This window comes from Variovorax sp. 10L426 (assembly GCF_056395305.1).
Map to the genome: position 1 here is coordinate 112,212 of NZ_JBFTJF010000013.1, position 105,373 is coordinate 217,584.

Sequence of the window (105,373 nt, forward strand, 5' to 3'; positions counted from 1 at the left end):
ATGCCGGAGGCCAATGCGCCAGCCGTGGCAGCACTGGGCAAGGCGGTGGCGCTCAAGGGCGGCGCGAGCGCCAGGGAGCAGGCGTTGATCGGCGCGCTCGAAAAGCGCTATGTCGCGAATCCTCCGCCGGACCGCGCACCGCTCGACGCCGCCTATGCCGACGCGATGAAGACGGTCGCGGCGGCTTTCCCGGCCGACGACACGATCCAGACGCTCTACGCCGAAGCCGCCATGGACACGCAGCCCTGGGACTACTGGGAAGCTGGGGGCGCCAAGTCAAAAGGACGCGGCGAAGACATCGTCGCGACGCTCGAAACGGTGCTCCGGCGCAATCCTGTGCATCCCGGCGCGATCCATCTCTACATTCATGCGATGGAGGCGTCCACGCAGCCTGACAAGGCTCTGCCCTACGCCAATCGCCTCGCGGCGTTGATGCCGGGCGCCGGCCACGTCGTCCATATGCCCGCGCACATCTACTACCGCGTCGGCAGGTACCGCGAATCGATGACGCTGAACCGCAAGGCGGCACAAGTCGACGAAAACTACTTCAAGACCTCGGCGTCGGACCCCATCTACAAGACGGCCTACTACCCGCACAACATCCATTTCGTCTTGGTTTCGGCGCTGATGGGCGGCGACGGCAAGACCGCTGTGGAGTCGGCCGGAAAGCTCGATGCCTCGGTGCCGATGGAACTCGTGAAGAGCTTCCCGATCCTGCAGCCGATCAAGTCCGCGCCCTTTGCGGCGCATGCGCGTTTCAGCGACGCCGACACCATCCTCAAGCTCGCGCCGCCGTCGGGCGATGCGGCGCTGGTGTCGACTATGTACCACTACGCGCGAGCCGTCGCCTACGCATCTCGCAAGGACGAGGCCAACGCGCAGAAGGAGATTGACGCCATCCAGCAGATCGAACGCACGGCCGACTACAAGTCCTTCGAGGCATGGCAGTTGCCCGCCAGGGAGATCATCCGCATCGCCGGCCTCGTGGCGTCCGGGCGGCTCGCCGACGCGAAGGGCGATCTCGATGGTGCGGCCAGGTTCTATCGGGACGCCATTGCGATCGAGGACACCCTCCCCTACACCGAGCCGCCCTACTGGTACTACCCCGTGCGGCAATCGCTTGGATCAGTGATGCTGCGTCAAGGCAAGCTCGACGAGGCGCAACAGGTGTTCAGGGACTCACTGGTGCGCGTGCAAAACAACGGATGGGCGCTCGCCGGACTGGTGGACGTGGAGCGCCGGAAGGGCGACGCCGCGGCTGAACGTGCGGCGCGGAAAGCCTATGAACGCACATGGCTCGGAACGCGCGGAGGCCCGGATCTGGCCCGGCTTTGATCCTAGATCTGATCGATAAAGCGCCGCAGTCCTTCAAGATCGATCACGGTGATGCCGCCGTATTCGATGCGCAGCAAGCCGGCCTCGCGCAGCCGGTTGAGCGCTGCGTTGCACCGCTGCCGCGACAGCCCCGAAAGATTGGCGATCTCCTCCTGCGAAGTCTCCAGGTGCGTCTGCCCGAGCGGATGAAGCCACGGATGGAACAGCCCCGCCAGCGCGCGCGCCACCTGGCTGTCCGCATCGAGAAGCCTCTGCGCCGCATAGTTGCCCATGAACCAGTGCAAGCGCTCGTTGATCTGCACCAGCAGGAAATGATTGAAGCTCATCTGCGTGCGGTGCAGCCACTCGAAGGTGTCGATCGGCAGCACCGCCACGCGGCTGTCGCGCAGCGCGATGATGTCGGCGGTGCGCGGCACGGCGCGCAGCAACGTGCCCTCGCCGAACCAACTGCCCACCGACAGACCGCCGAAGGTCACCGAGCGGCCGTCCTCCGAGGTCAGCGACCATTTGAGCAGGCCTTCCAGCGTGCCGTACCAGTGCAGCGGGGTTTCGCCCCGCCGGCACAAAGCCGCGCCGGCGGCGACGTGTTCCTCACGCATGTCGTCGAGCACGCGGGCCTGTGCGTCTGGCTCCAATTGAGGAAACCAGCCTGACAACGCCAGTAGCGTGGAAATCGACAGTGACAGCGAAACGGACGCCGCTTGTCGCTCGGCCGGCTTCTTGTGATGCATGAACGCTCCAGCGCCTCGTAAACCCTGATCCGAAATGTCGTCGCGATGACTGCCAGGGCGAAGGCAGCCAAAAATAATACAGCGCTGTCCACAGGAGATAGCGCATGTCGAAACGCAAAGTGATCGTGACCATCGCCCCGACCGGCGGCATGGCGCACAAGTCCCAGAACCCCCACCTGCCCACCCAGCCCGCGGAGATCGCCGCAGACGTGGTGCGCTGCTGGAACGCCGGCGCCAGCGTGGCTGCGATCCACGCACGCCGGCCCGACGACGGTGCCACCTGCAATGCCGACGTCTATCGCGACATCAACACGCGCATCCGCGCAACCGGCTGCGACATCGTGATCAACAACTCCACCGGCGGCGGCGTGCATGGCGACATGGTGAAGCCGCTGCCAGGCAATCGCTGGGAGATTGCGTGGGAAGAGCGCATCAAGGGCATGGATGCCGGCGCCGAGATGTGCACGCTGGACGCGACCACGCTCAACTTGTCGTTCGAAGGGCGCGAGATCCTGATGGATACGCCGCTCACCAAGGGCCGCGAGCTGGCAGCCGGCATGAAGGCGCGCGGCATCAAGCCCGAGTGGGAGGTGTTCAGCCCCACGCACATCCTCCAGGACACGACGACGCTGATCAACGAGGGGCTGGACGAGGAGCCTTACTTCATCAACCTCGTGATGAACGTGCACCGAAATTTCCAGAACGCGATGCCCTTCTCGCCGCGCCATCTGCAGATGATGGTCGACACCTTGCCCAAGGGCGCGATCTTCTGCGTCAGCGGCATCGGGCCGTCGCAGCTGGAGGCGAACATCAGCGCGCTGCTGCTCGGCGGCCATGCGCGCGTGGGGCTGGAAGACAACCTCTACTACCGCCACGGCGAGGTCGCGACCAACCTGCAACTCACCGAGCGCATCGTGCGGATCATCCGCGAGATGGACATGGAGCCCGCCACGCCAGCCGAAGCGCGCCAGATGATGGGCCTGCCGCGCGTCGGCACGCCGCGGCCCGAGTTCGCGCCGCACTGAACTAGGCGACATGGCGGAGGATGCCAATGAGCACGACAACTGAACAAGCGAAGCGGGTGGCGGTCGTCGCCACCGGCGTGATCGGTGCAAGCTGGGCGGCGTACTTTCTCGCGCGCGGCCTCGACGTCGATGCGACGGATCCCTCGCCCGGCGCGGAGTCCCGGCTGCGCGATGCGGTCGCGCAGCACTGGCCCACCCTGCAACGCTTCGGGCTTGCGGAAGGCGCGTCGACAGATCGCCTGCGGTTCCACGAGCGGCTTGAAGACGCAGTGGTCCATGCGGACTTTGTGCAGGAAAACGGCCCGGAACGCATGGACGTCAAGATTGACCTGTTCCGCCGCATGGACGCCGCCGCGCCCCCGCGCACCATCCTTGCGTCCAGCTCGTCGGGCCTCGCGATCAGCAGCGTCCAATCCGCGTGCACGCATCCGGAGCGCGTGGTGCTGGGTCATCCCTTCAATCCGCCCCATCTGATTCCGCTGGTGGAAGTGGTTGGCGGCGAGCACACGTCGGCTGAGACGGTGGCGCGCGCGATGGCCTTCTACGCCGTGATCGGCAAGCGGCCGATCCACGTGAAGCGCGAGGTGAAGGGCCACATCGCGAACCGCCTGCAGGCTGCGCTCTGGCGCGAGGCCTTCCATCTGGTGGACCAAGGTGTCGCATCGGTGGCGGACATCGACACGGCCATCGCGCACGGCCCTGGGTTGCGTTGGGCCGTGATGGGCCCGTTCATGAACCTGCATCTTTCAGGCGGCGCGGGCGGCATTGCGCACGTGCTCGACCACCTCGGTGGTCCGATCGAAGATTGGTGGCACGACCTGGGTGCGCCTTCGATGACACCCGCACTCAAGCAGCAGGTGGCCGAAGGCGTGGCATCGGAACTCGGGGCGCGGCGCACCAGCGACCTCGAAGCGGCACGCGACACCTTGCTGTTGGACCTGATTCGCGCCAAGGCCGCTTCAAGCACACTCGAATGACAAGAAGCGACGGCCGGTGCAATCCGCGCCGCAGGCAAGCTCCGGAGACATGACCATGACCACCCCCGGCTTCTTCGACGACGAAACCCAGATCGCGCCGCCACGCACGGTGCGCATCGATTTCGACGATGGCTCCTTCGTGCTGCGCTCACCCGTCGCGCTCAGGCCCTATGCACGCTGCATCGGCGAATGGCTGGAGCGCTGGGCGCGCGAGACACCCGATGCGCTCGCGCTGGCAGAGCGCGATGAAAGCGGCGAAGGCTGGCGAACGCTCGACTACCGCGGCCTGCGCCGTGCCGTCGGCGCTGTGGCGCAGGGCCTGCTGCACCTGGGGGTACCGAAGGACCGGCCGGTCGTGATCCTGTCGGACAACGCGATCGATCACGCGGTCCTGATGCTCGCCACGATGCACATCGGCCGCACCGCGTGCTCGCTGTCCAGCGCCTACTCACGCATGGCGAAGGATCCGACGCGGCTGCACGGCATGCTGCGCGCGCTCGACCCGGCGCTGATCTACGCCTCCGACGCCAAGGTGTACGACGAGGCGCTCGCGGGCTATGGCGGCAATGCGATCACCGTGTTCAGCCGCCATGCCGACGCGCACTCCGGCGCGCAAGCCTTCGATCGATTGATGCAGACGGAGGAGACGCCGGACGTCATGCAGGCCTTCGAAGCGATCGTGCCCGACGACCACGCCAAGTACCTGCTCACCTCCGGCTCGACCGGCCGGCCCAAGGTGGTGATCAACACGCACCGCATGCTGTGCGCAAACCAGCAGATGATGACGCAGACCTGGCGCTTCCTGGACAGGGAAAAGCCGGTGCTCGTCGACTGGCTGCCCTGGAGCCACACCTTCGGTGCGAACCACAACTTCAACATGGTGCTGTGCCACGGCGGCACGCTCTATATCGACGAAGGGCGGCCCGCGCCGGGACTGATCGAGAAGACCGTGCGCAATCTGCGCGAGGTTCGGCCCACGCTGCTGTTCAACGTGCCGCGTGGCTTCGACATGCTGCTCCCCTTCCTGGAGGCCGACGAGGCGCTGGCGGCCGAGGTGCTGTCGCGGCTGCGGCTGGCCTTCTATGCTGCCGCGGCGCTGGCGCCATCGACATGGCAGCGGCTGGAGGCCGTGGCGCATCGCGCCCGGCCTTCGCGCCCGCTATGGCTCACCACATCGTGGGGCGCGACCGAGACTTCGCCCGCCATCACTTCGGCGCACTGGCAGCTCGACGGCGCAGGATGCATCGGCGCGCCGCTGCCGGGGTTGGAGCTCAAGTTCGTGCCCAACGGCGACAAGCTGGAGATGCGGGTCAAGGGCGTGTCGGTGTTTCCCGCGTACCGCAACGCTCCGCGCGAAAGCGCCGAAGCCTTCGACCAGGAGGGCTACTACCGCATCGGCGATGCAGGCTATCTCGCGCATGCGGACCGGCCCGAACGCGGCGTGATGTTCCACGGCCGCGTGGCGGAGGATTTCAAGCTCTCGAGCGGCACCTGGGTGTCGGTCGGCACGCTGCGTGTCGATCTCGTCTCACGCCTCGCCCCGCTGGCGCAGGACATCGTGATCACCGGCCACGACCGCGCCGACATCGGCATGCTGGTGTTTCTGAGCCCGCAGGCTGCGTCCCGGCCGAGGGAGGAACTGCACACCGCGCTGCTGCGCGTGATGCGCGAGCTGCGCGACTCCGGCGCTGGATCGTCCCAATGCCCGGTGCGCGCGCTGGTGCTCGGTGCGCCGCCCGACATCGACGCCGGCGAGATCACCGACAAGGGCTACATCAATCAGCGGGCGGTGCTGACCCGGCGCGCGGCGGAGGTCGAGCGGCTGCACGGCGAGGGGCCCGATCAGGAGGTCGTTCGCGCGGCCTGAAGGCGCGGCCCGTCAGGGCGCCGCAAGGCTGCTGGCTAGAATCAAATTTGATCGCCAGCAGAAGGATTCGAAGTGAGAAGGTGGCTTGTATTGCTGAGCCTCGCGGGTTGCAACGCCCAGGCAGAGACCCAGTGGTTCACCGTGACCGGCAATCCGGCCGACGCGTCGGTCGACACGGTGCAGGTCGACCCCGTCGCGACGAAGACCGACGGCAGGCTCCGCACGATGAACGTGCGCGTCAGCCGCAAGACGCAACGCTTCAACTGGGATCAGGTGCCCTACCGCTCCTATGAATCCAGCGTGGTCTTCGATTGCCGCGCCCGGAAGGCCAGCTACATCTACGCCAAGTTCTACCAGGCGCCGCTCTGGCAAGGTCCGCCGGACAAGACGAGCGACTACGCGAGCAGTCCACCCCCCATGCTGTTCCTCGACGTCGACCCGAATCCGACGAACCGCATCATCCGCGCGGCCTGCCAGGTCACGGCGGGATAGCGGCCCGATGCCTGGCGATGGATCGGACCGGAATGACCGCATCGATCGCCCTGGTGCTGTTCGACCTGGATGGCGTGCTTTGCCGCTACGACCGCCCGGTGCGCGTCGACCACCTGGCGGCTACGACCGGCCGAAGCACGGAGGTGGTTCGGCATGCCATCTGGGGCACGGGCCTGGAATCGCGGGCGGACGCGGGGTTGATCGGCGACGACGAATACCTCCGCGAACTGGGCCGACTCCTCGGCTACCCGCTGACGCTGGATGAGTGGCTGGCCGCGAGGCACGCTTCCATGACGCTCGACGACGAGGTGATGCGGCTGGCGAGGGCCGTCGCCGAACGCACCAGGATTGCGATCCTCACCAACAACTGCAAGCTGCTCGCCACGCACATGGACCGGCTCTGCCCCGAGGTGGCTGCACTGTTCGGTGACACCATCCATGCCACGGCATCGTTTGGCGCCACGAAGCCGGCGCCCGCCGCCTACCTGGGTTGCCTGGGGGCGCTGGGCGTGACACCCGCCGGAACCTTTTTCATCGATGACGCCGAGCCGAACGTCACCGGCGCAATCGGGGCCGGGCTGCAAGCCTACGAATTCACCGGCGCCGATGCGCTGGCGAAGGAGCTCGGGTCTCGCGGCCTCTTGTGAGCGCGCGCTCTCAGCGCGCGGACGCACCGCCCGGCGGGAAGCCGGCAAACAGCTTGTCGAGCGCGGCCTGCACGCTGGCATCCACACGTGAAGGATCATCCGGCAGCACGCCGCTGGCACTGCCACGCCAGATCGCCCGTTTGGTACGCGCATCGAACATGTCGACCAGCAGCGTGCCCTTCTCATAGGTGTCGACGGACATCGTGTGGTAGCCCGGCCATCCGCTGCCGACACCGAGCCAGTTGAGATCGTGGCCGATGCCGCTGTAGAAGTTGTTGAAGTTCTGCCCCTGGACCCGGGTCACGTGGGCGGACACGTGCACGTCGCCTTCGGGTGCGAGCTTCCAGCCTCGCGCCTGCAAGCGGGCGTCGATGCCGGCGACGATGCTCTGCGGCAGCAACGCCCCGCCGTCGGCGCTGGTGATCCAGCTGTAGCTCCGGTAGTTGCCGAATTGGGCCTGAGGGTCGTAATCGGTCTGGATGGTGGCGGTACTTGCGCAAGCGGCCAGCAGCATCGTGAGGGCCATGGCAAGGAATCTTCCGATCATGTTCACTCCTGTTGCGGTGCCGACGCATCGTACAGGCGCAAAACTTGAGCCCCCATCAGTTGAACGTGTGTGTGCGCTCACGACACACCCATTTCTGCTGTAGCGTACGCGACACGGCAAGCCGAACTAATTAAACGGCACCGTATCCTTATTCCCTCCCCCAACCACTGAACCTTTCTTTCCCTCTCTCATGATGAAGACAAAACTGTTTGCGCTGGCGGCCGTTGCCGCGCTCGGATCGGGCAGTGCCCTTGCGCAAAAGGCTGGTGACTGGCAAGTCGGCGCCGGCTGGTTTCACCTCTCCCCGCAGGATTCGAGCGATCCCCTGACCTTCACCTCGCCGGTGCACGCCGTGGTTCCCGGGTCCGGTGCCAGCGTCGGCAATTCCGACACGCTGGGCCTCAACGCCACCTATTTCGTCGACAGCCACTGGGCCGTCGAGGGCGTGATGGGTATCCCGCCGAAGTTCAAGCTCGACGGCGTCGGCACGCTGGGCCCGATCGGTGAACTCGGCGAGGCACGGCAATGGAGCCCCACCCTGCTCGCCAAGTACTACTTCAACGAGGGCGAAGCCAAGTTCCGTCCCTACGTCGGTCTCGGCGCCACTTATGTCTGGTATAGCGACGTGAACCTCACGCCTGGCCTCCAGGGCGCGCTCGCCAGCCGAATTGGCATCCCGGTCGCCGTATCGTCGACCACGGCCAAGATCGACAGCAAGTTCGCGCCGGTGTTCAACGTGGGCATGGCCTATCAATTCGATCCGCATTGGGGCGTGGCCTTCTCGGTGTCGTACATCCCGTTGCGCACGAAGGCCAACCTGACCACGACGGCGCTGGGCGTGCCCGTGGCGACGAGCGAATCGAGCCTGAAGCTCGATCCGATCGTTCCGTACCTGGCCCTGACCTACAAGTTCTAAGGCCCCAAACCCCGGTCTCGGGCCGGAGAGCGCACCGCGCTCTTCGCGTCTCCCTCAAGTTTTGTCGGTTTCCAGCCGATATGCGTTGGCGCACTCCCTCCGCATCTTTCTGGAATCACGATCATGTTCTTGAGCAATATCTCGATTGGCAGGCGCCTGGCCTTTGTGCTGGGTGCCATCCTTGCCCTCTTCCTCGCCAGCAGTGTGTTCGCCGTGCTGAAGCTGCGCGAACTGGGCGTCGAAATCGACGGCATGGTCAACAACAGTGTCAAGACCGAGCGCGCCGGCTCCGACTGGCTGCGGCACACGACGTCGGGTGTGCAGCGAGCCGCCGCCATCGCCAAGAGCAGCGATTCGAGCCTGATCGCCTACTTCGCGCCTGCAACTGCGGCTTCCATCAAGGGGACCAACGAGCTGCAGAAATTCATCGAAGGCCAGATGTCCAAGCCCGAAGAGCGTGAGCTGTTCCAGAAGGTCGGGGAGTTGCGCAAGGACTACCTTGCCGCGCGCGAAGAGGTCAGCAAGCTGAAGCTGGCAGGCGATCTCGAAGGCGCGAACCGCGTGTTCACCTCGCGCTTCGAACCAACTTCCGTCAACTACCTCGCGGGCGTGCAGCGCATGGTGGACATGCAGCGCGCGAACCTCGATGCGGCGGCACGGCGCGGCCAGGACTTGCGCGCGCAGACGAGTACGCTGCTGACTGTCTGTACCGCAATGTCGCTCGGACTGGGCGGCTTGCTGGCATGGCTTCTCGCGCGCAGCATCACGCGTCCGCTGCGACAGGCCGAGTCGATGGCGCAGGCCATTGCCGCGATGGACCTGACCGGGGCACCGCAATCAAGCTACGCCAAGGACGAAACCGGCCGGCTGCTGCGGGCGATCGACGCGATGCGCTCCGCGCTGCACACATCGCTGCACCAGGTTCAAGGCGTGGTGGTGAACGTCTCCACCGCCAGTACGCAGATCGCGACGGGCAACCAGGACCTGTCCTCACGCACCGAAGAGCAGGCCAGCTCGCTGGAGCAGACGGCTGCCTCGATGGAGGAACTCACCTCGACCGTCAAGCAGAACGCGGACAACGCGCGCCAAGCCAACCAACTGGCCGTCTCGGCCTCCGAAGTGGCAGTCAAGGGCGGTAGCGTGGTCAGCCAGGTGGTCGACACCATGGGCTCCATCAATGCCTCGTCGCGCAAGATCGTGGACATCATCGGCGTGATCGACGGCATCGCGTTCCAGACCAACATCCTGGCGCTGAATGCGGCGGTCGAGGCTGCGCGCGCAGGTGAACAGGGCCGCGGCTTCGCGGTCGTGGCTTCCGAAGTGCGCAGCCTCGCGCAACGCTCCGCGGCAGCGGCCAAGGAAATCAAGACGCTGATCGGCGACTCGGTGGAGAAGGTCGCGGAAGGCAGCAAGCAAGTCGCCGAGGCTGGCCGGACGATGGAAGAGATCGTCGACAGCGTGAAGCGCGTGACGGACATCATGGGCGAGATCACGGCGGCCAGCCAGGAACAGACCTCGGGCATCGAGCAGATCAACCAGGCGATCACGCAGATGGACCAGGTGACGCAGCAGAACGCGGCGCTGGTGGAAGAAGCGTCCGCCGCGGCCCAATCGCTGCAGGAGCAGGCTGGCAGCCTTTCCCAGGTGGTCAGCGTGTTCCGCCTCGCGGATGGGCAGGGCACAACCCCGATTCAGCGCGCCTCGCCCGCACCTGTCGCACCTGCCAAGGTCAAGACCGCCGCGGCATCGAGGCCGCCACAGCATCAGGCGGCGGTCGCACTCGCATCGAATGGCGACTGGGAGTCTTTCTGAACCGGCCTCGCTGATCTAGACCTCGGGCTGGGCCGGCTTTGCCTGCTGCTCGCTGAAGCGCCTTTCGGCAGCGACCAGATGGGTCGTCAGGACGTGTGAGATCACATTGATGCCGAGGCCCGCGAACAGCGCCGGGAGCAGGTACAGCGCGACGCGGACTTCCGAGACAAAGAGCACATCGTCCGCCAGCGACGGCGTCGCGGCTGCGGTCGTGGCCAGTCGCTGGAGGAAGAAGACGTCCAGCCCCGCGATCGCGACCAGCGAGAAGCCGAGCACCAGGACGGTCATGCGCGAGATGGCCTGCTTGGCGATCAGCACGGCATAAATGCAGAAGGGCAGCACCACCGAGATCGCCACCATCATCCAGAACCTCGCTTCCGTGAAGACCGAATAGCTGACGTGCATGACTGAACACCTCGTAGGGACTGCTTTGATCGAAACGAAAGCGCGCAGCTTGGCATTCAAGCCGCCCCGGCATTGTCTAGCGAGCGTAAAGAAAATTGAACGGTCGATGCCTGCTGTAACGGCGGTAGCGCTCAGCGTTGCTTGGGCGGGGGCGCCGCGGGGCGCTGTTTCCTTGCTTCCTCATCCCCGAGCAGCTTGTCCAGTTGCTGCCCGATGCGCGCGCCGATCGCGGTGCCGACGCCCGGCAGCACGGCCGTGCCGACGGCCGCGCCTGTGAGCGCCGCGCCGGTCAGCGAGAGCACGGGCGCGTCGAGCGTGCCGCCGAGCTTGAGAGGCACGCCCACTACGCCGTCGACGAGGTCGACCGCCGCCTCGCCATCCAGGCGTCGATTGACCACGGTGGCGCTGCCGCTTGCCCTGAGGACGCCGGAGCGTGCCTTCAGGCCGCTGTAGCGCAGGATCACGCCTTCGTCGGCTATCTGCGTGTCGAGCGTGCCGCTGAGAGCGTCGAGCGGCGTCTGGCCGCCGCGACCGAAATTGCCGGTCACAGCCTTGGCCAGATCAAAGCCGGTCAACGTAGCGGGCGCCACGGTGAAGCGCGTGTGCGTATGCAGTCGGCGAACGAGTTCTCCAACGTTGTCGCCTTCGGCATCGACCTCGGTCTGCCCCTGCAGCCGGCCCTCGACCACGCTGTGCCGGCCAAAGCTGCGGACCAGCACGCTGACGTCCACGTTCTTCGGCGTCAACTGCGCCGTGAGACGCAACCGTCCCTTGTCGTCGGTCTGGAGCTGGGTGCTGCCGTTCCACGTGCCGTCGGCGACGTCGATCAGCGTGCGCCAGCGGTCCTCGTTGGCTTCGCGCTCGACGCGCAAGCTCGCGACCGGCGTGACGCCCGACCGCCGGATCTCGCCCTCGCGTGGCCGCCAGCGTGGATCGAAGCGAAGGTCCACGTCATAGGCCAGCGCAATGTCGCGGCGGTCGACCCAGGTCACGTCACGCATGCGTACCCGCTCGACCGGGATGTCCGCGAGCGTCCACGCGCCCGCCAGCACAACCGCGTCATCGGCGGCATCCCATCGCCCACGGAATGCACGCACGGACGCGCTGGGCAGCGTCGCCCCTTCGACCTCGATCTCGGCGATGGACACCTGGCGATGCCAGAGCGATGCCAGCCGAGGCCGAACGACCAGGTGGCGCACGGTGATCGGCCGTGGCTGAACAGTCGCCACATCCTCCAGCACGATGACCGGCGCGGGTCGCAGTGCCCAATGCGCTGCGCCGATCCGCAGGCCGATGCCGGACGCCTTCTCGAAACGCGAGGAAAGCGCCGCGGCAAAGGCCTCGTCGCCCGGCAAGTGTCCGCGGACCCAGAGGCCGACCCCGACGAGCAGCAGTACCACCACGGCGGCAGAAACAGCCATCCAACGTCGAGCCTGGGTCATGATGCGAGCTTGCTTGGTTTGTGTGGCTTGTGCTGTCAGCCGTGGGCGCGCGTTTTCGGCGGCAATCGCTATAGTTTTGCCACCTCAACTGGAGACTCTTTCAATGCGCATCTGGAAAAAAGAAATCTCGATCAACGAACTGACCCAAAGCCACGTCGATACGACGGTCTCCAACCTCGGGATCGAATTCCTCGAAATTGGGGACGATTTCATCCGGGCGCGCGTGCCGGTGGACAAGCGAACCGTGCAGCCCTACGGCATCCTGCACGGCGGCGTCTCGGTGGTGCTCGCGGAAACGCTGGGATCGTGCGGCGCGCACTATTCGGCGCCAGAAGGCCACCGCGCGGTGGGCCTGGACATCAACGCGAACCATCTCAAGTCCGCCTCCACGGGCTGGGTCACCGGCACTGCACGCCCCGTGCACCGGGGCCGCACCACGCAGGTGTGGCAGATCGACCTGACCAACGACGCAGGTGAGCTCACCTGCGTCTCCCGCATCACCATGGCCGTCCTGGCGCCGCGCGGCGGCTGACGCATCCCCTGTATTCCTTTCGACAACAACAACGAGGAGACACACATGAGCGATAGCGATTCCTACCTTCCCCGGTGGCGCAAGGTCACGGCCTCCGCGGGCGCCATCGTCGCGCCCGACGAGCGCCTGCCGTGGCCACAGACCGCCGCGATGGGCGTGCAGCACGTGATCGCGATGTTCGGCGCCACGGTCCTGGCGCCGATCCTGATGGGCTTCAACCCCAACATCGCGATCCTGATGAGCGGCATCGGCACGCTCCTGTTCTTCTTCATCACCGGCGGACGGGTGCCGAGCTACCTGGGGTCCAGCTTCGCCTTCATCGGCGTAGTCATCGCAGCCAGCGGCTATGCGGGCTCGGGGCCCAACAACAACCTGGGCGTGGCGCTGGGCGGCATCATCGTCTGCGGCCTGGTCTACGTGCTGATCGGCGTGCTGGTGGCGCTCACCAATGAGCGGCGCACCCGGCGCGCGCCGGTGCGCGGACTCGAAGGCCTCGAAGTGGAAGAAGTCGAGCAGGACGTCGCGGTGCACTGGATCGAGCGCCTGATGCCGCCGGTGGTCACCGGGGCGGTGGTCGCCGTGATCGGGCTCAACCTGGCGAGCGTGCCGATCAAGAACATGGCGCCCACGGGCTTCGACACCTGGATCCAGGCGCTGACCTTTCTCTGCGTGGGCCTGATCGCGGTCTACACGCGCGGGATGATCCAACGGCTGCTGATCCTCATGGGCCTGATCGCCGCGAGCGTAATCTACGCCGTGCTGACGAATGGCCTGGGGCTGGGCAAGCCGATCGATCTCGGACCGTTGGCGGCAGCGCCCTGGTTCGGCATTCCGACGTTTTCGTCGCCGGTGTTCGAGGTCAATGCCATCCTGCTGATCGCGCCGGTCGCGGTCATCCTGGTGGCCGAGAACCTCGGCCACCTCAAGGCCGTCGGCGCGATGACGGGACGCGACCTCAATCCCTACCTGGGTCGCGCCTTCATCGGCGACGGCATCGCGACCATGGTGAGCGGCGCCGTCGGCGGCACGGGCGTCACGACCTATGCCGAAAATATCGGCGTGATGGCGGCCACCAAGATCTACTCGACGGCGATGTTCGTCGTTGCCGCGCTGATCGCGCTGGTGCTGGGCTTCAGCCCGAAGTTCGGCGCGCTGGTCCAGGCGATCCCGCTGGCGGTGATGGGCGGCGTGAGCATCGTGGTGTTCGGCCTCATCACAGTGGCGGGCGCCAAGATCTGGGTCGACAACCGGGTCGACTTCTCGCAGAACAAGAATCTCATCGTCGCCGCGATCACGCTGATCCTCGGCACGGGCGACTTCACGCTCAAGTTCGGGCAGTTCGCGCTCGGCGGCATCGGCACCGCGACTTTCGGTGCGATCCTGCTCTATGCACTGCTGGGTCGATCACGCCGTTGAAGTGCCGCGAAACATGCAACCTCATGAAAGAGATGTTGTGTCGCGTCATCGAGATCGAAGAGTTTCACGGCGCGGAAGCCACTCCCGTTAGACTCCAACGCTTTTCGAACCTACGTTTTCCATGGCCGATGCTTCCGCCGCGCGCACCAAGGCGGTATTCGAATTCAAGAGCGCCACGCTGCCGCTGATCGCGGTCATCCTCAAGACCGCTGATCTGGAGGTCCTGGCGGAAGCGCTCGACGCCCAATTGGCGGACTCACCCGACTTCTTCGAACAGGAGCCGGTGGTCATCGACCTTTCGCTGTTGCAGGAAGAGCAGGCGGAAGCCGACATCGACTTCGCCGCGCTGCGCAGCCTGCTGGCGCGCCACCAGACGCAACCTGTCGCGGTGCGCGGCGGCAGCAATGCCCAGAACATCGCCGCGCGGGCCGCAGGCCTGTCGATCACGGCCATGCCGGTCGCGCCGACGCCTCGGGCGCCCGCACCGCCAGCCGAGGCGCCGAGCGAAGCTCCCCAGATCGTGCGCGAGGTGCCGGTGCCTGCCAACGGCACGCTCGTCATCGACAAGCCGCTGCGTTCGGGCCAGCAGGTGTATGCGCGCGGTGGCGACGTGATCGTGACCGCCGTCGTGAGCTTCGGCGCCGAAGTCATCGCGGACGGCAACGTGCACGTTTACGCACCATTGCGCGGCAAGGCGATCGCTGGAGCACGCGGCGACACCGGGGCACGCATCTTCACGACCTGCATGGAGGCGCAGCTGGTGGCCATTGCCGGCATCTACCGCACCGCCGAAGTCGCGCTGCCGGACGACATCGCCGGCAAGACGGCACAGATCTCGCTGGACGGCAAAAAAATAGTCATGAACCCGATCCTCTGATCCGGCTCCGCGCAACAGAACAACCGAAACGAACGAAGAAGGAATGGCAATGGCCAAAATTGTGGTGGTGACCTCAGGCAAAGGCGGCGTCGGCAAGACGACCACGAGCGCGAGCTTTGCATCGGGGCTCGCCCTCGCGGGCAAGAAGACGGCCGTGATCGACTTCGACGTCGGCCTGCGCAACCTGGACCTGATCATGGGCTGCGAGCGCCGGGTGGTGTTCGACCTCATCAACGTCATCCAGGGCGAGGCCAACCTGAGCCAGGCGCTCATCAAGGACAAGCACTGCGACAACCTGCACGTGCTGGCCGCCTCGCAGACGCGCGACAAGGACGCGCTCACGCAGGAAGGCGTCGAGAAAATCCTCAAGGAACTCGCCGACCAGGGTTTCGACTACATCGTGTGCGACTCGCCCGCGGGCATCGAGGTCGGGGCACTGATGGCGATGCACTTCGCCGACGAGGCGCTGGTCGTGACCAATCCCGAAGTCTCCTCGGTGCGCGACTCCGACCGCATCCTCGGCATGCTGAGCTCGAAGACCAAGCGTGCCAAGGAAGGCGGCGACCCCATCAAGGAACACCTGCTGATCACGCGCTACAACCCCAATCGCGTGGCCGGCGGACAGATGCTGTCGCTGGAAGACATCCAGGACATCCTGCGCATCAAGCTTATTGGCGTGATCCCCGAGTCCGAGAGCGTGCTGCAGGCCTCCAACCAGGGTGTGCCGGCGATCCACGACAAGGAAACCGACGTGGCCCAGGCCTACAGCGATGTGGTGGCGCGCTTCCTCGGCGAAGAAAAGCCGATGCGCTTCGTCGACGCCGAGAAGCCCGGCTTCTTCAAACGAATCTTCGGAACGAGGTAGCCATGTCACTCTTTTCCTTTCTGCTGGGCGAAAAGAAGAAGACGGCGAGCGTCGCCAAGGAACGGCTGCAAATCATCCTCGCGCACGAGCGGAGCAGCCTGAGCGGCAAGCGCCCCGACTACCTGCCTGAGCTGCAGCGCGAGCTGATCGCAGTGATCTCCAAGTACGTCTCGATCAAGGCCGAGGACATCAAGGTCCACCTGGAGAAGCAGGACGATCTTGAGGTGCTCGAGGTCAAGATCGAACTGCCCGACGCCGCGCTCGCGGCACGCTGAGCGCAGGCAGCAGGCTCGCCACGGCCGTGAATTCGTCATCCAGGGCTTCCATCGGACCGCCCTGAGGGCGTATCGTGGCAACTCCAACACCAACCTGGAGACACCGCACCATGGCAACTAGCAAAACGAGCACTACCGCCGCGAAAAAGGCGGGCTCACCGCGCGGCACGGCCGCCGAGGACGTCCAGGACGCCTTCATCAAGCCGCTGAAAGGCATTTCCGATCGCCTTCAGAACCTTCCACTGGCCGGCGCGGCCGGCGCGATCGTCGAAGGTGGACGCAAGGACCTGCAAGCCCTCATGCAAGCCAACGAGAAGTCCTACCAGGGACTGCAGGCCGTCGTGAAACGCCAGACCGAGATGCTCAAGACTTCGATCCAGGAATGGCAGGGCACGGTCAAGGGCATGTCGGCTGGCGATCCACGCGAGAACCTCGCCAAGCTCGACGCCATGGGCAAGGCGGCGTTCAAGCAGGCGCTCAATGACATCCGCGAACTGTCCGAGATGGCAGCCAAGTCGCAGGCCGAGGCTTTCGACGTGGTGCGCAAGCGCATCAGCGACAACGTGGACGAAGTCAGCAAGCTCTTGCGCACGCGCAAGTAGGCCTTGGGAAGGCCTTCGCTCAGTGTTTGTCCTGCGCGAAAACGAGAAATAGGTCCGTGACGTCGGCTGCAAGAAGCGTACATTGATACGGTTTACCTTTGCGATCCGAACGATCACGTATCAGCCATGGCATCGATTTCTCAGACGCGCGCATCTTCCAGGGCAGCCAGCGAAGCCGCCAACCGTGAACGACTGCGGCAGGCCCTGCCTGCCACCGTCGATCACCTCCAGCGCCACCAGGCTGGCCGGATTGACGACAACGACATCGACGCCTACGTCAGACTGAACTGGCTCGAATGGCACGGCGGCGGACTTCGCCTCACCATCACGGGTCGCAACGTCTGCGCACAGATGGCGCCGTCGACCACCTGAGCTACTGCGGCCAGTTGGCGCGCCAGCCGTTCACGACGGCATTTCTCGATACTCGCCAGACAGCCGGGCTCCGCGATGCCAGTCCGCGTAGGGCTGGACGTAGCCCCGTCCTATGAACTGCGGTTGCGGCCGTACATCCCGGTGGTCGCGGTCTGCGCCAGGGCCATGCTCGACGCGCGACCCCTGCTGCTCGTACCGGTCATGCCGATCGGGTCCCCCGTCGAAGCGCCGGTCCTGCGCGAAGGCGCTTCCTGCCATGCACATCGCCAGCGCGGCGGCAACGGCAGTCATGCTTTTCGACTTGTTCATCTGGACCTCCTTCTGCATTGACGAGGAGTCCAGTGTCGAACGCGCATGTATGTCTCCGATGAAGCAAAAGTAAAGCTGGGACCGGGACCTGCCCGGTCCGCCTCACGGTGCGGTGCCTTGAGGCCCAGTGGACGGCGCCGCGGCGTAACCGGCGCCGTGCGGCGTGATCTTGCGTCCTAGCGCCTCGCCCCATCGCCGCACCGGCGCGCTCGCCCGCTCGGCCGTGTTGTCCACGCCGCGCCGGGTGGCGCTGGCGCCGCGCTCGACGCCATGGCCGGCTGCATCCGTCCCGCGTTCGATGCCATTCAGGACCTTGCTGTCGTGCGGAGCCGCCTTCGCCGCCGCGTGGCTGCGCTTTGGCTGCGGCGGGCTGTCCGCGTTTTGCGCGAAGGCGGTTTGCGTCAGTGCTGCTGCGACGACAAGCGCGAGAGTCGTTGTTGCGCGGGATGAGAACATCGGCTTCGATTCCTTTCGATTCAAATTCAGGCTGTCTTGTTGTCGGCGGCGGCTCTCGCCATGCGCTCGCTCTTCCAGTACACGTCGTCGCCGCCATCCATCCGATTGAGCACGCGCGCCAGCACGAACAGCAGATCGCTCAGGCGATTGAGGTAACGGCGCGGCGTATCGTTGATCTCGGCCTGCGCGCCAAGGGAGACGACCGCGCGCTCGGCGCGGCGCGCGACCGTGCGGCACACATGCGCCAGCGATGCCGCGCGAGTACCGGCTGGCAGGATGAATTCGGCCAATCTCGGCAGCGTCGCATTGTGATCGGCCAGGGCGTTGTCGAGTTGCAGCAGCGCCTCTGCCTTGAGCAGGGTGAAGCCCGGCATCGACAACTCGCCGCCGAGGTTGAAGAGCTGATGCTGCACGTCGACGAGCAGTTCGCGCACGGCCTCGGGCATGGGCTCGCAGAGCAGCACGCCGATCTGCGAGTTGAGTTCGTCGACGTCACCCATCGCATGCACGCGCAGGTGGTCCTTGGGGACGCGCGTGTTGTCGCCGAGGCCGGTGGTGCCGTCGTCGCCGGTGCGCGTCGCGATCTGTGTGAGTCGGTTGCCCATGGAGTGCTCTGTATCTTTCGGGGGTGCGATTCGTAGAATGGTAGACCCTTCAGGAGACAGCCGATGAACGCGCCCACCGCCCTTTCCCATCTCACGCCGGAGATCGCGCTGCGCGAGGTACCCGACGCGCTGATCGAAGCCCTGAAGGCGCGTTTCGGCGAGCAATGCTCCACCGCGCTCGCCGTGCGCACGCAGCACGGCCGCGACGAGTCCTCTTTCGATGCACCACCGCCTTCGGCCGTGATCTTCGCCGAGAGCACGCAGGATGTGGCCGACACAGTCAAGCTGGCCAGCGAATACAGCGTTCCGGTGATCCCCTTTGGCGTCGGCTCGTCGCTCGAAGGGCACCTGCTGGCCGTGCAGGGCGGCATCAGCATCGACGTCAGCCGCATGAACCGCGTGCTGTCGACCAATGCCGACGACCTGACGGTGACCGTGCAACCCGGCGTGACGCGCAAGCAGCTGAACGAAGAGATCAAGAGCACGGGCCTGTTCTTCCCGATCGACCCGGGCGCGGACGCCTCCATCGGCGGGATGGCGGCGACGCGCGCCAGCGGCACGAACGCGGTGCGCTACGGCACGATGCGCGAGAACGTGCTTGGCCTCGAAGTCGTCACCGCGAGCGGCGAAGTGATCCGCACGGGCACGCGGGCCAAGAAATCGTCGGCGGGTTATGACCTCACACGCCTCCTGGTCGGCAGCGAGGGCACGCTGGGCGTGATCACTGAGATCACCCTGCGCATCTATCCCCTGCCCGAGGCCGTGTCGGCCGCGATTTGCTCATTCCCGAGCATCGAGGCGGCCGTGCGCACGACCATCGAGATCATCCAACTGGGGGTGCCGATCGCGCGCGTGGAACTGATCGACGTGAACACTGTGCGGATGGTCAATGCGTACGCCAAGCTCAGCCTGCGCGAAGAACCCATGCTGCTGATGGAATTCCATGGATCGCCCAGCGGCGTGAAAGAGCAGGCTGAAACCGTGCAAGAACTCGCCAGCGGCCACGGCGGCAAGGCTTTCGAGTGGGCCAGCACGCCGGAAGAGCGCACCCGCCTCTGGACAGCGCGGCACAACAGCTATTTCGCCGCCGTGCAGTCGCGCCCGGGTTGCCGCGTGATTTCGACCGACACCTGCGTGCCGATTTCCCGGCTTGCAGATTGCCTGCTCGAATCGGTCGCGGAAGCTGATGCGAGTGGCATCCCCTACTTCCTGGTCGGCCACGTCGGAGATGGGAATTTCCATTTCGGCTACCTTCTCGACCCCAACGCACCCGAAGAGCGCGTAACTGCCGAGAAACTGAATCACGCCCTGGTATCACGCGCGCTCGCACTCGAAGGCACCTGCACGGGCGAACATGGCGTCGGGCTGCACAAGATGGGCTTCCTCGTGACCGAGGCCGGCGCTGGCGCGGTCGACATGATGCGCACGATCAAGCGGGCACTCGACCCGAAGAACATCATGAATCCCGGGAAGATCTTTAGCCTCTGAGACCTTCCCCGTCAATTCACGCCGTCTGGCGGATGCGGTCTATCAGGCCGTTGAGCGCGTCGAGAGAGCCGAAGTGGATGGCGAGTTCGCCGCTCTCTTCCACCCGGCCATTGCGCTTGCTCCGCTTCTTGATGCGGACTTCGACCTCGGCCGCCAACAGATCGGCAAGTTCCTCCTCCACCCGAAGCAAGTCGCGCGACTTTTCGGCCGCGCCGCGCCGCGATGAAGGCGAGAGACTGAACTCGGCCGCCAGCTTCTTCACGAGCGCCTCGGTCTCGCGCACCGACATCTTCTTGGCGGCGATCTGGTTGGCGGCCGTGATTTGGGTGCCCTTGTCGAGCGACAGCAGCGCGCGCGCGTGGCCCATGTCGATGTCGCCGGCCATGAGCATCGCCTGAGCCGGCTCAGCAAGGTTCAGCAGGCGCAGCAGATTGCTCGCGGCGCTTCGGGAACGCCCGACGGCCTGCGCCGCCGATTCGTGAGTGAGCCCAAACTCAACGACCAGGCGTTGCAAACCTTGGGCTTCCTCCAGCGGATTCAGATCTTCACGCTGGATGTTCTCGATGAGCGACATGGCCGCGGCGGCTTCATCGGGCACGTCGCGCACCAAAACCGGCACACTTTCGAGCCCGGCCAGGCTGGCGGCCCGGAAACGTCGTTCACCCGCGATGATTTCGAACTCGGCGTTCTTGGCGCGTGCGATGTCCGGATCGAGTCGGCGAACCAGAATCGGCTGCATGATCCCCTGCGCCTTGATGCTTTCGGCCAGCTCGTAGAGCGCGCCCTCGTCCATCTGCGTGCGTGGCTGGTAGACGCCGGGCACCATCTGGTCGAGATTCAAAGTCGTCGGGTTGGGTGGCGCGGCGTCGTCAATCACGGCATTGTCCGAGCCGTTGAAAGTCGGCCCGAGAAGTGCTTCGAGTCCGCGGCCGAGGCCCTTGGGTTTTTTGGTCGCCATGGAGATCATTTTTCCTTCAAGAGGTCGTTCAGCAGCTTGCGGCCTTCGGGCCAGTCGTCGAGGCCGGATTCGCTGTTGATATGGCCACGAGCACCAAGGTCAACATAACCGGCGCCCCAGTCCTCGGCCATTTCGCGGGAGCGTTCGGCTGCACAGTAGGGATCGTTGTTCGCCGCGACCATCAAGGCGGGAAACGGCAGCGGCCGGCGGACGATGGGCGCCCAGCCTGGGATCATCTGCCGCAGGTCGTCGCGCTCCGCATCGCCCGGCGCGACGAGCAATGCGGCACGTACCTTGCCCGTATGGCTCGAGTGAGCGGCCCATGCCGCCACGAGGACGCATCCCAGGCTGTGCGCCACGAGCGCCACCGGGCCGGGTGCGGCCAGCACCTCCTCCTCGAGTCGCGCCGACCAATCGCCGCGCAGAGGCCGCATCCAGTCGTGCTGGTCGACCCGATGGTCGCCATAGACCGCCTCCCAGCGGCTTTGCCAGTGGGCGGGGTCGCTATTCTGCCAGCCGGGCAGCAACAGGATCTTGGGCTCAGGGGCTATCAGGGGCATGTACCGTGACTTGCGGCGCGTCCATGGGCACGGGTGCAGCGGGCGCCGTTTCCGCCGCCATCGCGCTCGCAGGCGGCATCTTGACGACGAGTTCCTGCGCGAAAGCGATGAACGCCTGGCTGCCCTTGGCGGGCGGGTCGAACACGACCCCGGGCAAGCCGTAGCTCGGCGCTTCGGCCAGCCGCACGTTGCGGGGAATCACCGTATCGAACACCTTGTCGCCAAAATGCGCCTTGAGTTGCTCGCTGACCTGCTGCTGCAGGGTAATGCGCGGATCGAACATCACGCGCAGCAGGCCGATGATCTGCAAGTTCTTGTTGAGATTCGCGTGGACCTGCTTGATGGTGTTGACCAGGTCCGTCAGCCCTTCGAGGGCGAAATACTCGCACTGCATCGGGACGATGACACCGTGTGCGGCGCACAGGCCATTGAGCGTCAGCAAGCTAAGGCTGGGCGGGCAATCGATCAGAATGAAGTCGTACTCCGCACCCACCGCCGCCAGCGCCGTGCGCAGGCGCTTTTCGCGCCGATCGAGCGCCACCATTTCGACTTCAGCGCCGGCCAGTTCCCGGTTCGCACCCAGAACGTCATAGCCGCACTTCTCTGACTTCACGCGGGCTTCGGCCACGGACGCCGACTCCAGCAACACGTCATACACCGTGGTTTCGAGCTGACGCTTGTCAATGCCTGAGCCCATGGTGGCATTGCCCTGCGGATCCAGGTCGATCATCAGGACGCGCTGGCCGACATTGGCCAGGCCTGCCGCCAGATTCACCGTGGTCGTCGTCTTGCCGACGCCGCCTTTTTGGTTCGCGATGCAGAAGATCTTTGCCATGTCTCAGCCGCCCTGCCCGGCAGTCTGGCGAAAAACATGGAAGGGATGCTGGAGGTTTTTCATGCTTACCTGGAAATCGCAAGCCTGAAGCCGAACCCGATCAGAAAAACGCCTGCCAACTTGCCCAGAACACCCGAGATGCGCGGGTTGGCGCGCACCCGCTCGGCCAGGAAATGCGTCAACAGCGTTGCCGTCAGACCATACAGAAAGGTCAAGGTGGCGATGGTCAGGGCCATGACCGCGAAGGTGGTGAGCCCCTGATGGCGGGCCGGATCGACGAAGAGCGGGAAGAACGCCATATAGAAGACGATCGCCTTCGGATTCAGCAGCGTGATCATCATCGCTTGGCGAAGATACTGCCGGGGGCGGATGTTGAGGATCGGCGCGGCACCAGGCTTGGCCCGCAGCATCTTGAAGCCGAGCCATGCAAGATAGGCAGCGCCGAGCCATTGCACGCCCCGGAATGCCGTCGGGTAAGCCGTCAGAAGTGTGGCAACGCCGGCAACGGCAGCCCACATCAGCACTTGGTCGCCTGCAATGACGCCCAAAGTGGCCGCCAAGCCCCCGCGAATTCCGCCTTTGCTCGTCGACGTGATCAACGCCAGATTTCCCGGCCCGGGAATCGCCAGAAAGAGAACGATGGCCGCGACGAACGCGCCGTAATCAGCGATGCCGAACATGCAAGTTGCTCAAAAAGGGAAGCGTCGAGTCTAAGCGAGGTCGACGCGCGCGACATCGGTCAGGCGACAGGTTTTCGCATCCAGACGATGCATCGCTCGGCATCAAGGCCCGGAACAGACAGTTGTTCCACGTGAAACACCTCGACTTCGGGCGGAAGGCGGGCGATTTCCTCGTTGGGCACCCTGCCCTTCATGGCCAGCCAAGTGCCGCCCGGGGCCAAGAGGTGTAACGACCCTGAGACGAAATCCGCAAGGGACGCGAAGGCCCGGGAGCTGATGACTTCGTATTGGCCCGTCATGGACTCGACGCGTGCGTGCAATCCCCGGAGATTGCGAAGCTCGAGCTCCGACGCACCCTGCTGAATGAACGCCGCCTTCTTGGCGACGGCATCGACACACGTGATGTCAATATCCCCTCGCAGAATCGCAATCACGACACCCGGCAGCCCGGCCCCGGCACCAACGTCCAGGAGTTTCGCCGGCCCGTCACGTTCTCGACTGAGCGGACCTACGGCCGCAAGGCTGTCGAGCAAATGATGCGTAAGTACCGTCGCCGGGTCGCGCAAGGCGGTCAGGTTGTAGACCTTGTTCCACTTGAGGATGAGCGCACCGTAGGCGAGCAGCTGCTCGCTCTGGCGGTCGGTCAATGTGATGCCGAGCTCTGAGGCACCCTGCCGCAGCATTTGCTCCTGGCTCATTCGGCGGCTTGCGGCTCTGCCGCCGGGTCGCGTACGAATGAGCGATGCCCGCCTTTGCGGAGATGGATCATCAGCAGAGAGATCGCCGCTGGCGTCACGCCGGAAATCCGCGAAGCCATGCCCAGTGTTTCGGGCCGGTGCTTGGTGAGCTTTTGCCGGACTTCGAAACTCAAGGCCTTGACCTGGCTGTAATCGAGATCGTCCGGCAGTTTCAGGTTCTCGAAATGCGCGGCCCGCTCTACTTCGTCATGCTGGCGATTGATGTAGCCGGAATATTTGGCGGCGATCTCGATCTGCTCGATCTCCGTTTCGCCCAACGGAGCATCCGCACGATATTTGCCGCCGTCCAACGACATCAGCGACTCGTAGCTCACGTTCGGCCGACGCAGAAGCTCGCCAAGATTGTGTTCATGGTCGATGGCCTTGCCCAGCACGCGCTCGGACTCGCTTGCCGGCAAGTTCCGCGGATTCACCCAGATCGAACGAAGCCGCTCTGTTTCACGTGAAACAAGATCTCGCTTGCGGGAGAACGCATCCCAGCGCGCGTCATCCACCAGACCCAGCTTCCGCCCCGTCTCGGTCAACCGCATGTCGGCGTTGTCTTCTCGCAGCTGCAGCCGGAATTCGGCGCGGCTTGTGAACATCCGGTAGGGCTCGGTCACGCCCTTGGTGATCAGGTCATCGACCAAGACCCCCAAATAGGCTTCGTCGCGACGAGGCAGCCATGGACCTTCGCCGCGGCATTGCAGTGCAGCATTGATGCCCGCGAAGAGACCCTGAGCGGCCGCCTCTTCATAACCCGTCGTACCGTTGATCTGGCCCGCAAAGAACAAACCGTGGATGGCACGCGTCTCGAAATTGCTCCGCAGCTCGCGCGGGTCGAAGTAGTCGTATTCGATCGCGTAGCCGGGTCGGAGGATGTGGGCGTTCTCCAGGCCCGCCATCGAACGGACCAATTGGTACTGGATGTCGAACGGCAGGCTGGTCGAGATTCCGTTCGGGTAGTACTCGTTGGTGGTCAGCCCTTCCGGCTCCAGGAAAATCTGATGGCTTTCCTTGTCGGCGAATCGGTTGATCTTGTCCTCGACACTCGGGCAATAGCGCGGGCCGACGCCGTCGATCTTGCCGGTGAACATCGGGCTGCGGTCAAAGCCGGAGCGGATGATTTCGTGCGTGCGGGCGTTGGTGTTCGTGATCCAGCAGGGCATCTGCTGCGGGTGCATGTCCGCGCGGCCCAAGAAGCTGAAAACCGGCATTGGGCCGGCACCGCCCGGCATGCCGTCGCCGGGCTGCTCCACGCACTTCGAAAAGTCGATGGTCCGCCCATCCAGCCGCGGTGGGGTGCCAGTCTTGAGGCGACCTTGAGGCAGCTTCAGTTCCTTGAGCCGTGCCGAGAGGCTGACCGCCGGCGGGTCGCCCGCTCGCCCGGCCTGGTAGTTGTCGAGCCCCACGTGAATGCGCCCATCGAGGAAAGTCCCCGCCGTCAGCACCACTGCGCGAGCACGGAAGGCAATTCCGACCTGCGTGACAGCGCCGACTACGCGGTCGCCTTCGATCATCAAGTCGTCGACCGCTTGTTGGAACAGCGAAAGGTTGGGCTGATTTTCCAGCCGGCGCCGGATCGCCGCCTTGTAGAGAACCCGATCGGCCTGCGCACGGGTCGCGCGCACCGCCGGCCCCTTGCTCGAATTGAGCACCCGGAACTGGATTCCCCCTTCGTCCGTCGCGATCGCCATGGCTCCGCCAAGCGCATCGACTTCCTTGACGAGGTGGCCCTTGCCGATGCCGCCGATCGAGGGGTTGCAGCTCATCTGCCCCAATGTCTCGATGTTGTGGGAAAGCAGGAGCGTGCGGGCGCCCATTCGGGCGGATGCAAGCGCGGCCTCGGTGCCGGCATGGCCGCCACCAACGACGATCACATCGAATTCTTCGGGATAGAGCATGAGAGTGAGGGCGCACTGGCGCGTGCGCTGCGCAAAGGGGCGCTGATTTTAATCGCCCGCGCCTTTGCATGCCCGTTGAAGGACAAACAGATCCCTAACCAGACTCGCTCCAATCCCTTGTCACCATTGACTTTTCAGCTATCAATTGAATAGCAAACGTGCGCGCTATGGGGCTCGATCCAACGCCTTCTTCGCAGCCCCTACGCCCAGCGCTGCCAGCACGAGGAACACCACTGCAAGAATCAGGAACAGCCCGAACAGGATCTTGGCGATACCGGCCGCTCCCGCGGCCACGCCCCCGAAGCCCAGCGCACCGGCAATCAGCGAGATCACGGCAAAAATAATCGCGTACTTCAACATGAGCTGACTCCTCGCGATGACACCACCGCAGCGCTGCGAGCTTAGAGAGTCGCACAGCCGGCGCTCATAGTCGCCCCACGCGAGACGCCGTAGGACAAAAACGCGGAGACCTCGAACCCGCTAGCATCAGCCTCCCCTTCCGAAAAATGTTTTTCGTCATTCCATTGGAGTTTTTCGCATGAAGCTGTACTACTCGCCGGGCGCCTGCTCGCTGTCTCCCCATATCGCGCTGCGTGAAGCCGGCCTCGCCTTCGAACCCGTGCTCGCCAGCACGAAGAGCCACAAGCTGCAAGATGGAACCGACTACTACGGCATCAATCCGTTGGGCTATGTGCCGCTGCTCGAACTCGACGATGGCACGCGCCTGCGCGAAGGCCCGGCCATCGTGCAGTACGTTGCCGACCTCGCGCCTGCGAAGAACCTTGCACCGGCCAACGGAACCCTCTCGCGCTATCGCCTGCAGGAGTGGCTGACCTTCATCGGTACCGAGATCCACAAGAGCTTCTCGCCGCTGTTCAACCCCAACATGCAAGAAGAAGCCAAGACGGTTTTCAAGACCAAGCTCAAGTCGCGCTACGAGTGGCTCGACGGCCAACTCGCAGGCAAGGACTACCTCATGGGCGAACACTTCACCGTCGCCGACGGCTACCTGTTCACTGTGACCAACTGGACGCAGCCGACGGGCGTCGACATCTCTTCCTGTGCCAACGTCAAGGCCTGGCATGCGCGCGTTGGCGCACGACCGGCCGTGCAGGAAGCGATGAAGGTGGAAGGCCTGCTCAAGTAAGGGGGAACGCTGCGAGTGCGGCACTCAGTGCGTCAACGGCTTCTGCCTTGACGCGAGCAATGCACCCGCCCATAGCGTGACCCCCGAGGCCACGAGACCTCGGGCCAGGCCGCCGGCCCCGTCCGAGATCCATCCGGCAACGGTCGGTCCCACGATCTGCCCCAACGCGAAAGCGATCGTGAAGGCGCTGATACCCGTCGCCCATTGCGCAGCCGGCAGGTTGTGCCGCACCAAGGCCGTCGTCGACGCCACGACCGACAGAAACACCGCGCCGAACAGAAGGCCCGACGCCATGGCCACGGGCCATGCATGGCTCAGCACCGGCAGCATCGTGGCCACCCCCAGCAGTGCGTTGAGAAACGCTTGCGGTCCCCCGCCGCGATAGCGGTCCAACAGGCCAGCCCATAGCCGCGACGAAGCCATGCAAGCCAGCCCCAGGAAGGCGTAGAACATCGTGATGTCGCCCGCCCTGGCGCCCTGCTCGCGCAGCAGCGCGATCACGAAGGTCATGTAGCCGATGTAGCCGGCACCGAACAGCGTGTAGCCGGCGAGCGCCCAGCTGAAGCGACGCACAGGCGTTTTGTCGGACCGCACGGCGTGCTGTGACGCGGCCACCGGTTGCACGTGCACCTGCACCGGCATCGCACGCATCGCGGCGGCCAATACGGCGGTCGCCGCAAAACTCGCGAGCGCAAGCGCCCACCACGCCCAGGCCCAGCCATGTGAAACACCGGCCGCGGCCTGCAGCACCGCGGGCACCAGCAGCGCCGAGAGCGTGATGCCAAGGCCCGTACCGCCGTAGTACAGCCCCAGCAGAAAACCAGCGCGCGACGGCTGCAGGGTGCCCAGGCGTGCCGCCAGCAATCCACCCGCCACGAACACCCAGGCACTCGCGAGCCCCGCCAGCAACCGTTGCAACAGCAAGGCCGACGCCGACGTGAAGAAGCCGCTGGCCACCATGAAGACACTGGCCCACAGCGCGCCGCCGACCAGCAGGCGCATCGGGCCGAAGTGCCGCATCAGGGCCGGCGTCATCAACGCGCCCAAAAGATAGCCTGCGGCGTTCGCCGTGTTCATGCTCCCCGCGAGGGTGTAGCTCCAGCCGAGGTCTTCTCGCATGGGCGGAAGAAGCAGGCCGTACGAAAAGCGCGTGATGCCGAGCGAGACCGCGGCACCCAGCGAGAGCGCCAACGCCAATCGCAGCACTTGCGCGGGCGTGGGCGTGGCGTCGTGAACAGTCATGGATGCGCGGCCATTCTGCGGCAGCACTTACCAGCAAAGCGACAACCCTGCGACAGCGAAGCTGATGTCACGGGTTTACCCTCCGTCTCGTTCTCCACAACATTCATCAACTCCAAGATGTCCTCCCTCTTCGATCCCGTGCAAGCTGGAGACCTCCAACTCAGCAATCGCATCGTCATGGCGCCGCTCACGCGCAACCGCGCACCCGACGCAGTGCCGCGCGACATCACAGCGACCTACTACGCGCAGCGCGCCAGCGCCGGTCTGCTGATCACCGAAGCCACCGCCATCAGCCACCAGGGCCAGGGCTACGCGGACGTGCCCGGACTCTATGGCACCGAGCAGCTCGACGGCTGGAAGCGCGTCACCGATGCCGTGCACGCCGAGGGCGGCAAGATCGTCGTGCAGCTGTGGCACGTCGGGCGCGTCTCGCACACTGAGCTTCAGCCCGACGGCGGCAAGCCGGTCGCGCCTTCCGCCATCGCGGCCAAGACCAAGACCGTGCTCATCAGGGACGGCGTCCCGACCTTCACCGACACCTCCGAGCCCCGCGCGCTCGACGCCAGCGAGCTGCCCGGGATCGTGCACGCCTATGCTGTCGCCGCTCGCAGCGCGGTCGAGACCGCGGGCTTCGATGGCGTGGAGATCCACGGCGCCAACGGCTATTTGCTCGACCAGTTCCTCAAGACCGGCAGCAACAAGCGCACCGACGATTACGGCGGCAGCATCCAGAACCGAGCACGCCTGTTGCTCGAAGTGACGCGCGCGGTGGTCGACGCCGTCGGCGGTGGCAAGACCGGCATCCGCCTGTCGCCTGTCACCCCGGCCAACGACGTGCATGACGACGACCCGCAATCGCTGTTCGACTACGTCATCCGCCAGCTCGCGCCGCTGAATCTCGCCTACATCCACGTCATCGAAGGCGCCACCGGCGGCCCGCGCGAACTTGCCGATCGCCCGTTCGACTACGAATCCCTCAAGGCGGCCTATCGCCAGGCCGGCGGCAAGGGCGCGTGGATGGTGAACAACGGCTACGACAAGTCGCTCGCCGAGGAAGCACTGAAGGAAGGCGACGACCTGGTCGCCTTTGGCAAGCCCTTTATCTCCAACCCTGACCTGGTTCGCCGCCTGCGCGAAGGCGCGCCACTGAATCCATGGGACAAGAACACGTTCTACGGCGGCGGCGAAGCCGGTTATATCGACTACCCGGCACTTTGAGCTCGCCCCCAGGCTTGCCCACTTCGTGTGGCCGCCAACCCCCTTCCGGGGGCAACCCCTGCGGCTCGGCAAAGCCGGTTCCGCGGGGTTTCTGGCCTTGGCTGTGCGGGTGCGGCAGGCCTGCGTTCAGGATGAGGTGAAGGCGACGCTGACGCGCAGGCCGCCTTCTTCGGACGCCTTGGCGAAAGTGAGTTCGGCACCGAGCAGCCTGGCGTAGCGGGCGACGATCGCAAGGCCGAGGCCCGCTCCTTGTCCCAGCTTTTGGCCCGCCGGCCCCTGCGCCCAGCGCTGCATCAGGTCGCTCTGCGTTTCTGGCGGAATGCCCGGGCCGTCGTCGACCACGCTCATTGTGTGTCCGGCGAGCTCGATGGTGATCGTGCGTCCGCCGTAACGCAACGCGTTGTCGATCAGGTTGTCGAGCGTGCCTTCAACCAGCGCCACATTCGCGACCACGGTCACCGGCTCGTCGAGCCCTTGCGCACCCAGGTCCACACCCTTCGCATCCGCGCGTGCGAGGTGCCGCAGCACAGCGTGCTGAATCAGCTCATCGAGGCGCAGCGGTTGCCGCTGCAGGCCCGTGCGGCTCTCATCGGCCAGCGCGAGCGCCAGCAATTGATCCACGAGATGACTGGCACGGGCCTGACTCGCGGCGATGTTCTCCAGCTGCTCGCGCCACACCGCCGGCGTCTGCTGCGCGAGGCCATAGTCAGCGAGCGCACGAATCCCTGCCAGCGGCGTGCGGAGTTCATGCGCGACATTGCCCGCAAACTCGCGCTGCGCCGACGCGCTCTGGGCCAAGCGGTCGAGCAGCGCATTGAGCGTGTCTCCCAACTGCTCGAGTTCGCGCGAGCTTCGGGCGACCGGCACCGGCGCGAGGTCATGAGCGTCCCGTTTCTCCAGCGTCTGCCGCAATTCGCCGAGCGGACGAAGCTCGCGTCCGATCCCGCGCCAAAGCCAGGTGGCCAGCGCCGCGAGAAGCACGAACTGCGGCGCCAGTGAATAGACCAGCAGTCGCTCGACCAGCACCGTTCGCGCGCGCGTGGTCTGCGCGATGACCACGCGATAGGCGTCGGGTGCCTCGTGGTTCAGCACCACGGCACGCAGAGCCTGGCCCTGGTAGAGGACGTGCGAAAAACGGTAGCGCGCACCCGCCTCCGGCGCCGGCGCCTCCAGCCCTTCATGGCCGGCCAGCAGCGACCCGTCCGGCCGCAGCACGGCGAAGAACACCGACTCGGACTGGTCGAAAAGCACGCTTGTCACTTCGCGCGGCGACAGCAACAACTCCATGCCGCGCTCGCCGGCCTGCACATTGGCCGACACCGAGTAGGCGTCGTCGAGCATCGCCCGATCGAAGGCCTGCTCGGTGAAATAGCTCGCCACGTAGAGTGCGACCGCCGTGCCCACCAACCAGGTCAGGCCCAGCGGAATCAGCACGCGCCGCAGGACGCGCGCGGTCAACGACGGCGCCGCCGAGTCGCGCGGCGGCGTCGAGGTCACGCGTCCGCTTCCAGCAGATAGCCGATGCCGCGCAAGGTGCGAATGACCGCGCCGCTACCCACCAGCTTCTTGCGCAGACGCGAGATGAAAGCCTCCAGCGCGTTGTCGCCCAGCGATTCGTCGAAGGTCGACAGCTTGTCCGAGAGCTCGCGCTTGCTGATCGTGCGGCCGGGTGGACTCATCAACTCCCAGAGCACTTCGAATTCGCGGGCCGGAAGGTCGAGCGGCACGGCGCCAACCCCGAAGCGCCGCGCCCTCCGGTCCAAGCGCAACTGCCCGAGGATCGCGATGTCTTCGGTGCCCTGCGCACGCCGGACCAGCGCGCGAAGCCGCGCCTCGACCTCGGCCAGATCGAAGGGCTTGCCAAGGTAGTCGTCGGCGCCCGCATCGAGTCCGGCGATTCGCTCCTCCGTGCGGTTGCGTGCCGTCAGCACCAGCACCGGCGTGCGGTCGCCGCGCGCCCGCGCATGGCGCAATGCCGTCAAGCCGCTGGCGAGGCCGCTGGTCGGACTGACCGTCGCAGGCAGGTTCAGGTCCAGTAGCACGGCGTCAAAAGTCTGCACACGCCAGAGGTGGTCGGCCTCCTCGACGCTCGCCGCCACATCGACGCGATGGCCCGCGTCACCGAGGCTGCGCAGCATCACACCGCGCAGGACCGCATCGTCTTCAACCAGGAGGATTCGCATGGGATGTGAGAGAAAAAAAGGTATGTGTTTTTACAGCATGAGAGACGCGGTGCGGCGCGAACACGGTAGGCTCGGCCTGTCACGTCCCCTCGCTGGACATTGACATCGTGAGAAGGTTCAAACTTGCAACTCGTTCACACTGAAGGAGCATCCACGATGAGCCAGAAGTTTCAGGTCACGGGCATGAGCTGCGACCATTGCGCCAACATGGTGCAAAACGCCGTACAGACCATCGACCCCAAGGCGCAGGTCACGGTCGATCTCGAGACAGGTCATGTCGACGTGGTCAGCCAGCATCCGAGGCAGGACATCATCGTGGCGATCGAAAACGCCGGTTACAAAGCGCAGTAGCGCTGTACCACCGACGGCAACGGGTTCGGCGCCCGTTGAGAAAAAAGGAACAAATTCGCCGAATAGTTGAATACTTTGTGTTTCAAAGTGCAAAATGGCCGTTGCATTCACACTTGAACGCAGAGGGTCGCATGCTTGGGAACCTGATCCCGTCGTCAGTGCGGGAATCCTCCTATCGGCGCAGGTTCATGGAGAACCGCCAGGACAACCTGTTCATGGGTTCCTTCGGGGACTTCGAGGCTGCCGCGGCCTGTGCCCCGACACGCGCCGCGATCGACTTCTCGGACGCCACGGCGCCCCTCCATATCCCCCAGGTCCAGTTCTCCGACTATCCCAGCGTGTTCTGGCTCGGCCGGGCCTTGTCCGAGGGCATGCGCAGCGTGCTCGAAGTGGGCGGCAACGTGGGCGCGAGGTACTACGCGTTCCGCCGGATGCTGAGCTACCCGCCGGACCTGCGCTGGACCATCAGCGAATCGAAGGAAATGGTCGCACGGGGCCGGGAACTCGCCGCCCAGCGCCAGGTCGGCGATCAGCTGGCGTTCGTCGCGGACGATCAGCCCCTATTGGATGCACACGAGGTCGTGTACGCCTCAGGCAGCCTGCCGTACCTTCCGATCCGGATCTCCGACATCATCGCGGCCCAGCCCTCGAAGCCGAAGCGCATCATTCTCAATATGATCCCGGTGCACCCGGAGCGCACGCTCTACACGCTCAACAGTTCGGACGCCGGCATTTCGCCCTGCCGCATCCAGCATCACGACGAACTGCTCACCGAGTTGCTCTCTGCGGGCTATGAACGCCGCGACGGATGGCGCAACACTGGCATCAACATCCGGATTCCCTTCGTCCACGGGGGCGAGCAACTTTATTACGCCGGCTGCTGCTTCGATCTCTTCAACTAGCCGGACCGATCGCTGCAGGAACTCTCAATCGGTGGGGATGCGGATTCGAAGCTGCCGCCGCGAAGGGTCCGGCGCGGTTTCCGCGGACAGCGGCGCGATCATTGCGGGCAGCACCAGCGCCCGGGCGAGTGCCGGCGAACGACGCTGAAAGTCTTCCAGCCGCGTCAGCACCTTGTCGATCCACGTGAGGCGCTTGTCCAACGCCTTGGCCGCGCCCTCGGAGTTCTTGGTCGCCTCGACGGCCACCACCTCGTCCTGGAAGCCCTTCCAGTTCGACGGGTCCAGCATGTTGGTGCAAGTCGAAATCGAGGTCGACAACGCCCTGGCCGCATGCCACCAGTGCGCCGGCACGAAGATCATGTCGCCCGGCTTCAGCACCGTGCGGTAAAGCGTTGCCTTGGCGAGCAGCGGAAAGCGCACGCGATCCTGCATCACCGGATCGTCCACCATGGATTGGTTCGGCAACGCCGAGCGCGGATAGAGGTACTGGCTGTCTTCCGGGGCAAAGACCACGAACTCCTTGTCGCCGTAGATCTGCACGATCCCCGCGTGCGAGTTCTCGCCATCGAAATGCATGACCGGGAACTTGCTCCCGACCCCGCCGACCAGCAGCTTGAGATAGCCGTCCGGACGGCGCCATTTCTCCGGCATCAGCGGACTTGCATAGCGCCGCGGAAAGGAAAACTTGATCTGCGGCCTCACGTCCGGCAGCAGTTCAGGCAGCACCTCGTGCAGGAACGAGCGGTACATGTACGGGCCGGGCTTTTCCGCGCTGGACGCAAGCACCTCGTCGATGAACTGATCGAAAGGCATATCCCGCCCATAGCCGATCGCCACCGCCTGGCTGCCGAAGCGCTTCTTGAAGTTCTCCGGCGTCCAGGTCCGCATGGCCGCCCAGCCCTTGCCGACGTTCGAGATCACGACCGGCCGGTTGCCATGCATGTAGCGCGCAAGGAAATCGTCGTAGCTCAGCTTGTCGCCGTCGACGCGCTCGATGGGAAGCCACGAAGCCGCGACGCGCGCCGCGCCTTCGGTCGTTGTCCCGGCGTCCGTGGAATTTTGCATTTGCATACAAAGATACTACAAGGAAGCCATTGGGCTGCCTAGCTACCGTTCGTCACATGTCGAAAGGATCACTTCCGAATCGCAATCCCGCGCGCCTGCAAAGCCCGCCCGTCACCAGACGATCGCTACCATCGGCCTCCATGCCCCCCAACCCGCGCATCCTCATCGCCGAAGACGAATCCGCCATTGCCGACACGCTTCAATACGTCCTGCGGACCGACGGCTTCGTCCCTGTCTGGTGCCCGACGGCGCAGGAGGCGATCGCGCAGTTCACAGCAGAGCCGCCCGCGCTCGCCATTCTCGACGTCGGCCTGCCGGACATGAATGGCTTCGAGCTTTTCAAGCGGCTGCAGGCGCTACCCGGCGGATCGCTGGTGCCAATGCTGTTCCTCACGGCCCGCAGCGACGAGATCGATCGCGTGGTCGGCCTCGAACTCGGCGCCGACGACTACATCGCCAAGCCCTTCTCGCCGCGCGAGCTGGTGGCGCGCGTACGAACCATCCTGCGGCGCAGCGCACGCAGCAACGGTCAGGGCGCGCCGGTCGTGTCAACGCTCGCTCCGCCGCCGGCACCGGCGATGCCCTTCGCACTCGATGCCGAGCGGATGCAGATTCGCTACTACGGCCGCCTCCTCGAACTCTCGCGCTACGAATACGGCCTGCTGCGCCTCATGGTGCAGCGCCCCGGCCGCGTCTTCACGCGCGACGAATTGCTGCGGCTGGTGTGGGACGAGTCGAGCGACAGCTACGACCGGACGGTCGACGCGCACATCAAGACACTGCGCGCCAAGCTCAAGGCCATCGCGCCGAACATCGAACCGATCCGCACACTGCGCGGCACGGGCTATGCACTGAACGAAGAGCTGCCGCCGAGCACGTGACAGGGTGACGAGAAGAACCCGCATCTTCATCGGCATCCTGCTGATCTACACGGCGGGCATTGCCTTCCTGCTCTACCGCGTCGTCGCCGACATCGACCCGCGCTACCGCGAATCGGCCGAGGAATCGCTGGTCGAGACCTCGCAGCTCATGGCGAGCCTGATCGAACAGGACGTCATCGCCGGCGCCATCAACATCTCGCGGCTGGAGCCTCTGTTCCGCTCGGTCTATGCGCGCCAGTTCTCGGCGCAGATCTACAACCTGCACAAGAGCCGCGTGGAACTGCGTGTCTACGTGACGGACCGCAATGGCCGCGTGCTCTTCGATTCGCTCGGCCGCAGCACCGGGGCCGACTATTCGAAGTGGAGCGATGTCAGCCACTCGCTTGCCGGTACCTACGGCGCGCGCACCTCACGCGACATCGAGGGCGACCCGATGACTTCCGTGATGTACGTCGGCGCACCCATCCGCTGGGACAACGAGATCGTCGGCGTGGTCACCGTCGGCAAGCCGGTGCGCAGCTTCGGCCAGTTCGTTCAGGATGCACGCGCGCGCACCTTGGGCGTCGGCGTGGGATCGGCCTTTGCGCTGCTGGTGCTGGCGATCATCGTGTCGATCTGGCTGGTCCGGCCATTCGGCTTGATCTCGGACTACGTCGGCTGGCTGCGCAGCCAGCGCAGCCTGAGCCTCTCGCGCATGGTCCGCCGGGCGGTGGACACACTGCGCAGCGGTATCGGCGAGATGCGCGACGCGCTTACCGGCCGCAACTATGTGGCCGACTACGTGCAGACCTTCACGCACGAGATCAAGAGCCCGCTGTCGGCCATCCGCGGCGCTGCGGAACTGATCCAGGAACCGTCGATGCCTCAGGCCGAGCGCGAGCGCTTCCTCGCCAATATCGCGAGCGAGACGCAGCGCATCCAGGAAATCGTCGATCGCATGATGGAACTCACCGCCCTCGAGACGCGGCGTGCGCTGGAGCGCAGCGAGCCCGTTGCGCTCGCGCCGCTGCTGCGGGAGGTCGGCGCCGGTGCGCAGGCTGCGGCATCAGCGCGCGACATTCGCGTCAACGTCGCCATTCACAACGAAGCCAGCGTCGAGGGCGATCCCTTTCTGCTGCGCCGCGCGATCAGCAACCTGCTCGACAACGCGATCGATTTCTCGCCGCCGGGCGCGGAGGTTCTTCTCGCGTTGGAAGCCGGCGTCCGCCAGGCCAGGATCATGGTGCGCGATCGCGGCCAGGGCATTCCGGACTATGCGAAGGACAAGGTGTTCGAGAAGTTCTATTCGCTCGCACGCCCGCACAGCCGCAAGAAGAGCACCGGCCTCGGCCTCGCCTTCGTGAAGGAGATCGCGACGCTGCACCGCGGACGCATCGAACTCTCCAACGCGCCACGTGGCGGTGCACTCGCGACGCTCACGCTCCCGCTGCTCTCACATCACTGACCGATCAGTGCCAGATAGGCGTTGCGGGTGCCGGGACTTACGGCGTCGATCAACTGCTGATAGGAGGTCTTGTGCCGCGCCAGCATGCGTGCGGACGCCACCGTCTTCGACTTGCAGTACCAGTGGCAGGTGTGCTGCATCAGGAAAAGCTCGGCCGACATCGTGAAGGCCTTGTCCTTCGGCGTGCGGTGCGCATCGTTGCGCATCACGTCGGCGATGCCGCGTGCGTGAATGGCGAATGCCTTGCGCAGGTCGAAGGTCGCAGCCGGAAAGAACTGCTGCACGTAAGGGATGGCGATGGGCAGCTTGCTCACGCGCGTCTCGCGTTCGTCGACGCTGGCGAATTCCGCCGCAAAGCTGTCGAACTGCTCGGACAGCTTCTCCTCCGTGCTGTCCAGGAGGCCCCAGATCTGCGCACGCCGCTCGGGATCGTCTTCACCGAGGCAACGCAAATAGCCTTCGGTGAGGTTTTCCATCAGCTTCTCGATCTGGTAGTGGCCCAGATGGCTGCCCAGCAACGCGATGCGACGACGCTGGTCGGCGGACTTGAGGATGGAGGCGCCGACGACGAGGAAGGCCGCCAGGATCAGAATTTCCATGACTGCGTAAAAAGAGAGGGATGTGGAGTGTAGATACCTCCGCAACCCCCTCGCCTTCACGCGCTACCTGAACAGATCGAGGATGCGATTGCGCTCCTCGGGCTGAGCGGGCGGACTCACCGGCACCCCCGCCAGCTCCTCCGCCGTGGGCGCCGGCGCCTGCACCTGCGTGTCGACGCCGAGGCTTGCGATGCCACGGCCCGGCGCGTAGTCGTCGAAGTACCACTCGCCCTCGACGTTGACCACGCCCGCCGGGGCGCGTGGCTCGCTCACCGGCACGCCCTGCAGCGCGGTCTGCATGAAGCCGACCCAGATCGGCAGACTCAGGCTGCCGCCCGTTTCTCCTCGAACGCCCAACTGGCGCGGCGTGTCGTAGCCGACCCAGGCGATGCCGACCATCGTGGGTTGGAAGCCGGCGAACCAGGTGTCGAAGGAGTCATTGGTCGTGCCGGTCTTCCCGAAGAGGTCATTGCGCTTGAGTGCCTGGCGCGCCTTGGTCGCGGTACCGCCATTCACCACGCTCTGCAGCAGCGAGCCCATGACGAAGGCATTGCGCGCCGGGATCGCGCGCTTGTCTTCGTCGAGCACCGGCGGTTCGGTTTCGAGCAGGACCTTGCCGCGCAGGTCGGTGACACGCGTCACGAGATAGGGGTTCACGCGATAGCCGCCGTTGGCGAACACCGAATACGCAGCGGCCATCTGCATCGGTGTCACGGAGCCAGCGCCCAACCCCATCGGAAGATTGGCCGGATGCCTGTCGCGATCGAAGCCGAAGCGCGTGATCCAATCCTGCGCGTAGTCCACGCCGATGGACTGGAGCACGCGGATCGTGACGAGGTTCTTCGACTCCTGCAGCGCACGACGCAGCGTGATAGGGCCTTCGTAGGTGCCCTCGAAATTCTTGGGCTCCCAGGCCTGTCCGCCGGAGCCCGCTTCGAAATACAGCGGCGCATCGTTGACGACGGTGCTCGGCGTGAATCCCTTTTCAAGCGCGGCGGAATAAATGAAAGGCTTGAAGCTGGAACCCGGCTGGCGCCAAGCCTGCGTGACGTGGTTGAACTTGCTCTTGCCGTAGTCGAAGCCACCCACCATCGCCTTGATCGCGCCGGAGCGCGGATCCAGCGCGACGAATGCGCCTTCCACTTCGGGCAGCTGCGTGATCTCCCACGCGCCCTTCGCTGTCTTCGCTACGCGGATCACCGCGCCACGGCGAATCTTGATGGCGGCAGGCGCCTTGGCCGCCAGACCCGACTGCGCGGGCCTCAAGCCCTCGCCCGTGATCTGCAGCATCTCCCCGTTTGCGCGAACGGCGTTGACCTCCTTGGCGCTCGCATCGAGCACCACGGCTGCGATCACGTCGCCGTTGTCCGGATGGTCGGACAGCGCGTCATCCACCGCATCGTCGAGGTCCTTGGCATCGTCGGGAAGATCTGCGAAGGCCTCGGGGCCGCGGTAGGCCTGACGCCGCTCGTAGTCCATGATGCCCCGGCGCAGCGACCGGTAGGCCGCAGCCTGGTCGGTGGCGACCAGCGACGTGTAGACGTTGAGGCCGCTCGTGTAGATGCTGTCGCCATACTGCGCATGCATCATCTGCCGCACCATCTCGGCCGCGTGCTCGGCATGCAGGCGGTTCGGGTCGGCCGCATCACGCAGATGCAGTTCTTCCGCCTTGGCCTGTGTCGCCTGCTCGGCGGTGATGAAGCCGGTTTCCTGCATGCGATCGATCACGTAGAGCTGGCGCGCACGCGCCCGGCGCGGATTGTTCAGCGGGTTGTTCGTGCCGGGCGCCTTGGGCAGTCCGGCCAACATCGCGGCCTCGGCGACCGTCACGTCCTTCAGCGGCTTGCCGAAGTAGGCTTCGGCCGCAGCGGCGAAACCGTAGGCGCGATTGCCCAGGTAGATCTGGTTCAGGTAGATCTCGAGGATCTGGTCCTTGGTCAGCTCGCGTTCCAATTGCATCGCCAGCAGGATCTCGTAGGTCTTGCGGCTCAGCGTGCGCTCCGAGCTCAGGTACACATTGCGCGCCACCTGCATCGTGATCGTCGAAGCGCCCTGCTGCCTCCCGCCCTTGAAGCTCGCGACCGCTGCACGCAGGAAGCCCTTGTAGTCCACCCCACCGTGGTCATAGAAGCGCGCGTCCTCGACGGCGAGGACGGCGTCCTTCATGACCTTGGGAATGTCTGCGAAAGGCGTGAGTTTGCGGCGCTCCTCGCCGAATTCGCCGATCAGGTTGCCTTCGGCCGAGAAAACCCGCAGTGGCAGCTTGGGCCGGTAGTCGGAGAGTTCCGAGATATTGGGCAGCTTCGGGTAGATCAGGACCACCGCGATACCCGCGGCAATCAACAGGACGAGCGCTCCGGCCGCGGCAATGGAGCCGCCCCAGACGGCGATGCGCCGAAGCCGATTCGACCGGCCCGGCTGCGCCGGCCCGCTGGAAGGTGATGTTTTGGACATGGCAAGAAGTGTCGACGGAGGGGGAAAAGCTCGGAAAGCCCGTTGCGGAAGCGCAGATTGCTATCGAATGAATAGCGCGGTCGACCCGGAGTAGGAGCGCCCAGACAATTCTCAAGTTCCCCGTCGAAACTGCATAAGAAACGAAGTCTTCATACTGACCGATTGAGCTGAAGCCCGTATGAAGTCCCGCCCGCCGCCGACTTCACACAGACTTCACACAACGCCGCCAGCTTCAAACAGGCTTCCAACTGGCTTCTCGGCGGCCCACGACATTGGCTCCCGTGCACTGTCGCACGACACCCATCGAGGGACAAGGACCAACGTCATGGAAACCACCCTACCCCGCCCCGGCCGCTGGCTCTGGCTCGGCACATTCGGCCTCGCCGCCGCCTGCTTCGTCATGCTCGTCGCGCGCCCCGCGCAGGCCCAGGAAGCGCCGGGGCCGCGGTTGAAGACCGAAAGCCCGTATTTCTTCGTGAAAAGCGACGATCCCGAAGTCGACCGCCTGCCGCTCAAGGGCACGGAAGTCGACGTGAAGATCTCCGGGGTGATCGCCGATGTCACCGTCACGCAGACGTATCGCAACGAAGGGCAGAGGCCGATCGAGGCGAGGTACGTGTTCCCTGGCTCGACCAAGGCGGCGGTCAGCGGACTCAATGTGCGCCTTGCCGATCGTCTCATCACCGCGCAGATCCGCGAGAAGGCGCAGGCGCGGATCGAGTACGACAACGCGAAGAAGGAAGGCAAGACCGCCGCGCTGCTCGAACAGCAACTGCCTAACGTGCTCCAGATGAACGTCGCCAACATCCTGCCGGGCGACGACGTCAAGGTCGAGCTGCGATACACCGAGCTGCTGGTGCCGCAGGGCGGCAACTACCAGTTCGTGTTTCCGACGGTGGTGGGCCCGCGCTACAACAGCCCGCAATCGGAAAACGCGCAAGCCCGCTGGGTCGCGCAGCCGACGCTTCGCGCTGACATTGCGGCGGGCACCACGTTCAAGCTCAAGGTCGCGCTCGACACACCGCTGGGCATCAAGGAAGTCCGCTCGCTGACGCACGAGATCGACGTCAACCGGCGCGACGGTGACGCGCATGCCGACATCACGCTCGTCCGCAGCGCAGGGCCCGCGGACAACCGCGACTTCGTGCTCGACTACCGGCTGGCCGGGGAACGCATCGAATCGGGCCTCATGCTCTACAAGGGCCAGGGCGAGAACGCGGAGAACTTCTTTCTCGCCATGGTCGAGCCGCCGAAGTCGGTGGCTGCCAGCACCATCACGCCGCGCGACTACATCTTCGTCGTCGACATCTCGGGCTCGATGCACGGCTTTCCGCTCGACACCGCCAAGGTCGTGCTGGAGCGCCTGATCGGCGGCCTGCGACCCAGCGACACATTCAACGTGCTGCTGTTTTCAGGCAGCAACCGCATGCTGTCGCCGCACTCGGTGCCCGCCACCCGCGCCAACATCGACCAGGCGCTCGCCACCATCCGCAACTACAACGGCGGCGGCAGCACCGAGTTGATTCCGGCACTGAAGCGCGCCTACGCCGAACCCAAGGCCGAGGAGATTTCGCGCACGATCGTGGTCGTGACCGACGGCTATGTCACCGTCGAGCGCGAAGCCTTCGAGCTGGTGCGCAAGAACCTTTCAAAGGCCAACGTCTTCGCCTTCGGCATCGGAACCTCGGTGAATCGGCACCTCATGGAAGGCATCGCGCGCGCCGGCATGGGCGAGCCCTTCATCATCACCGACCCCGTCCAGGCGCCAGAACAAGCCGCGCGCTTCCGCCGCATGATCGAGTCTCCGGTGCTCACCAGCGTCAAGGCCCGGTTTGAAGGGCTCGACGTCTACGACGTGGAACCCGCCGCGCTGCCCGACGTGCTCGGCGAACGTCCGGTGATCGTGTTCGGCAAGTGGCGTGGCGAGGCGAAGGGCCGCGTCGTGATCGAAGGCCGCAGCGCCAGCGGCCCGTACCGCCAGGACCTGAAGGTCGATCCCCGGACGCGCCAGGACGCCGCCGCGCTGCGCAGCCTCTGGGCCCGCCATCGCATCGCAAGCCTCAGCGACCAGGAAGCGCTGGAAGGCGGCGACGACTTCCGCCAGCGCATCACCGATCTCGGCCTGCGCTACAGCCTGCTCACGCAGTACACGAGCTTCATTGCGGTCGACCAGGTGGTGCGCAACGCCGCACCGCAAAACAGCGTCGGCATCGACCAGCCGTTGCCGCTGCCCAAGGGCGTCAGCGAGTTGGCAGTTGGTCAAGGCCTGGGCGCCGAAGTGCCGAGCACGCCGGAGCCCGAAATGCTCGGCGCGGTCGCGGTGGTGTTGTCGATGCTGGCGATGCTGCGCCGCCGCGCACGCCGCAACGACACGCGTCGACTCACCTCCTGAGGAGACAACGCCATGACCCTCGCCGCCCTCGCACACACCCACCCGCGCGTCATCGACTGGGGCATCCAGCTCGATCGCGCACCGGCCGCCGGCTGGCTGGCCTTGCAAGCCGCTGCGCTCGCACCGCATTGGATCTGGATGGTCCAGCGCCTGCGCGATGGCTCCGACGATCCGCTTGGGTTGCTCGCGCTCGTAGCGCTGGCCATCCTGACCTGGACATTGCGGCGCGAGCTGCGCCCTGCGCCCTGCCTCGGCTGGCTGGCGGTGGCCGCGTTCGGCACACTGGCTGCGACGCTTCTGCGCACAGGCGCAGGCCCGCTGCCTTCGCTTCCACCGCTGGCCGCCGGTCTCGTCGCGGTGCTTGCCCTGGCCAGCGGACTGCTTGCCTTCCTTCCGAAGCGCGTGGCCGCGCTGCCTGTCGCAGGGCTTGCAGTGCTCGCGTTGCCGCTGCTCTCTTCGCTTCAGTTCTACGCGGGCTACCCCTTGCGGGTGCTCATGGCTGAAGCCAGCCGCTGGTTGCTGGCGCCTGGCTTCAGCGTGGTGCGCGAAGGCAGCAGCCTGCTGGTCGACGGACAACTGGTGATCGTTGATGCACCCTGCTCCGGCGTGCAGATGGTCTGGCTCGGCTACTTCACGGCCTGTGTGGTGGCGCTATGGGCCGGACGCGACGACCGTGGCTTTCTCGCCCGGCTACCTGGCGTGGGCTTGCTGGTGCTGGCCGGCAACATCGTGCGCAACAGCGTGCTCGTGGCGCTCGAAGGTGCAGGCCATGCGCCGCCGCCCTGGTTGCACGACGCTTTCGGACTGATGCTTCTCGCGCTGGTCTGCGGCGGCATCGCCGGGGTGATGGCCCGCATCAATTCCACACCCACAGGAGGTCGCCGTGTCGATCACGCTCTTTGAACGCTGGTTCGCCAATCGATTCGTCAACCGGATCGCCCACAAGTCAGCCTTCGCCCTCGTCATGCTGCTGTGTGTGGTCTGGTCCGCTGCCAACGCGCTGCACGCCCGGCCCGAGCCCGCCGCCAGCACCCCGTTCCAGGAATGGCCAGCCGACTGGGACGGCGAACCGCTCCGCCCCCTGGCGCTGGGCGACGTGGAGCAGCGTTTCGCGGCGCACTTTCCGGGAGCCATCGCGCGAATGACTGATGGCCAGCAGATCCTCGTCATGCGCCGGGTCGACAAGCCCACCCGCATGCTGCATCCGGCGGCCGACTGTTACCGGGCGCTGGGCTACGGCCTCGCGCAGGCACGCCTGGAGCGCGATATCCACGCCCGACTGTGGCGCTGTTTCGTCGCCGAGCGCGCCGACGGGCAGAAATTGCATGTCTGCGAGCGAATCGTCGATGCCGAAGGCCGCGCTTTCACCGACACTTCAGCCTGGTACTGGGCGGCAGCCAGCGGCCGGTCGAACGGGCCATGGCAAGCTGTGACCCTGGCGAGACCGATCGAGTGAGAGAGATTTGCTGAAAAAAGCACTGCTTTACCTTTTCTTCGCGACCCTGGCCCTGGTGTTGACGGTCGCGGTCGCCGCGTTCCTGATCGTGAGACTGGCACTGGCCCCCGGCCCCGACGAATGGTCCGCACGCGTCAAGGCCGGGCCGGTGTCATTCGATGTCGGCGTCCCGACGGCCATCCGGTTGGCAACTTCCTCGTGGTTCGCACCCTGGATCGCCGGACGCACCCTCGACACCAAGTTCGGCCCGCTCACATTCGGTTGGAACGAGCCCTCCGCCACGCTCGAGCTGAAATGCGCACCCTGCGCCGCCACGGTGCCCGCGCTCGGCAGTGCGCCCATCCGTTTCGAGCGCCTCAAGGCGAGTGTGCGGCGCGACGGCGGCACGTTGGGCGGCAACCTCGAAGCCTCGCCTTCCGGTCCAACGCCCGCGGCCCCGGATGGCAAGGGCGACGACACGCTCCGTGCCCGATGGGACGGCCGCCTGACTCAGAAAACCCTGCACCTGAACATCAACGTGGCGGAAGCGCCCATTGCCAGCTGGTACGCAGTCCTTGCACCCGACCTCGCCGAACTGCGGCGGGCGCGCATCGGCGGCACGCTGGGCCTCCGCGCCCAGGTCACGCTGCCCGCCGGAACGTTCGCCATGCAGCCGCAGATTTCCCAATTCACCGTCGACGGCCTGGGCACCGAGGCGATCGCCAACGCACGCAGCAGTTGCGGTGCTCCAAGCCGGCTCACAAGCGAAAACTGGCTCGCCCGCGCCGTCATCGCCGCCGAAGACCAGCGCTTCTTTACTCATCCGGGCTACGACCTCACGGAACTCGCCGCCTCGCTGGAAGCCAATCAGAGCGCCTCCAAGGTCGCGCGTGGCGGCAGCACGCTGACCCAGCAACTGGCCAAGTTCCTGGTGACCGGCGGCCAGCAGAACGCCGACCGCAAGCTGCGCGAGTTGCTCTACGCGGTCGAAATGGAACAGACGCTGGGCAAGGCGCGCATCCTCCAGCTCTACCTCGACAACGCCCCCTGGGGCGCCCAGATCTGTGGCGCAGAGACCGCTGCACGCACCTATTTCAAGCGCTCCGCGCGCAACCTCGAACCCGCGCAGGCCGTCTGGCTGGCCGCCATGCTGAACAACCCGGCGGCGGCGGTGCGCAAATGGCAGCAGGACGGCAACATCAACGTCGACCGCGCCAAGTGGGTGGCCGACGGCGTGCGAGGCATCACCAAATCGCAGCGTGACGCGCTCTTGCGCAACGTAGCCGGAGCCCGCTTCGCACCACCTTGACGCGCGCTGCGCCGCGCACCAGCACGGCGCATCGCCGACCGGCTGGAAGGCTTCTTCGCTGGCACATGTCTTGCGATGGCATCGGCAATGGATGCTGTCACCGCCCCTCCGCCCTCAGCCGTTGAGATCGTCGCGCTGACCAAGCGCTACGCCGCCGGTGCGCCACCCGCCGTCGACCAGATCGACCTGCGCATCGCCAGCGGCAGCTACTGCTGCCTGCTCGGCCCCTCCGGGTGCGGCAAGAGCACGACGCTGCGGATGGTCGCGGGTCATGAGTCGGTGTCGGGCGGCGATATCCTGCTCGACAACCGCAACATCACCAACCTGCCCGCCGCCGCGCGCGGCACGGCAATGATGTTCCAGAGCTTCGCGCTCTTTCCCCACCTCTCGGCGCTCGACAACGTCGCGTTCAGCCTCAAGATGAAGGGCGTCTCGAAGAGCGAGCGCCACAAGCGGGCAAAGAACCTGCTGGAACGCGTCGCGATGGGGCACCTGGCCGAACGCAAGCCGGCCGAACTCTCCGGCGGCCAGCAGCAGCGCGTGGCGCTGGCGCGGGCCCTGATCACCGAGCCGCGCGTGCTGTTGCTCGACGAGCCGCTGTCGGCGCTGGACCCTTTCCTGCGCATCCAGATGCGCGCCGAACTGCGCCGCTGGCAAAAGGAACTGGGCCTCACCTTCATCCACGTCACGCACTCCCAAGAGGAGGCGATGGCCCTGGCCGACACGATGGTGGTGATGAATCACGGATTGATCGAGCAGGTGGGTCCGCCGCATCAGGTCTACAACCATCCGTCCAGCGAATTCGTCGCGCGCTTCATGGGAGGCCACAACGTCTTCGCCCTGCACGGTGGGTTGATCGCGGTGCGCAACGATCACATGCGGATGGCGCCGGAGACTGGCGCGATCGGGGAAGTCGGCCTGCCGGCGCATGTGACCGATGTGGAATACCAAGGGACCTATGTGCTGCTCGGATTGCGGCTCACAGGTGTGCGGCCGGAGCAGAGCAGCGTCTCGGTGCTGCTGTCCGAACAGGCCTTCGTCGCCCGCACCTACGAGGTCGGCGAGAGCGTGCGCCTCAGTTGGTCCGAGGCCGATGCACGCCGGCTGGGCCCCGGTGCCACGCGACCCAGCAAGCGTGACGACGGCACACCGATGCCCCGGCACGAACCGCTGGCCGCCCTGGCGGCGATGGCGGCCTGACAAGCCGCGCGCGTGTCGCGTCGTCCCCTTCCCTTTCCTCACCACCGCCTCTTCGGAGACCCACCATGTCCAAAAAAATCGAAACACCCTCCACCGGCGTGCAGCGCCGCACGCTGCTGCAAGGCACCGCGGGCATTCTCGCGACCGGAATCTTTCCGGCCATCCATGCGCAGGAAAAGATCGTGCTGCGCTACCTCGGCACCGCGGTCAACCAGGACAAGGCGATCGCCGAGAAGTTCAAGGCCGACACCGGCATCGAGATCCAGTACGTGGCCGTCACCACCGACGACGTCACCAAGCGCGCCGTGACCGCGCCGAACAGCTTCGACCTGATCGACACCGAGTACTTCTCGCTCAAGAAGATCGTGCCCACGGGCAACCTGAAGGGCATCGACACCAAGCGCGTGAAGAATGCCGACAAGATCACCACGCTGTTCACCAAGGGCGAAGTCGCCGGCAAGAAGGTCGGCAGCCAGGGGACGGCGCCGATCAAGGTGATCTACCTCGAAGGCGAGAAGAGCAAGGCTTTCGCGACGTCGCCGACACAGTTCATGTCGCTGATCCCGACCACCTACAACGCCGACACGCTGGGCATCCGGCCCGACCTGATCAAGCGGCCGATCGGCTCGTGGGCCGAACTGCTCAATCCCGAGTTCAAGGGCAAGGCCGCGATCCTCAACATTCCGTCGATCGGCATCATGGACGCGGCGATGGTGGTGGAGTCCAAGGGCCTCCACAAGTACGCCGACAAGGGCAACATGACCAAGGCCGAGATCGACCTCACGATCAAGACGCTGATCGAAGCCAAGAAGGCGGGTCAGTTCCGTGCGCTGTGGAAGGACTTCAACGAGTCGGTCAACCTCATGTCCTCGGGCGAAGTTGTGATCCAGTCGATGTGGTCGCCTGCGGTCACGGCCGTGCGCAGCAAGGGCATCGACTGCACCTTCCAGCCGCTCAAGGAAGGCTATCGCGCCTGGGCTTCGGGCTTCGGCCTGCCGGCCACGCTCTCGGGCAAGAAGCTCGACGGCGCCTATGAATTCATCAACTGGTTCCTGGACGGCTGGGCCGGTGCGTACCTCAATCGCCAGGGCTACTACAGCGCCGTGCTGGAAACCGCCAAGGCCAAGATGGAGCCCTACGAATGGGCTTACTGGATGGAAGGCAAGCCCGCCACGCAGGACATCAAGAGCCCGCAAGGCGACGTCATCGCCAAGGCTGGCTCGTTGCGCGACGGCGGCAGCTACGAGGAGCGCATGGGCGCCATCGCATGCTGGAACGCAGTGATGGACGAAAACGAGTACATGGTCCGCAAGTGGAACGAGTTCGTAGCGGCGTGAAGCTCGCCCCCCAGGTTGGCTCACTGCGTGTAGCCGCCCACCCCCCTGCCGGGGGGCAACACCAGCGGCCCGGCAAAGCCGGTTCTGCGGTGTTTCCCGAACGGGCATTGCTGCGCTTGCCATGAGTGCGCAGATTGCCAGTGTTCACGACAGCGCGACGCCCGAACGGGCTGTCAAGGCCTGGTGGCAGGCTGCGCCGTTCGCGCTGGTGTTCCTGTTGTTCTTCCTGATTCCGCTGGCGCTGATCGCGATGGTCAGCCTGTGGAGTTTCAACGAGTACGAACTCATCCCCGCGCTGTCGCCGCGCAACTACCTGAGCATCTTCGAAGGGTGCTCGCATCTCACCGACAACGGCGACCTCTGCGTCACGCTGTCGACCTATCTCAGCACGCTCAAGTTCTGCGTCCTCGTCTGGGCCATTACGCTAGTGATCGGCTTCGCCGTTGCCTACTTCCTGGCCTTCCACGTGCGTTCGCCGGGGATGCAGACACTGCTCTTCGTGCTGTGCACAGTGCCGTTCTGGACTTCCAACGTGATCCGCATGATCTCGTGGGTGCCGCTGCTGGGCCGCAACGGACTGGTGAACCAGGGCCTGATGGGGCTGGGATTGATCGACTCGCCCATCGAGTGGCTGCTGTTCTCCGACTTCTCGGTGGTGCTCGCCTTCGTGCACCTGTACACGATGTTCATGATCGTGCCGATCTTCAATTCGATGATGCGCATCGACCGCTCGCTGCTCGAAGCCGCGAGCGACTCCGGCGCGTCGGGCTGGCAGACGCTGTGGAACGTGATCGTGCCGCTCTCGCGCACCGGCATCCTCATCGGCTCGATCTTCGTCATCACGATCGTGATGGGTGACTTCGTGACCATCGGCGTGATGGGCGGCCAGCAGATCGCCTCGGTCGGCAAGATCATCCAGGTGCAGACCTCCTACCTGCAGTTCCCGCTGGCGGCGGCGAACGCGATGATCCTGCTGGCCGTGGTGCTGATGATCATCTGGGGCCTCACGCGCCTCGTCGACATCCGCAAAGAGCTATGAGCAACCGCATCGGCGAACAACGCGCGGCGGGTTTCTGGCCACTGGCCTTCGTCTTCGCGCTCTTCGTGCTCTTTCTCTACGGGCCGATGATCACGATCTTCGTACTGAGCTTCCAGGGCCCGGAAGGCGGCCTCACCTTTCCGTTGCGCGGCGTCTCGCTGCACTGGTTCCACAAGCTGGCCGAAGGGCTCGGCACGGTGGACATCGCCGCTGCATTCCGGCGCTCGCTGATGCTGGGCACGGTCGTGATGCTGTTCACCGTGGTGCTGTCCGTGCTGGCGGGCCTGGCGTTCCGCAAGAAGCTCAAGGGCGGCAACGCGCTCTTCTTCGTGACGGTGGCGAGCCTGATCATGCCGTCGATCATCGTGTCGCTCGGCATCGGGCTGCAGTTCCGCCTGCTCGACACCGGCATCAAGGGCGCGCTCACCGCGCTGGATGCGACCAGCACGCTCGAAAACTACGGCACCGCGCTGGGACTTCTCACTTCGGCGCTCGGCGCGCACCTGACATGGACGCTTCCTTTCGGGCTGCTGATCATGTTCGCCGTCTTCAACCGCTTCAATCCGGCGTATGAAGAAGCCGCCCGCGATCTGGGCGCGACACCATGGCAGACCTTCTGCCACGTCGTGCTGCCGCTGATCGGGCCGTCCGTGGTCGGCATCGGCATGTTCGGCTTCACGCTCAGCTGGGACGAGATCGCGCGCACCTCGCAGGCCATCGGCGACGTCAATACCCTGCCGCTCGAACTCCAAGGCCTCACATCGACCGTGACGACACCGTCCATCTACGCGCTCGGCACGGTGACCACCGTCGTCTCATTCGCCGTGATGGGGATCGCGCTCGGTACCGCGGCACTGCTGCGCAGGCGGGCCACGCGTCGTCGCTGATGGCCCGCCTGCTCGTCATCAACCCCAACACTTCGGCTTCGGTCAGCCAGTTGCTGGAACGCCATCTGCGTGCAAAGGCCGGCCCCGCGCTGGACATTCATACGGTCACCGCCCGCTTCGGCGCGCCTTACATCGCCAGCGAAGCCAGCTACGCAGTGGCGCAACACGCGACGCTCGACGCATGGGCCGTCGCGCATGCGCACGGCCAGCGGCCCGACGCGGTGCTGATCGGTTGCTTCGGCGACCCCGGCCTGTTCGCGATGCGCGATGGCGCGGGCTTGCCGGTCAGCGGCCTCGCGGAAGCCGCGTTTCAGTTCGCAAAGAGGTATGGCCGATTCGCCGTCGTCACCGGGGGCGAGCCGTGGCGGCCGATGCTCGAACGGCTGGCCTGGTCGCTTGGGTTTTCGACATCGCTCGCGGGCATCCATACAGTCGCACCGACCGGCGCGCAACTCGCCGCCGACCCAGCCGGTGCCCACGCCCTGCTGGCCGAAGCGTGCCGCGAGGCGATCGTTCGCTTCGACGCGCAGGCGGTCATCCTCGGCGGCGCAAGCCTGGCCGGCATGGCAGCCGAAATCGCCGCCGCGGTGCCGGTGCCGCTCGTCGACAGCGTAGATGCCGGCGCGGAATGGGCGCTGTTTGCAACGCAAGCGCCAGCCACCTCGCGCGTGACGGCAAAGGGCTTCGGTATCGCCTGGCAAAGCGTGTCCTGGGAACTTGAAGCGCTCGGTTGAGGCGTCCCCACCCCTAGCGCGGTCGTCCCGACCGTGCCACCATCTTTCGATGACCACCCCACACCATGCCCACAACGCGCACGCGGTCGAACCGGTTGCGCTCGCCCAACCCCGTGGCGTCGACCAGATCGTCGCGGGCGTTTCCACCAGCGACGGCGACGGCGTCAAGCTCACGCGGGTGCTGCACCAGCCCCTGCAGCAGCGTCTCGACCCCTACCTGATGCTCGATGCCTTCGGCAGTGACAACCCCGGCGACTACATCGGCGGTTTTCCGAGCCATCCGCATCGAGGCTTCGAAACGGTGACCTACATGATCTCCGGGCGCATGCGCCACCGCGACAGCCACGGCCATGAAGGGCTGCTGTCGAACGGCGGCGTGCAATGGATGACGGCCGGCCGCGGCCTGGTGCACAGCGAGCTGCCCGAGCAGGAAGAAGGTCTCATGGAAGGCTTTCAGCTCTGGCTGAACCTGCCGGCCAAGGACAAGATGCGCGAGCCCTGGTATCGCGACATTCAAAGTGAAGAGATACCCGAATTCACCACGCCGGCCGGTGTTCACGTGCGTGTCATCGCCGGCGAAAGCCACGGCGTCGCGGGCGCGATGCAGCGCGAACATACCGAGCCGCTCTACCTCGACATCACGCTGCCGCCCGGCTCCGAGTTCGCACAGCCGCTGCCGGAGAAATACAACGCGCTGGTCTACGTGTTCCGCGAATCCGTCTACATCGGAAGCGGCGAGGTCCCCACAAAGCGAATGGCGATCCTCGCGAACGAACCGGGCAGCGACGGCTTGGCGCTGCGCGCGCCGGCGTCCAATCACAGTCCGGCCCGTGTGCTGCTGATTGCCGGCAATCCGCTGCATGAGCCGATCGCCCAATACGGCCCCTTCGTCATGAACACGAGAGAGCAGGTGACGCAGGCCGTGCACGACTTCCAGAACGGCAAGTTCGCCTGAGTGGCTCGCCCTCGTTCACCTATCTTTACGCAGGCTAACTCGGCCCTCACGGTCGGGAAACATGGGATCGCCACACTTGCCTTCACCTGCTGCCCATCGGCGGCGGGCTTCTTCGAAAGGAAGCACTCTCATGATCTCGTCTCGCAAAAGCCTTCTCTGTGCCGGTCTGCTGGCTGCCACCCTCGCTTCGACGGGCGCCTTCGCGCAAGCCCCGGCGGCACCTGCTTCGCCACCCGCCCAAGCCCAGTCCGGCGCCAATCCGTCGCACGCCCGGCCTGACCGCGCGCAGCGCTTCGAGCAGATGCAGCAGCGCCGTGCTCAGCATCTCGCAGCCCTGAAGGAAAAGCTCAAGCTCACCCCGGCGCAGGAAGGCGCGTGGAGCACGTTCTCGGCCGCACAGCAGCCGCCGGCGCGCCCCGCCGGCCAACCCCGCATGGATCGCGAGGAGTTCGCCAAGCTGACCACGCCGCAACGCCTGGACCTGATGCAATCGCGTCAGGCGGAACGCACCGCCATGTTTGCCAAGCGCGCCGACGCCACGCGCAGCTTCTACGCCGGGCTGACCCCGGAACAGCAGAAGACCTTCGACGCCGAGGCGATGCGACGCTTCGGTCCCGGCGATCGCGGCGAGCATGGTGAACACGGCGGCCGCCACCACCCGGCTGCGCCAGCCAAGAGCTGATCGCCTCGCCTCCATCAATAAGCCCGCGACGTGCAAGCGTCGCGGGCTTATTGCATGGCGCTATGCCCATCGCTGTAGGAACAGGCCCATGTTCCTCGCAGTCTGGCGAAGAACGTCGCGCGTTCCTACACTTGACGGACGTTGGCCAGCTTACAAACTTCATCTGTGAAGCCCTCGTCCCATACGGCGGCCGTGATGCCCCTGCCGACCTCGCTCAAAGTCATGACGGTGAACACCCACAAGGGCTTCACGGCGCTGAACCGCAAGTTCATCCTCCCCGAACTCAGGGACGCGGTGCGCACGGTGGGTGCGGACGTCGTCTTCTTGCAGGAAGTGCTCGGCACGCATTCGCGTCATTCACGCAAGATCGACAACTGGCCCGAGGCCCCGCACTACGAATTCCTGGCCGACACGATGTGGCCCCAGTTCGCCTATGGCCGCAACGCCGTGTACCCGAAAGGACACCATGGCAACGCGGTGCTGTCGAAGTTCCCGATCGTCCATCACCGAAACCACGACGTATCGATCACCGGCCCCGAGAAGCGCGGGTTGCTGCATTGCGTGTTGCGGCTGCCGGCTAGGCCGGTCGACGTGCATGTGATCTGCACGCACCTGGGCCTGGCCGAGAGCCATCGGCAGGAACAACTCGAACTGCTCTGCCATATCGTGCGTGACGAGGTGCCGGCCGACGCGCCCTTGATCGTGGCGGGCGATTTCAACGACTGGCGCGGCAAAGCCCATCGCATTCTCGAAGCGGGCGCTTCATTGCGGGAGGTGTTCGTCCTCGCGCACGGCAGTGCGGCCAGGACCTTTCCGGCACGGTTTCCGGTACTGCCGCTCGACCGCATCTACGTGCGCAACGCGGCCGTGCACGCTCCCATCGTGCTGCCGCGAAGGCCCTGGTCGCACCTGTCGGACCATGCGCCGCTCGTCGCGGAGATCGAGCTATGAGCGCAGCCGGTGGTCAGCGCTGGATCGGGGGCAACCGCGTCGAGTTGCTGGAAAACGGTGAGACGTTTTTCCCGCGCGTGTTCGAGGCCATCCGCAGTGCACGGCGCGAAGTCATCGTCGAGACCTTCATCCTGTTCGAGGACAAGGTCGGCAAGGCGCTCCATGCCGTCATGCGAGCGGCGGCGCAAAGGGGCGTGAAGGTCGACCTGATGATCGACGGCTTCGGTTCCCCGGACCTGTCGCCCGAATTCATCGAGGGCCTGACGTCCGCAGGCGTGAAGCTGCGTGTCTTCGATCCCGGCACGCGCCTGTTCGGACAACGCCTCAATGTCTTCCGCCGGATGCACCGGAAGATCGTGGTCGTCGACGGATCGACGGCTTTCGTCGGCGGCATCAATTTCGCCGCCGATCATCTGCTCGACTTCGGCCCGAAGGCCAAGCAGGACTATGCGGTCGCGCTCGCGGGGCCCATCGTCGCGGAGATCCATCGCTTCGTGCTTCACGCCATCGCTGTCGGCGGCAAGGGATCTGGATGGTTCAGGCGCCGGCTGAGCACCTCCAGCCATGTTGCCGACGAGGCGCAAGGCGAAGCCGAAGTCCAGTTCGTGACGCGCGACAATCGGCGGCACACCGACGACATCGAACGCCACTACCGGGCTGCCATCCGGAGTGCGCGGCAACGTATCTTGATTGCCAACGCGTATTTCTTCCCCGGCTACACCTTGATCAAGGAAATGCGACGCGCGGCCCGGCGCGGTGTCGACGTGCGCCTGATCCTGCAGGGCAACCCCGACATGCCGTTCGTCAAGACGGCGGCCAGCATGCTCTACCACCATCTCCTGCACGCCGGCGTACGCATCTACGAATACTGCGAGCGGCCGTTGCATGGCAAGGTCGCTCTGGCGGACGATCAATGGAGCACCGTCGGGTCGAGCAACCTCGACCCGCTCAGCCTGTCGCTCAATCTCGAGGCGAACGTGATCGTGCGGGACAAGGCCTTTAACCAGATCCTGTGGGATCGACTCGATGCGCTCATGCAGCACAACTGCAACCAGATCCAGGCCGCAGACCTCACTGACTGGAGCGCTTGGCGACTGGTGCGCAGCTTCTTCATCTTCCACCTGTTGCGCTGGTATCCGGCGTGGGCCGGGTGGCTGCCACGCCATGCACCGAGGCTGAAGCCGCTCGAAGGACCCCGCCCGGGCGGCCCCGGCGCGACCCGGACGGACGCGGCGTGATGGCCAACACTCCGGCAACGGGCGTCGTCGCGCCCTCACGCGCCGCTGCGTCGGACGGTTGGCACCGCGCGAAGCGCATCGCCGCATGGGTGTTCTTCGCACTGGTCGTCTTCCTGGTCGTGCGACAGGCCCGCACCATCGACTGGCGCAATGTACTGGCATCGGTGCGGGAGATCCCGCTGCCTATGCTGCTCGCGGCTGCCGGCCTCGCCGCCTGCAGCCACGCGCTCTACAGCACCTACGACCTGCTCGGCCGCCGAATGACGGGCCACCGGCTCCGCACCGGGCCGGTGATGAGCGTCACCTTCATCAGCTACGCATTCAACCTGAACCTCGGCGCGCTGGTGGGCGGCGTCGCCTTCAGGTATCGCCTTTATTCACGGCTCGGGTTGGACAGCAACACGATCACGCGCGTGCTTGGCTTCAGCATGCTGACCAACTGGTTCGGCTATGTCGTGGTCGCCGGCGCGGCCTTCTGCTTCTGGCCGATGTCCCTGCCCCCGGACTGGAAGATCGGCGACGAGGGCCTGCGCATCCTCGGCGCAGTGCTGATACTCGCCGGGCTGGCCTACCTGACGCTGTGCGCCATCGCCCGCGAGCACACCTGGCGCGTGCGCGGTCACGAGCTCGACACGCCGCCGCTGCGCATCGCGCTGCTTCAGCTGGTCATTTCCTGCGCGAACTGGTCGCTGATGGGCGGGGTGATCTGGTTCCTGCTCGAGCAACGATTGCCCTACCCGACAGTGCTTGCCGTGTTCCTCGTCGCCGCGGTGGCGGGCGTCATCACGCATGTCCCCGGCGGGTTGGGCGTGCTGGAAGCCGTCTTCCTCGCGCTGTTGTCGCACCGGCTCTCGCAAGACCAGCTGCTCGGTGCACTGCTCGCGTATCGCGCGCTCTATTACCTCCTGCCGCTGATCGTGGCCTGCGTGGTCTATCTCGTGACGGAAGTGCACGCCAGGCGCCTGCGTCGGCCATCGCCAGCGCCTCTGTCCTGACAACCCGCCGTCAGCGAAGCCAGCGCATCCTTCGCTGTTTTACGGCTTACCGCCTACAGGAAGGCTATGAAGCGAGACCTAACTTGAGGGCATGTCGCTTCATTCCGTCACCCTTGCGAGCCAGACCGACCTGAACGGGTTCCGGCGCGAAGCCCGGGCCCTGCTCGCGGCGCTTGTTCCGCCGGAGGAGGTGCAATGGCATGCGCCGCCGGGGATCGCCACCGTCCTTTCGCAAGGAGCAGGAAATGCCGTGAATGGGCGTCTTGCCGACAGGCCGCACGGCGGGATCAATCTCTTTCTGCCACGTTCATTCATGTCGTTGTGCGACATCGTCATCCTCAACAACGACCCGGATCGCTTCGGCCTCCTCTACCGGCTGCTGTGGCGACTCGTGCACGAGCCCGGCTTGCGCCGCACCCCGCTGGACGGCGACCGCGTGCGCGCGGTTCACATGGCCCAGGCGGTGCGTCGCGACATCCAGAGGATGAAGGCGCTCGTCCGCTTCAAGCCCGTCGAAGAAGGGATCGCCGGGGAGTCGTTGCACATCGCGTGGTACGAACCCGACCATCACATCGTCGAGGGGATCGCGCCGTTCTTCGCTCGTCGATTTGCGCAGGTCTGCTGGGCGATCCTCACGCCGGCATGCAGCGTTCGATGGAATTGCGAAACGCTGGAATTCAGACCGGGCATTCGGCAGTCGATCCCACGCGAAGCCAGCGACGGCCAGTGGCTCATGCACTACCGCAAGGCTTTCGATACTGCGCGAACCAGCGTCGCGCCCGAGACGGCGAATCGCAGCGACACTCGACGGTCGTCGAACTCACGAGTAGGACTCCATCCTTAATCGATGTTGCAATGCAGCAATTTTGGCGGCGAAGGTCTATAGTGCTCTGACACCCAGCACACAACGTTCCATGACGCACGACATCTCTTCCCCCCGCTTTTTCAATCCGCTCATGCTGTGGGCCGACGTCGCCGTCAAGACCAACGAGATGCTCCTGTCGTCCGGCTCGGTCATCCAGATGCGTACCGAGCGCATCGCCCGCGCCGGGCTCACGCCGAGCGATGACGATCTCGCCGAATTTCAGCTCATGGGCCACGAGAAACTGGCCGCGGCGAGCGAGGCAGGTGCCGCGATGGCGAACCAGATTCACACAACGCAATTCGCGCTCATCAATCGGGCGGTCCGCCATTGGCTGGGAAGCGGCGTGGCGCTCTTCTCGTTGTCCACCAGCGTCACCGCCGCACAGGCCTTGAGGCACGCCGAAGCACTCGGAAGCGCCGCCGCACGATCGGCCGCAGTAGTCACTCAGTTCACCAGCGCCGGCGCTCGCATCGTGCAGCGCGGGCTCAAGCCGATCCACGCCAAGGCGACGTCGAATGCGCGCCGGCTTGCCGGCGAACAGGCTGCGTGAACCTCAGCGCGCCGCGATCAGGCGCAGCAACGTAATCTCCGAAGGCGCACCGAAACGCTTGGGCGGCCCCCAATAGCCGGTGCCGCGGCTCGTGTAGACCCACATCTCGTGCAACTTGTGCAGGCCCGCCGTGAAGGGCTGCTGCAGCGGGACGAACAGATTCCACGGAAAGAACTGTCCGCCGTGCGTATGGCCCGAAAGCTGAAGGTGGTAGCCCGCCTCGGCGGCGGCTGGCGCGCTGCGCGGCTGGTGCGCAAGCAGCACACGCGTGTGAACCAGCGGAGGCGCGTCGAGCAATGCGCGCTGCGGATCGCTCGCATGCTCGGCATCGAAATGCACCGCGGTGTAGTCCGTCACCCCAGCCACCAATAGCGCGCTCTCGAGCACTTCCTCGTCGGTCTGCGCGCCCTTCACGTTGCGCGTCTGCAGGACGACATGTTCGTTCAGCAACACGCGAAGCCCCAGCCGACGCAGTTCGTCGACCCACGCATGAACGCCGGCGTAGTACTCATGGTTTCCGGTCACCACGAAAGTGCCGTGCTTGGCGCGCAAACCCTGGAGTGGCGCAATGTGATCACGCAATTCCGGCACCGTGCCGTCGACCAGGTCGCCGGTGATCGCGACCATGTCGGCACTCAAGCCGTTGACGGCATCGACGATGCGCTGGATATAGCCGCGCTTGATGGTCGGCCCCACATGGATGTCGCTGAGCTGCGCAATCGTGAATCCGTCCAGCGCGGACGGCAGGTCTCGGATCGGCACGTCGACGCGCACCACATTGGCCGTGCGCCGCGCATTGAGAAAGCCAATCAGCGAAGTCCCCGTGGCCAACAGCGGGACCGTGACGGCGCTCAGGTCCTGCCATCGCGACCAATCGATCGTCCAGCCAAGCGCCAGCGTCGTGAGCCAAGTCAGCAGCAAGCCGGCATCGCGCACCATCGTGAGCACGAACATGGATGAAAACCACCCCATGCTCAGTAGCCCGATCCATTTCCAGCCGTCGGCGAACTGCCGGCGTTCGGAACGCATGCCGACGAACGGAAGCGGCATGGTTGCCGCGGACACGACCAGCGCCGCCAGCAGCAATGACCAGCCGGCCCCATGGCCGGCGAGCGAAGGCAGCAGCCGCACGCCGATGTAGACGTGCAGCAGCGTAATGAGAAGGATCAGGGGTCGAAGCGGCATCGGAGCCTGGCAGGACGGGCAAAACCCGGACCCCACATGTGCGAGCAGGAAGCTCCACATTCAAGGTGCATGCCACCCTGCCGGCCCATATTTAATCTCAGGTCCGACAACCGTGCGCGCGACCGAGAACGCGCGCATGAAACCGCGAGCGTCAGGAGTGCGCGGCGATGCTCGTACCGGCCGGCCACACGAACACCGTGCGTGTCGGGCTGCCCGGCAGGATTTCCACCTGCTGTTTCAGCGTCTGACCTCCGAGCGTGGCTTCGACTTCGTATCGGCCCGGATCAAGACGCGCGACCAAGAACGGGCCATCGGACACGACGCGGCTCAATACCGTCTCGCCGGACGCATTTCTCACCGTCACCTCGACCTCGGCGGCGAAATCCGCCCGTTTCGCGTCCTTGATGGCGAATTCGAAGGTAGCCGGCCATCGGGGCGCAACGGTTTCCATCAACTCGGCCTCGTCACTGCTCACGCCGCCGCTCATGTACTCCACGCCGTTCATCATGTGGATCGGGGGGTTGTAGACCGCGTGTGCCGCCAGTGCACCGAAAAGCGACACGCCGCCGATGGCCAGGCTGGCCACGGGATTCCAGAAACGCTTGGTTCTCATCGCGATGCCCTTCTTGTTGCCGTAATGAGTGTGAAGCGAACTTCACGCCAACACTATCTGCAAGAAGACTTAGGAGAACCTGAACTGCGGTCGCAGTTTCGCCCGACCCCCGGCCATCAGAAGCCGAGTCAGTCGCCTGTGCTGGCGGAAGCCTGGTGTTCAGCCCGCGGCAAGCCCATCGCCGACGCGAAATCAACGTTCGATGGCCACATGAATACCGCCTTCGACCCGACACCGTTGAAGACCACCAGCGGCTGGGAGAGCGTCACCCCGCCCATTGTAGCCTCGACGTCGTAGGCGCCCGGATTGAGGCGGGCGAGCATGAAGGGCGAACCGGTGGAAGCCTGCATGACCTCCCTGCCGGAATACCGTTCACGCACCACGACGTTCACGTCGGACGGAAACCGAACGCCTGAACCGGATCGGGTGATGCCGAACTCGAGCGTGGCCGCCCAGCGGGGCGACACAGTCTTCATGAATGCCGCCTCCTCGCCGCTTCTGCCGCCGCACATGTATTCGATGCCCTGCGCCACCTTGATGGGCGGATTCGTCAGCGCCTGCGCCGACGTGAATGCGCCAAAGATGACGACGGCCGCCAAGGGCCGGCAAAAACGGGTCGGGATCATTTGCTCTGCTGTCCTCTTGCTCAAAATGGCGTGAAATCCGCCGGAGATTTTGCTTAGCAAGAGTCGGGCTAGGAATAGCGTTTACGCGCATTCCCGAACAGAGCAGCTGTCAGGGGGCCGAAAAAGTCATCAAACGTCGATATTCGCGGCTCGCAACGCGTTCTGCTCGATGAATTCGCGACGCGGCTCGACCTCGTCACCCATCAGCATCGTGAACACGCGGTCGGCCTCGATCGCATCGTCGATCTGCACGCGCAGAAGGCGCCGCACGCTGGGGTCCATCGTCGTTTCCCACAACTGCTCGGGATTCATTTCGCCCAGGCCCTTGTAGCGCTGGCGTGAGGTCGCGTTCTCTGCCTGGCCGATGAGCCAACGCATCGCTTCGCGGAAATCGCCGACCTTTTCTTCCTTGGCCCTCTCGCCTTCGCCACGCTTGACGAGTGCGCCCTCGCCCAGGAGATCACGGAAGGTCTTGGCCGCCTCGGCCAGCGCGGCATAGTCGGCGCCATGGACGAAGTCCTGAGTAAGCACGCTGCTCTTGATGTTGCCGTGATGGCGGCGGCTGACGCGCAGCAACGGCTTGTCGGTGCGCGCATCGAACTCGCTCGAAACGTCCGCCGGCGCGCCGGTGGTGTTCAATTCGCGCAGCTTGTTCTGCAGTGCGACAGCCGAGGCTTCTGCGCTGGCCGTGGTGTCGAGATCGAGTGAAACGCCATCGGCGATCGCGCGCAGCGCCTCCGCGTCGAGGAACACACCCAGGCGCGCGATCACCGCTTCGGCCAACTGGTGCTTCCGCGCCAGTTCGGCCAGCGTATCACCGCTGAGCGTGGTCGGATTGGCACCGCCGGTCGTGACGCTAGCATCCTTCAACGCGACCTTCAGCAGGAACGCATCGAGGGCCGGACCATCCTTCAGATACTGCTCCTCTTTGCCGACCTTGACCTTGTAGAGCGGCGGCTGCGCGATGTAGATGTGCCCGCGCTCCACCAGTTCCGGCATCTGCCGATAGAAGAAGGTCAGCAGCAAGGTGCGGATGTGCGCACCGTCCACGTCGGCATCGGTCATGATGATGATGCGGTGGTAGCGCAGCTTGGCAACGTTGAAGTCGTCAGCACCACCGCCTGAAGTCGTCGCGCCCGCGCGGCCGATGCCGGTGCCGAGCGCGGTGATCATGGTCAGGATTTCGTTGCTGGTGAGCAGCTTTTCGTAGCGCGCCTTCTCAACGTTCAGGATCTTGCCGCGCAGCGGCAGGATGGCCTGAAACTTACGGTCACGTCCTTGCTTGGCCGATCCACCGGCGGAGTCGCCCTCCACCAAGTAAACCTCGCACAGCGCCGGGTCCTTCTCCTGGCAATCGGCCAGCTTGCCGGGTAGGCCCATGCCATCGAGAACACCCTTGCGGCGCGTCATTTCACGCGCCTTGCGTGCCGCTTCGCGCGCGCGCGCCGCCTCGACGATCTTGCCGCAGATGATCTTCGCGTCGTTGGGCCGCTCTTGCAGGTAGTCGGTCAGCAGACGGCCGACGATGTCTTCGACCGGCGCGCGCACTTCGCTCGACACCAGCTTGTCCTTTGTCTGGCTGGAAAACTTGGGCTCCGGCACCTTCACGCTCATCACGCAGCAAAGGCCTTCGCGCATGTCGTCGCCGGTCACTTCGACCTTGGCCTTCTTGGCCATCTCGTTTTCTTCGATGTACTTGTTGATCACCCGCGTCATCGCAGCGCGCAGGCCGGTGAGGTGAGTGCCACCGTCACGCTGCGGGATATTGTTGGTGAAGCACAGCACCTGCTCGTTGTAACCGCTGTTCCACTGCATCGCGACTTCGACGCCGATGTGCGTGCCGGGGATGCCGCCATAGGTATCGGCCGGCTTTTCGCCCGCCGCGTAGAACACGTTGGGGTGGAGGACCGTCTTGCCCTTGTTGATGAACTCGACGAAGCCCTTCACGCCGCCGGCACCCGAGAAGTCGTCTTGCTTGCCGGTGCGTTCGTCGATGAGCCGGATGCGAACGCCGTTGTTGAGGAAGCTCAGTTCGCGCAGTCGCTTGCTCAGGATCTCGTAGTGAAAATCCGAGTTTTCCTTGAAGATTTCGGTGTCTGGCAGGAAGTGCACTTCGGTGCCGCGCTTCTCGGTCTCGCCCGTCACCTTCATCGGCGAGACCTCGACCCCGTTCACCGTCTCGACGATTCGATTTTGCACGAAGCCCTGGCTGAATTCGAGCGTGTGGACCTTGCCTTCGCGGCGGACGGTCAGGCGCAGCATCTTGCTGAGCGCGTTGACACAACTCACGCCCACCCCGTGCAGGCCGCCCGATACCTTGTAGCTGTTCTGATTGAACTTGCCGCCTGCGTGCAGTTCGGTCAGCGCGATTTCCGCCGCCGAGCGCTTGGGCTCGTGCTTGTCGTCCATCTTCACGCCGGTCGGAATACCGCGGCCGTTGTCGGTCACCGAAATCGAATTGTCGGTGTGGATCGTCACGACGATGTCGTCGCAATAACCCGCGAGCGCCTCGTCGATCGAGTTGTCGACCACTTCGAACACCAGATGATGCAGACCGGTGCCATCGGATGTGTCCCCGATGTACATGCCGGGACGCTTACGCACCGCCTCGAGTCCTTCGAGGATCGTGATGGAACCTTCACCGTAGGACGTGTCGGCCGACGGTGGCGTCACTTCGATCGGAATCGCGTTGTCGATCTCAGGGGTGTAAACCGGCTCGGTGTGCGGCACTTCCGGCTTGTTTTCTTCACTCATCAGACTCTTTCTCATCGGCAGCCCCGGAGCTACCGTCTCATTTCGGGAAACACCGCGGAACCGGCTTTGCCGGGCTGCTGGTGTTGCCCCCTGCAAGGGGGTGGGCGGCTACACGCAGTGAGCCAACCTGGGGGTGTGTCAAATCCTCATCGGCATCACGACGTACTTGAACGACGCGTTTTCAGGGATGGTCATCAACACCGAGCTGTTGGAATCGGCGAGGTCCAGCTTCACCATGTCCTGGCCCATGTTGGCCAGCGCATCGATCAGGTAGGTCACGTTGAAGCCGATCTCGATGCTGTCGCCACCGTAGTCGATGTCGAGCTCATCCTGCGCTTCTTCCTGCTCGGCGTTGTTGGACGCGATGCGCAGGGTGCCCGGCTCGATGTTGAGCCGCACGCCCTTGAACTTCTCGCTCGTCAGGATTGCAGTGCGCTGGAGGCTGGCCAGCAGCGGCGCACGCCCCAACGTCACCGTGTTCTTGTGGTTCTTGGGGATCACGCGGTTGTAGTCGGGGAACTTGCCCTCGACCAGCTTGGTGACGAACTCCATGCCGCCGAAGTTGAACTTGGCCTGGTTGTTCGCGAACTGCATCTCGATCGCGCCCTCGGCATCGGACAGCAGGCGCTGCATCTCGAGCACCGTCTTGCGCGGCAGGATCACTTCCTGGCGCGGGACTTCGACATCCAGTGTCGCGGAAGCAAACGCCAGGCGGTGGCCATCGGTCGCGACCAGGCTGAGTTGCTTGCCTTCGGCCACGAACAGGATGCCGTTCAGGTAGTAGCGGATGTCATGGACAGCCATCGCGAAGGACACCTGGCTCAGCAGATCCTTCAACGTCTTCTGCGGAACGCTGAACACGGGACCGAAGTTGGCCGATTCCTGAACCAGCGGAAAATCTTCGGCTGGAAGCGATTGCAGCGTGAACCGGCTCTTGCCACCCTTGAGCACCAGCTTGTTTGCACTCGATTCGAGGCTGACCGTCTGGTCGGCCGGCATGGTGCGGAGAATGTCGATCAGCTTGCGGGCGCCGATGGTCGTCGTGAAGTTGCCCTCGTCGCCGCCGAGTTCGGCCTGGGTACGGATCTGGATTTCGAGGTCGCTGGTGGTCAGTTGCAACTGGCCGCCCGTCTTGCGAATAAGCACATTGGCCAGGATGGGCAACGTGTGCCGCCGTTCCACGATGCCCGCCACCGATTGCAGCGCCGCGAGGACTTTGTCTTGCGTAGTCTTCAAAACGATCATGTTCTTACCTCTTCCTTTATTTCTTTAATTCAAATTAGTAGTAGTAGATAAGGGATGCACCGCGCTGTGGACAGGGCGATTTTCCGCTTTCGTGACAAGGACTTGACGCGGTCCGTTCGCTGTGTGCAGCAGCGCTTTCGTGGTGTCGCGTCGGCGCGAACAACTTCGGGTTGCGCGACGGCCCTGTGGACAAGCTGTCATTTGTGCCGGAACTTTCCCCAGGGTTGTCCTTTGACAGGCTTCAAGATTCTGCTCAAGGAATCCATCCATCATCCCTTGAGAGTTTGCTCCAGCACGTGCAGTTGCTGGTTGAGTTCGGTGAGTTGTTGCCGCTCGCCGGAGATCTTGCGGACCGCGTGCAGAACGGTGGTGTGATCTCGGCCTCCGAAAAGCTCGCCGATTTCCGGAAGACTCTTCTGCGTCAGTTCCTTGGCGAGGTACATCGCGATCTGCCGCGGCCTGGCGATCGAGGCCGGCCGCTTCTTCGAATACATGTCGGCGACCTTGATCTTGTAGTAGTCAGCCACCGTCTTCTGGATGTTCTCGACCGAGATCTGGCGGTTCTGGATCGACAACAGGTCGCGCAGGGCCTCGCGCGCCAGCGCGATGGAGATTTCCTTCTGATTGAAGCGCGAGTACGCGAGGATCTTGCGCAAGGCGCCCTCGAGTTCGCGGACGTTGGAACGCACGTTCTTCGCGACAAAGAATGCGACCTCCTCCGGCATCTCGGTGCTCTCGGCGCGCGCCTTGTTGATCAGAATCGCCACGCGCATTTCGAGCTCGGGCGGTTCGATGGCAACGGTCAGGCCCGAATCGAAACGAGACACGAGTCGTTCATGAATGTCCGCAAGTCCTTTCGGATAGGTATCGCTCGTCATGACGATGTGCGACTTCTTGGCGAGCAATGCCTCGAACGCGTTGAAGAACTCTTCCTGCGTTCGATCCTTGTTTGCGAAGAACTGGACATCGTCGATCAAAAGCAGATCGAGGGAGTGGTAACGCTCCTTGAACTCGTCGAAAGTCTTGCGCTGATACGCTTTGACCACATCCGAGACGAACTGCTCGGCATGGATGTAGAGAACTTTGGCGTCGGGCCGATCCGTCAACAGCCGATTGCCCACCGCATGCATCAAGTGCGTCTTGCCGAGGCCGACGCCGCCATAGATGAAAAGCGGGTTGTAAAGATGACCCGGCGTGGTCGCGACATGCATCGCCGCGGCGCGTGCCATGCGATTGGCCGTACCCTCCACGAGCGTCTCGAAAGTAAGGCCTGAATTTAGCCGGTTCTTGAACGCCGCTGGCGTCAGGTCTTCGCCCGGGCTCGGCAAGTCCCGCGGTACGTCGGCGTCGGACACGACGGTTAACGTCGTAGGCCGATTGACGATTTCCCGAGGAGCAAGCGCTAACTCAATAACCACGGGCTGGCCGTAGAGTTTCTCGGCCATCGATGCGATTTTTCCGGCGTACTGCGCGCGGATCCAGTCCAGCTTGAACCGGTTGGCGACGAAGACGGTGACGCGAGAGAAGTCATCTGCCACCCTTGCGGTCAGTGGCTTGATCCAGGTGTTGAATTGCTGTTCGGACAGCTCCTGCGCGAGCTGGTCGACGCAGGCTTGCCAAAGGCTGTCACCGACGCCGTCACTCGACATGGGTGCCCTGAAAAGTGGTTTGTCCCTCAGCCATCTTCCGTTTTCGTGTTGTGGATAGTCGCACCCGCGATGCGCGGCCGATTCTAACTTGTCAAAAACTTATCCACATCATTTCGGCGGTGCTCGAAGGGATGCAGATGGTCCAGAGGGATTGTGGGGCATCCGAATATTTGCGATAATCGCGGGTTTCCCTGAAAACCCTTTTGTGTGTTTCGGGGTATCTCGGGTCCATATCAGGTCTTCGGATCTGACTGGAGCTTGTGCCAAGGGGCGCAAATACCGGGAATGCCGGGTCATCCGGTCACATCAGGAAATCCATCATGAAACGCACCTATCAAGCATCCAAAACCCGCCGCGCCCGTACCCACGGATTCCTGGTCCGCATGAAGACCCGCGGTGGCCGCGCCGTCATCAACGCACGCCGCGCCAAGGGCCGCAAGCGCCTCGCCGTCTGACGGCACGCATCGGCACCGTTGCCAGTCGTACCGTTCGCGCCACGATCTTCTGACGGCGTCTTCCGGTTGGCTTCCATGCAGCGGCTCAAGACCCGCGCGCAATTTCAGGCTGTACTCGCAGGTGCCACCGTGGCACGCACTGCTCACTTTGCATTGCACCGTTGCACGCTTGACGTGCCTTCGGGCGCCACAACATCACTCTTCAATAAGCATGATGTGTGGGTCGGCGCGATGGTCCCCAAACGCTGGGCACGTCGAGCGGTGACCCGCAATGCAATCAAACGCCAGATCTACGCCATGAGCGCCGCCACGTCTGAAGGTTCGCTGCCGCGCGCGGCGCACGTCGTGCGTCTGCGCGCGGGATTCGATCGCAAGGCGTTCGTGAGCGCGACATCCGACAAGCTCAAGGCCGCCGTTCGCGCCGAACTTCAGCAATTGCTGGCACGAGCCGCCACGGCGGACGAATGATGCAGCGTCTGTTGATCGCCCTCGTGAAGGCCTACCGCCTGCTCCTGAGCCCTTGGCTCGGACAGGCTTGCCGCTTCGAGCCCACCTGTTCGGTCTATGCGATCGCTGCCCTTGAACAGCACGGCGCGGCAGTCGGAAGCTATCTCACGCTGCGCCGCATTGTCCGATGCCAACCCTGGTGTCAGGGCGGCCACGATCCGATTCCCCCCAAGGCCCAAGGCCCGACCTCGCAATCGAGATCGCTGTTCGCCTTTCTCACTACCGACGACAAGAAGTCTTCTTCATGAACGATATCCGCCGCACCATCTTGTGGGTGATTTTTGGTTTCTCGCTGGTGCTGCTGTGGGACCAATGGCAGGTCTACAACGGCCACAAGCCGACCTTTCTTCCGTCGGCCAAGACAGCCGCACCAGCCAATCCGCCGGTCGCGCCGGCCGCATCATCGGCCGGCAGCATGCCGGCTGCAGCTGGCACCACCACGAGCACGTCGGTGCCGGCGCAAGGCGCCGCAGCCGCCATCGGCGAAAAGGTGACTGTCTCGACGGACCTTTTCAAGGCGGTGATTGACGGCGAGGGCGGGACTCTGTCCGAACTGCAGTTGCTCAAGTTCGTCGACCAGACGAACAACGGCGGACTGGTGGAATGGGCGCGTCGTCTGGTTGGTTTGCCGGTCGCGCAGAACGAATCCAGGCCTGTGACATTGATGGAAAACGGATCGCCGGCGACGCGCTATGTGGCCCAGACCGGCCTGCTGAACCCGGTGGACACGGGTGATCGATTCCCCAATCACTTGACTCTGATGACTGCGCGCAGTGGTCCTCGCGAGTTGGCCGATGGCCAAAACACCCTGGAAGTGGCGTTCGAGTCACAGCCGGTAGGCGGCCTGAAGTACGTCAAGACTTACGTGTTCCAACGCGGCGACTATTCGATCCACGTCAAGCACCAGATCGTCAACGTGAGCGATCAGCCGCGCGATGCGCAGCTCTACCTGCAGTTCGTGCGCCACGGCACGGTCGCTTCCGGCACGATGTTCGGCACCAACACCTTCACCGGCCCGGCCATCTTCACCGAACAGAAGAAGTTCCAGAAGATCGCGTTCACGGACATCACCAAGAACAAGGTCGAGCTTCCCGGTCCTGCCACCAACGGCTGGGTGGCGATGGTGCAGCACTATTTCGTGTCCGCCTGGCTGCTCAACGTCCCGGGCAGCGATGCGATCAAGCGCGAGTTCCGCGTGGCGGATCTCGGCAACAACCTGTTCTCGGTCGCAATGGTTTTGGAGCTGCCCAAGCTTGCGCCAGGTGCTGCGCAAACCATCGACAGCAATCTGTTCGCCGGCCCAGAAGAAGAGAAGAAGCTTGAGGCACTCGCGCCGGGCCTCGAACTCGTCAAGGACTACGGCATTTTCGCGATCATCTCAAAGCCGCTTTACTGGCTCCTCAACCAGTTGCACGGCATCCTCGGCAACTGGGGCTGGTCGATCGTCGCACTGGTCGTGCTACTGAAGGCGGCCTTCTTCTGGCTCAATGCCAAGGCCTACGCGAGCATGGCCAAGATGAAGGCCATCAATCCGAAGATCATGGAAATGCGCGAGCGGCTGAAGGACAAGCCGCAGGAGATGCAGCAGGAGATGATGCGCATCTACCGCGAGGAGAAGGTCAACCCAATGGGCGGCTGCTTCCCGATCGTGATCCAGATCCCGGTGTTCATCGCGCTGTACTGGGTGCTGCTGTCCTCGGTCGAAATGCGCCACGCACCGTGGATTCTGTGGATCCATGACTTGTCGGCACCCGATCCCTGGTTCATCCTTCCGGTCGTGATGACCGCGACTTCGCTGTTCCAGACTTGGCTGAATCCGACACCGCCGGATCCGATGCAAGCCAAGCTGATGTGGATCATGCCGCTGGCGTTCAGCGTGATGTTCATCTTCTTCCCGGCCGGTCTGGTGCTGTACTGGATCACGAACAACGTGCTTTCGATCGCGCAGCAGTGGTTCATCAACAAGCGCCTCGGCGTGCTCGGCAACAAGCCCGCCAAGAAGTAGGGATCGACCCCACTCTCACCCATCAAGGGCCGCGCAAGCGGCCCTTCTTGCTGAAAATCACAGTCATGCTTGCGCGCCCCAGCGATCCGATCATTGCCATCGCCACCGCCTCCGGTCGTGGCGCCGTCGGGATCGTGAGGGTGTCCGGGCCGCAGATGGTGTCGCTGATAGCCGCAATCTGCGGGCGCAATCTCAAGCCACGCGAGGCGACCTACCTGCCCTTTCGCGATGCCGAAGGTGAGCCCATCGATCATGGCCTTGCGATCCATTTCCCGGCACCCAACTCCTTCACCGGCGAGGACGTGCTCGAACTGCAGGCACACGGCGGAACGGTTGTCCTGCAACTCTTGCTCGCACGCTGCCTGGAGGCTGCTGCCGAATTCGACCTCGAAACCGCGCAACCTCGACTCGCCGGCCTGCGCGTGGCCGAACCGGGCGAGTTCAGCCAGCGTGCCTTCCTGAACGGCAAGATCGATCTAGCCCAGGCGGAAGCCATCGCCGACTTGATCGACGCCAGCACCGAAGCCGCCGCACGCAGTGCGGGCCGGTCGCTGTCCGGGGCATTCTCGAAAGAAATCCACACGCTGCTCGACGCGCTGGTCCGTCTGCGGATGCTCGTCGAAGCGACGCTCGACTTTCCTGACGAAGAAATCGATTTCCTCCAGGAGGCCGACGCAGTGGGGCAACTGGCGTCGCTGAAATCCCAGTTGGGCGCGGTGCAGCAGCGCGCCCGGCAAGGCGCATTGTTGCGCGAAGGCATCAAGGTCGTCATCGCCGGCCAACCCAATGCCGGCAAGAGTTCGCTGCTCAACGCCCTGGCAGGCGCCGAACTAGCCATTGTGAGTTCGGTCGCAGGCACGACGCGCGATGTCGTCTCGCAGACGATCCAGATCCACGGGGTTCCGCTCCATGTGGTGGATACGGCCGGACTGCGCGACAGCATCGACGAAGTGGAGCAAATCGGCATCGCGCGTGCATGGGGGCAGATCGAAGACGCCGATGCGCTGCTCTTCCTGCACGACCTCACACGCACGCCGTCGCCGGATTACGCGGAAGCGGATGCCGAGATCTCGCGCATCTTGGCGACGAAGTTGCCGGCGAGCGTCCCGGTGATCGACGTATGGAGCAAGCTGGACGCTGTGCCGTCCGCCCTGGCGTCTTCCGGCATCAGCATTTCGGCCCGGACCGGCTTCGGCATCGAAATGCTGCGCACCCGCCTGCTCGAAGTGGCGGGATGGCAGTCGGTTCCGGAAGGGGTCTACCTCGCAAGGGCGCGCCACGTACAGGCGCTGTCACGCGTCGAGGAGCACATCGACGCCGCTGCCGAGCACCTGGCCGCGAGGGCGCAATCCCTGGACCTGCTGGCCGAGGAACTGCGTCTCGCCCAGAACGCGTTGAACGAAATCACGGGCGAATTTGGTGCGGACGACCTCCTTGGCGTGATCTTTTCCCGCTTCTGCATCGGGAAGTAACCGAAAATGAAAGCATATGTGACAAGTGTCACCATGCATTTAAGCTTTCGCAGATACTCCGGGACGCATAGCAGGGGCCTACAACGATGTCATCCAGCATTCAAGATCTTTGCCGCGCGATCGCTCAGAACACCAGTTATGACGCCTTTGCGCCAGCGTTCACCGCGCAGCAATGGGAAACGGTGGGTTCCTATTTGCAGCCCCACGACCTGCCCGCGGGGCAGGTGCTGATCGACCAGGGTGCCATCGATCGCACCCTCTTTTTTATCGAACGCGGCGCTCTCAGCGTCCACCTGATCGGCGACAAGGGCCAGATGCAGCTGGCGATCCTGAATCCGGGATCGGTGGTGGGCGAAGGCGCGTTCTTTTCGAGATTGCCGCGCTCGGCCAACGTGGTTGCGACCGGCGCGGCCCGGGTCTGGCGCCTGACGGCGTTGCGATTTGCCGAGATGTCGAACCGGCAACCCAATCTTGCGCTGGAGCTCACGCTCGGGTTGGGCGCGGTGATTGCCAAGCGAATGGTGAACAAGCCGAAGCGGGTCGCGGTGACCTGAAGTCATGGCGGCGATATGCGCAGACTGCCGCACCGCCAATCGCGACGGCGCCAAGTTCTGCAAGGGTTGCGGCCACAGGATCAGGATCGCGCCACCGGACAACCCGGCTGAAAGCCGGTCGGACCTTGACGAGGACTGGCCCGCCACGCAGCGCATGTCGATGCGTCACGAACTGGATCACGTCGACGACTTGCCCCTGTCGCCGGAATCGCGCACACCGTTCCCACCCGCGCCACCACGGGGTGGTGGCTGGGAGGCGAATTCGGACAGCTCTCCTTCGACCAAGGTCGCCGGCGCGACCAAGACCGGAACGAACCGGATCGGGGTGTGGACCTTGCTGACGGCAATGATCGTTGGCGGTGGCTGGTACGCGTACAGCTCGCGAATCATCAATGGCCCGGCGAACATCCCGAGTCCAGCGGCAGTGGTTCTGCCGGCACCTGCGCCAGTCATTGCCGCGCCGGAGCCGGCTCCAGCAGAACTCTTGCCACCTCCGTTGACAGGGCTGGAGATCGTGCAGCCGCAAGCCACGCCAGCGAAGCCGGCCGTCACACCACCCAAGACACGCAAGGCCGCATCGGTCCGCGTTGCACCGCCACCGCCGGTCGTCACGCAGCCCGTTGCGCCCGCGTCGCCGCCTGCACCTGAGCCCGTCGCCCCAGCGAATCCGCAGACCGCTTGCGACGGACTGAATTTCTTCGCACGTGCGCGGTGCATGGCGGCGCAGTGCGCCAAGGCCGATTACAAGGCGCATCCCCAGTGCGAACCCGTGCGGCGCCAACAGCAAATCGACGAAGAGAAGCGGAATCCGTCGCTGCTCAACTGATCAGCGCCTGCCGGCATCAGCCCTTCTGCAGCTTGTCGATCGCCATCGCCAGCGCGCCCGGTTTGCCGGACAACACCAGCGTATCGCCGTCCGCGAGTACGGCTTCGGCCGTCGCTTCGGCCGTCTTCCCATCGCGGCGGCGCAGGCTGGCGACGCGCACGCCCAATGCCTCGAGCGCAAGCCGCGCAAGCGGCTGCCCGATAGCCCGCGCACCGGCCGAGAGCGTGAAGGTGTTGAGTCGCTCGTGGTCGACTTCGTCGGCCTTGTCGTCGTCGGCCCCGTGGAAGTACCCGCGCAGCAGGTTGTAGCGCGCATCTCGCTGGTCCTGGACCACGCGGATCACTCGGCGCATCGGCACGCCCACCAAGGCAAGGGCATGGCTGGCAAGCATGAGGGACCCTTCGATCGCCTCAGGCACCACTTCGGTTGCGCCGGCGGCCTGAAGTTTTTCGAGGTCGCGATCGTCCCGCGTCCGCACGATCACCGGCACCTGCGGTGCGTGGGAGCGAGTGTTCGCCAGCACCTTGAGCGCACCTGGCACGTCCTGATAGGTGACGACCACGGCGCTCGCACGCGCCAGGCCGGACGCCATCAGCGCCTGCAGCCGGGCCGCATCGCCAAAGACGACCGAGTCGCCGGCTGCTGCAGCCTGGCGCACGCGGTCCGGATCAAGGTCAAGCGCCAGGTACGGGATGCCTTCCCGCTCCAGCATTCGCGCGAGGTTCTGGCCGCAGCGCCCGTAGCCGCAGATGATCACGTGCTGCGCCGTATTGATCGTCTTGCGGGCGATGCTCGTCATCTGCAACGACTGCTGCAGCCAGTCGCTCGCGACCAGCTTTCGCACGATGCGGTTGCTGTACATGATGATGAAAGGTGTCGAGAGCATTGACAGCACCATCGACGCCAGAACCGGATTGATGAGCCATTCCGGCAACAGGCCACGGCCGTTTGCCAACGCCAGAAGCACGAATCCGAACTCGCCTGCCTGGGCCAGATACAACCCGGTCCGCAGCGAGACACCGGTCGTCGCACCCAGCATGCGCGCCAGCGCCGTGACCAGCGCCAGCTTGAAGGCCAGCGGTATCAGCAGCAGCGCTGCCACGAGCGCCAGACGCTGCACGACGACATGCCAATCGAGCGACATGCCGACCGTGATGAAGAACAGGCCGAGCAGCACGTCGTGGAATGGCCGGATGTCTGTTTCGACCTGGTGCTTGAACTCGGTTTCCGAAACCAGCATGCCGGCCACGAAGGCCCCCAGGGCCAGGCTCAGGCCCGCCAGCTGCGTGAGCCACGCCAGCCCGAGTGTGACCAGCAGCAGGTTGAGCATGAACAACTCTTCGCTGCGTCGACGCGCGACCAGCGTCAGCCACCAGCGCATGACGCGCGGCCCACCGTAAAGCAAAACGGCGATCAGGAAGGTCGCCTTGACCAATGCGAAGCCGATCGCCTTGAGCAGTGTTTCCGGAGGTGCGCCGAGGGCCGGGATCAGCACCAGCAGCGGCACCACTGCGAGATCCTGGAACAGCAGCACCCCCATGACGCGCTTGCCATGCTCGCTGTCGAGTTCGAGGCGTTCGGCCATCAGCTTGACGACGATCGCAGTGCTGCTCATGGCGAGTGCACCGGACAGCACGAGGGCCGTCTGCCAACCCAGGCGCCATTCCGGCGGCAGGGCCGCGCCGATCACCAGGGCGCCGGCGGTCGCGATGGCGATGGTCAACATCACTTGAAGAAGGCCGAGCCCGAACACGTGCCTATGCATCGCGCGGAGCTTGGGCAGGCTGAATTCCAGACCGATCACGAACATCAGGAACACGACGCCGAACTCGCCAAGGTGCTGGATGCCGTCGGAGTTCTGGGCCAGCGCGAAGGCGTGCGGTCCGATCAGCACCCCCGCCGTCAGGTAGCCGAGCATGGGCGGCAGCTTGAGAGAGCGGCACGCGACCACGCCGATGACCGCGGCCAGCAAGTACATCAGCGTCAGGTCGAACGAGGACATGGCCTGATGCTACTGAATGTCGAAGGGCTCCAGCGATCGGCATATCGGGCGCTGGCCCTGCCCGATAAAATCCCGCGATGAGCTTTCGCCCCGACTCGCCCTTGACGGCCGCCCCCGAAGCCACGCTCGCGCGGGCGCGCACCACGTTCGACATCGAGGCGGCGGCCGTGCTCGGCCTCAAGGAGCGCGTCGGACCGAGCTTTGTCGACGCGGTTCAAAAAATCCTCGAGGTGCGCGGGCGCGTCGTCGTCATGGGCATGGGCAAGAGCGGCCACGTTGGCCGGAAGATCGCCGCCACCCTTGCTTCGACCGGCACGCCGGCCATGTTCGTGCATCCTGCCGAGGCCAGCCACGGCGACCTCGGCATGATCAAGGCCGTCGATCTGGTTCTCGCCATCTCCAACAGTGGAGAGGTCGAAGAGCTCACCGTCATCCTCCCGGTCGTCAAGCGGCAAGGTGTGCCGCTGATCGCGATGACCGGCCGCGTCGATTCCACGCTCGCGCGCCACGCGGACATCGTGCTCGACAGCAGCGTCGAAAAGGAGGCTTGCCCTCTCAACCTCGCTCCCACGGCCAGTACGACCGCGCAAATGGCGTTGGGCGACGCGCTCGCCGTCGCCCTGCTCGACGCGCGCGGCTTCGGCACCGAGGACTTTGCCCGTTCGCACCCGGGCGGCGCCCTGGGCCGGAAGCTGTTGACGCACGTGGGCGATGTCATGCGGTCCGGCGACGACGTACCGCGCGTGGCACCCGGGGCCAGCCTGAGCGACCTGATGCGCGAGATGAGCGCCAAGGGGCTCGGGGCGACCGCAGTGGTCGACCCCGCCGGCCGCGCGATCGGCATCTTTACCGACGGTGACCTGCGCCGCCAGGTCGAGACCGGCGCGGACCTGCGCGCCCTTACTGCCGGCGACGTCATGCATGTCGGCCCACGCACGCTGCGCGCCGATGCGCTGGCCGCCGAAGCTGCGGAGCTCATGGAGCAGCATCGCATCACCAGTGTGCTGGTGGTTGACGCATCCGGCGTCCTGATCGGTGCGCTCAGCATCAACGATCTGATGCGCGCGAAAGTCATTTGATGGCAGTCGAATTCAGGGCAGAGACCCTGCTTTCCGCACAGGACATTCGCGTCGCATTCTTCGATGTTGATGGTGTGCTGACCGACGGCGGCGTCTACTTCAGCGAACACGGCGAAACGCTCAAGCGCTTCAGCATCCTCGACGGCTACGGTCTCAAGCTGCTGCGCGCGGCGGGCATCACGCCGGCGGTCATCACCGGGCGCGACTCGAAACCGCTGCGCGTGCGGCTCGAAGCGCTGGGCATCCAGCATGTCCGCTACGGCACCGAGGACAAGCTCCCGGCTGCCGAGGCGATGCTCGCACTGCTGGGCACCGATTGGAAACATGCCGCCGCAATCGGCGACGACTGGCCCGACCTGCCCGTGCTGGCGCGCGTCGCGTTTGCGGCAGCGCCGGCCAACGCCCATGCGGAGGTGCGTGCCATTGCCCATCACGTCACAAGTGCACGCGGCGGCGAAGGCGCGGCGCGGGAGTTCTGCGACGTGCTCTTGACCGCTGGCGGGCACTACCGCCGGCTTCTGGATGGTGCGCGGGGCCTGCCCGCATGAAGTCGGCTTGGAGCTTGCTGCGCGACGGACTCGATCGCGTCACGATTTACCTGCCGCTCATCCTGACCGCCACCTTGGCGATGGGCACTTACTGGCTGGTTCGCAACGCGCCGAAACTGCTGGAGCCCGCACCCAAGGAGACGCTGGTGCACGAACCCGATTTCTTCATGCGTGGCTTCGTGGTCAAGAGCTTCCAGCCGAACGGCGACCTGCGCACCGAGATCTTCGGCAAAGAGGGGCGTCATTACCCGGACACGGACACGCTCGAGATCGACGACGTGCGGTTTCGCTCCATCTCGGACCAGGGGTTGATCATGCACGGGTCGGCGAATCGCGGTCTGTCCAATGGGGACGGCACCGAGATACAGCTGTTCGGCAATGCGATCGTGATTCGAGATGCAGCCACCTCGACCAGCGGCACCCCGCTGCCGCGGCTGGAGTTCCGTGGCGACTTCCTGCACGCCTTTACCGACACGGAGCGCGTCAAATCCGACAAGCCGGTCATCCTGACGCGTGGAGTGGACAAGTTCACGGCCGACTCGATGGACTACGACAACGTGACGGGCGTCGCCAATCTGCGAGGCCGCGTACATGGACTCCTGGTGCCGTCCTCGGCCGTGCCGACGCCGGCGCCGAAGCACTGACGCCAAAACATGACGGCTCTCGCTTTCATCACTGGCGCGTCCAGCGGCATTGGGCAGGCGCTGGCGGCGCGCTTCTACGAAGCGGGCTACGACCTCGCACTGGTCGCCCGGCGTACTGCTGAGATCGAGGCATGGGCCGTGGAGCGGCAGATCGATCCTCGTCGCTGCCAGATCTACAACGCCGACGTGGCCGAGGTCGACAGCATCGTCGCGGCCGGAAACGCATGCCTGGAACGCCAGGGCGTCCCCGACGTGGTGATCGCCAATGCCGGCATCAGCGTGGGCATGGACACCGCGGAGTACGGCGACCTCGATGTGCTCGCCCGAACATTGGCGATCAACAACATTGGCCTCGCGGCGACCTTCCACCCCTTCATCCGGGCCATGCAGGCACGGCGCAGCGGCCGTCTGGTGGGGATCGGCAGCGTTGCCGCGATACGTGGTCTGCCGGGGCACGGCGCCTACTGCGCGAGCAAGGCCGGCGTCGTGGCGTATTGCGAAAGCCTTCGCGGCGAAATGCGCGCCAGCGGTGTCAAGGTGGTGACGGTCTCGCCGGGCTATGTCGATACGCCTCTGACCCAAGGCAATCGCTATGGCATGCCCTTCCTGATGCAACCGGCCGATTTCGCAGACAAGGCGTTCCGTGCCATCGAGTCCGGTACCAGCTACCGTGTGATTCCCTGGCAGATGGGCGTGGTCGCGAAGATCCTGCGCCTGCTTCCGAATGCAGTGTTCGATCGCGCGCTGCAAGGCCGCGGGCGCAAGAAGCGCGCTGGCGAATAGCCGTTAGCCATCAAAAAAGGCTCCCTAGGGAGCCTTCTTGCTGTTTGACGTCGGTCAGAGTCGATCAGTAGCCGCTGTTGCCGCCATTGCCACCGCCGTAGCCACCGCGACCACCGCCGCCGCCACGCGGGCCAGCGCCATAGGGACTGCGGAAGCCGCCGTCGCCACCACCGCCACCGCTGCGGCCGCCACCCCCGTAGCCGCCACCGCCGCCGCCGTAACCACCGCCACCGCTGCGGCCACCGCCGCCGCCGCCACCGTATCCGCCGCCACCGCCGCCGTAACCACCACCACCGCCGCCGTAGCCGCCGCCACCGCTACGGGGGGGACGAGCTTCCATCGGGCGAGCTTCGTTCACCACGACGCTGCGACCGCCCAGGGGCTGACCGTTCATGCCGTTGATCGCAGCTTGTGCCTCGGCGTCGCTGCCCATTTCCACGAAGCCGAAGCCCTTGGAGCGGCCGGTATCACGCTCCATCATGACTTTGGCGCTGGTGACGGCACCGAATTGGCCAAAAGCCTGCTCGAGATCGCCGTCACGCACCGAGTAAGGCAGATTACCGACGTACAGTTTGTTGCCCATCAAGGGACTCCTATAAACACATAAAAAAAGCGATGGAGTCCCGAGAGCACCGCTCGGCGAAAAACTTCGCCAAGTTGCGCGAAACTGACCGATCACCCAATCGCCTCCTTCAAATCCGGAGGGAGGCTCGCGCATTATGTGGGAAATACAGGTTGCGCAAGTAGGAATTTGCCCGGACTGATACCGCCGTCAAAAATAAACTGCAAGTTGGCGCACGCTTACAACACGCTGCCACGCCACGCTACAATCGCGCGGTCATTGGGGAGTAGCCGCCTTCCATTGCGAGAAGGGTTTGCGTCAACAGACTTGTCCTACACCTTGTGGGATATGGCGTAAGCAGCGTGCAGCCTGGCGAGACCTTTGACCGTGCGACTTCGGGATTCGGCCGAGTTGTCGTGCGGTCAATTGCGTCTTTCGGCCGTTGGAATCCCTATTCATGGAAGCTTTTTTCGTTGCAACCGGCGTGGTCGCTCTCGCCGAAATGGGCGACAAGACCCAACTCCTTTCGCTCGTGCTCGCCGCGAGATTCCGCAGGCCTTGGCCGATCGTCCTCGGCATCCTCACCGCCACCATCCTGAACCATGCACTGGCCGGCGCCGTAGGGAACTGGGTGACGCATTTCCTGGGGCCGGTCGTCCTGCGCTGGATACTCGGTGGTTCATTCATCGCGATGGCGTTGTGGATGCTCATTCCCGACAAGCTCGATGAGGACGAAGTCCCCAAGTCTTCACGCTTCGGCGTTTTCGGAACCACGGTGATTGCCTTCTTCCTCGCGGAGATGGGCGACAAGACGCAAATCGCGACGGTGATGCTTGCTGCGCGCTACGCGGATGCCTACGTGTGGGTCGTACTCGGCACGACGCTCGGAATGATGCTTGCGAACGCGCCGGTCGTGTGGCTGGGTGAACGCATCGTCAAGCGCGTGCCCATCAAGCTCGTGCATGGCATCTCTGCCGTCATCTTTCTCGTCCTGGGTGTGATCGCGCTCATCGACTGGGGCTAAACGACGGATCGGCATATACTTCCAAGACGCGCCGATTTGCTCCAGCTTGCGGGCGCTTAATAAATGCAGCTAAAGACGGATGCCGGACCCGGCTCGTTTTTGGCGAGGCCGGGTCTTTTCATTCATGTCGTTCGTCGTCACTCCGCAATCGATGCAGTTCGCCGGCCCGCTGGCCCTGACCAGCGGCGCTTCGATCTCCGACTACACCCTCGCCTACGAAACCTATGGCGAGCTCAATGCCGATCGCAGCAATGCGGTGCTGGTGTGCCACGCACTCAACGCGTCGCACCATGTCGCCGGGGTCTATGCAGGGCAGGACAAGTCCGAGGGCTGGTGGGACAACATGATCGGTCCCGGCAAACCGGTCGACACAGACCGCTTCTTCGTCATCGGCATCAACAACCTCGGTTCCTGCTTCGGCTCGACCGGCCCGATGCATCTCAATCCGGCGGCGACCGGCCGTGCTTATGGCGCCGACTTTCCCGTGGTCACGGTGGAAGATTGGGTCAACGCCCAAGCCGCGTTGCTCGACGCGCTGGGCGTCCGCTCGCTTGCTGCCGTGATGGGCGGCAGCCTCGGCGGCATGCAGGCACTCTCGTGGACGCTCCAGTATCCCGAACGCGTAAGGCATGCCGTGGTGGTGGCCAGCGCCCCGAGTCTCACCGCGCAGAACATCGCATTCAACGAAGTGGCTCGCCGCGCGATCGTGACCGACCCCGATTTCAACGGCGGCCACTTCTACGAGCATGGCGTCATCCCCAAGCGCGGCCTTCGCATCGCGCGAATGATCGGCCACATCACCTACCAGAGCGACGACCTCATGAACGAGAAGTTCGGTCGTGCCCTGCGCAGCGCGGTCGAGGGCAGTGCCGCGAACACGGACTTTCTCTATTCGACACAAGAGGTCGAGTTCCAGATCGAGAGTTACCTGCGCTACAACGGCGACAAGTTCAGCGAGTACTTCGACGCCAACACCTACCTGCTGATCACGCGCGCACTCGACTACTTCGACCCCGCGCGAGCCTACGGCGGTGACCTTCGCGCAGCACTGGCGAAGGCGGCGGCCAAGTTCCTGCTGATCAGTTTCACGACCGACTGGCGATTTGCCCCGGCACGCAGCCGCGAGATCGTCAAGGCGCTGCTCGACAACCGTCGCAACGTGAGCTATGCCGAGATCGATGCGCCGCACGGCCATGATGCCTTCCTGCTCGATGATGTGCGCTACATGAGCGTTGTCCGTTCCTATTTCGAGCGAATCGCGCAGGAGCCTGCCGCGCCACGGACACCTACGGGAGTCGCACAGGCATGAGCGATCTCGACACTCAACAGCTCATCGCGCGGCTCGTGCCCAAGGGTTCACGCGTGCTGGACCTGGGCTGCGGCGACGGCGCGTTGCTCGATCTGCTGCAGCGCGAGCGCGACTGCACCGGCTACGGCGTCGAGATCGCAGATGGCAACGTGCTGCAGTGCGTGCGTCGCGGCGTCGATGTGATCCAGCTGAACCTGGATGAAGGCCTCGCGATGTTCGACGATGCGTCCTTCGACGTGGTGCTTCAGATCGATACCTTGCAGCACCTGCGCAATGCCGAGGTGATGCTGCGCGAAACCGCCCGCGTCGGCCGCATCGGAATCGTTGCCTTTCCGAACTTCGCGCATTGGCCCAACCGCATCAGCGTCGCGCGCGGCCGCATGCCGGTGACGCGTCGACTGCCCTACCAGTGGTACGACACCCCCAATATCCGTGTCGGGACTTTCAAGGACTTCGGCGTGCTCGCGCGCAAGAACCGCCTGCGTGTGCTCGATGCCTTTGGCCTGGAGGGCGGACACGAAGTGCGTTGGCTTCCCAATGCGCGCGCCAGCACGGCGGTGTTCAAGTTCGAACGCGGCGAATAGGCGTCGACAACCCGACCCCATGCCCTTCACTCTTGCTGCCCCGACCCACAGCGAGCTGATCATCAAGAAAAGCCGGTTCATTGGCTGCGTCCAGTCCGCCGCCGATCGCGATGCGGCGCAAGCGGTCGTGGCTGCGCTGCGCAGCGAACACCCCGGAGCCGCCCATGTCTGCTGGGCGCTGATGGCCGGCGGTCAATCGGCGGCCAATGACGACGGCGAACCTGGCGGCACTGCGGGGCGGCCCATGCTCGAAGTGCTTCGGCACCACGAACTTGAAAGCGTGCTCGCGACCGTCGTGCGCTATTTCGGGGGCGTCAAGCTTGGCGCGGGCGGCCTTGTACGCGCCTATACCGACAGCGTCGCGCAAGCGCTCCTCGGCGCAACGCTCGTTCCGCTGGTGCGACAGCGCACTCTGCATTGCGCCGTCGCCTATGCGCTCGAAGGCCTTGTGCGCCGAGAAATCTCCGCGATCGGTGGTTCGCTCGGCGAGGTGCGTCACGAAAGCCTGGTGCATTTCTCGTTCACCCTTCCCGATCCGGTCGCGGATGCGTTCATTACGAGGCTCGACGATGCCGCGCAAGGGCGCGTGGCATGGCTGTGCGAGTGATTTCTTGATTTCGTCAATTGCGCGGGCGCAAACGCAGAGCACAAAAGTTCGCAAGACTCGCGCTTTGGACTTATTCAGTTACGCATCTTGCGCAATGAAGTGCTGCCATCCGTGAAGGGGTTCTTACGATAGCCAATTTCGAGGAGCTACCCATTGGCTACACAGTCCCCCTTCTTCGGCAAACGTGATCGCGACGCCGAAAATCTCACTTCCCGCCCCGCGCCGCTGATGGGTTCCGGTACCAATCTTTCCGGTACGCCTGTCAGCCCGTCCACGCTCACCACGCAGGCTGCCAATGCGGTCGCCAGCGTCGCCGCCGCCAAGGAAGGCGGCAGCAAACTGACCGTCGGCCCCAACATCAAGCTCAAGGGCGTCGAGATCACGGATTGCGACACGCTGGTCGTCGAGGGCCTCGTTGAAGCCACGATGGATTCGCGCGTGATGCAGATCGCCGAACAAGGCGCCTTCAAAGGCTCGGCCGAGATCGACATCGCGGAAATCCGCGGCCTGTTCGACGGCAACCTCACGGTTCGCGAGAAGCTGGTGATTCACTCCACCGGCAAGGTCACCGGCAAGATCCGCTACGGCAAGATCATCATCGAGGAAGGTGGCCAGCTTTCCGGCGAGATCACCTTCGGCGCAGCGCCGGCGGGCAGCAGCAAGCCCGCAGCGACCCTGCAAGCCGCGGCCTGACCCGCGTCAGCCGAGTCGTTCGATCAAGGCACCGGCAGCCGCCGGTGCCTTTTCTTTTGCGCCGTTGATAAAGAAGACGAACACGTCGCGTGCATTCGAAGCGCCGGACTTGCCTTCCTCGACATGCGGCAGTGACGAAGGTGTGCCGCCCTTGGACCAGGTCTTCGCGGCCTCGGCCCATTCGTCCAGCGACTTCGGCGTGTATCCGGACGCATGCTGCGCGTCACTGTTCATCAGGCGCGCATAGACGAAATCGCCGGTCAGGTCGGCAAACGACGGGAACTTGGGCGAATCGGTAAAGACCGTCGCAACCTTGTGCTCGCGCGCAAGCGCGAGGTACTCGGGCGAGCGAAAGCTGTCGTGGCGCACGTCCAGCACGTGACGCAGCACACGGCTTCCTTCCTTCTTCGGCAACAACGCCAGAAAGGCCGCGAGGTCTTCGGGATCGAACTGCTTGGTCGGCATGAACTGCCACACGATGGGGCCGAGCTTCTTGCCGAGCTCGCCGACGCCGCTGTCGACGAAGCGCTTGATCGAATCGCCCGCCGTGGCGAGTTGCTTGCGATTGGTCGAAAAGCGCGACGCCTTCATCGAGAACACGAAATCGTCCGGCGTCTCGTCGTGCCACTTCTTGAAAGTCGCCGGCTTGAACGTGCTGTAGTAGGTGCCATTGACCTCGATGGCCGTCACATGACGGCTGGCGTAGTTGAGTTCCTGGGCATGCGGCAGCCCGGCCGGATAGAAGTTGTTGCGCCACGGCTCGAAGGTCCATCCGCCCACGCCGACCCGTATCCGCTGCGATGCTTCGGTCATTTCAGGCCCTTCCTTGCAATCTCTGTGGTCTGGCAAAGGCGAACTTGGGGGTGCGCAAGCATGGCATTCCTCGGAAGCGATGGCGAAGCCCGCCTTTTATCCCATCCGCCCAGAGCTTGCCACCTGCGCACAATGGGCCAAGACGCACTAACATCATTCTCCCCACCCCGCGGAGTACCTCCATGAACGCCCCCCTCCACCGCGAAATGCCCGCCGGCCTGCTCGACGCCGGGCGCGCGCTGTCTGACGTCTCCTCCCAGTGGGACAACGACATCGTCAAGCAACTCACCGACTACATCGCCATACCGGCCAAATCACCGGGTTTCGACAAGGAGTGGGTGCAGAACGGCCATCTAGAAACCGTCATGCGCAATGCCGCCGCATGGGTCGAAGCCCAGAAGGTCGAAGGCCTGAAGCTCGAGGTCGTGCGACTCGAAGGCCGCACACCGGTGCTCTTCTTCGAAGTGCCGGCCACGGGCACGGACATGAAGGAGACCGTGCTGATGTACGGCCACCTGGACAAGCAGCCCGAGTTCACCGGCTGGCGCAACGACCTCGGCCCGTGGACGCCCAAGTACGAAGACGGCCTGCTGTACGGTCGCGGCGGCGCCGACGACGGCTATGCGGTGTATGCCAGCGTCGCGGCCATCCAGGCGCTGAAAGCCCAGGGTGCGGCGCATCCGCGCATCGTGGGCCTGGTCGAAACGTGCGAGGAGTCCGGCTCCTACGACTTGCTTCCCTATGTCGATGCACTGCGCCCGCGACTGGGCGACGTGTCGCTCGTCATCTGCCTGGATTCGGGCGCGGGCAACTACGACCAGTTGTGGCTCACCACTTCGCTGCGGGGCATGGCGAGCGGCACGCTGAAGGTCGAGATCCTGACCGAGGGCGTGCACTCGGGCGATGCTTCGGGGTTGGTGCCTTCGAGTTTCCGCATCATGCGACAGGTCCTTGACCGGCTTGAAGACAGCAAGACCGGTCGCCTGCTGCCCGAGAGCTTCCATTGCGCCGTACCCGCCGAGAGGTTGTCGCAGGCCAAGGCGACGGCGACGATCCTGGGCGAAGAGGTCTACAAGCGCTTTCCGTGGGCGCACTACGACTGCGGCGGCGCCAGCGCTTTTGCGCTGCCGACCACGACGGACCCGGTGGAAGCGCTGCTCAATCGAACCTGGAAGCCCACGCTTTCCGTCACGGGCGCCGAAGGCTTCCCCGCGTTGAAGGATGCCGGCAACGTGTTGCGCCCCTACACCGCGTTCAAGCTGTCGTTGCGTCTGCCGCCGCTGGTCGATGCGAGCCAGGCTGTGCAAGAGCTCAAGTCCCTGCTCGAAGACAACGCGCCTTACCAAGCGAAGGTCACCTTTGAAAGTCACGGCGGCGCGACTGGATGGAACGCGCCCGACACAGCGCCTTGGTTCGAACACGCGCTCAATGCCGCGTCGCAGGCGCATTTCGGCGCGAACTGCGGGTACATCGGACAAGGCGGAACGATCCCGCTCATGAATATGTTGAGCGTTGGCTTCCCGAAGGCCCAGATGATGGTCTGCGGCGTGCTCGGCCCCAAGAGCAATGCGCACGGGCCCAACGAGTTCCTGCACGTGCCCTATGCGAAGAAGCTGACGGCGGCGGTGGCTGAAGTCATTGCGGCGTTACCTGCCGCCAGCGGCGTCGCTGCTTGAGCGCGCAACCGGCGCAACACACGCTGCGCACGCCGGACGGCGAAACGCTGGTAGTGCATGCCTGGCCCGCCGGGCTTGGCGCCGCCAGGGCCGTCGTCGTCATCGTTCACGGGCTCGGCGAACACGCTCGCCGCTATGCGCATGTCGCTCAGCGACTCAATGCCTGGGGCTTCGACGTGCGCGCCGTGGATCAGCATGGCCATGGGGCTTCGACCGGCGCCCGCGGCGGTTTGCCGACGGTGACCCGGCTCCTCGAAGACCTGGCGCTCGTGCTCGATGACGCAAGGCGCAGCCATCCGGGACTGCCTGTGGTCTTGCTGGGTCATAGCCTCGGCGGCTTGGTGGCTGCGAGTTTTGTCGCGCGCGAGGTGCGCGCAGTGGATGCGCTGGTGCTTTCGTCTCCAGCACTCGACCCGGGACTGAGCGGGTTTCAGAAGCTCCTGGTTGCAGTGCTTTCGCGGCTTGCGCCCGATCTGCGCGTGGGCAATGGACTCGACCTCAAGTACCTGTCGCACGACCCCGCTGTGGCGGAAGCTTATCGCGCGGACCCACTGTGCCACGACCGTATCGGCGCTCGGTTGGCAAGGTTCCTCGCCGATGAGGGTGCCACGGTGCAATCGGCCGCGGCCGGCTGGCGGGTGCCGACGCTGTTGATCTATGCCGGCGACGACCGCCTGGTTCGTCCCGCCGGCAGCCGCACATTCGCAGCCGCAGCGCCAGCGTCGGTGGTGAGCACGACCTGCTTTCCGGCGCACTTTCACGAGATCTTCAACGAGAACGACGCGGAGCCCGTGTTGGACACGCTCGCGCGCTGGCTGAACGAACGCTTCCTGAGCGCTTAGGCGACTGCAGTCGCGGACGCCGCGCGCCGTCGAGCAAGCCACAGCAGCGCAACGCCCGTCAACACCACAGGCACCAGCGAGCCGAAATTCAGCAAGCGCCAGCCCTGCGTCGTGACCAGCACGCCCGACGTGAAAGAGCTGATCGCGAGCGTCGCGAACATGCAGAAGTTGAGCGCGCCTTGCGCCCGGTCCTTTTCCTCGGCCGTGTACGCAATGAGCGACAGCGTCGTGCTGCCCGTGAAGAGGAAGTTCCAGCCCACCCCGAGCATGAACAGCGCGATCACGAACTGATGCAGGTCCACGCCGGAGAGCGCCACTGCGATACAGCCGAGATTGAGCAGCAGCCCCACGCCCATCACCGGCAGCGCGCCGATCCGCCGAATCAGGTGTCCTGTGAAAAAGCCCGGCGCAAACATGCCGATCACGTGCCATTCGAGGACAAGTGCGACGTCTTCGAACGGAAGGCTGCACACCTGCATGGCGATGGGCGTCGCGGCCATCAGCAAATTCATCACACCGTAGCCGAGCGCGCCGGAGACCGCAGCCACGATGAACACCGGCTGGCGCGCAATCTGGGAGAGCGGTCGGCCGCCTGTGGTCGCGCTCTTGACCGGCGGCGCAGGAAAATCGATGAACTGCATCATCGCCATCGAGACCAGCGCAATCAGCGCGAGGGCCAGGTACGCACCTGCGAAAGGCACCGCGAACCAGTTGCGGGTCACCGCGGCGAGATTCGGACCCGCCACCGCGCCGATCAGACCGCCAGCCATGACGAGCGAGACCGCCTTTTCTTGCCACCCGGGAGCGGCGAGCTCCGCCGCGGCAAAACGATAGAGACTGGCGTTGGCGTTGTAATAGCCGGCGACCACTGTCGCAAAGCAGAGAAGCCAGAAGTCCTTCCACACAGCGGCCTGCGCGCACAGCAGTGCCGAGACCAGAGCCACGGCAATGCCGATCTGGAACGAACGTCGCCGCCCGAGGCGCTGCTGCGTCTTCGCCACGAGACCGGTTGCCAGCGCGCCGCCCACCACATAACCCATGACCGGCAGCGTCGCCATCCAGCCACGCGGCGCGAGTGCCAGCCCGACGAGACCATTGATCGCGATGAATGTGACGTTGTTCGTCAGGAACAGGCCTTGGCAGATGGTGAGCAGCCAGAGATTGCGATTCATGGGGATGGACGTTGCGGGGGGAGACAGAAAAATGGCGCCGCACGGCGCCATTTGTTTGCAAGGATCGGCACGCCGGCCGTCAGCTCTTCTGAAGCAAGCCGCTCAGTGATGACAACAGATCGTCGTGATTGCCCAGGCCCTCGGTCGGCACCTGGCCCTTCGGCGTCAGGTGGTCGATCAACGTCGGCAGCAGCGTGGCGAGCATCGGCAACAAGGTCGCACTGTTGACGCCGAGCTTTTGCGCGATGCCGGAGATGACGTCGCTGCCCAGCACGTCCTGCAACTGGCCGCCGGAAATGGGCGCGTTCTCGCCCTTGCCGATCCACGAGTTGACGACGTCACCCATTCCGGCCTGCTCGAACTTGGACACCAGCCCGCCCAAGCCGCCGGTTTCGCCGTTGTTGGCCAGGAGGCCGCCTAGCGCGCCGGCAATGCCGCCGAGGTCTCCCAGCCCGCCCGGGCCGCCGAGATTCCCGAGACCGCCTTCCTGAGGCTGCGGCTGCGGCTGCGCACCGCCGAGCACTTGACCGAGTACCGAATCGAGCAATCCCATGATGAGCTCCTGAAGCAATGAGGTGTGTGGAACGCGGACCTACTTGGAACGCGGTGGCCGCTTGGCCAGCAGGGGCTCGCTCACGCCCTGTACGCCGACCAGTCCAAGCACGGTCACGAGGGCATTCTGCGCGCCCTTCCACCCGTCTGTCACGTCGATCCATTCGGACAGTGCATGAAAGCCGCCAGTCTTGCCCCCGCTGCCGATGATGATGGCCGGAATGCCCAGGGACATCGGCACGTTCGCATCCGTGCTGGCGCCAGACAGCAGCGTCTTGTGGCCAAACGCGGCATTCGAGCGGACAACCGCCTCGACGATCACCGAGTCCGACCCCGTGCGGCCGCCGGGGCGATCACCGATCAGCTTGCTCGATGCGCTCAGCGTCGTGACGTTCCAGCGCTTGTTTTCCTCGGCCACCGCTTCGTCGATCGCGGCCAGCACCTTCTTTTCGGTGTCGAGCAGCGCGCCCATCTCGTCGGAGCGGATGTCCACCGCCATTCGCGCATCGGGCGCGATGGTATTGACGGACGTACCGCCGCTGACGGTTCCGACCGTGAAAGTGGTCTTGGGAAAGCTTGGCGTCTTGATGTCGGCGATCCTGGCGATGGCGCGGCCCATGCCGTGAATGGCGCTGGGCACCTGGCCGAAGGCCACGTAGCTGTGGCCGCCCGGACCCTTGAAGGTCACCTCGTAACGATGGCTGGCCGTGCCGAGCACCACCGCGTTGCCGTCCGACGCGGGCTCGAGCCCGACCATGCCGTCGATGTCCGGATGGTCGCGAAAGATGGCCTTCATGCCGCGCAGGTTGCCGAGTTCTTCCTCGCCGACATTGCCGACGAACATCAAGTCGCCGACCGTCTGTATCCTGTTGTTGTTCAGCACCTTGAGCCAGGACAGCAGCACGGAAAGGCCGCGCGTATCGTCCGAAATGCCGGGCGCGTGAAGCTTGCCGTCGTGTTCCTTCACCTTGACGTCGGTGCCTGCCGGGAAGACGGTGTCGAGATGCGCCGAGATCAGCAGCGTCGGCCCGTTGCCGCTGCCCTTGCGCACGCCGATGACATTGCCTTCGGCGTCAATCCTGGCGTCGGTCAGGCCCAACGCCTTGAGGCGCGCGAGAAACGCCTCGGCGCGCTTCTGTTCCTTGAAAGGCGGCGCCTCGATCTCTGTGAGCAACTTCAGGTCGTCGATCGAACGCTCGTGGTCCGCCTTGACCGCATCGAGCAACTGCTTGATGTCCGGTGCGGCCATGAGCTGGGTGTAGGCCTGGTCGACCGCCGGCCGAACCTGCGAGGGTGTCGGCGCCACGGCGGATGTCTGGGCGTGCACGCCGCTGGCGTTACAGAGCACGGCAAGCATGACGGGCGCCATGCGCAAGGAAATGGAACAGGATGACATGGTGCTGCCGTGATGAAAACGAATTGAAAAGGGACGGGTTCCGGTACTACCCACCGGACAACAGCGCGAGTGCAGCCAGCGCGGCAGTTTCGGCACGCAAGACACGTAGACCTAGCGTGAGCGGCGCAAACCCGCGAGCGATCGCTTCTTTTTCCTCCGAAGCGCTCAGCCCGCCTTCCGGACCGCTCAGCACCCACGCGGCGCGGGGATCGCCCGACATGGCGTCACGCACGGGTCGGGTTCCTTCGGCAAGGCTCAGGATGAATCGCGCGGCATCGTCCGCAGGCGCTCCGAGCCAACCTGCCAGCGGCCGAACGGGGTGGATCAACGGCACACGGTTACGCCCGCATTGCTCGCATGCCGCGATCGCAATCGCTTCCCAGTGAGCGCGCTTCTTGTCGGCGCGTTCGCCTGCGAGCCGCAGCACGCCGTGCGCCGTCATGAGCGGCTGGATGCTCGCGACGCCGAGTTCGGTGGCTTTTTCGATCAACCAATCCATGCGCTCGTTGGCCGGCATTCCGACCGCCAGATGCACCACACGAAAGGCCTCGCGCTCGATGGCCGTACGCGCGCCGACCTGGACGTCGACGTCGCTGCGTCCCATGCGCTCCACCGTCGCTGCGAACTCGCCGCCGCTGCCGTCGAACAGGATCAACGCGTCGCCGGGTTGCATTCGAAGCACCTGGACGTGGCGCGCAGCGCCGGGCGGCAGCGTGAGCGCGCTGTTCTCGGTCAGCGCCACGGCGCAGTGAAAACGCGCCGTCACATGCGTCCGTAGGCAAAGCCGCTCATCGGCTGCGTGCCTTCGATCTCGTCGATCACGCGCAGCAAGGGCGTGAGTTCGCGGTAGCGGCCGGCCGTAGCCCGGATGTAGGCGATGAACCGCGGCGTATCGGCCAAATACTTCGGCTTGCCGTCACGCAGCGTGAGTCGCGCAAAGATGCCGGCCACTTTCAGATGGCGTTGCAGCCCCATCCATTCGACGGCGCGGTAGAACGCGCCAAAATCGGCGTCGACCGGCAGACCGGCCTTGCGGGCCTGCTCCCAGTAGCGGACCGTGATATCGACCACGAATTCTTCATCCCAGCTCAGGAATGCATCGCGCATGAGACTTGCGATGTCATAGGTGATCGGGCCATGAACCGCGTCCTGGAAATCCAGCACGCCGAGCGCGGGGCCATCGTTGACCATCAGGTTGCGGGGCATGAAATCGCGATGCACGTACACGCGTGGCGAGGCAAGGTTGCTCTCCACGATGAGTCCGAAGCTGCGATCGAGGCGCTCCTTGAGCTGACCCTCCACGGGCAGGCCACGATGCTGCGCGATGTACCACTGCGGGAAAAGCGCCAGTTCGCGCTCGAGCAACGTCCGATCGTAGGGCGGCAGAACATCCGGCTTCGATGCCAGTTGCCACCGGATCAGCGCATCGATCGCCTGGTCGTAGAGGGGGCGCGCCGCGCCGGAATCTGCGGGATCGATCACGTCCAGCATGGTGTGAACGCCCAGGTCGTCGAGCAGCAGGAATCCATTGGCCCGATCCCATTCGAGCACGGTCGGCGCCGTGACACCGGCATCGGCCATGAGCTTGGCGACCTGCACGAATGGCGCGCTGTTCTCCTCGGTGGGCGGCGCGTCCATGACGATGCGGGTGGGTCCGCCGCCGCTCGTGTCCACTCGGAAGTAGCGCCGGAAGCTGGCGTCGGCTGAGGCGAGTCGCACGGTCTGCGGCAGCAGTTGGCGCGACGGTGCGATGCGCTCCATCCAGAGGTTGAACGCCTGAGCGCGGGCCGGATCGGTCCACGCCGGGGAAGGAAGGGGCGTCGCGGCGCCGCTGGCCGGGGGCAAAGAGGCTGTCATGGATAATTGATTCTACAAATCCGCCTCGCGCGGACCTTCTCAACTCGACGGCCTTCGGCGCCGCCCTTCCCCTCCAGACGATATTTATTCCGTACCGATGCCTGACCTGAACCGAGCCGCCTGGCGCCGGTGCCGCCCGCCTTTGCCGCTGGCGGTGCTGTCGCTTGCACTGCTGCATGCGCAAGTCGCGCGGGCGCAGGACGCGGAACTGGACGCACCGCTCGTGCTCAAGCGCACGCCGCAGCTGACCGAAGTCATCACCCCGGCACAACGCGGCCAGTTGCCGAGCTTCGTCGACGGCGATCGCATATCGGGCAGGCCCGACCTGGAGACGGTGGTCGAAGGCAACGCCACGCTGCGTCGCGGCGACACCTTCATTCGCGCGGACCGGCTGGAGTACTACCAGCCAGAAGATCGGGCCAGGGCGACCGGCAACGTCCACGTGAACCAGGCCGGCAACGTCTATGAAGGACCCGAACTCGAACTCAAGCTCGAAACTTTCGAAGGTTTTTTCAACAAGGTGCGCTACTCGTTTCTCGCCAACGGCGGACGGGGCGACGCAGAGCGCATCGACTTCATCGACAGCAATGTCTCGGTGGCCCGCATTGCGACCTACACCACCTGCCGCCCGGAAGACTATCCGGGCTGGATGCCGGCCTGGCTCCTGAAGGCCAAGACCATTACCACCGATACGGAAGAAAACATCGGGGTGGCGACCAGCGCCCAGATCAGCTTCATGGGTGTCACCACACCGCCGTTCCCTTCCGTCAGCTTTCCGTTGAGCAACGATCGCAAGTCGGGCATGTTGCCGCCCGTGATCGGCATCGACAGCGTGAACGGGGTCGAGGTGACGACGCCGTACTACTGGAACATCGCACCGAATCGCGACGCGACGTTCTATCCGACCGTCATGAGCAAACGCGGCATCAACCTCGGCAACGAGTTCCGCTATCTTGAAAGCACGTACCAGGGCGAGATCCGGGCCGACTACATGCCTGACGACCGTCTTCGCGATCGCGACCGCTGGGGCGTCTGGACGCAACACAGCCAGACCTTCGACCCCAAGCCCCTGGGCCTCGACTATTTCACCGGCTCGCTCAGCATCAATCGCGTGAGCGACAACGACTACTGGCGCGACTTCACGCGCACGCCGTCCCTCACGCAACGATTGCTGGCGAACGACGGCGCGCTCCGCTGGGGCGTGGGCGACTGGAGCGGCATGGCGCGCGCGCTGAGCTACCAGACGCTGCAATATGCGCCGTCGCCGATCATTCCGCCCTACGACCGGATGCCGCAGATCACGGCCAACTACAACAAATACGACTGGAACGGTTTCGACTTTTCGTTCAACAATGACTACACGCGCTTTCGTGGGGATCCGATCCTGCAGGGGCAGCCGGACGGGGAGCGTGCCTTCACGCAACTGAGCCTGAGTCGGCCGTTTCTCACGCCAGGCACCTTCGTCATTCCGAAGGTGATGGTGAACGCCCGCGCCTATCAGTTCGACGCGCCGATCAACGGCATCACCTCGGCCAACGTGACCGTGCCGACCTTCAGCCTCGACAGCGGCATGATCTTCGAACGTGACGCCAGTTACTTCGGACGCGCATTCCGCCAGACGCTCGAGCCGCGTGCGTTCTATGTCTACACGCCCTTCCGCAACCAGAACGAATTGCCGAACTACGATTCGGCGGCCAACGACTTCAATTTCGCGACGGTTTACACGGAGAACGCGTTCTCCGGCAACGACCGCATTTCCGACAGCAATTTGCTCACGCTGGGCGTGACCTCGCGGTTGATCGATCCCGATACGGGCGCCGAGGCAGCCCGCTTCGGCATCGCGCAACGCCTGCGTTTTGCGGATGAACTCGTCACGCTGCCGGGCGGCATTCCTGTGACAGATCGTTTCAGCGACCTTTTGCTGGGCGCACAGATCAACTGGACCCCGAAGTGGACCTTCGACGGCACCGTCCAGTACAACCCCGATGATCACAATTCCGCACGCACCGCACTGAGTGCTCGCTATAGTCCAGGGCCCTATCGCACGATCAGCGCAGCCTATCGTTACCAGCAGACCACCTACGCGGCTGCCGCCGACGGCACCAGGGTCTCGAACAACGACGGTAGCCAATCGATCGATATCGGCTGGCAGTGGCCCATCAACGATCTATGGGGCGACAAGGGCAAGGACCTGGGAGCCGGACGTGGTCAAGGGGGCGGTCGCTGGTACGCTGTAGGCCGTCTGAATTACAGTCTGCTGGACAGCAAGCTGACCGACGGCGTGCTGGGCTTCGAATACGACGGTTGCTGCTGGATCGGTCGCGTGGTGGTGGAACGCATCACCACCGGGCAAGTCACAGCCAGCACGCGAATCATGTTCCAGCTTGAACTGGTCGGCTTCGCGAGCGTCGGAACGAGCCCGCTTCGCACATTGACGCAAAACATCCAGCGCTACACGCCTCTGCGCCAACCTGGCGCCGCGCCGAGCCGCTACACAAATTACGACTGAGATAGGGCTTCGCCATGAAACACATTCGCTCGATCCTTACGCTGGCTTGCCTTGCCACCCTGACTGCCGCCTCCGGCGCACAGGGCATCACAGACATCATGCGTTCCGGCCCACGCGTCGCGCCGCCTGTCCCGGCTGAACCACGGCCAGCGCAGAGCGTTCAGCGCTCGGCCGAATACATCGTTGCGCTGGTCAACTCGGAACCCGTTACCAACACCGAGGTACAGGCACGCGTGCAACGCATCTTGAGGGAGAACCCCGAAGCCGAACGCATGCCGCGGCCGGAACTCACCCGCCTCGTGCTCGAACGGCTCATCAACGAGCATGCCCAATTGCAGATGGCGCAGGAAAACGGCATCAAGGTCGATGACCTTGCAATCGACCAGGCCGAACAGGCGGTGGCCCGGCAGAACCAGATCAGCCTGGTCGAATTGCGCCGTCGCGTCGCCGCTGAAGGCCTCTCGCAGGAGCAGTTCCGGCGCGAACTGCGCGACCAACTCATGCTGACTCGCTTGCGCGATCGCGAGATCGAGGCCAAGGTCAAGATCAGCGACGTAGAGGTCGACCAGTTCATTCGCGAGCAGCGTGCCGGCGGCAATGCGGCGATCGCACCGAACATCAACATTGCGCAGTTGCTCGTCGCCGTGCCCGAGAACGCGAGCGATGCGGACGTGGCAAAGCTGCAGCAGCGCGCCCAGAGCCTGGCCCAGCGTGCCCGTGCCGGCGAGGACTTCGCCAAACTCGTTCAAGAGAACTCCGATGCGGATCGCAATGGCGGCGGCGCGCTTGGAGTGCGCAGCGCCGAGCGCTACCCGCCGCTCTTCGTCGAAGCCACACAATCGACCCCGGTCAACGGGATTGCGGGACCGATCCGGTCGGGCGCGGGCTTCCATGTGCTCAAGCTGCTTTCCAAGTCGCAGCCCGGCGCGACCGACGCCCTCGTGACGCAAACGCATGTGCGCCACATCCTCCTGCGCAACGACCCCAAGCGCACCACTGCGCAATCGGTTGCGCAGCTTGCGGAGTTCAAGGATCGCGTGAAGAAAGGCTCGGCGGACTTCGCGAGCCTGGCGCGAGACAACTCGGAAGATGGAAGCGCCAAGGACGGCGGCGACCTCGGTTGGGCGCGCCCTGGCCAGTTCGTGCCCGAGTTCGAGGACGCCATGAACGGCCTTGCACCCGGGCAGATCAGTGATCCGGTGGTGTCGCGCTTCGGCGTCCACCTGATCCTGGTGGAAGGCCGTCGCGAGGCCAAGCTCACCCAGACCGAGCAACGCGAAGCTGCGCGCACGGTGCTGCGCGAGAAGAAGATTCAACAGGCCACCGAGACCTGGGCCCAGGAAGTTCGCACGCGGGCTTACGTCGAATACCGCGAGCCGCCCCAATCCTGATGGGCCATCCAGAGGCCTGGCGCTTTTCCTCGTGAGCCGCGCCCATATCCCCCGCAAGCGCTTCGGACAGCACTTCCTCGCTGACGCCGGCATCATCGATGCCATCGTTCGCGAGATCGCCCCGAAACCTGGCGACCCCATGGTCGAGATCGGCCCTGGCCTCGCCGCACTCACGCAACCGCTTGTCGAGCGCCTGGGCCGCTTGACGGTAATCGAGCTCGACCGGGATCTGGCACAGCGTTTGCGCGGCCATGGTCAATTGAACGTGGTCGAATCCGATGTCCTCAAGGTGGACTTCGGCGCCCTTGCGGCCAGGTTGGTCGTGCCGCCCTCCACGGCCTTGCGCGTGGTCGGCAACCTGCCCTACAACATCTCGACGCCCATCCTCTTTCATCTGCTCGGCTTCGCGCATCTGATTGCCGACCAGCACTTCATGCTGCAGAAGGAAGTGATCGATCGCATGGTCGCCCGACCGGCGACCTCGGACTACGGACGCCTGAGCGTCATGCTGCAGTGGCGCTATGCGATGGAAAACATCCTTTTCGTGCCACCCGAGAGCTTCGATCCTCCGCCGCGCGTCGACAGCGCCGTGGTGCGCATGGTGCCCTTCGCAGAGCCGCCGGAGGTTGACGCCGAACGGCTCGGCGAAATTGTCCAGATCGCTTTCAGTCAGCGCCGCAAACTACTGCGCCACAGCTTGGGCAAGTGGCTGGATCAAAAGGCCTTCACCGGCACCTTCGACACCCAACGCCGCGCCGAAGAGGTCCCGGTCCACGAATACATAACCCTGGCCCAACAGTTCCCGAAATAAGAAAAGCCCGTCAGTGACGGGCTTTTGTTCGTGAAACACCGCGGAACCGGCTCAGCCGGGCCGCTGGTGTTGCCCCCGGTAGGGGGTTGGCGGCCACACGAAGTGGGCAAGCCTGGGGGCGAGCAACATTTAAGCGGCGGCGAGCCAGTATCCCGCGTTGAACGGGCTGCTCATGCGCAGCGCCAACGGAGACACGTCGACCAGTTTGTCGGTCGGCATCTTTTCTGCCGACGGATCGGGATTCTCGACTTCGATATGGGCGGCCGGTACGGCGCCGTTTTGAGCCTCGTTAGCCCGTTCTGCTTGGCTGGTTTGTGCAGAACGGGCTACAGAAAAGAATAGAAGCACCGGAAGGGAATCTTCCGATCCCCCCAGTAGTCGGCGGCGTCGCGGAAGATGTCGAGCAACTGCTCGCGCGCTTCCTTGTCGAACTTCGCGTTGGCCGGGATCTGCTCGAGGACGATGACGAAACCGGGTTGCGGGCCCGATTTGTGCAGCGGATCGGTCATGCAGTCGTACAGCGCATCGAAGTTCTTACCGAAATGCTGCGGAAACATGAACTGCTGAGCGATCAGATCCAGCACGTCCTGCTTGGTCTGGGCGTTGCCAAGGTTGGCATACAGAAAGTGCTGACCGGCCGCATGTGCTGCCTCTTGCAGGTCATTCACGCGAAATGCGCGAATCGACTGCACGATGTTCGGTCGCACGCCACGAAGGGATAGGGTCATCTCCGCTGGTCTTTCCATGGTTGTAGTCATCATTTCGTCAGGACGCTCTTCTGCGCCTCTCCAATTCAATTCATCGCTCAAGGTACGATCCGTCGAAAGCTCTCGTAATGATCTGCCGTGTACCAGCAGGCCGATGGTGTCGTGCGCTCGCCACCGCAGACGATGCGTCGTGCACCACGATCGCGCGAACCGGGCGTATCGACCGTGTACTCTCGGTAGTGGCCTCGGCGCTCCTGCGGCAACAGGCGTTCGCGATTGCCGAACACCACACCGTCTTTTTCGTGCCGGAAAGGGCCACCGTTCAAAATGGCCTCATAAGTACGCTGGCCTTGCACCGGCAATTCGGCCAGCGCGATCGATTCCCGTGCCGGCTGACCGGCTTCGGTGCCAAACCATTCGCGTGCCTGTACTCCAGTGGCGAGGGCTACCAGCAAAATGCTAGTGAGCGCAAACTTGGAAACAGGGGACGTGATCGAGGCGTAAGCCGCCATGGGGCACCAGAAGAAAAAGAGCGAGGGCCGAATTGGAGGGCCAACCCGTTGGGGTTAACCCGCAAATTCAAGCCCGCAAGTGTGCACCAGAGGCACGCAAATAGCAAGCACCTGCCCAATCTTTGAGCAGGTACAAGGGTTTGCAACAGACTCCGAAGTTAGCGACCGCTGTCGCTTTCAGACCTATCGCTCGGCGTTTGCGTCGGCCACCGTGAGCGCTGTCATATTCACGATGCGGCGAACAGTCGCGCTTGCCGTGAGAATATGCACAGGTTTGGCTGCGCCGAGGAGGACCGGGCCGATGGCGATATTGCCGCCGGCCGCGGTTTTGAGTAGGTTGTACGAAATGTTGGCCGAATCGATGTTCGGAAACACGAGCAAATTGGCGTCGCCAGCCAGGGCGCTGTGCGGCATCACTGCGGCGCGTTGCTTTCCGTCCAAAGCAACGTCGCCGTGCATTTCGCCGTCGACTTCGAGCCAGGGTGCCTGCGTGCGGAGCAATTCGAGCGTCTGACGCATCTTGATGGCGCTCGGCTGGTTGCTGCTGCCGAAATTCGAATGCGACAAAAGCGCTGCCTTGGGCTTCAGCCCAAAGCGCATCATTTCTTCCGCCGCCATGGTCGTGATTTCTGCCAATTCCGCGGGCGTCGGGTCGTAGTTGACGTGCGTGTCGACCAGGAACACCTGCCGGTCGGGCAAGAGAAGGCCGTTCATGCAGGCGTAGATGGGCACGTTCTGCGATGTCGCGGCCGACCCACCGGCACGCTTGCCGATGACTTGGTCGATGTAGTGCAGATGAATCGTCGTGGTGCCCCAGGTACCGCAGATCATTCCGTCGACGTCGCCCTTGTGGAGCAACATCGCACCGATCAGCGTCAGGCGGCGGCGCATCTCGATCTTTGCCGTCTGCACCGTCGTGCCCTTGCGTTCGGTCATGCGGTGGTAGGTCTGCCAGAAGTCGCGGTAGCGATGGTCCTGCTCGACGTTCACGATGTCGTAGTCAAGGTCCTGCTTCAGACGGAGACCGAACTTCTCGATGCGTTGCGCAATGATTGCCGGGCGACCGATCAGCGTGGGCCGCGCGATGCCTTCGTCAACGACGATCTGCGCAGCGCGCAGCACGCGTTCTTCCTCGCCTTCGCAGAAAGCGACGCGCTTCTTCTGCGCGCGCTTGGCGGCGTCGAAGAGGGGCTTCATCAACGTGCCCGAGGCGTAGACGAAGGTCTGCAGCTTGTCGCGGTAGGCGTCGAGGTCGGCGATCGGACGCAGCGCCACGCCGCTCTCGGCTGCGGCCTTGGCGACGGCAGGCGCGATCTTCATCATGAGCCGCGGATCGAAAGGCTTGGGGATCAGGTACTCGGGCCCGAAGCTGAGCTTCTCGCCGGCGTAAGCCGCCGCCACGCGCTCGCTCTGCTCGGCCTGGGCGAGATCTGCAATGGCGTGCACTGCAGCGACTTCCATCTCATCGGTGATCGTGGTGGCTCCGCAGTCCAGCGCGCCGCGGAAGATGTACGGAAAGCACAGGACGTTGTTGACCTGATTCGGGTAGTCGGTACGGCCGGTCGCCATCACCACATCGTCGCGCACGGCGTGCGCGTCTTCCGGCGTGATTTCGGGATTCGGATTGGCCAGCGCGAAGATCACGGGCTTCGCTGCCATCTTCGCCACCATCGCAGGCTTGAGCACACCACCAGCCGACAGGCCGAGGAACACGTCGGCGCCTTCAATGACTTCGGCCAGGCTGCGCGCCTGCGTCTTCTGCATGTACTGCCGCTTGTCGTCGTCCATCAACTCGGTGCGTCCTTCGTAGACGACGCCCGCGAGGTCGGTCACGTAGACGTTCTCGCGCTTCAGTCCGACCTTCAGGAGCAGATTCAGACAGGCCAAGGCCGCAGCGCCGGCACCGGAGGTCACGAGCTTGACCTGCGAGATGTCCTTGCCGACCACCTTGAGGCCATTGAGCATCGCCGCGGCCACGGTGATGGCGGTGCCGTGCTGGTCGTCGTGGAAGACCGGAATCTTCATGCGCTTGCGCAGTTCACGCTCGACGTAGAAGCAATCCGGCGCCTTGATGTCCTCGAGGTTGATGGCGCCAAAAGTGGGCTCGAGTGCCGCGATCACTTCGACAAGTTTCGCGGGGTCCTTCTCATCGATCTCGATGTCGAAGACATCGACGCCGGCGAACTTCTTGAACAGGACGCCCTTGCCTTCCATCACTGGCTTGGAAGCCAGCGGCCCGATATCACCGAGGCCGAGAACCGCCGTGCCGTTGGAGATGACCGCTACGAGATTGCCGCGCGCCGTGTATTTGAAGGCATTGACAGGGTCCTTGACGATTTCCTCACAGGGCGCCGCGACGCCGGGCGAATAGGCCAGCGCCAGGTCGCGCTGATTGATCATCTGCTTGGTCGCAGCAATCGAGATCTTTCCGGGAACGGGATGCTCGTGGTACTCGAGGGCAGCGCGGCGCAGCTCGGCACGTTTGTCCTCGGGTGTGGGGATCGATGAAGTCGAATCGGACATTGGGCCATGCCTCCAGTGACGCTTCTTGCAAAAGGGCGCCGATTGTAGACCTCGACTTTCACGCGGCGCCGCCGCGCCGCGCGGAACCCGCGACTTGGGTGCGAGGCGTAACGGGCGGCTGTTCCTACTTCTTCTACTTATTCTTCCTATTTAGATTAGTAGTAGTAGTAAGGGCCGCCCTTCGCTGTGGACAGGGGCATTTTCTTGTTGCGCGACAAGGGCTTGCTGAAGCCGAGGCACTGTGGGCAGCCGCGCTTCGGTGCTGTCACGGCGAAGCGAACAACTTTGACAAACACGTCTCGCCTGTGGATAAGTGTTGGGTTGTGCCGGAACTGTCCCCAGGGTTGTCCTTTGAACGCTGTGGCAATATGCCCGTCACGGCAAAACCCCTGCAAAGCGAGGAGCGACCATGGCCCTGATGGATTTCATCAAGAAGCAGTTCATCGACATCATTCAGTGGACCGAGACCGGCGACGGAACGCTGGCCTGGCGCTTTCCGATGGCGGATATGGAAATCCAGAACGGTGGATCGCTCACCGTGCGCGAATCGCAGCTTGCGGTGTTCGTGAACGAGGGTCAGGTGGCTGACGTGTTCGGGCCGGGCATGTACAAGCTCACCACCCAGACGCTGCCGGTTCTCACCTACCTCAAGAACTGGGACAAGCTCTTCGAGTCGCCCTTCAAGAGCGACGTCTACTTCTTCAGCACACGTCAACAGGTCGACCAGAAGTGGGGCACGCCGCAGCCCATCACCGTGCGCGACAAGGACTTCGGTGCAGTGCGCCTGCGCGCTTTCGGCAACTACAGCTTCCGAATCAGCGATGCCAAGCTGTTCCACACCGAGATCTCGGGCACGCGCGACGTCTACACGGTGGCCGACCTCGACGGACAACTGCGGGGCCTTGTGCTGCAGAACATCAGCAACGCGATCGCTTCGAGCGGCGTCCCTTTCCTCGATCTCGCAGCCAATCAGATCGGATTTGCGCAGGCGCTCGCGACGCAGCTGGTTCCCGAGTTCGCCAAGATCGGCGTCAGGCTCGAGACCATCACGGTCCAGAACGTCTCGTTGCCTGAAGAGCTTCAGAAGATCCTCGACCAGAAGATCGGCATGGGCATGGTCGGCAACGACATGGGCAAGTTCATGCAGTACCAGACCGCGCAGGCAATTCCGAAGTTTGCCGAAGGCGCCGGTAGCGGCGGCGGCGGGATCGCGGGTGATGCGATGGGTTTGGGCGCCGGTGTCGCCCTGGGCCAGGTGCTCGCGCAGAACCTTGCGCAGGGGCTGGGCCAGGGAAATGCTGCGGCCGCCGTCGCGGCGGGACAGCAGCAGCAACCGGTCGTCGCCGTGGTCAATCCGGCCGACGTGATGACGACGCTCGAGAAGCTCGGCGAACTCAAGAGCAAGGGAATCCTCACGCAGGAAGAATTCGACGCCAAGAAGGCAGAGCTTCTGAAGAAGCTCGTCTGATCCGCTCGCGTTGGCCACCGCCTCCCCCCAGCAGCGCTATTACCGCGCGCCCTGCCCGGGCTGCGGCGCGCCGGTCGAATTCCGATCGGCACAGTCGACGCACGCCGTGTGCCCCTACTGCCACAGCACTGTGGTGCGGCAGGGGGAAACACTCGCGCGCATCGGCAAGATGGCGGAGCTGTTCGACGATTTCAGCCCGCTGCAACTGTTCGCGGCTGGCCGCTACCAGGAGCGGCCCTTCACACTCGTTGGCAGGCTGCAGTACGGCTACGAAGGTGCGCGCTGGACCGAGTGGATTGCCGCGCTGGAGGGCGACCGCACCGGCATCCTGAGCGAAGACAACGGCGCCTACGTCTTCACGCTGCCGTTCGAACTGCAGCGCCCTGCCCCACCCGCAGTCGATCTTCGTGTCGGTGCGACCACCGCATTCAACGGCCAGAGCTATACGGTCGCCTCGAATGAACAGGTCGCACTGGTGTCTGCGCAGGGTGAATTGCCGCGGCTGCCAGAGCTCGGTCGACGGTTCCCGGTCGTTGAACTGCGCAACGATCAGGGGCAGGTCCTCAGCCTCGACTACGACACGGACCCGCCAGGCGCATACCTCGGCTGTGCGGTGCGCCTCGAAGACCTTCAGCTGACGGGTCTGCGCGACGAGTCGGCGAAGGAGGAGAAGGGGCGCAGCTTCAACTGTCCGAACTGCGGTTCGCCGGTGACGGTCAATCTGGCCGACAGCAAGAGCGTCACTTGCTCCTCCTGCAACAGCATCATCGATCTCTCGCAAGGCATTGGCGGCGAACTGCGGCATGCAACGCAGGATGAACCCATCCAGCCGCTGATTCCGCTGGGCACTGTCGGACAAATGCAGGGCGTCGACTGGCAGGTGGTCGGCTTCCAGCACCGCATGGGCGTCGCGCCCGGCGACGACGAGCATTTCGGCTGGAGCGAATACCTGCTGTTCAACAAGAAGCGCGGCTTCAGCTTCCTCGTCGACGCGGAGGACGGTTGGAGCATGGTGAAGCCGACGACCGGCGCGCCGACCATGGCCGAGAACGGGTCGAAGGCCACCTATCTGGGCAAGGTCTACCAGCAGCAATACGCCTACAACGCGGAGACGAGCTACGTTGCCGGCGAGTTCTACTGGCAGGTGCAGCGCGGGCAGAAGACCTTCAATCGCGATTTCGCCGCAGGGACTTCGCTGCTGTCGATGGAGCGTTCCGCGAACGAGTTGACCTGGTCGTCCGGCAGCAAGATCGACAGCGCCACGGTGGCGGCTGCTTTCAAGCTCGGCGGCCGGCAGGATATGTTCAAGCGCAATGATGCGTCGCCGGTGAGCGCGGCATCGAGCCTGGGATGCGGCACCATCATCCTGATCATCGTGGTGATCATCATCCTGCTGATCATCCTGAGCACGTGCAGCAGTTCGAGCGGCTCGGGCGGCACGCGCAGCGCAGGCGCCTCGTACGGCGGCTATTCCAGTGGCGGCGGCCACAAGTAATGATTTTTCTCCGGAGGTCCTCTCATGACACTTGAATGGTTGAAGCCCGACGTCATCCTCGGATCGCTCGTCTATGCGGTGATCGGCGTGATGATCTTCTGGTTTTTCTTTCTGCTGATCGACAAGATCACGCCTTACGACCTGTGGCTGGAGATCGTCGAGAAGCAGAACGTGGCGCTGGCTCTCGTGGTCGCGGCGATGAGTCTCGGGATCTGCATCATCGTCGCAGCGGCTATCCATTGAGCGTCAGCGAAGTCGCCGTGTCGGCGCATACGGCCGCGAAGAGCGGCCCGCAGCCTGTCGAAATCGCGCTGCTGGGCAGCGTGTTCGTGGTCGCCGCTTGCGGGCTGGTCTACGAACTCAGCGCGGCGGCGCTGAGCTCCTACCTGCTCGGCGACTCGGTGCTGCAGTTCAGCACCGTCATCGGCACCTACCTCTTCGCGATGGGTGTCGGCTCCTGGCTCTCGCGCTATTTCGACCGGCAGCTGCCGGCCCACTTCCTGCGCATCGAGTTGCTGGTGGCATTGGTCGGCGGCACGCTGCCTGCAGTTCTCTTCGTCGCCAACGCGTACGTACCGGGCGCCTTTCGCTTGTTGCTGTATGGCCTGGTGCTGGCAGTTGGCGTGCTCGTCGGCCTCGAGATTCCGCTGGTCATGCGCATCCTGCGGCGCAACATCGTGCTCAAGGAACTGGTCTCGCAGGTGCTGACCTTCGACTACCTCGGCGCGCTCGCGGTGTCGATCGCGTTTCCGCTTTTGCTGGTGCCGCAGCTCGGCATGATCCGCACGGGCCTCTTGTTCGGGCTCATGAACGCCGCCGTTGCGGTGTGGGCGCTTTGGATGTTTCGGCACGAACTGCGTCGGGTCGGAGCGCACGCGGTGGCCTGCGGGCTGGTGCTTCTGGCGCTCGTGGCCGCGTTCGTGTTCGCGGAGCGCATCACGACATTGGCGGAGGACAAGTTCTATCAGGACCGGGTCGTGTTCAGCGCAACATCACCCTACCAGCACATCGTGGTCACGCGTGGGGCGTCGGGGCACCGCCTCTTTCTCAACGGCAACCTCCAGTTCGCCGAGCGCGACGAGTACCGCTATCACGAAGCATTGGTTCACCCGGTGATGGCCGCGCACGGTGCGCCGAAGAAGGTCGCAGTGCTCGGCGGGGGCGACGGCATGGCGGTACGCGAGATCCTCAAATACCCTTCGGTCGAAAGCGTGACGCTGGTCGAACTCGATCCAAACATGACGCGTCTCTTCACCGAACACGAGACCCTCGCGGCCCTGAACGGCGGAGCACTGAAATCCCCGAAGGTGCACATCGTCAACACCGACGCCTTTCAATGGCTTCAGCAGCCGGGTGACATGTTCGACGTGATCGTGGTCGACTTTCCCGACCCGACCAACTTCGCCATCGGCAAGCTCTACACCAGCTCGTTCTATGCATTGCTCGACAAGCGCCTGTCCGCCAGCGGCTATGCGGTGATACAGACCACTTCGCCGCTGATCGCACGCAAGAGTTTCTGGACGGTGGCCACGACCATCGAAGCCGTCGGACTGCATGCCACGCCGTATCACGCACACGTGCCCAGCTTCGGCGAATGGGGCTACATCATCGCCAGCCGGCGGCCGTATCGCTTGCCGGATTCCTTGCCAACGGGTCTGCGCTTTCTTTCGACGGAAACCTTGCCGCTGCTGTTCGACTTTCCGCTCGACATGGCGCGCGTGCCGACCGAAGTGAATCATCTGTCGAACCAGGTCCTGGTCACGACCTACGAGCAGGAATGGGGCAAGCGATGACTTGCGGCAGGCCCGGATCGGACGCCGGATGAGGCGCCGTCGGTTCCTCGGCGTGGCTGCAGGCGCGGCCATGCTCGCGGGCTGCAACGCGTCGCACGACATCCAGGGCGGCTTTACCGGCATCGACGTCGCGCGAGGACACGCACTGCGCGACGGCGCATGGGGCGGCGGCGGAGCGCCGGAGCTTGCGCGGCGCACGCGTGTCGTGATTGCGGGCGGTGGGATTGCAGGTCTCGCTGCGGCGCGGGCGCTGCGCCTTGCGGGCGTCGACGACTTCGCGCTGCTCGAACTCGAAGACACGGCGGGCGGCAACAGCCGCGGCGGTGCGGTCAACGGGATCGCATGCCCGCTCGGCGCGCACTATCTGCCGGTTCCCGGCGACGACGCGCACGAAGTCCAGGACCTGCTTGAAGAACTGGGCCTGCGTCAGCGCGTGGCGGGTCGCTGGGCGTACGACGAGCGATACCTGTGCCACAGCCCTCAGGAACGCCTCTTCTTTCACGGCGCATGGCAGGACGGGTTGTTGCCCACGGAGGGCGTTGGCGAGACCACCCTTGTGCAGTACCGCCGCTTTTCTCAGCGCATCGAGGCGCTACGCCGCGAAACCCGGTTCGTGATCCCCACGCTGAGGGCTGAAACCGCGCCGCCGCTGCTTGCGCTGGATGCGCAGCCTTTCCAGACCTGGCTCGACCGTGAAGGCTTCACCGACCCCCATCTGCGGTGGTATCTCGACTACTGCTGTCGCGACGACTACGGCGCGGGCATGGCCTTCGTGTCAGCGTGGGCTGGAATCCACTATTTCGCCAGCCGCCACGGCTTTCATGCGCCGGGCGACGACAACGCGGAACGCGATGCGGTGCTGACCTGGCCCGAGGGCAACGGCTGGCTCGCGCGCCGGCTCGCCCAGCCACTGGGTGAGCGGCTGAAGACAGGGCATGCCGTGACGCGCATCGCGGAGGGCCGCGGCGGCGTGGAGGTGGACGCCTTCGATGTCGTCACTCGATCACGCGTGCGCTGGCACGCCGAGCGGTGCATCGTCGCGCTGCCTGCGTTCATTGCCGTGCGCGTTGTTGAAAACCCGCCCGAACTGCTGCGCCGAGCTGCGTCATCGCTGAGTTACGCGCCCTGGCTCGTCGCCAATGTGCATGTGCGCGAGCCGCTGGCCGATCGACCCGGCGCGGCGCCGAGTTGGGACAACGTGGTCTTCGGAACGCGCGGGCTCGGCTACGTGGACGCTCGCCACCAGACACTGGATCCGACGCCGCGCGCCACGGTACTGAGCTGGTACCGGCCGCTCGGGCCGAGCGGTTTCGACGGACCCGACGGCCGGCGCCTGCTGCTCGATCGACCCTGGTCCGGCTGGCGCGACGACCTGGTCGCTGAACTGTCGGTGCCGCATCCCGATCTTGCTGGCGTCGCGACGAGCATCGACATCACGCGGTATGGCCACGCGATGGCCACCCCTACGCCCGGCCTGCTGGGGCGACTGGGTTCGGACGGCCGCGTCGTCGCGGGACGCCTGGCCTTTGCGCACAGCGACTGGTCGGGCTATTCGATCTTCGAGGAAGCCTTCACGCGCGGTCATCTCGCGGCTGCCGCGGCGTGAGCCTTCACCGCCGCCTCAACCGCGCATCAGCGCTTCGATCTCGTCGCCCTTGACGGGCACGCCGCGCGAGATGAGCTCGCAACCGGTCTCCGTGACGATCGCGTCGTCCTCGATGCGGATGCCGATGTTGTGGAACTGCTCGGGCACGCCCTCGGCGGGGCGTACGTAGATGCCGGGCTCGATCGTCAGCACCATGCCCGGATGCAGGATGCGGCTCGGCCGGTTCTTGATGATCTCGTTGGAGAGCGGATCCCGGCGCTCGCTCACCTCGCCGACCTGCGTGGGTTCGACGTAGCTGCCGCAATCGTGGACGTCCATGCCCAGCCAGTGCCCGGTGCGGTGCATGTAGAAGGGGAAGTAGGCACGCTTTTCGATCACATCGTCAACGCTGCCCACCTTGTTGGCATCGAGCAGACCCAGGTCGAGCATGCCCTGCGAAAGTACTTTCACGCTGGCTTCGTGCGGATCGTTGAAGCGCTGGCCTGGGCGGGTCACCGCGACGGCGGCATCCTGACTCGCCAGGACCAGGTCGTAGAGGGCGCGCTGCGGCCCGGTGAATTTGCCGTTCGCGGGGAAGGTGCGCGTGATGTCGCTCGCGTAGCCGTCGAGTTCGCAGCCCGCGTCGATCAGCACGAGTTCGCCGTCGCGCACCGGCGCGGTGTCGGCGCGGTAGTGAAGAACGCAGGCGTTGGCGCCTGCCGCGACGATCGAGCTGTAGGCCGGGTACTGCGATCCGCCCAGCCGGAATTCGTGCAGCAGTTCCGCGTCGAGGTGGTACTCGCGCACGTCCTTGCCTTCACGGAGCATCCGCGCCGACAGCTGCATCGCGCGGACGTGCGCCCTGGCGCTGATCTGCGCTGCCCGGCGCATCGTGTCCTGCTCGTAGGCGTCCTTGACGAGCCGCATTTCGTCGAGGGGCCCGCAAAGGTCGCGCTGCTCTTCGGGGCACAGCGCGCCGAAGCGCACGCGCGCGCGCACGGCGGAAAGCCAGCCGTCGACCCGCGTCTCCAGTCCCTTGTGCGTCGCGAAGGGATACCAGACCACCGACTTGTTCTCCAGCAGTCGCGGCATCCGGGTGTCGAGTTCGTCGATCGAGTAGGCCTCGTCGACACCCAAGGCTGCCGGCGCCGCGTCGGGGCCCAGCCGGTAGCCGTCCCAGATTTCGCGTTCCAGATCCTTGGGGGCGCAGAACAAGGTCGACCGGCCGTCGCCGCTCAACACCAGCCAGGCGCTCGGCTCGGTGAAGCCGGTCAGGTAATAGAAATAACTGTCGTGGCGGAACAGAAAGTCGCTGTCGCGATTGCGCTGCCGCTCCGGCGCGGTGGGGATGATCGCAATCCCGTCGGCACCCAAATAAGTAGAAAGATGTAAACGGCGGGGAGCTTGATGATTTGCGGTCATAACGTCACCATTCGATACCTTTGTAAGTACGCACCCAGTGCGAAAAAAACATTAAGAAAGGGTTTGAAAGAAGGTTTGCTCCGTAGGACTCTTCCCACGTAAAAAGCTCGACTTGTTATTTTGGAGGTGTTTTTTGTTGAATGTTCTACATAAGAGCGCGATTCTGCTTGCGGTAGGCGCCAGCGTGCTCACCGGTTGTGGTGGCGGCGGTGGTGGTGGAGGCGGCGGGTTTCCCGCGGCCGGCGCTGCGAACGCGGCGGCGGCAGCAGTCACTGCAGGCACAGCGGCCAACGCGGCAACACCAGGCAGTACCTCTTCGGGCGCCAGCCCCGGCAGCGGCGGCTTGTCGTCGGGCGGCACGCCGCTCGGCACCACACCGGCTGCAACGACCTTCTGTTCGACCCAAAGTACCGACATCGTCGACGCATCTTCCAACATCGTGGCTGCCCAGTACACGGCGATGGCTGCGCAATTGAGCAAGGACGCGGGCATCGCCTACCGCTACGGTCCTGACGCCACGTCTTGCGGAACAGGCAACACGGGCCCCTCGCTGAGCCAGCGCACGGACACCAAACTCACCGCGCCGGCGAAGGACGTCCCGTTCTACTGGTCGGTCGGCGGTCCCGTGACGAGCAATCCCTCGGCCTTTTCCACGAACCAGGGCAATGCGATCTTTACGGCCGACGACCCGACGCAGCGTGTCGGCGTGAGTCTGCTTCAGACCTCCGCCTACATGTACAACGTGTTCGCCCAGCTGCCGCAGCTTGCCTGGCAATTGGACCAGTTGACGGGCAAGGGCATCGACACGCCGAACGTCATGAACTACAAGGGCGCCGGCATCACCAGCGGCAACCCGGTGGCCCTGGGCCGTTGCACGGGTGCCGCCGGGTTCTGCGCCGAAGGTGTGGTCGCCTTCCAGAACGGCGTGATCGGTACGGTGAGCAGCACCACTGCAAGCAACAACGCGACGGCCACGCTAGGGCCCAACAAGGTGCCCACGGGCGTTGCGGTGACCAACGGCAACGAGTTCGCGCTGGTGACGGTGTGGGACACCGCGGCGCTGAAGGGCCAGGTTGCCGTGGTCGCACTGGCCGGCCTGTGCGACGGCTGCTCCATCAACAATCCGGCGGGCTGGTACAACTGGTGGAATGAATGGACGGGCGTCTACCCCGGCCTGCCCAACATGGGCAACACCGCCTTCATGAAGGTGCTGGGCTACGTGGACATCCCCGGCATGGCGGCGCCGACGGAAATCGCGGTGACCACCAATCTGAACCAGTTCAGCAGCGTGCTGGTCGGCGGCAACTTCATGGGCCTGGCCAACTCGCCCCTGACGAGCAACTGGCAGAGCTTCGCCAGCGGCGGCGGCAACTACGGCCGCTATGCCAAGGGCGGCGTGGC

At 64.5% G+C, this 105,373-nt stretch carries 103 protein-coding genes, 2 pseudogenes and 1 riboswitch (1 of these 106 running past the window's edge); of the genes and pseudogenes, 66 read left to right on the plus strand and 39 right to left on the minus strand.

Annotated elements, in window-relative coordinates:
* Nucleotides 1–1,335: the 3' portion of a tetratricopeptide repeat protein gene (locus AC1DHL_RS19535; RefSeq protein WP_478103242.1), read on the plus strand. The gene continues 465 nt to the left of window position 1, outside the view; only the last 1,335 of its 1,800 coding nucleotides appear in the window; its start codon lies beyond the left edge, outside the window; it ends in the stop codon at nucleotides 1,333–1,335.
* Nucleotides 1,336–1,337: 2 nt separating this feature from the next.
* On the opposite strand, the gene AC1DHL_RS19540 is transcribed toward AC1DHL_RS19535, so the two are convergent.
* A complete protein-coding gene (locus tag AC1DHL_RS19540; RefSeq protein WP_478103243.1) occupies nucleotides 1,338–2,066 on the minus strand; it encodes a Crp/Fnr family transcriptional regulator in 729 nt (242 codons plus the stop codon).
* A 104-nt stretch (nucleotides 2,067–2,170) separates the two neighbouring features.
* Between AC1DHL_RS19540 and AC1DHL_RS19545 the strand changes: the two genes are divergently transcribed.
* The 6 genes and pseudogenes from AC1DHL_RS19545 to AC1DHL_RS19570 all read left to right on the plus strand — a co-directional run bounded on the left by AC1DHL_RS19545 (nucleotide 2,171) and on the right by AC1DHL_RS19570 (nucleotide 7,074).
* Nucleotides 2,171–3,091: a beta-keto acid cleavage family enzyme gene (locus AC1DHL_RS19545; protein ID WP_478103245.1), complete on the plus strand. Its 921-nt coding sequence runs from the start codon at nucleotides 2,171–2,173 to the stop codon at nucleotides 3,089–3,091.
* A 26-nt stretch (nucleotides 3,092–3,117) separates the two neighbouring features.
* A complete protein-coding gene (locus tag AC1DHL_RS19550) occupies nucleotides 3,118–4,068 on the plus strand; it encodes a 3-hydroxyacyl-CoA dehydrogenase NAD-binding domain-containing protein (protein ID WP_478103246.1) in 951 nt (316 codons plus the stop codon).
* Nucleotides 4,069–4,123: 55 nt separating this feature from the next.
* Nucleotides 4,124–5,374: pseudogene (locus AC1DHL_RS19555) on the plus strand (AMP-binding protein); the annotation flags it as partial.
* 138 nt (nucleotides 5,375–5,512) lie between these two features.
* On the plus strand, nucleotides 5,513–5,935 hold the full coding sequence (locus AC1DHL_RS19560) for a hypothetical protein (RefSeq protein ID WP_478163119.1): 423 nt from the start codon (nucleotides 5,513–5,515) through the stop codon (nucleotides 5,933–5,935).
* 72 nt (nucleotides 5,936–6,007) lie between these two features.
* A complete protein-coding gene (locus AC1DHL_RS19565) occupies nucleotides 6,008–6,427 on the plus strand; it encodes a surface-adhesin E family protein (protein ID WP_478163051.1) in 420 nt (139 codons plus the stop codon).
* A gap of 32 nt (nucleotides 6,428–6,459) precedes the next feature.
* Nucleotides 6,460–7,074 carry an HAD family hydrolase gene (locus AC1DHL_RS19570; RefSeq protein ID WP_478163052.1) on the plus strand — a complete coding sequence of 205 codons (615 nt, stop codon included), beginning with the start codon at nucleotides 6,460–6,462 and terminating at the stop codon, nucleotides 7,072–7,074.
* 10 nt (nucleotides 7,075–7,084) lie between these two features.
* On the opposite strand, the gene AC1DHL_RS19575 is transcribed toward AC1DHL_RS19570, so the two are convergent.
* The gene (locus AC1DHL_RS19575) at nucleotides 7,085–7,621 is read right to left on the minus strand and encodes a DUF4136 domain-containing protein (RefSeq protein ID WP_478163053.1); all 537 of its coding nucleotides are present in this window, start codon (nucleotides 7,619–7,621) and stop codon (nucleotides 7,085–7,087) included.
* A 190-nt stretch (nucleotides 7,622–7,811) separates the two neighbouring features.
* On the opposite strand from AC1DHL_RS19575, the gene AC1DHL_RS19580 reads away from it, so the two are divergent.
* Nucleotides 7,812–8,537, plus strand: a complete 726-nt coding sequence (locus AC1DHL_RS19580) for an OmpW/AlkL family protein (protein ID WP_478103251.1) — start codon at nucleotides 7,812–7,814, stop codon at nucleotides 8,535–8,537.
* A 123-nt stretch (nucleotides 8,538–8,660) separates the two neighbouring features.
* Nucleotides 8,661–10,349 (plus strand): methyl-accepting chemotaxis protein, encoded by a 1,689-nt coding sequence (locus AC1DHL_RS19585; protein WP_478163054.1) that lies wholly within the window; start codon nucleotides 8,661–8,663, stop codon nucleotides 10,347–10,349.
* A 15-nt stretch (nucleotides 10,350–10,364) separates the two neighbouring features.
* Here AC1DHL_RS19585 and AC1DHL_RS19590 read toward each other — a convergent pair whose 3' ends face one another.
* Nucleotides 10,365–10,754: a hypothetical protein gene (locus tag AC1DHL_RS19590; protein WP_478163055.1), complete on the minus strand. Its 390-nt coding sequence runs from the start codon at nucleotides 10,752–10,754 to the stop codon at nucleotides 10,365–10,367.
* Between the two features lie 131 nt (nucleotides 10,755–10,885).
* A complete protein-coding gene (locus AC1DHL_RS19595) occupies nucleotides 10,886–12,175 on the minus strand; it encodes an AsmA family protein (protein ID WP_478163056.1) in 1,290 nt (429 codons plus the stop codon).
* Between the two features lie 124 nt (nucleotides 12,176–12,299).
* On the opposite strand from AC1DHL_RS19595, the gene AC1DHL_RS19600 reads away from it, so the two are divergent.
* The 7 genes from AC1DHL_RS19600 (at nucleotide 12,300) to AC1DHL_RS19630 (ending at nucleotide 17,135) form a co-directional block, all read left to right on the plus strand.
* Nucleotides 12,300–12,728 carry a hotdog fold thioesterase gene (locus tag AC1DHL_RS19600; RefSeq protein ID WP_478163057.1) on the plus strand — a complete coding sequence of 143 codons (429 nt, stop codon included), beginning with the start codon at nucleotides 12,300–12,302 and terminating at the stop codon, nucleotides 12,726–12,728.
* A 45-nt stretch (nucleotides 12,729–12,773) separates the two neighbouring features.
* The gene (locus AC1DHL_RS19605) at nucleotides 12,774–14,144 is read left to right on the plus strand and encodes a solute carrier family 23 protein (RefSeq protein ID WP_478163058.1); all 1,371 of its coding nucleotides are present in this window, start codon (nucleotides 12,774–12,776) and stop codon (nucleotides 14,142–14,144) included.
* 121 nt (nucleotides 14,145–14,265) lie between these two features.
* The gene (gene minC / locus AC1DHL_RS19610; protein WP_478163059.1) at nucleotides 14,266–15,021 is read left to right on the plus strand and encodes a septum site-determining protein MinC; all 756 of its coding nucleotides are present in this window, start codon (nucleotides 14,266–14,268) and stop codon (nucleotides 15,019–15,021) included.
* 49 nt (nucleotides 15,022–15,070) lie between these two features.
* The gene (gene minD / locus AC1DHL_RS19615) at nucleotides 15,071–15,886 is read left to right on the plus strand and encodes a septum site-determining protein MinD (protein ID WP_478103258.1); all 816 of its coding nucleotides are present in this window, start codon (nucleotides 15,071–15,073) and stop codon (nucleotides 15,884–15,886) included.
* Nucleotides 15,887–15,888: 2 nt separating this feature from the next.
* The gene (minE, locus tag AC1DHL_RS19620) at nucleotides 15,889–16,161 is read left to right on the plus strand and encodes a cell division topological specificity factor MinE (protein WP_478103259.1); all 273 of its coding nucleotides are present in this window, start codon (nucleotides 15,889–15,891) and stop codon (nucleotides 16,159–16,161) included.
* 110 nt (nucleotides 16,162–16,271) lie between these two features.
* Nucleotides 16,272–16,763 carry a TIGR01841 family phasin gene (phaP, locus tag AC1DHL_RS19625; RefSeq protein ID WP_478103261.1) on the plus strand — a complete coding sequence of 164 codons (492 nt, stop codon included), beginning with the start codon at nucleotides 16,272–16,274 and terminating at the stop codon, nucleotides 16,761–16,763.
* A gap of 126 nt (nucleotides 16,764–16,889) precedes the next feature.
* On the plus strand, nucleotides 16,890–17,135 hold the full coding sequence (locus tag AC1DHL_RS19630; RefSeq protein WP_478103262.1) for a hypothetical protein: 246 nt from the start codon (nucleotides 16,890–16,892) through the stop codon (nucleotides 17,133–17,135).
* A 30-nt stretch (nucleotides 17,136–17,165) separates the two neighbouring features.
* Here the strand turns inward: AC1DHL_RS19630 and AC1DHL_RS19635 are convergent, their stop codons facing one another.
* From AC1DHL_RS19635 to AC1DHL_RS19645, 3 genes are all read right to left on the minus strand, one after another.
* The gene (locus AC1DHL_RS19635; protein ID WP_478103263.1) at nucleotides 17,166–17,444 is read right to left on the minus strand and encodes a hypothetical protein; all 279 of its coding nucleotides are present in this window, start codon (nucleotides 17,442–17,444) and stop codon (nucleotides 17,166–17,168) included.
* Nucleotides 17,445–17,546: 102 nt separating this feature from the next.
* A complete protein-coding gene (locus tag AC1DHL_RS19640; protein WP_478163060.1) occupies nucleotides 17,547–17,900 on the minus strand; it encodes a hypothetical protein in 354 nt (117 codons plus the stop codon).
* A gap of 26 nt (nucleotides 17,901–17,926) precedes the next feature.
* Nucleotides 17,927–18,505 (minus strand): cob(I)yrinic acid a,c-diamide adenosyltransferase, encoded by a 579-nt coding sequence (locus AC1DHL_RS19645; RefSeq protein ID WP_478103266.1) that lies wholly within the window; start codon nucleotides 18,503–18,505, stop codon nucleotides 17,927–17,929.
* A 63-nt stretch (nucleotides 18,506–18,568) separates the two neighbouring features.
* Here AC1DHL_RS19645 and AC1DHL_RS19650 point away from each other — a divergent pair, with 63 nt between their 5' ends.
* On the plus strand, nucleotides 18,569–19,993 hold the full coding sequence (locus tag AC1DHL_RS19650) for an FAD-binding oxidoreductase (protein WP_478163061.1): 1,425 nt from the start codon (nucleotides 18,569–18,571) through the stop codon (nucleotides 19,991–19,993).
* A 16-nt stretch (nucleotides 19,994–20,009) separates the two neighbouring features.
* On the opposite strand, the gene AC1DHL_RS19655 is transcribed toward AC1DHL_RS19650, so the two are convergent.
* The 7 genes from AC1DHL_RS19655 to AC1DHL_RS19685 form a co-directional block, all read right to left on the minus strand.
* On the minus strand, nucleotides 20,010–20,951 hold the full coding sequence (locus tag AC1DHL_RS19655; RefSeq protein WP_478103269.1) for a ParB/RepB/Spo0J family partition protein: 942 nt from the start codon (nucleotides 20,949–20,951) through the stop codon (nucleotides 20,010–20,012).
* Between the two features lie 5 nt (nucleotides 20,952–20,956).
* A complete protein-coding gene (locus tag AC1DHL_RS19660) occupies nucleotides 20,957–21,511 on the minus strand; it encodes an RBBP9/YdeN family alpha/beta hydrolase (protein ID WP_478163062.1) in 555 nt (184 codons plus the stop codon).
* The gene (locus AC1DHL_RS19665) at nucleotides 21,492–22,346 is read right to left on the minus strand and encodes a ParA family protein (RefSeq protein ID WP_478163063.1); all 855 of its coding nucleotides are present in this window, start codon (nucleotides 22,344–22,346) and stop codon (nucleotides 21,492–21,494) included. The genes AC1DHL_RS19660 and AC1DHL_RS19665 overlap by 20 nt, the downstream gene beginning before the upstream one ends.
* A gap of 65 nt (nucleotides 22,347–22,411) precedes the next feature.
* The gene (locus AC1DHL_RS19670; RefSeq protein WP_478103273.1) at nucleotides 22,412–23,026 is read right to left on the minus strand and encodes a LysE family transporter; all 615 of its coding nucleotides are present in this window, start codon (nucleotides 23,024–23,026) and stop codon (nucleotides 22,412–22,414) included.
* A gap of 59 nt (nucleotides 23,027–23,085) precedes the next feature.
* Nucleotides 23,086–23,724 (minus strand): 16S rRNA (guanine(527)-N(7))-methyltransferase RsmG, encoded by a 639-nt coding sequence (rsmG, locus tag AC1DHL_RS19675; protein WP_478163064.1) that lies wholly within the window; start codon nucleotides 23,722–23,724, stop codon nucleotides 23,086–23,088.
* Nucleotides 23,721–25,667, minus strand: coding sequence for a tRNA uridine-5-carboxymethylaminomethyl(34) synthesis enzyme MnmG (gene mnmG, locus AC1DHL_RS19680; RefSeq protein ID WP_478163065.1), 1,947 nt, complete (start codon nucleotides 25,665–25,667; stop codon nucleotides 23,721–23,723). Before mnmG ends, rsmG begins: the two co-directional genes overlap by 4 nt.
* A gap of 165 nt (nucleotides 25,668–25,832) precedes the next feature.
* A complete protein-coding gene (locus tag AC1DHL_RS19685; RefSeq protein ID WP_478103277.1) occupies nucleotides 25,833–26,027 on the minus strand; it encodes a DUF1328 family protein in 195 nt (64 codons plus the stop codon).
* Between the two features lie 178 nt (nucleotides 26,028–26,205).
* On the opposite strand from AC1DHL_RS19685, the gene gstA reads away from it, so the two are divergent.
* Nucleotides 26,206–26,814, plus strand: a complete 609-nt coding sequence (gene gstA / locus AC1DHL_RS19690) for a glutathione transferase GstA (RefSeq protein ID WP_478103278.1) — start codon at nucleotides 26,206–26,208, stop codon at nucleotides 26,812–26,814.
* A gap of 24 nt (nucleotides 26,815–26,838) precedes the next feature.
* On the opposite strand, the gene AC1DHL_RS19695 is transcribed toward gstA, so the two are convergent.
* Entirely contained in the window at nucleotides 26,839–28,056 is a 1,218-nt protein-coding gene (locus AC1DHL_RS19695; RefSeq protein ID WP_478163066.1) for a YbfB/YjiJ family MFS transporter, read from the minus strand.
* 117 nt (nucleotides 28,057–28,173) lie between these two features.
* Here AC1DHL_RS19695 and AC1DHL_RS19700 point away from each other — a divergent pair, with 117 nt between their 5' ends.
* Complete coding sequence (locus AC1DHL_RS19700; RefSeq protein ID WP_478103281.1) at nucleotides 28,174–29,274, plus strand: alkene reductase; 1,101 nt, start codon at nucleotides 28,174–28,176, stop codon at nucleotides 29,272–29,274.
* Nucleotides 29,275–29,400: 126 nt separating this feature from the next.
* On the opposite strand, the gene AC1DHL_RS19705 is transcribed toward AC1DHL_RS19700, so the two are convergent.
* Both AC1DHL_RS19705 and AC1DHL_RS19710 read right to left on the minus strand, forming a co-directional pair.
* Complete coding sequence (locus AC1DHL_RS19705; protein ID WP_478163067.1) at nucleotides 29,401–30,771, minus strand: sensor histidine kinase; 1,371 nt, start codon at nucleotides 30,769–30,771, stop codon at nucleotides 29,401–29,403.
* Entirely contained in the window at nucleotides 30,768–31,457 is a 690-nt protein-coding gene (locus AC1DHL_RS19710) for a response regulator transcription factor (protein ID WP_478103284.1), read from the minus strand. The genes AC1DHL_RS19705 and AC1DHL_RS19710 overlap by 4 nt, the downstream gene beginning before the upstream one ends.
* Nucleotides 31,458–31,613: 156 nt before the next feature.
* On the opposite strand from AC1DHL_RS19710, the gene AC1DHL_RS19715 reads away from it, so the two are divergent.
* Both AC1DHL_RS19715 and AC1DHL_RS19720 read left to right on the plus strand, forming a co-directional pair.
* Nucleotides 31,614–31,808: a heavy-metal-associated domain-containing protein gene (locus tag AC1DHL_RS19715; RefSeq protein WP_478103285.1), complete on the plus strand. Its 195-nt coding sequence runs from the start codon at nucleotides 31,614–31,616 to the stop codon at nucleotides 31,806–31,808.
* A 188-nt stretch (nucleotides 31,809–31,996) separates the two neighbouring features.
* Complete coding sequence (locus tag AC1DHL_RS19720; RefSeq protein ID WP_478103286.1) at nucleotides 31,997–32,710, plus strand: methyltransferase, TIGR04325 family; 714 nt, start codon at nucleotides 31,997–31,999, stop codon at nucleotides 32,708–32,710.
* A 24-nt stretch (nucleotides 32,711–32,734) separates the two neighbouring features.
* Here AC1DHL_RS19720 and AC1DHL_RS19725 read toward each other — a convergent pair whose 3' ends face one another.
* Entirely contained in the window at nucleotides 32,735–33,775 is a 1,041-nt protein-coding gene (locus tag AC1DHL_RS19725) for a cupin-like domain-containing protein (RefSeq protein WP_478103288.1), read from the minus strand.
* Between the two features lie 140 nt (nucleotides 33,776–33,915).
* On the opposite strand from AC1DHL_RS19725, the gene creB reads away from it, so the two are divergent.
* Entirely contained in the window at nucleotides 33,916–34,656 is a 741-nt protein-coding gene (gene creB / locus AC1DHL_RS19730; RefSeq protein WP_478163068.1) for a two-component system response regulator CreB, read from the plus strand.
* Between the two features lie 4 nt (nucleotides 34,657–34,660).
* Nucleotides 34,661–36,100, plus strand: coding sequence for a two-component system sensor histidine kinase CreC (creC, locus tag AC1DHL_RS19735; RefSeq protein ID WP_478163069.1), 1,440 nt, complete (start codon nucleotides 34,661–34,663; stop codon nucleotides 36,098–36,100).
* On the opposite strand, the gene AC1DHL_RS19740 is transcribed toward creC, so the two are convergent.
* Complete coding sequence (locus AC1DHL_RS19740) at nucleotides 36,094–36,699, minus strand: hypothetical protein (protein ID WP_478163070.1); 606 nt, start codon at nucleotides 36,697–36,699, stop codon at nucleotides 36,094–36,096. The genes creC and AC1DHL_RS19740 overlap by 7 nt on opposite strands.
* 63 nt (nucleotides 36,700–36,762) lie before the next feature.
* On the minus strand, nucleotides 36,763–39,153 hold the full coding sequence (locus AC1DHL_RS19745) for a penicillin-binding protein 1A (protein WP_478163071.1): 2,391 nt from the start codon (nucleotides 39,151–39,153) through the stop codon (nucleotides 36,763–36,765).
* Between the two features lie 325 nt (nucleotides 39,154–39,478).
* Between AC1DHL_RS19745 and AC1DHL_RS19750 the strand changes: the two genes are divergently transcribed.
* The 16 genes from AC1DHL_RS19750 to AC1DHL_RS19825 all read left to right on the plus strand — a co-directional run bounded on the left by AC1DHL_RS19750 (nucleotide 39,479) and on the right by AC1DHL_RS19825 (nucleotide 55,722).
* The gene (locus tag AC1DHL_RS19750) at nucleotides 39,479–41,545 is read left to right on the plus strand and encodes a VIT and vWA domain-containing protein (RefSeq protein ID WP_478103295.1); all 2,067 of its coding nucleotides are present in this window, start codon (nucleotides 39,479–39,481) and stop codon (nucleotides 41,543–41,545) included.
* A gap of 12 nt (nucleotides 41,546–41,557) precedes the next feature.
* The gene (gene xrtQ, locus AC1DHL_RS19755) at nucleotides 41,558–42,448 is read left to right on the plus strand and encodes an exosortase Q (protein ID WP_478163072.1); all 891 of its coding nucleotides are present in this window, start codon (nucleotides 41,558–41,560) and stop codon (nucleotides 42,446–42,448) included.
* Nucleotides 42,429–43,001: a hypothetical protein gene (locus AC1DHL_RS19760; protein WP_478163073.1), complete on the plus strand. Its 573-nt coding sequence runs from the start codon at nucleotides 42,429–42,431 to the stop codon at nucleotides 42,999–43,001. The genes xrtQ and AC1DHL_RS19760 overlap by 20 nt, the downstream gene beginning before the upstream one ends.
* A gap of 7 nt (nucleotides 43,002–43,008) precedes the next feature.
* The gene (locus AC1DHL_RS19765; RefSeq protein ID WP_478163074.1) at nucleotides 43,009–44,289 is read left to right on the plus strand and encodes a biosynthetic peptidoglycan transglycosylase; all 1,281 of its coding nucleotides are present in this window, start codon (nucleotides 43,009–43,011) and stop codon (nucleotides 44,287–44,289) included.
* An 87-nt stretch (nucleotides 44,290–44,376) separates the two neighbouring features.
* Nucleotides 44,377–45,489 carry an ABC transporter ATP-binding protein gene (locus tag AC1DHL_RS19770; RefSeq protein WP_478163075.1) on the plus strand — a complete coding sequence of 371 codons (1,113 nt, stop codon included), beginning with the start codon at nucleotides 44,377–44,379 and terminating at the stop codon, nucleotides 45,487–45,489.
* 65 nt (nucleotides 45,490–45,554) lie between these two features.
* Complete coding sequence (locus tag AC1DHL_RS19775; RefSeq protein WP_478163076.1) at nucleotides 45,555–46,826, plus strand: ABC transporter substrate-binding protein; 1,272 nt, start codon at nucleotides 45,555–45,557, stop codon at nucleotides 46,824–46,826.
* Between the two features lie 121 nt (nucleotides 46,827–46,947).
* Nucleotides 46,948–47,865, plus strand: a complete 918-nt coding sequence (locus AC1DHL_RS19780) for an ABC transporter permease (RefSeq protein WP_478163077.1) — start codon at nucleotides 46,948–46,950, stop codon at nucleotides 47,863–47,865.
* On the plus strand, nucleotides 47,862–48,752 hold the full coding sequence (locus AC1DHL_RS19785) for an ABC transporter permease (RefSeq protein ID WP_478163078.1): 891 nt from the start codon (nucleotides 47,862–47,864) through the stop codon (nucleotides 48,750–48,752). The genes AC1DHL_RS19780 and AC1DHL_RS19785 overlap by 4 nt, the downstream gene beginning before the upstream one ends.
* Nucleotides 48,752–49,486, plus strand: coding sequence for an aspartate/glutamate racemase family protein (locus AC1DHL_RS19790; RefSeq protein ID WP_478163079.1), 735 nt, complete (start codon nucleotides 48,752–48,754; stop codon nucleotides 49,484–49,486). Before AC1DHL_RS19785 ends, AC1DHL_RS19790 begins: the two co-directional genes overlap by 1 nt.
* A gap of 49 nt (nucleotides 49,487–49,535) precedes the next feature.
* A complete protein-coding gene (locus AC1DHL_RS19795; protein ID WP_478163080.1) occupies nucleotides 49,536–50,441 on the plus strand; it encodes a pirin family protein in 906 nt (301 codons plus the stop codon).
* A 130-nt stretch (nucleotides 50,442–50,571) separates the two neighbouring features.
* On the plus strand, nucleotides 50,572–51,123 hold the full coding sequence (locus tag AC1DHL_RS19800) for a Spy/CpxP family protein refolding chaperone (protein WP_478163081.1): 552 nt from the start codon (nucleotides 50,572–50,574) through the stop codon (nucleotides 51,121–51,123).
* 195 nt (nucleotides 51,124–51,318) lie between these two features.
* Nucleotides 51,319–52,074 carry an endonuclease/exonuclease/phosphatase family protein gene (locus AC1DHL_RS19805; RefSeq protein ID WP_478103373.1) on the plus strand — a complete coding sequence of 252 codons (756 nt, stop codon included), beginning with the start codon at nucleotides 51,319–51,321 and terminating at the stop codon, nucleotides 52,072–52,074.
* Complete coding sequence (gene clsB, locus AC1DHL_RS19810) at nucleotides 52,071–53,312, plus strand: cardiolipin synthase ClsB (protein WP_478163082.1); 1,242 nt, start codon at nucleotides 52,071–52,073, stop codon at nucleotides 53,310–53,312. Before AC1DHL_RS19805 ends, clsB begins: the two co-directional genes overlap by 4 nt.
* A complete protein-coding gene (locus tag AC1DHL_RS19815) occupies nucleotides 53,312–54,307 on the plus strand; it encodes a lysylphosphatidylglycerol synthase domain-containing protein (RefSeq protein ID WP_478163083.1) in 996 nt (331 codons plus the stop codon). Before clsB ends, AC1DHL_RS19815 begins: the two co-directional genes overlap by 1 nt.
* Before the next feature lie 91 nt (nucleotides 54,308–54,398).
* Nucleotides 54,399–55,151, plus strand: coding sequence for a TIGR03915 family putative DNA repair protein (locus tag AC1DHL_RS19820; RefSeq protein WP_478163084.1), 753 nt, complete (start codon nucleotides 54,399–54,401; stop codon nucleotides 55,149–55,151).
* A gap of 70 nt (nucleotides 55,152–55,221) precedes the next feature.
* Entirely contained in the window at nucleotides 55,222–55,722 is a 501-nt protein-coding gene (locus AC1DHL_RS19825; protein WP_478163085.1) for a polyhydroxyalkanoate granule-associated phasin, read from the plus strand.
* Nucleotides 55,723–55,725: 3 nt separating this feature from the next.
* On the opposite strand, the gene AC1DHL_RS19830 is transcribed toward AC1DHL_RS19825, so the two are convergent.
* The 6 genes from AC1DHL_RS19830 to dnaA all read right to left on the minus strand — a co-directional run bounded on the left by AC1DHL_RS19830 (nucleotide 55,726) and on the right by dnaA (nucleotide 63,794).
* Nucleotides 55,726–56,907 (minus strand): metallophosphoesterase, encoded by a 1,182-nt coding sequence (locus AC1DHL_RS19830; protein WP_478103314.1) that lies wholly within the window; start codon nucleotides 56,905–56,907, stop codon nucleotides 55,726–55,728.
* 151 nt (nucleotides 56,908–57,058) lie between these two features.
* On the minus strand, nucleotides 57,059–57,520 hold the full coding sequence (locus AC1DHL_RS19835; RefSeq protein ID WP_478163086.1) for a peptidase associated/transthyretin-like domain-containing protein: 462 nt from the start codon (nucleotides 57,518–57,520) through the stop codon (nucleotides 57,059–57,061).
* A gap of 128 nt (nucleotides 57,521–57,648) precedes the next feature.
* Nucleotides 57,649–58,146, minus strand: coding sequence for a hypothetical protein (locus AC1DHL_RS19840; protein WP_478163087.1), 498 nt, complete (start codon nucleotides 58,144–58,146; stop codon nucleotides 57,649–57,651).
* 129 nt (nucleotides 58,147–58,275) lie between these two features.
* The gene (gene gyrB / locus AC1DHL_RS19845) at nucleotides 58,276–60,900 is read right to left on the minus strand and encodes a DNA topoisomerase (ATP-hydrolyzing) subunit B (RefSeq protein WP_478103319.1); all 2,625 of its coding nucleotides are present in this window, start codon (nucleotides 60,898–60,900) and stop codon (nucleotides 58,276–58,278) included.
* Between the two features lie 138 nt (nucleotides 60,901–61,038).
* The gene (gene dnaN / locus AC1DHL_RS19850; RefSeq protein WP_478103320.1) at nucleotides 61,039–62,145 is read right to left on the minus strand and encodes a DNA polymerase III subunit beta; all 1,107 of its coding nucleotides are present in this window, start codon (nucleotides 62,143–62,145) and stop codon (nucleotides 61,039–61,041) included.
* 269 nt (nucleotides 62,146–62,414) lie between these two features.
* Nucleotides 62,415–63,794 (minus strand): chromosomal replication initiator protein DnaA, encoded by a 1,380-nt coding sequence (gene dnaA / locus AC1DHL_RS19855; RefSeq protein ID WP_478103321.1) that lies wholly within the window; start codon nucleotides 63,792–63,794, stop codon nucleotides 62,415–62,417.
* A gap of 320 nt (nucleotides 63,795–64,114) precedes the next feature.
* On the opposite strand from dnaA, the gene rpmH reads away from it, so the two are divergent.
* From rpmH to AC1DHL_RS19890, 7 genes are all read left to right on the plus strand, one after another.
* Complete coding sequence (rpmH, locus tag AC1DHL_RS19860) at nucleotides 64,115–64,249, plus strand: 50S ribosomal protein L34 (protein ID WP_047486751.1); 135 nt, start codon at nucleotides 64,115–64,117, stop codon at nucleotides 64,247–64,249.
* Nucleotides 64,250–64,324: 75 nt separating this feature from the next.
* On the plus strand, nucleotides 64,325–64,717 hold the full coding sequence (locus AC1DHL_RS19865; RefSeq protein ID WP_478163088.1) for a ribonuclease P protein component: 393 nt from the start codon (nucleotides 64,325–64,327) through the stop codon (nucleotides 64,715–64,717).
* Complete coding sequence (gene yidD / locus AC1DHL_RS19870; protein WP_478163089.1) at nucleotides 64,714–65,004, plus strand: membrane protein insertion efficiency factor YidD; 291 nt, start codon at nucleotides 64,714–64,716, stop codon at nucleotides 65,002–65,004. The genes AC1DHL_RS19865 and yidD overlap by 4 nt, the downstream gene beginning before the upstream one ends.
* On the plus strand, nucleotides 65,001–66,761 hold the full coding sequence (gene yidC, locus AC1DHL_RS19875; RefSeq protein ID WP_478163090.1) for a membrane protein insertase YidC: 1,761 nt from the start codon (nucleotides 65,001–65,003) through the stop codon (nucleotides 66,759–66,761). Before yidD ends, yidC begins: the two co-directional genes overlap by 4 nt.
* Before the next feature lie 65 nt (nucleotides 66,762–66,826).
* The gene (mnmE, locus tag AC1DHL_RS19880; protein WP_478163091.1) at nucleotides 66,827–68,233 is read left to right on the plus strand and encodes a tRNA uridine-5-carboxymethylaminomethyl(34) synthesis GTPase MnmE; all 1,407 of its coding nucleotides are present in this window, start codon (nucleotides 66,827–66,829) and stop codon (nucleotides 68,231–68,233) included.
* A gap of 86 nt (nucleotides 68,234–68,319) precedes the next feature.
* Nucleotides 68,320–68,787: a Crp/Fnr family transcriptional regulator gene (locus AC1DHL_RS19885; RefSeq protein WP_478103327.1), complete on the plus strand. Its 468-nt coding sequence runs from the start codon at nucleotides 68,320–68,322 to the stop codon at nucleotides 68,785–68,787.
* 4 nt (nucleotides 68,788–68,791) lie between these two features.
* Nucleotides 68,792–69,613: a hypothetical protein gene (locus AC1DHL_RS19890; RefSeq protein ID WP_478163092.1), complete on the plus strand. Its 822-nt coding sequence runs from the start codon at nucleotides 68,792–68,794 to the stop codon at nucleotides 69,611–69,613.
* Between the two features lie 16 nt (nucleotides 69,614–69,629).
* Here AC1DHL_RS19890 and AC1DHL_RS19895 read toward each other — a convergent pair whose 3' ends face one another.
* Entirely contained in the window at nucleotides 69,630–71,615 is a 1,986-nt protein-coding gene (locus tag AC1DHL_RS19895) for a monovalent cation:proton antiporter family protein (RefSeq protein WP_478163093.1), read from the minus strand.
* Between the two features lie 77 nt (nucleotides 71,616–71,692).
* On the opposite strand from AC1DHL_RS19895, the gene AC1DHL_RS19900 reads away from it, so the two are divergent.
* Genes AC1DHL_RS19900 through AC1DHL_RS19915 form a run of 4 tightly spaced genes read left to right on the plus strand, consistent with a single transcriptional unit; the run spans nucleotide 71,693 to nucleotide 74,669 of the window.
* Entirely contained in the window at nucleotides 71,693–72,694 is a 1,002-nt protein-coding gene (locus AC1DHL_RS19900; protein ID WP_478103331.1) for a KpsF/GutQ family sugar-phosphate isomerase, read from the plus strand.
* The gene (locus AC1DHL_RS19905) at nucleotides 72,694–73,242 is read left to right on the plus strand and encodes a KdsC family phosphatase (protein ID WP_478163094.1); all 549 of its coding nucleotides are present in this window, start codon (nucleotides 72,694–72,696) and stop codon (nucleotides 73,240–73,242) included. The genes AC1DHL_RS19900 and AC1DHL_RS19905 overlap by 1 nt, the downstream gene beginning before the upstream one ends.
* Nucleotides 73,239–73,886 (plus strand): LPS export ABC transporter periplasmic protein LptC, encoded by a 648-nt coding sequence (gene lptC, locus AC1DHL_RS19910; protein ID WP_478163095.1) that lies wholly within the window; start codon nucleotides 73,239–73,241, stop codon nucleotides 73,884–73,886. Before AC1DHL_RS19905 ends, lptC begins: the two co-directional genes overlap by 4 nt.
* Before the next feature lie 9 nt (nucleotides 73,887–73,895).
* Nucleotides 73,896–74,669, plus strand: a complete 774-nt coding sequence (locus AC1DHL_RS19915; protein WP_478163096.1) for an SDR family oxidoreductase — start codon at nucleotides 73,896–73,898, stop codon at nucleotides 74,667–74,669.
* A 64-nt stretch (nucleotides 74,670–74,733) separates the two neighbouring features.
* Here AC1DHL_RS19915 and AC1DHL_RS19920 read toward each other — a convergent pair whose 3' ends face one another.
* On the minus strand, nucleotides 74,734–75,252 hold the full coding sequence (locus tag AC1DHL_RS19920; RefSeq protein WP_478163097.1) for an RNA recognition motif domain-containing protein: 519 nt from the start codon (nucleotides 75,250–75,252) through the stop codon (nucleotides 74,734–74,736).
* 248 nt (nucleotides 75,253–75,500) lie between these two features.
* Nucleotides 75,501–75,675, plus strand: a riboswitch (yybP-ykoY riboswitch).
* 13 nt (nucleotides 75,676–75,688) lie between these two features.
* Here AC1DHL_RS19920 and AC1DHL_RS19925 point away from each other — a divergent pair.
* The 5 genes from AC1DHL_RS19925 (at nucleotide 75,689) to AC1DHL_RS19945 (ending at nucleotide 79,448) form a co-directional block, all read left to right on the plus strand.
* A complete protein-coding gene (locus AC1DHL_RS19925) occupies nucleotides 75,689–76,255 on the plus strand; it encodes a TMEM165/GDT1 family protein (protein WP_478163098.1) in 567 nt (188 codons plus the stop codon).
* Between the two features lie 124 nt (nucleotides 76,256–76,379).
* Nucleotides 76,380–77,564: a homoserine O-succinyltransferase MetX gene (gene metX, locus AC1DHL_RS19930; protein WP_478163099.1), complete on the plus strand. Its 1,185-nt coding sequence runs from the start codon at nucleotides 76,380–76,382 to the stop codon at nucleotides 77,562–77,564.
* On the plus strand, nucleotides 77,561–78,148 hold the full coding sequence (gene metW / locus AC1DHL_RS19935; protein WP_478103340.1) for a methionine biosynthesis protein MetW: 588 nt from the start codon (nucleotides 77,561–77,563) through the stop codon (nucleotides 78,146–78,148). The genes metX and metW overlap by 4 nt, the downstream gene beginning before the upstream one ends.
* A gap of 19 nt (nucleotides 78,149–78,167) precedes the next feature.
* Nucleotides 78,168–78,755 carry an IMPACT family protein gene (locus tag AC1DHL_RS19940; protein ID WP_478163100.1) on the plus strand — a complete coding sequence of 196 codons (588 nt, stop codon included), beginning with the start codon at nucleotides 78,168–78,170 and terminating at the stop codon, nucleotides 78,753–78,755.
* A gap of 153 nt (nucleotides 78,756–78,908) precedes the next feature.
* Nucleotides 78,909–79,448 (plus strand): bactofilin family protein, encoded by a 540-nt coding sequence (locus AC1DHL_RS19945; RefSeq protein WP_478163101.1) that lies wholly within the window; start codon nucleotides 78,909–78,911, stop codon nucleotides 79,446–79,448.
* A gap of 6 nt (nucleotides 79,449–79,454) precedes the next feature.
* Here AC1DHL_RS19945 and AC1DHL_RS19950 read toward each other — a convergent pair whose 3' ends face one another.
* The gene (locus AC1DHL_RS19950; protein WP_478103344.1) at nucleotides 79,455–80,261 is read right to left on the minus strand and encodes a DUF72 domain-containing protein; all 807 of its coding nucleotides are present in this window, start codon (nucleotides 80,259–80,261) and stop codon (nucleotides 79,455–79,457) included.
* A 182-nt stretch (nucleotides 80,262–80,443) separates the two neighbouring features.
* Here AC1DHL_RS19950 and AC1DHL_RS19955 point away from each other — a divergent pair, with 182 nt between their 5' ends.
* Together AC1DHL_RS19955 and AC1DHL_RS19960 are read left to right on the plus strand one after the other, a co-directional pair.
* Nucleotides 80,444–81,937 carry a M20 family metallopeptidase gene (locus tag AC1DHL_RS19955; RefSeq protein ID WP_478163102.1) on the plus strand — a complete coding sequence of 498 codons (1,494 nt, stop codon included), beginning with the start codon at nucleotides 80,444–80,446 and terminating at the stop codon, nucleotides 81,935–81,937.
* Complete coding sequence (locus AC1DHL_RS19960; protein WP_478163103.1) at nucleotides 81,934–82,779, plus strand: lysophospholipase; 846 nt, start codon at nucleotides 81,934–81,936, stop codon at nucleotides 82,777–82,779. Before AC1DHL_RS19955 ends, AC1DHL_RS19960 begins: the two co-directional genes overlap by 4 nt.
* On the opposite strand, the gene AC1DHL_RS19965 is transcribed toward AC1DHL_RS19960, so the two are convergent.
* The 5 genes from AC1DHL_RS19965 to AC1DHL_RS19985 all read right to left on the minus strand — a co-directional run bounded on the left by AC1DHL_RS19965 (nucleotide 82,776) and on the right by AC1DHL_RS19985 (nucleotide 87,756).
* Nucleotides 82,776–83,951 (minus strand): MFS transporter, encoded by a 1,176-nt coding sequence (locus AC1DHL_RS19965; RefSeq protein ID WP_478163104.1) that lies wholly within the window; start codon nucleotides 83,949–83,951, stop codon nucleotides 82,776–82,778. The two genes, AC1DHL_RS19960 and AC1DHL_RS19965, sit on opposite strands and share 4 nt — an antisense overlap.
* 79 nt (nucleotides 83,952–84,030) lie before the next feature.
* Entirely contained in the window at nucleotides 84,031–84,504 is a 474-nt protein-coding gene (locus AC1DHL_RS19970; protein ID WP_478163105.1) for a YidB family protein, read from the minus strand.
* Nucleotides 84,505–84,543: 39 nt separating this feature from the next.
* Nucleotides 84,544–85,899, minus strand: coding sequence for a M20/M25/M40 family metallo-hydrolase (locus AC1DHL_RS19975; RefSeq protein ID WP_478163106.1), 1,356 nt, complete (start codon nucleotides 85,897–85,899; stop codon nucleotides 84,544–84,546).
* Nucleotides 85,900–85,945: 46 nt separating this feature from the next.
* Nucleotides 85,946–86,665 carry a 16S rRNA (uracil(1498)-N(3))-methyltransferase gene (locus tag AC1DHL_RS19980; RefSeq protein WP_478163107.1) on the minus strand — a complete coding sequence of 240 codons (720 nt, stop codon included), beginning with the start codon at nucleotides 86,663–86,665 and terminating at the stop codon, nucleotides 85,946–85,948.
* Complete coding sequence (locus tag AC1DHL_RS19985; RefSeq protein ID WP_478163108.1) at nucleotides 86,662–87,756, minus strand: aminoglycoside phosphotransferase family protein; 1,095 nt, start codon at nucleotides 87,754–87,756, stop codon at nucleotides 86,662–86,664. Before AC1DHL_RS19985 ends, AC1DHL_RS19980 begins: the two co-directional genes overlap by 4 nt.
* A gap of 97 nt (nucleotides 87,757–87,853) precedes the next feature.
* Between AC1DHL_RS19985 and AC1DHL_RS19990 the strand changes: the two genes are divergently transcribed.
* Genes AC1DHL_RS19990 through rsmA form a run of 3 tightly spaced genes read left to right on the plus strand, consistent with a single transcriptional unit; the run spans nucleotide 87,854 to nucleotide 92,467 of the window.
* Nucleotides 87,854–90,265: an LPS-assembly protein LptD gene (locus AC1DHL_RS19990; RefSeq protein ID WP_478103355.1), complete on the plus strand. Its 2,412-nt coding sequence runs from the start codon at nucleotides 87,854–87,856 to the stop codon at nucleotides 90,263–90,265.
* Nucleotides 90,266–90,279: 14 nt separating this feature from the next.
* On the plus strand, nucleotides 90,280–91,656 hold the full coding sequence (locus AC1DHL_RS19995) for a peptidylprolyl isomerase (protein ID WP_478163109.1): 1,377 nt from the start codon (nucleotides 90,280–90,282) through the stop codon (nucleotides 91,654–91,656).
* A gap of 31 nt (nucleotides 91,657–91,687) precedes the next feature.
* Nucleotides 91,688–92,467: a 16S rRNA (adenine(1518)-N(6)/adenine(1519)-N(6))-dimethyltransferase RsmA gene (gene rsmA, locus AC1DHL_RS20000; RefSeq protein ID WP_478103357.1), complete on the plus strand. Its 780-nt coding sequence runs from the start codon at nucleotides 91,688–91,690 to the stop codon at nucleotides 92,465–92,467.
* A 129-nt stretch (nucleotides 92,468–92,596) separates the two neighbouring features.
* On the opposite strand, the gene AC1DHL_RS20005 is transcribed toward rsmA, so the two are convergent.
* The 4 genes from AC1DHL_RS20005 to AC1DHL_RS20020 form a co-directional block, all read right to left on the minus strand.
* Entirely contained in the window at nucleotides 92,597–92,815 is a 219-nt protein-coding gene (locus tag AC1DHL_RS20005) for a hypothetical protein (RefSeq protein WP_478163110.1), read from the minus strand.
* The gene (locus AC1DHL_RS20010; RefSeq protein WP_478103376.1) at nucleotides 92,794–93,225 is read right to left on the minus strand and encodes a barstar family protein; all 432 of its coding nucleotides are present in this window, start codon (nucleotides 93,223–93,225) and stop codon (nucleotides 92,794–92,796) included. The genes AC1DHL_RS20005 and AC1DHL_RS20010 overlap by 22 nt, the downstream gene beginning before the upstream one ends.
* Nucleotides 93,226–93,272: 47 nt before the next feature.
* A complete protein-coding gene (locus AC1DHL_RS20015) occupies nucleotides 93,273–93,686 on the minus strand; it encodes a guanyl-specific ribonuclease (RefSeq protein WP_478103361.1) in 414 nt (137 codons plus the stop codon).
* Between the two features lie 183 nt (nucleotides 93,687–93,869).
* Nucleotides 93,870–96,209 (minus strand): NADP-dependent malic enzyme, encoded by a 2,340-nt coding sequence (locus AC1DHL_RS20020; RefSeq protein ID WP_478163111.1) that lies wholly within the window; start codon nucleotides 96,207–96,209, stop codon nucleotides 93,870–93,872.
* Between the two features lie 409 nt (nucleotides 96,210–96,618).
* Between AC1DHL_RS20020 and AC1DHL_RS20025 the strand changes: the two genes are divergently transcribed.
* The 5 genes from AC1DHL_RS20025 to AC1DHL_RS20045 are packed head-to-tail and all read left to right on the plus strand — an operon-like array spanning nucleotide 96,619 to nucleotide 102,571.
* Entirely contained in the window at nucleotides 96,619–97,677 is a 1,059-nt protein-coding gene (locus AC1DHL_RS20025; RefSeq protein ID WP_478163112.1) for an SPFH domain-containing protein, read from the plus strand.
* Nucleotides 97,678–97,687: 10 nt separating this feature from the next.
* Nucleotides 97,688–99,172, plus strand: a complete 1,485-nt coding sequence (locus tag AC1DHL_RS20030) for a DUF4178 domain-containing protein (protein ID WP_478163113.1) — start codon at nucleotides 97,688–97,690, stop codon at nucleotides 99,170–99,172.
* 24 nt (nucleotides 99,173–99,196) lie between these two features.
* The gene (locus tag AC1DHL_RS20035; RefSeq protein WP_478103366.1) at nucleotides 99,197–99,415 is read left to right on the plus strand and encodes a DUF350 domain-containing protein; all 219 of its coding nucleotides are present in this window, start codon (nucleotides 99,197–99,199) and stop codon (nucleotides 99,413–99,415) included.
* Nucleotides 99,416–99,432: 17 nt separating this feature from the next.
* On the plus strand, nucleotides 99,433–100,965 hold the full coding sequence (locus AC1DHL_RS20040) for a polyamine aminopropyltransferase (protein WP_478163120.1): 1,533 nt from the start codon (nucleotides 99,433–99,435) through the stop codon (nucleotides 100,963–100,965).
* A 28-nt stretch (nucleotides 100,966–100,993) separates the two neighbouring features.
* Nucleotides 100,994–102,571 (plus strand): FAD-dependent oxidoreductase, encoded by a 1,578-nt coding sequence (locus tag AC1DHL_RS20045; RefSeq protein WP_478163114.1) that lies wholly within the window; start codon nucleotides 100,994–100,996, stop codon nucleotides 102,569–102,571.
* Between the two features lie 15 nt (nucleotides 102,572–102,586).
* Here AC1DHL_RS20045 and AC1DHL_RS20050 read toward each other — a convergent pair whose 3' ends face one another.
* Nucleotides 102,587–103,972 carry an aminopeptidase P N-terminal domain-containing protein gene (locus AC1DHL_RS20050; RefSeq protein WP_478103369.1) on the minus strand — a complete coding sequence of 462 codons (1,386 nt, stop codon included), beginning with the start codon at nucleotides 103,970–103,972 and terminating at the stop codon, nucleotides 102,587–102,589.
* 136 nt (nucleotides 103,973–104,108) lie between these two features.
* On the opposite strand from AC1DHL_RS20050, the pseudogene AC1DHL_RS20055 reads away from it, so the two are divergent.
* Nucleotides 104,109–105,373, plus strand: a pseudogene (locus tag AC1DHL_RS20055) (hypothetical protein); the annotation flags it as partial.

What these genes read in the sequence shown, in the direction of transcription:
- yidC (WP_478163090.1), top strand. Translation starts at nt 65,001, where the DNA reads ATGAACGATATCCGCCGCACCATCTTGTGGGTGATTTTTGGTTTCTCG.
- AC1DHL_RS19750 (WP_478103295.1), top strand. Translation starts at nt 39,479, where the DNA reads ATGGAAACCACCCTACCCCGCCCCGGCCGCTGGCTCTGGCTCGGCACA.
- gyrB (WP_478103319.1), bottom strand. Translation starts at nt 60,900, where the DNA reads ATGAGTGAAGAAAACAAGCCGGAAGTGCCGCACACCGAGCCGGTTTAC.
- AC1DHL_RS19580 (WP_478103251.1), top strand. Translation starts at nt 7,812, where the DNA reads ATGATGAAGACAAAACTGTTTGCGCTGGCGGCCGTTGCCGCGCTCGGA.
- AC1DHL_RS19635 (WP_478103263.1), bottom strand. Translation starts at nt 17,444, where the DNA reads ATGAACAAGTCGAAAAGCATGACTGCCGTTGCCGCCGCGCTGGCGATG.
- AC1DHL_RS19590 (WP_478163055.1), bottom strand. Translation starts at nt 10,754, where the DNA reads ATGCACGTCAGCTATTCGGTCTTCACGGAAGCGAGGTTCTGGATGATG.
- AC1DHL_RS19895 (WP_478163093.1), bottom strand. Translation starts at nt 71,615, where the DNA reads ATGTCCTCGTTCGACCTGACGCTGATGTACTTGCTGGCCGCGGTCATC.
- lptC (WP_478163095.1), top strand. Translation starts at nt 73,239, where the DNA reads ATGAAGTCGGCTTGGAGCTTGCTGCGCGACGGACTCGATCGCGTCACG.
- xrtQ (WP_478163072.1), top strand. Translation starts at nt 41,558, where the DNA reads ATGACCCTCGCCGCCCTCGCACACACCCACCCGCGCGTCATCGACTGG.
- metW (WP_478103340.1), top strand. Translation starts at nt 77,561, where the DNA reads ATGAGCGATCTCGACACTCAACAGCTCATCGCGCGGCTCGTGCCCAAG.
- rsmG (WP_478163064.1), bottom strand. Translation starts at nt 23,724, where the DNA reads ATGAGCCAGGAGCAAATGCTGCGGCAGGGTGCCTCAGAGCTCGGCATC.
- AC1DHL_RS19905 (WP_478163094.1), top strand. Translation starts at nt 72,694, where the DNA reads ATGGCAGTCGAATTCAGGGCAGAGACCCTGCTTTCCGCACAGGACATT.
- AC1DHL_RS19665 (WP_478163063.1), bottom strand. Translation starts at nt 22,346, where the DNA reads ATGGCAAAGATCTTCTGCATCGCGAACCAAAAAGGCGGCGTCGGCAAG.
- AC1DHL_RS19780 (WP_478163077.1), top strand. Translation starts at nt 46,948, where the DNA reads ATGAGTGCGCAGATTGCCAGTGTTCACGACAGCGCGACGCCCGAACGG.
- AC1DHL_RS19770 (WP_478163075.1), top strand. Translation starts at nt 44,377, where the DNA reads ATGGATGCTGTCACCGCCCCTCCGCCCTCAGCCGTTGAGATCGTCGCG.
- AC1DHL_RS19920 (WP_478163097.1), bottom strand. Translation starts at nt 75,252, where the DNA reads ATGGGCAACAAACTGTACGTCGGTAATCTGCCTTACTCGGTGCGTGAC.
- AC1DHL_RS20050 (WP_478103369.1), bottom strand. Translation starts at nt 103,972, where the DNA reads ATGACCGCAAATCATCAAGCTCCCCGCCGTTTACATCTTTCTACTTAT.
- AC1DHL_RS19970 (WP_478163105.1), bottom strand. Translation starts at nt 84,504, where the DNA reads ATGGGATTGCTCGATTCGGTACTCGGTCAAGTGCTCGGCGGTGCGCAG.
- minD (WP_478103258.1), top strand. Translation starts at nt 15,071, where the DNA reads ATGGCCAAAATTGTGGTGGTGACCTCAGGCAAAGGCGGCGTCGGCAAG.
- AC1DHL_RS20025 (WP_478163112.1), top strand. Translation starts at nt 96,619, where the DNA reads ATGGCCCTGATGGATTTCATCAAGAAGCAGTTCATCGACATCATTCAG.
- AC1DHL_RS19655 (WP_478103269.1), bottom strand. Translation starts at nt 20,951, where the DNA reads ATGGCGACCAAAAAACCCAAGGGCCTCGGCCGCGGACTCGAAGCACTT.
- AC1DHL_RS20015 (WP_478103361.1), bottom strand. Translation starts at nt 93,686, where the DNA reads ATGGCGGCTTACGCCTCGATCACGTCCCCTGTTTCCAAGTTTGCGCTC.
- AC1DHL_RS19835 (WP_478163086.1), bottom strand. Translation starts at nt 57,520, where the DNA reads ATGAGAACCAAGCGTTTCTGGAATCCCGTGGCCAGCCTGGCCATCGGC.
- AC1DHL_RS19575 (WP_478163053.1), bottom strand. Translation starts at nt 7,621, where the DNA reads ATGATCGGAAGATTCCTTGCCATGGCCCTCACGATGCTGCTGGCCGCT.
- AC1DHL_RS19595 (WP_478163056.1), bottom strand. Translation starts at nt 12,175, where the DNA reads ATGGCTGTTTCTGCCGCCGTGGTGGTACTGCTGCTCGTCGGGGTCGGC.
- AC1DHL_RS19900 (WP_478103331.1), top strand. Translation starts at nt 71,693, where the DNA reads ATGAGCTTTCGCCCCGACTCGCCCTTGACGGCCGCCCCCGAAGCCACG.
- mnmG (WP_478163065.1), bottom strand. Translation starts at nt 25,667, where the DNA reads ATGCTCTATCCCGAAGAATTCGATGTGATCGTCGTTGGTGGCGGCCAT.
- rpmH (WP_047486751.1), top strand. Translation starts at nt 64,115, where the DNA reads ATGAAACGCACCTATCAAGCATCCAAAACCCGCCGCGCCCGTACCCAC.
- AC1DHL_RS19650 (WP_478163061.1), top strand. Translation starts at nt 18,569, where the DNA reads ATGAACGCGCCCACCGCCCTTTCCCATCTCACGCCGGAGATCGCGCTG.
- AC1DHL_RS20045 (WP_478163114.1), top strand. Translation starts at nt 100,994, where the DNA reads ATGAGGCGCCGTCGGTTCCTCGGCGTGGCTGCAGGCGCGGCCATGCTC.
- gstA (WP_478103278.1), top strand. Translation starts at nt 26,206, where the DNA reads ATGAAGCTGTACTACTCGCCGGGCGCCTGCTCGCTGTCTCCCCATATC.
- AC1DHL_RS19670 (WP_478103273.1), bottom strand. Translation starts at nt 23,026, where the DNA reads ATGTTCGGCATCGCTGATTACGGCGCGTTCGTCGCGGCCATCGTTCTC.
- mnmE (WP_478163091.1), top strand. Translation starts at nt 66,827, where the DNA reads ATGCTTGCGCGCCCCAGCGATCCGATCATTGCCATCGCCACCGCCTCC.
- AC1DHL_RS19585 (WP_478163054.1), top strand. Translation starts at nt 8,661, where the DNA reads ATGTTCTTGAGCAATATCTCGATTGGCAGGCGCCTGGCCTTTGTGCTG.
- AC1DHL_RS19700 (WP_478103281.1), top strand. Translation starts at nt 28,174, where the DNA reads ATGTCCTCCCTCTTCGATCCCGTGCAAGCTGGAGACCTCCAACTCAGC.
- dnaN (WP_478103320.1), bottom strand. Translation starts at nt 62,145, where the DNA reads ATGATCGTTTTGAAGACTACGCAAGACAAAGTCCTCGCGGCGCTGCAA.
- AC1DHL_RS19925 (WP_478163098.1), top strand. Translation starts at nt 75,689, where the DNA reads ATGGAAGCTTTTTTCGTTGCAACCGGCGTGGTCGCTCTCGCCGAAATG.
- AC1DHL_RS19975 (WP_478163106.1), bottom strand. Translation starts at nt 85,899, where the DNA reads ATGTCATCCTGTTCCATTTCCTTGCGCATGGCGCCCGTCATGCTTGCC.
- phaP (WP_478103261.1), top strand. Translation starts at nt 16,272, where the DNA reads ATGGCAACTAGCAAAACGAGCACTACCGCCGCGAAAAAGGCGGGCTCA.
- AC1DHL_RS20020 (WP_478163111.1), bottom strand. Translation starts at nt 96,209, where the DNA reads ATGTCCGATTCGACTTCATCGATCCCCACACCCGAGGACAAACGTGCC.
- AC1DHL_RS19890 (WP_478163092.1), top strand. Translation starts at nt 68,792, where the DNA reads ATGGCGGCGATATGCGCAGACTGCCGCACCGCCAATCGCGACGGCGCC.
- AC1DHL_RS19725 (WP_478103288.1), bottom strand. Translation starts at nt 33,775, where the DNA reads ATGCAAAATTCCACGGACGCCGGGACAACGACCGAAGGCGCGGCGCGC.
- AC1DHL_RS19990 (WP_478103355.1), top strand. Translation starts at nt 87,854, where the DNA reads ATGCCTGACCTGAACCGAGCCGCCTGGCGCCGGTGCCGCCCGCCTTTG.
- AC1DHL_RS19965 (WP_478163104.1), bottom strand. Translation starts at nt 83,951, where the DNA reads ATGAATCGCAATCTCTGGCTGCTCACCATCTGCCAAGGCCTGTTCCTG.
- AC1DHL_RS19695 (WP_478163066.1), bottom strand. Translation starts at nt 28,056, where the DNA reads ATGACTGTTCACGACGCCACGCCCACGCCCGCGCAAGTGCTGCGATTG.
- AC1DHL_RS19570 (WP_478163052.1), top strand. Translation starts at nt 6,460, where the DNA reads ATGACCGCATCGATCGCCCTGGTGCTGTTCGACCTGGATGGCGTGCTT.
- AC1DHL_RS19600 (WP_478163057.1), top strand. Translation starts at nt 12,300, where the DNA reads ATGCGCATCTGGAAAAAAGAAATCTCGATCAACGAACTGACCCAAAGC.
- AC1DHL_RS19605 (WP_478163058.1), top strand. Translation starts at nt 12,774, where the DNA reads ATGAGCGATAGCGATTCCTACCTTCCCCGGTGGCGCAAGGTCACGGCC.
- AC1DHL_RS19940 (WP_478163100.1), top strand. Translation starts at nt 78,168, where the DNA reads ATGCCCTTCACTCTTGCTGCCCCGACCCACAGCGAGCTGATCATCAAG.
- minC (WP_478163059.1), top strand. Translation starts at nt 14,266, where the DNA reads ATGGCCGATGCTTCCGCCGCGCGCACCAAGGCGGTATTCGAATTCAAG.
- AC1DHL_RS19840 (WP_478163087.1), bottom strand. Translation starts at nt 58,146, where the DNA reads ATGATCCCGACCCGTTTTTGCCGGCCCTTGGCGGCCGTCGTCATCTTT.
- AC1DHL_RS19775 (WP_478163076.1), top strand. Translation starts at nt 45,555, where the DNA reads ATGTCCAAAAAAATCGAAACACCCTCCACCGGCGTGCAGCGCCGCACG.
- AC1DHL_RS19885 (WP_478103327.1), top strand. Translation starts at nt 68,320, where the DNA reads ATGTCATCCAGCATTCAAGATCTTTGCCGCGCGATCGCTCAGAACACC.
- AC1DHL_RS20010 (WP_478103376.1), bottom strand. Translation starts at nt 93,225, where the DNA reads ATGACTACAACCATGGAAAGACCAGCGGAGATGACCCTATCCCTTCGT.
- yidD (WP_478163089.1), top strand. Translation starts at nt 64,714, where the DNA reads ATGATGCAGCGTCTGTTGATCGCCCTCGTGAAGGCCTACCGCCTGCTC.
- creB (WP_478163068.1), top strand. Translation starts at nt 33,916, where the DNA reads ATGCCCCCCAACCCGCGCATCCTCATCGCCGAAGACGAATCCGCCATT.
- AC1DHL_RS19825 (WP_478163085.1), top strand. Translation starts at nt 55,222, where the DNA reads ATGACGCACGACATCTCTTCCCCCCGCTTTTTCAATCCGCTCATGCTG.
- AC1DHL_RS19955 (WP_478163102.1), top strand. Translation starts at nt 80,444, where the DNA reads ATGAACGCCCCCCTCCACCGCGAAATGCCCGCCGGCCTGCTCGACGCC.
- AC1DHL_RS19715 (WP_478103285.1), top strand. Translation starts at nt 31,614, where the DNA reads ATGAGCCAGAAGTTTCAGGTCACGGGCATGAGCTGCGACCATTGCGCC.
- AC1DHL_RS19985 (WP_478163108.1), bottom strand. Translation starts at nt 87,756, where the DNA reads ATGACAGCCTCTTTGCCCCCGGCCAGCGGCGCCGCGACGCCCCTTCCT.
- AC1DHL_RS19630 (WP_478103262.1), top strand. Translation starts at nt 16,890, where the DNA reads ATGGCATCGATTTCTCAGACGCGCGCATCTTCCAGGGCAGCCAGCGAA.
- minE (WP_478103259.1), top strand. Translation starts at nt 15,889, where the DNA reads ATGTCACTCTTTTCCTTTCTGCTGGGCGAAAAGAAGAAGACGGCGAGC.
- AC1DHL_RS19740 (WP_478163070.1), bottom strand. Translation starts at nt 36,699, where the DNA reads ATGGAAATTCTGATCCTGGCGGCCTTCCTCGTCGTCGGCGCCTCCATC.
- AC1DHL_RS19950 (WP_478103344.1), bottom strand. Translation starts at nt 80,261, where the DNA reads ATGACCGAAGCATCGCAGCGGATACGGGTCGGCGTGGGCGGATGGACC.
- AC1DHL_RS19545 (WP_478103245.1), top strand. Translation starts at nt 2,171, where the DNA reads ATGTCGAAACGCAAAGTGATCGTGACCATCGCCCCGACCGGCGGCATG.
- AC1DHL_RS19745 (WP_478163071.1), bottom strand. Translation starts at nt 39,153, where the DNA reads ATGTCCAAAACATCACCTTCCAGCGGGCCGGCGCAGCCGGGCCGGTCG.
- AC1DHL_RS19805 (WP_478103373.1), top strand. Translation starts at nt 51,319, where the DNA reads ATGCCCCTGCCGACCTCGCTCAAAGTCATGACGGTGAACACCCACAAG.
- AC1DHL_RS19865 (WP_478163088.1), top strand. Translation starts at nt 64,325, where the DNA reads ATGCAGCGGCTCAAGACCCGCGCGCAATTTCAGGCTGTACTCGCAGGT.
- AC1DHL_RS19710 (WP_478103284.1), bottom strand. Translation starts at nt 31,457, where the DNA reads ATGCGAATCCTCCTGGTTGAAGACGATGCGGTCCTGCGCGGTGTGATG.
- AC1DHL_RS19790 (WP_478163079.1), top strand. Translation starts at nt 48,752, where the DNA reads ATGGCCCGCCTGCTCGTCATCAACCCCAACACTTCGGCTTCGGTCAGC.
- AC1DHL_RS19915 (WP_478163096.1), top strand. Translation starts at nt 73,896, where the DNA reads ATGACGGCTCTCGCTTTCATCACTGGCGCGTCCAGCGGCATTGGGCAG.
- AC1DHL_RS19560 (WP_478163119.1), top strand. Translation starts at nt 5,513, where the DNA reads ATGTTCCACGGCCGCGTGGCGGAGGATTTCAAGCTCTCGAGCGGCACC.
- AC1DHL_RS20035 (WP_478103366.1), top strand. Translation starts at nt 99,197, where the DNA reads ATGACACTTGAATGGTTGAAGCCCGACGTCATCCTCGGATCGCTCGTC.
- AC1DHL_RS19800 (WP_478163081.1), top strand. Translation starts at nt 50,572, where the DNA reads ATGATCTCGTCTCGCAAAAGCCTTCTCTGTGCCGGTCTGCTGGCTGCC.
- AC1DHL_RS19815 (WP_478163083.1), top strand. Translation starts at nt 53,312, where the DNA reads ATGGCCAACACTCCGGCAACGGGCGTCGTCGCGCCCTCACGCGCCGCT.
- AC1DHL_RS19660 (WP_478163062.1), bottom strand. Translation starts at nt 21,511, where the DNA reads ATGCCCCTGATAGCCCCTGAGCCCAAGATCCTGTTGCTGCCCGGCTGG.
- AC1DHL_RS19995 (WP_478163109.1), top strand. Translation starts at nt 90,280, where the DNA reads ATGAAACACATTCGCTCGATCCTTACGCTGGCTTGCCTTGCCACCCTG.
- clsB (WP_478163082.1), top strand. Translation starts at nt 52,071, where the DNA reads ATGAGCGCAGCCGGTGGTCAGCGCTGGATCGGGGGCAACCGCGTCGAG.
- AC1DHL_RS19685 (WP_478103277.1), bottom strand. Translation starts at nt 26,027, where the DNA reads ATGTTGAAGTACGCGATTATTTTTGCCGTGATCTCGCTGATTGCCGGT.
- AC1DHL_RS19540 (WP_478103243.1), bottom strand. Translation starts at nt 2,066, where the DNA reads ATGCATCACAAGAAGCCGGCCGAGCGACAAGCGGCGTCCGTTTCGCTG.
- AC1DHL_RS19785 (WP_478163078.1), top strand. Translation starts at nt 47,862, where the DNA reads ATGAGCAACCGCATCGGCGAACAACGCGCGGCGGGTTTCTGGCCACTG.
- AC1DHL_RS19720 (WP_478103286.1), top strand. Translation starts at nt 31,997, where the DNA reads ATGGAGAACCGCCAGGACAACCTGTTCATGGGTTCCTTCGGGGACTTC.
- AC1DHL_RS19830 (WP_478103314.1), bottom strand. Translation starts at nt 56,907, where the DNA reads ATGCCGCTTCGACCCCTGATCCTTCTCATTACGCTGCTGCACGTCTAC.
- dnaA (WP_478103321.1), bottom strand. Translation starts at nt 63,794, where the DNA reads ATGTCGAGTGACGGCGTCGGTGACAGCCTTTGGCAAGCCTGCGTCGAC.
- AC1DHL_RS19640 (WP_478163060.1), bottom strand. Translation starts at nt 17,900, where the DNA reads ATGTTCTCATCCCGCGCAACAACGACTCTCGCGCTTGTCGTCGCAGCA.
- metX (WP_478163099.1), top strand. Translation starts at nt 76,380, where the DNA reads ATGTCGTTCGTCGTCACTCCGCAATCGATGCAGTTCGCCGGCCCGCTG.
- AC1DHL_RS19645 (WP_478103266.1), bottom strand. Translation starts at nt 18,505, where the DNA reads ATGGGCAACCGACTCACACAGATCGCGACGCGCACCGGCGACGACGGC.
- AC1DHL_RS19820 (WP_478163084.1), top strand. Translation starts at nt 54,399, where the DNA reads ATGTCGCTTCATTCCGTCACCCTTGCGAGCCAGACCGACCTGAACGGG.
- AC1DHL_RS19550 (WP_478103246.1), top strand. Translation starts at nt 3,118, where the DNA reads ATGAGCACGACAACTGAACAAGCGAAGCGGGTGGCGGTCGTCGCCACC.
- AC1DHL_RS19795 (WP_478163080.1), top strand. Translation starts at nt 49,536, where the DNA reads ATGACCACCCCACACCATGCCCACAACGCGCACGCGGTCGAACCGGTT.